Consider the following 113033-nt stretch of genomic DNA (forward strand, 5'->3'; position numbering starts at 1 on the left):
AGGCGGCCTTGATCTCGGATGGGCTGGCGTCGATGGGCAAGCCCAGTTCGGCGAAGGCTTGGTCGTTCCCCACGTTGGTTCCTCTGCTCTGGCCGCATGGTAGCCGATGTTGTTGCGCCGCAGCATTTTCCGAGACGGCCGGTTTTTCCTCGTTTTTCGGTGCTTCGCGCGCCGGCGGCACCGGCCTAATCGGAGCCTTCTTGTCACAACGGGTTACAGGGAGTTCCGATGCGATCCACCGCCACGCCGCTGTCTGCCACGCCGCCTGCGATCTCGCGCGGCCGGCTGATCCGCGAGCTGTCCATCTTCGCCGCGCCGCGCAACAAGAGCGGCGCACTGCTGCTGCTGCGCGACGGCGCGTTGTACTGGGGCCTGTGGGCCGCCGTGCTGTTCGCGCCCGCCATCGGCTGGAAGATCCTGGCCAGCGTGCTGCTGGGCATCCGGCTGACCTCCATGTACACGCTGGCGCACGACGCATCGCACCGCACGCTGTTCGCCAGCCGCCGCTGGAACTGGATCGCGGCGCTGGCCCTGGGCGTGCCCTCGGTGCAGAACTACCGCATGTGGACGCACGACCACAACCATGTGCACCACCCGCGCACCAACGGCGACCACTTCGATTTCTACCGCCCGTTCTCCAAGGCCGAGTACGACGCCCTGGGCCCGCTGCAGCGGCTGGCCGAGCGCCTGTGCCGCGCGCCCAACGTGTTCGGCCTGTTCGTCTACTGGCTGGTGCGCTGGATTCCCACGCGCGTGTGGCCCAACCCGCGCACGCCGGTGGCGCAGCGTCGCGTGTCCATGGCCTACGCCGTGCCGTTGGCGCTGTTCCATGGCGGCATGCTGGCCTTCCTGGCGCTGGTGGCGCCGCGCATCGCGCCCGTCGAGGCCGGCACCGCCGTGCTGCTGGGCTGGTTCGGGCCGCTGATGCTGCACTTCTGGATCAGCAGTGCATCGCTGTACCTGATGCACACGCACCCCAACATCCCCTGGTTCAAGGGCGACATCGTGCGCACCGGCGACTACGCGCCCGAGCTGTGCTCCACCGTGCTGACCACGCCCGACTGGTTCAGCAAGATGGTCAACAACGTCTACTGCCATGCCGCGCACCACGCGCACCACGGCATCCCCAGCTACATGCTGCTGCCGGCGCAAAAGCGCATGAACGACCTGCTGGGCAACCGGCTGGTGGTCGAGCCGCTGTCGCTGTTCGGGATGCTGCGCACGCTGCGCACCTGCAAGCTCTACGACTTCGAGCGCCACCAGTGGTTGGACTTCGACGGCCTGCCGACGGCCGCGCCGATCGACCTGTCGGCGCGCAATGCGGTGGCCGAGCAGGTGGCCGCTGCGCCGCGCCTGCCCCGGCAGGCCGCGACCGCCTGAGCGCGGCCGCCGTCGCAGCCGCGTGGAAACTCAGCCCGCCACGCGCGTGGCGGTCCAGGCGGCACCGTCCACGGTACCGCGCATCGTCGTGCCGGCCACCTGCCCGGTGTAGGTGCGCCCGCCGGCCGTGAAGCGGATGTTCGCGCCGTCCAGCCGCGCATCGGCCAGCGGCGAATTCGCGCCCAGGCGGCCCGTCAGCTTCTGGAAGGCCTGCGTGAGCACGAGCCGCTCGCCGCCCAGCTGCCAGCTGCCGCCGACCTTGGCCGGCACCACCCACTTGAGCGCGTTGCAGTAGCCCGAGCAGCCCTCGACCACGTTGAACGAGTCGTCGGGCTCCCAGTCCTCCATCGTGAACGAGTTGGACATCACACGTGTGCCGGCCGGCATGTCCAGCAGCGTGGGGCGCAGCCGCATGTTGAGGTTGGGCAGCAGGAACAGCGTGACCACCGTGGCCTCGGAGAAGTTCGACGCGAAGATGTCGGCCTGCTCGAAGGTGGCGCGCGCCGCCACGCCCTCGGCCTCGGCGGCGCGCTTGGACAGCGCCACCATGTCGGGGTTGTATTCGATGCCGCGCGCCCGCGCGCCGCGCTTGGCCGCCGTGATCACGAGCCGGCCGTCGCCCGAGCCCAGGTCGACCAGCCGGTCCTGCGGCGTGAGGCCGGCCATGTCCAGCATGCGGTCCACCAGGGCCTGCGAGGTCGGCACCCACACCACGTCCTTGCCGCCCTGGCCGACCTGCGGCTGGTAGGCGGTGCCGCCCGGTTGCGCCCAGGCATGCTGGGCGAGGCTGGCCGCGCCGAGCGCGGCACCGAGGAAGGATCTGCGTGCAATGGTCATTCGAAGCTCTCCTGGGCAAGGGTCGGATGGAGGGAATGGCGGGGCCCGCGGCCGGCCGGCGGCGGGCGGGACCGGCGATGGAGTCCGGCCGCGCCCCGAATGTTCCGCGTTCAGGCGTCGCTGGCAAGGCCCGGCGCGCGCAGGCACAGCACCAGGCCCTGGATGGGCTGGCGCTGGTCTTCGCGCAGCGTGAGCATCTGCTCGTGCACGGGTTGCAGGCCATGCCGGGCCGCCAGCGCGCGCAGGTGGGCGGCGCCATGCGCATAGCGCAGGCTGGGCCGCAGCAGCAGGTCCTCGCCATCGGACAGCTCCACCGAGAACGCGAACACGCCGCCGGGCTGCAGCACGCGCCGCACGCCCGCGAACACCGCGTCGAGCGCGCCGACGTAGATGAACACGTCGGCCGCGGCGACCAGGCCGTAGCGCTCGGGCGTCTCGTGCAGGTAGGCGGCCAGGTCGGCCTGCACCAGCTGGTCGTAGGCGCCGCGTGCGCGCGCCTGTTCCAGCATCGTGGGCGACAGGTCCAGGCCGTGCAGGCTGCGGGCCAGCGGGCGCAGCAGCGGGCCGCACAGGCCGGTGCCGCACCCCAGGTCGAGCGCGGCGGCCACCGGCGTGCCGGCCAGGGCCGCCGCGGCCGCCTGCGCCACGGCCTCGTGGGCCCGGTAGCGCAGCACCGTCAGCAGGTGCGGCTCGAAGTCGTCGGCGTAGCTGTCGAACAGCCCGCGCACATAGGCCTGTGGCGCGGTGGCCGGCGCCTCGCCCGCGCCCAGGCCGGCGAGGAAATAGCGGCACAGCGCGGCATCGGCGCCGGCGGCCAGGGCCTGCTCGAAGGCGGCGCGCGCCGCGGCGGGGCGCTGCAGGTCGCGCAGCAGCTGGCCCAGCAGCAGGCCGGCCTCGGCCAGGCCGGGGTCGAGGGCCACCGCGCGTTCGTAGGCGGGCAGGGCCTCGGCGTGGCGTTCCAGCGCCTGCAGCGTCTGCCCGCGCAACTGGTGCGCGGCGGCGGTGCCGGGGTGCTCGGCCAGCAGGGCGTCGAGCAGCGCCAGTGCCTCGGCGTGGCGGCCGAGCTGGTTCAGCGCCAGTGCACGCTGGAAGCGGCCGGCCGGGTGCCCGGGCTCCAGCGCGGCCAGCGCATCGAGCGCTTGCAGCGCATCGGCCGGACGCCCCAGGCGCAGCCGCACCACGCCCAGGTTGAGCAACGTCGACGGCCGGCCGGGCACGAGCGCGGCAGCGGCCTGGAGCCGGCTTTCGGCCTCCGCATGGCGGCCGGCCTCGGTCAGGGCCACGGCGTCGAGGAACAGGGTCTTGGCCTGCGCGAAGGCGTCAGCGGTCGGTTCGGTCATGCGGCCGCAGCATAGCGGCTGGGCGCGGGCCGGCGGTGCGCGTGCACGCAGCTCAGCACGCTGGCGGCGACGCAGGCCATGGCCAGCCACTCCGCCACGGTGGGCGTGCGCCATTCCCACAGGAAACCGTAGAGCAGCGCGAACAGGGTCTCGAACAGGATCATCTGGCCGACCAGGGTCAGCGGCAGCAGCCGGCTCATGCGGTTCCACAGCGCGTTGCCGACGATGGACGCCGCCAGCGCCACGCCCACCGCCACGCCGGACAGGCGCAGCCAGTCGGCGCCGGCGTGGTCGCGCGGATCCAGCCACAGCGCGAACGGCAGCAGCGCGAGGGCCTGCGCGCCGGTGGCCACGCCGGTGGCCAGGTTCCAGTCCTGCACCGAGACGTGCGGTCGCTGCGCCAGCGCGCGCGCATTGCCGACGGCGTAGGCCGTCCAGCAGGCCAGTGCGCCGAGCGCGCACAGCATTCCCAGCGGCGAGGCGGCGGCGTGGCCCAGCGATTGCCAGCCGATGCAGGCGATGCCGGCCAGCCCGCACAGCAGCGAGGGCAGCAGCCGGCGCAGCGGCAGCGCGCCCTGCGCGCGGCTGCCGATCACGGTCACGGCCACCGGCAGGAAGCCGATCACGAGCGAGGTCATGGCGATGCCGCCGCGCTGCACGGCGTTGGCCAGCAGCAGGTAGTACAGCGTGTTGCCCAGCAGCGCCAGGCGCGCGAGCAGGGCCCAGTCGCCCCGGCCGAGTTGTGCGGCCAGCCGGCGCCAGCGCGGCAGCAGCAGCGCGCAGGCGATGAGGCCATAGGCCAGGAAACGGCCCGCCGTGAGCTGCAGCGGCGTGAAGCCATGCGCGAGTTCGGGCGCGAGGAACACCAGGCCCCAGAGCGCGCCGGCGGCCATGCCGCACAGGATGCCCGCCCAGTGGCCGTAGGCTGCGCAAGAGGGGGAAGAGGGGGACGAAGAAACCATACCCGCACTGTCGCGCGGCGGGCCGGCACCGTCTCGGCCAGGACTGCCGCGTTTTAGGCCCGGCCTCGCGCTGCGCGCCGGACCGCGGCCGGCGTGCTGCCGGTGGCGCGCCGCATGGCGCGCGTCAGTGCGTTCTGGTCGGCATAGCCGGCCGCCAGCGCCAGTTCGGCGATGGGGCGGTTGGTGGTGACCAGCCATGCGCGCACGCGTTCCAGCCGCAGCTGCTGCAGCCAGGCGGCCGGCGTGCGGCCGAGCTCGCTGCGGAACAGCGCATGCAGGCGGCTCGTGCTCAGGTGCGCCTCCTGCGCCATGCGCTGCGCCGTCCATGGCGCACCGGGCTCGGCCTGCACCCGGGCCAGCAGGGCGCCGAGCCGCGACACCGCGCGCGGCGCCTGCTGGGCCAGCTGGTCCAGCAGCAAGGGCACCCAGTGCTGCAGCTGGCCGGTGGTGGCGGGCCCGCCCTGCAGCACCAGGCCCATGTAGTCGACGAGCCGCCAGGCGGCCGGCGCGATCGCCTGGTAGGGCTGCGCGGCCAGCCGGTCCAGCAGCGGCATGGGCACCTGCTGCGCATCGAGGTCGAGGATCAGCGCCTGGTTGTGTTCATGGGACACCTGGGTGTGGCGCATGCCGGTCTCCACGAAGGCGGCCTGGCCCTGGCCGAGCAGGCGCTCGCGCCCGCCGATGTCCAGCAGCAGCCGGCCGGCCAGCGGCAGCACCAGCTGCGCATGCGCATGGCGGTGCTCTTCGGCAGCCAGGCCGTAGCTGCGCAGGTTCAGCGTGAATGGAGGGAGGGCAACCATGGCCTGCAGCGTACCGCAGCGGCCGGCCCCGCCGTCACTTGCCGCGCACCAGCGCCATGATCTTGGCGGTGTCCAGCGTGCGCGCCTGCTCGCGCATCTGCGGCAGGTACTGCTGGTGCAGGCCCTGGGCCTGCTGCGTGAGGCTGGCGTAGCTGTCCTTGAGCAACTGTGTGGACAGCACGCGGCCGCCCGCGTAGTAGCGCTTGGCCACATGGCCGAGTGCGTAGGTGGTGGCAAAGCTCATGCCGGAACTGACGGCCTGGCGGCCGACGCCGCCCAGCAGCCCGCCGCCGAGCTTGCCGAGCAGGCCGCCCAGCAGCTTGCGGCCGGCCTGTTCCAGGTATTGCGAGGTCAGCCCCACGCCCACGGTGGCCAGGAAGTCCTTGATGTGGCCGCTGTCCAGCGCGTAGCCGTGCGCCTTGCCGATGTTGAACACCAGGCGCATCTGCAGCGGGATGATGGCCATGGTCGACAGGCTCTCGGGCAGCAGCTCGAGCGCGCCGTTCAGGATGGCGGCGTTCAGGATGGTCTTGTCGAGCGCAGCCTCGTCCACCGCGGAGCGGGCCGGTGCCGGCGGGGCATCGGCGGTGGCCAAGGGTGCTGCCGCCACGACGTCGGCCTGCTGAAGGAAGCCATCGGCCGCGGCCGGGGCCAGGGCCAGTGCGGCCTTGGCCTGCTCGAGGAAGCGCAACTCGGCCGGCGAGTGCACGCCGTCGGCATCGCACACGCAGACCGCCATCTCGTAGGCCAGCTGGCGCGCATCGGCGCCCGGCAGGGCGGCAGCGATGCCGTCCAGTTGCACGCGCTTCATGAGCACGTCCTGCACCAGCGTGGGCAGGTGCACGCCATCTGCCTGGGCCAGGCTGTCGGCAATGCGGCGGATCTCGGCGCGCTCGCGCTCGTGCTTGTCGCCATCGACAAAGGCGGCCATCAGCGTCAGCGACAGGATGGCGCGGGTTTCTTCAACGGTCATGGAATGGTCTCGGCAGCTTCAACCTGGATGCGAAGGCCCCGGTGGCCGGGGCGGGCCGCAGCTTAAGCCTGGGTGTCGGCCAATGCGTGCAAGGCCTTGGCCACCGGATGGTGATCGATGGGGCGCACCAGCCGGTCGACTTCGCGGCCGTCCTGCAGGAACACCAGCGTGGGCCAGAGCTTCACGCCGAACGAGCGGCCCAGCGGCCGGCCACGGCCATCGGCGATCTTGAGGTGGCGCACGTCGGGCCGGTCCTGCAGCGCACGCGCGATGGCGGGCTCGGCCGCGCGGCAGAAGCCGCAGAAGTTGTCGCCGAACTCCAGCAGCACGGGGCCGCGCATGGCGTCGACGTCGGCCCGGCCTGGTTCGTCGGAGCTGTAGGGTGTGGACATGGCAGCTGGGCCGTGGAAGGGGCTCTGCTTCAGCGTTCAGCGGCCCCGCACGGGCGAGGTGGGTGCCTGCGTGCGGGCGCCGACCTGGCGTGCGCGCTCCTGCGCCAGTTCTTCGGCCTCGGCTTCGGCCTCGAGCGCGGCATCGGCGTCGGCCTTGACCTGGGCCCGTGCACGCGCGGCGCGGGTCGCGTCGTCCGTCTCGCCGGCGGACTCGCGCACCGGGTCGGTGATGGCCTTGCCCAGCGATTCGAGCATGCTGTCGGACTGCGCGGGGCGGGCCGGCGTGGGTTCTGCGGGGCGGCGGGGCGTGTCGGATTCGGCCATGTTGATCTCCTGTTTCGGTGTGCCGCCATGTTCGCGCCATGCCGGCCGGCCCGCTGCCGGCCGGCGTCCCGCCAGCGCGCGGCGGTGGGGCGCTGGCCACTGTAGTCGCAGGCCTACAGCGCCCGGGGTCCATGCGCCGCGGTTCAGCCCAGGCGCACCGGCACGAAGATCTTGTCCTCGCCGCGCTGGATCAGCAGCGCCACCGACTTGTCGGCCCGGGCCACCGCGGCGCGCGCCTGCTCGGTGCTGCCGACGGGTGTGCCGTTGATGGCCAGCAGCACGTCGCCGGCCTCGACCCCCGCGCGGGCCGCGGCACCGCCCACCTGTTCGACCACCAGACCGCCCTCGGCCACGCCCGCCGCCTGGCGTTCCTGCGGCTGCAGCGCACGCAGCGCCAGGCCCAGCCGTCCCTGCGCCGCGGCATCCGGCGTGGCCGCGGCCACGGCCTGGTCCTTGGCGCCGCCCAGCTTGGCGCGGATCTCCTGCGCACTGCCCTTGCGCCACACATCGAGCTTGACCGTCTCGCCGGGCGCGGACAGGCCGATCGCCGCCGGCAGGTCGCCCGAGGCCACGATGGCCTTGCCGTCGATGGCGCGGATCACGTCGCCCGCCTGCAGGCCGGCCTTCTCAGCCGGGCCGCCCTTCTCCACGCTGGCCACCAGCGCGCCCTCGGGCTTGTCGAGCTTGAAGGAATCGGCCAGGGTCTGGTTGACCTCCTGGATGGACACGCCCAGGCGCGCATGCTCGACCTTGCCGTGCTGCACGATCTGCTGCTGGATGCGGCCCACCAGGTCGATCGGGATCGCGAACGACACGCCCTGGTAGCCGCCCGTGCGGCTGTAGATCTGCGAGTTGATGCCTACCACCTCGCCGCGCGTGTTGAACAGCGGGCCGCCCGAGTTGCCGGGGTTCACGGGCACGTCGGTCTGGATGAACGAGACCGCGCTGTCGCTGGGCAGCGAGCGGCCCTTGGCGCTGACCACGCCGGCCGTCACCGTGTTCTCGAAGCCGAACGGCGAGCCGATGGCCAGCACCCATTCGCCGGGCTGCAGGTCGGCGGGCGAGCCGATCTTGACCACCGGCAGGTTCTTGGCATCGATCTTGAGCACCGCCACGTCGGTGCGCGGATCGGCGCCCAGCACCTTGGCCTGGTACTCGCGCCGGTCGGTCAGCTTGACCGTGACCTCCTTGGCGCCCTTCACCACGTGCGCATTGGTCAGGATGGTGCCGTCGGCGCTGACGATGAAGCCCGAGCCCTGGCCGCGCACCAGGGGCGCCTCTTCGCGGGGGCCGCGGCCCTGGCGCTGGCCCTGGCCCTGACCGGGCTGCTGGAAGCGGCGGAAGAACTCGAAGAACGGGTCGTTGCCGAACGGATCGTCGCGCTGGGCGGCGCGCTCCTGGTCCGCCTCGTCGGCGGTGCCGGTCACGCTGATGTTGACCACCGCCGGCCCGTATTGCCGCGTGATCTGCGAGAAGTCCGGCAAAGCAACAGCTACAGGTGTTGCAGTTGTAACTATTGGTGTTGGCGCGGCATGGGCGATCTCGGTGCGCACGAGGCCCACGCCAGCGCCGCCGATGGCCCCGGCTGCCAGCAGCGCCAGCACGAGGCGGGAATTTTTCACGGAAAACTGGCTGAATCTCGGGTTCATGGCGTCCATCCTTGGGGTGTGTTGCGGATGTCCGAAATGATGAAGAGCCAGCCTTAGACCAGTCTTAAACCGGTCACGCACCGTTTCCAATGCTTACTGGCACAACTGACAGCTGACGCATGCCGATTGCCCTGGTGCAATCGCGCACTTTGTTGCAAACACAGTACGCCTGTGCACCGATGCAGGGCATGACATGAACGATCAAGAATTACTCGAGTTCGTGGAGGATGGGGACGGGCCCGCGCCGGCACCGCCTGGAGACGCCACCCCGTGGCGCATCCTGGTGGTCGACGACGACGCCGACGTGCACGAGAGCACGGCCTTCGGCCTGCGCGGCATGGAGATCGAGGGCCGGCCGCTGGAGCTGCTGCACGCCTATTCGGGCGTGGAGGCGGTGGCAATGCTGCGTCACGAGCGCGACATCGCCGTCATCCTGCTCGACGTGGTGATGGAGAGCGAGGAAGCCGGCCTGGCGACGGTGGACCGCATCCGCGGCGAACTGGGCCTGGCCCATGTGCGCATCGTGCTGCGCACCGGCCAGCCCGGCCACGCGCCGGAGATCGACACCATCCGGCGCTACGACATCAACGACTACAAGACCAAGAGCGAACTCACGCGCGTCAAGCTGTACACGGCGCTGACGGCCGCGATCCGTTCGTACGACCAGTTGCTGCGGCTGGACGCCAGCCGCCGCGGGCTGGAGAAGATCATCGAGGCCAGCAACCAGTTCCTGGCCGAGCAGGGCCTGCGCACCTTCGCCGAGGGCGTGATCACGCAGATCGCCAGCCTGATCGGCGTGCTGCCCGAGGGGCTGGTCTGCGCGTCGCGCCCCACGCCGGACGGCGGCCTGGCCACGCGGTGCACCGTCATCGCCGCAGCCGGCGCCTTCGCCGCGCTGATGGACCGCGACATCGCCGACATCGGCGACAACGTGGTCGCAGACAGCCTGGGCCGCGCGCTGGCCGAGCGGCGCAACCTGCTGGAGCCGCACCACCTGACGCTGTTCTTCGCCGGTCGCGACGGCAACGACTTCGCCGCCTTCGTGCGGGCCGGCAAGCCGCTGCGCGACGTGGACGTGCGGCTGCTCAACGTGTTCTGCGCCAACATCGCGCTGTCGGCCTCCAACATCGACCTGCTGGTGCGGCTGCGCGAGTACGCGTTCAAGGACCGGCTGCTGGACCTGCCCAACCGCATGGCGCTGCTGCAGCACATCGACCACGAGGCCGACGCGGGCCGCGGCGCGGGGCAGGTGCTGGCGCTGCTGGACATCGACCGCTTCGCCGAGACCAACGACATGTTCGGCTACGCCTACGGCGACCTGCTGCTGGCGGCGATCGCGCGGCGCCTGGTGCAGGGCCTGCCGCAGCGTTGCCTGCTGGCGCGCGTGGCCGGCGACACCTTCGGCATCTGGGGCGCGCACGCGGCGCTGGAGCCGGCTCGGCTCGCCGCCTTGCTGGAGCCGCCTTACGAGATCGAAGGCGTCGCCCGGCCCGTGTCCTTCTCCATGGGCCTGGCGCCCAGCGAGTCCGGCGCCGGCTGCAGCGGCCAGGAGCTGTTCAAGAACGCGCTGATCGCGCTCAAGCAGTCCAAGAGCGCGGGCCAGGGCCATGCCCATACCTACACGGCCGAGGTCGGCATCGCCGCGCGCGAGCGCACCCGCCTGCTGCACGGGCTGCAGCAGGCCTTCGACCGCGAGAACCTGTTCGTCGTCTACCAGCCGCAGCTGTCGCTGGCCAGCGGCCGCGCGGTCGGCGCCGAGGCACTCGTGCGCTGGCGCACCGAGGACGGCCGCTTCGTCCCGCCGGCCGCGTTCATTCCGGTGGCCGAGCAGTCCGGCCTGATCGTGCCCATCGGCCACTGGGTGCTGCGCACGGCGCTGCGCGCGCTGGTGCACCTGCGCCAGGAGCAGGGCGATCTGCGCATGGCGGTCAATGTGTCGCCGCTGCAGTTCGCGCAGCCGCAGTTCCTGGCCGAGGTCGATGCCGCGCTGCGCGATGCCGCGCTGCCCCCCGACAGCCTGGAGCTGGAGATCACCGAATCGGTCGCCGTGATGGGCATGGAACGCGTGTCGGCCCTGCTGCAGCAGATCAAGGCGCGCGGCATCGCGGTCGCCATCGACGACTTCGGCACCGGCTTTTCCTCGCTGTCCTACCTGGACCGCCTGCCGGCCGACCGGCTCAAGATCGACCGCGCCTTCGTGACCGCGCTGGATGCGGCCGACGGCACGGCCCGCATCGCCGAGATGATCGTGCCGCTGGGCCACCGGCTCGGCATGCAGGTGCTGGCCGAGGGCGTGGAGACCGAATCGCAGGCGCAGGCGCTGCGCCACCTCGGCTGCGACGAGGTGCAGGGCTACTTGTACGGCAAGCCCATGCCGCTGGACGACTTCGCGGCCTGGCTGGTCCAGCGGCAAGGCGGTGCATGAGGCACCGGAGCCTGCGCGCAGGCCGGGGCAGGGGCAGACGGGCCGCGTCGGCCGCTGGCAGCCGCCCCGCGCCGACGCGATGAAATCCGGGCGGGTCTGGAAGCTGCGCGCGCACCTGTTCGCGCTGCTGCTCACGACCATGGGGTTGACCTTCACGGTGGTCAACATCGCCATGCTGTTCTGGCGCGTGCCGCAGATCGAACGCGAGAGCCTGCAGGTCTTGCGCAACGAGGCGCAGGACGTGGCCGACCGGCTGGAACTGCTGCTGGGCGCGCGCCAGTCGCGGCTGGAACTCATGGCCAGCCACCTGCGCGGCCGCACGCCGGCGCAGGCCGGCGCCATGCTGGCCTCCAGCCTGCGTGGCGACAGGCTGTTTCGCGCCGTCTACCTGGTGTCGCCGCGTGGGCGGGTCGAAGCGCTGGCGCTGGCGCCGCAGGCTGGCGGGCAGGGCCGGGATTTCCTGGGCAGCGACCTGTCGGCCCATGCCCTGTTCCAGGCCGTCGACGCCGCACGGCCCACGGCATGGAGCGGTCGGCTGGTGTCGGCGCTGTCTGGCGCGCCCGTGGTGGGCGTGGCGCACCGCGACAGCAGCGGCCGCGTGCTGGTCGGCGAGGTGCCCACGGCGGCGCTGCTGGACGAGCTGCGCTCGGTCGCCAGCGCACACGCGCCGATGCTCTGGCTGGTGGACCGCAGCGGCGAGGTGGTGGCCGACACCGGTGGCAGCACCACGGGCCGGCTCGCGCTGCACGACTGGCCGCTGCTGCAGGCCGCGTTGCAGGGCCGGCACGTGCCTGAGCACTTCACATTCGAACGGCAGCGCATGCAGGCGGCCCTGGCACCGGCACCGACGCTGGGCTGGTACGTCATCGGCGGCATGGCGCGCGGCTGGGGCCATCCAGAGGTCCGGCGCCTGGCGCTGTACGTCTGCGTCGGCGTCGTGGGTTGCCTGTTGATCGGCCTGCTGCTCGCGCCGTTCTGGGCCAGCAGGCTGGTGCGGCCGCTGCAGCGCATCGTCGCGCGGGCCGCGCTGAACACGGCCGGCCGCGGGGGCGGCAGCCCCTGGCCACGTGGGCCGGTGGCCGAGTTCAACCGCCTGGCCGGCGACCTGGAGGCCATGGGCCAGGCCGTGCAGGAACGCGAGCACAAGCTGCAGGCCCTGTTCAACCTGGCGCCGGTGCCGATGGCGGTGACGGACATGGACGAGGCCCACTGCTTCCTGGACGTCAACAGCGCCTGGTGCGAGGAGACCGGCTACACCCGCGCCGAGGCGATCGGCCTCAACTCGCTGGAGTTGGGCATGTGGAGTTCGGTGCAGCACCACGAAGACCTGCTGCAGACGCTGGAGGACGGCAGCTTCGCCGGCGAGGTCGAGATCATCTGCAAGAACGGCGAGGCCAGGCTCTACCAGTCCTTCGGCCGCCTGCTGGATTTCAAGGACCAGCGCCTGGTGGTGTGGGGCAGCATCGACATCGGGCCACTGCGCGCGGTCGAGCGGGAGCTGCGCGCGCTCAACCACGACCTGGAGGTGCGCGTGGCCCAGCGTGCCGATGCGCTGGCCATGGCCAACGAGGAGCTGTCCGGCACGCTGGCGCAGCTGCGCTCGGCCCAGGCCGGGCTGGTGCAGACCGAGAAGATGGCCGCGCTGGGCGCCCTGGTGGCCGGCGTGGCGCACGAGCTCAACACCCCGCTGGGCAATGGCGTCATGGCCGTCAGCGCGATGGCCGACGAGACGCGGCGCCTGCGCGCCACGCTGCAGGCCGGCCTGCGCCGCGCCGATCTGCAGCACTGGGTCGACGGCCTGGCGCAGGGCTGCGACATCGCCGGCCGCAACCTGCGCCGCGCGGCCGACCTGGTGCACAGCTTCAAGCGGGTGGCGGTGGACCAGACCAGTTCGCAGCGGCGCCGATTCGAGCTGGCGGAGGTGGTGCACGAGCTGGTGGTGAGCCTGCGGCCCAGCTTCGCACGCACGGCCTACCGCATCGTGGTGGAGGTGCCGGAGCACGGCTTGCGGCTGGACAGCTATCCCGGTGCGCTGGGCCAGGCCCTGGCCAACCTGATCCAGAACGCCGTGCGCCACGGCTTCGACGGCCGCGACCACGGCACGGTGCGCATCACGGCCGGGCGCGAGGGCGGTGGTGACGCAGGGGACGGGAGCGAGGGGGGCGATGCGACCGATCGCCGCATCTGGCTGCGCGTGCAGGACGACGGCGTCGGCATCCCGGACACCGTTATCGGCCGCATCTTCGACCCCTTCATGACCACCAAGATGGGCCAGGGCGGCACGGGGCTGGGGCTGCACATCAGCTACAACGCCGTGGTCCAGCTGCTGGGTGGCACGCTGGCCGTGGACAGCACGCCGGGCCACGGCGCCGCGTTCGAGATGCGGCTGCCGCCCGTGGCGCCGCGCACCGCGACCGAACCCGAGGCCGCGCTGTGACGGCGCCGATGCCGCAGCGCGAGCAGGCGCCGCGCACTTGGCGCCTGCGCACCCACCTGTCGGCGCTGCTCGTCGTCACCATGCTGCTGACCATCGCTTTGGTGGGCAGCGCCATCGTGGTCGCGCGGCTGCCCGGGGCCGAGCGCGACACCCAGGCCGACCTGCAGACCGAGGTGGAGCAGCTGGCCGGCCGGCTGGAGCTGCTGCTCGGCACCGCGCAGGACCGGCTCGAACTGCTGGCCGCGCTGCTCGACGGGGCCGGGCCCGGCGCCGCCAACGCGCTGCTGGACGAGGGGCTGCGCGCCGGTCTGCGCTTCGATGCGGTCTACCAACTCTCGCGCAGCGGTGTGGTGCAGGCCGCCGGGCTGCTGGACGAATGGCAGCCGCGCCGCCGCGGCCTGGTCGGCCGAGACCTTTCGTCCAGCAGCCTGTTCCAGGAGGCGTCGCAACGCGCCGGTGCGGTCTGGAGCGGCCGCTATGCGTCCGTGCTGACGGGCCTGGGCGCCGTCGGCCTGGCGGTGCGCGGCGAGGACGGCCGGGTGCTGATCGCGGAGGTCTCCTCCGAGACCCTGCTGGGCGCCGTGCGGGTGGCGGCAGGGCGCAGGGGCGCGTCGGTCTGGATCGTGGACCGCCACGGCGACGTGATCGCCGACACCGATGGCGGGCGCGAGCAGGGCCGGCTGAACATCCGCGACTGGCCGCTCATGCAGGCGCAGCCGGTCGGCGGCACGGGGGTGGTGGCGTTCGGGCACCGCGGCCAGACGCGGCATGCGGCCATCGCGCATTCCGACGCGCTCGACTGGTACCTGGTAGGCCACGCGCCGCAGGGCTGGGCCAACCCGCGCGTGCAGCGCCTCGTCATCTACCCGGCCGCCAGCTTTGCCACCTGCCTGCTGGTCGGCCTGGTGGTGGCGCCGTTCTGGGCGCACCGGCTGACACGGCCCCTGCAGAGCATCCTGGACCGGGCGGCCCGCGCCACCCGCGGCGAAGCCGGCGACCGGGCCTGGCCGCGCGGTCCGGTCGCCGAGTTCAACCAGCTCTCCCGCGACCTGGAGGCCATGGCCAACGCGCTGATGGAACGCGAGCAGAAGTTCCTCGCGATCTTCAACGCGGCCCCGGTGCCGATGAGCGTGACCGATGCGCGCCGCGGCTACGCCCTGCTCGACGTGAACGAGGCCTGGTGCCGCGCGTTCCGCTACCAGCGCGCGCAGGTGCTGGGGCGCACCGGCGTGGACATCGGCATGGTGTCGATGGCGCAGGGCAAGGCCCTGCAGTCCCGCCTGCGGGCGCTGCGCATGCAGGACGAGGCGGTGCTGCTGTGCGGCGACGGCACGCCGATCCAGGTGCAGGTGTTCGCGCAGCGCGTGGAGCTGGCGACGCAGGATCTGGTGCTCTGGGCGGCGGTGGACATCGGGCCGCTGCGCCGGGTCGAGCAGCAGCTGCGCGAGCTCAACCAGCAGCTCGGTGCGCGCGTGGCGCAGCGCACCGAGGCGCTGGCCGCCTCCAACGCCGAGCTGGCCAGCACCGTGGCGCAGCTGGGTGCGGCCCAGGAGGAACTGGTGCGCACCGAGAAGATGGCCGCGCTGGGCAGCCTGGTGGCCGGCGTGGCGCACGAGCTGCACACGCCGCTGGGCAATGGCGTGATGGCGGTCAGCGCCATGGCCGACGCGGTGGGGCGCTTCCAGGCCGGCATGCGAGCGGGCATCCGGCGCAGCGACCTGCAGCAGGTGCTCGACAGCGTGGAGCAGGGCTGCGACATCGCCGGGCGCAACCTGCGCCGCGCCGCCGATCTCGTGCACAGCTTCAAGCAGGTGGCGGTGGACCGCACCAGCGCGCAGCGCCGCAGCTTCGAGCTCGCCGAGGTGGTGCACGAGATGGTGGTGAGCCTCAAGCCCAGCTTTGCGCGCCAGCCCTGGCGGATCGAGGTGGACGTGCAGGCCGAAGGCCTGCGGCTGGACAGCTACCCCGGTGCGCTGGGCCAGGTGCTGGGCAACCTGATCCAGAACGCGGTGCTGCATGGCTTCGACGGACGCGACCACGGCACCGTGCGCATCACGGCAGGCCGCGGCGACGACGGGGCGATCCGGCTGCGCGTGGCCGACGACGGGCGCGGCATCGCGCCCGCGCACCTGGCGCGCGTGTTCGAGCCCTTCATGACGACCCGCATGGGCCGCGGCGGCACCGGGCTGGGCCTGCACATCAGCCGCAACGCCGTGGCCGAGTTGCTGGGCGGCACGCTCACGGTGCAGAGCACCGAGGGCCAGGGTGCCGTGTTCGAGGTGTGCCTGCCCGCGGTGGCGCCCGTGGTGGCCGCCGCTGCGGGGGCCGGCGGGGAAGGTGCGGGCGAGGCGCAGGCTCAGGCGCATGGGATGGGGGCGGCCGGGCCAGGCAGGGCGATGGCGCCCGCCCGGCACCGTGGCGCCGGGAGCGCCGGCGCATGATGCATGCCCGGCGGCCCGCGGGGCGCCTCTTCACTACCTGGCGCTACGGTGGGCCGCAGGCCCGCAGGGGGACTGCGGCAGGCCTTCGACGGCGGGCAGCTGTTCCTGCTCGACCAGCCGCAGCTGGCGTTGGCCAGCGGCCAGGCCATCGGCGCCTGGCTGCTGCGCACCGCACTGCAGGCGCTGGCCGGCATGCAGTCGCTCGTGCCGGGCGCGCGCACCGGACGGCAGCCCAATGACGGTCCGGGCCTGGCGGCTGCGCACCCACCTGTCGGCGCTGCTGCTGGCCACCATGGCGCTGGCCTTGGCCATCGTGGTGGTGTCGGGCCTGTTGTGGCGGCTGCCGCAGTTCGAGCGCGATAGCCAACGCCAGCTGCGCCAGCAGACGCGCGACGTGGCGGCGCGCATCGAGCTGCTGCTGGGCGCACGCCAGGCGCGGCTCGCGCTGCTGGCCGGCGTGCTCGGTGGCGAGGCCTCGGGCGACGAGGCGGTGCTGCAGGCCCAGGTCGGGCCGGGCCAGGATTTCCAGGCGCTGTACCTGCTGTCGGCCCAGGGCGTGGTGCGGGCCGTGGGCGAGGCGGGCGGCACGGCGATGGTCGCTCCGGGGCGCAGCCTGGCGGCCAATGCGCTCTTCGCCGCGGTGCGCGGCGGGCGCAACACCGCGTGGAGCGGCGATCCCACGGCCCTGCCTTCCGGCGCGGCCAGCGTGGGCCTGGCCTACCGCCGGTCCGACGGCATGGTGCTGATCGGCGAGCTGCCGCTGGCCTTGCTGCACGAGGTGCTGCAGGCCGTGGCCGGGCATGGCACGGCGGAGGTCTGGGTGGTGGACCACGCCGGCACCATCCTCGCCGACACCGAGCAGGGCCGCGACTGGGCACAGCTGCCGCCCGGTGCCATGCCGGTGCTGCAGGCCATGCGCGCCGGCCAGGCGGTGCCGGGCGGGTTCGCCATCGGCACGCAGCAGCTGTGGGCGGCGGCGGCCGAGTCCGAGCGGCTGGGCTGGTTCTTCATCGGCCGCGCGCCGGCCGGCTGGGACCACCCGGCCGTGCGCGAGCTGCTGCCCTATGGCGTCGCCGTGTTCGGCGCCTGCCTGGCGCTGGGCCTGCTGATCGCCGCCGCCTGGGCACGCCGCATGGGACGGTCGCTGCACGAGATCCTGGCGCGCGCGGCACAGACGACGGCGGGCCAGGCCGGGGGCGGCGCCTGGCCGCGCGGCAGCGTCGCCGAGTTCAATGCCATCTCCAGCGACCTGGAAGGCCTGGCCGCGGCGCTGCAGGAGCGCCAGCAGAAGTTCCGCGCCATCTTCAACGCGCTGCCGGTGCCGATGGCCGTGACCGACGCGGACGACGACGGCCGCGCGCTCAATGTGAACGAGGCCTGGTGCCGCGTGCTGGGCCACCGGCGCGAGGACGTGCTGGGCCGCACCGAGACCGAGATCGGCCTGTTCCCGCCCGGGCAGCGCGCCTGGATGCTGGAGCAGCTGCGCGGCGACAGCACGACGCTGGAGTTCCAGATGCTGCGCAAGGACGGCCAGGCGCTGCCCATGCGCTCGTCCTGCCGGCGCGTGCGCCTGCCGCACGCGCACTGGCTGGTCTGGGCCAGCGTGGACATGGGCGCGCTGCGCTCGGTCGAGCGCGAGCTGCGCGAACTCAACCAGCAGCTGGAGCAGCGCGTGGACCGGCGCACCCAGGCGCTGGCCGATGCCAACACGCAGCTGGCACGCCAGGTGCAACAGCTGCGCCTGGTGCAGGACGGCCTCGTGCATTCGGAGAAGATGGCCGCCCTCGGCGCGCTGGTCGCGGGCGTGGCGCATGAACTCAACACCCCGCTGGGCAACGGCGTGATGGCGGCCAGCGCGCTGGGCGACGCGGTGCGGCATTTCCGCGGCCTGGCGCAGGCCGGCCTGCGGCGCGCCGACCTGCAGCAGCTGACCGAGGCCGTGGCCCAGGGCGTGGACATCGCGCAGCGCAACCTGCGCCGCGCGGCCGACCTGGTGCAGAGCTTCAAGCAGGTGGCGGTGGACCAGACCAGCTCGCAGCGCCGGCGCTTCGAACTGGGCGAGGTGGTGCACGAGATGGTGGTGAGCCTGCGCCCGAGCTTCCACCGCACGCCCTACCGCATCGAGGTCGACGTGCCCGAGACCGGCCTGCTGCTGGACAGCTATCCCGGCGCGCTGGGCCAGACCATCGGCAACCTGATCCAGAACGCCGTGCTGCACGGCTTCGACGGGCGCGCGCACGGCACGGTGCGGATCGCCGCCGGCCGGGGCACCGACGACGCCACGGTCTGGCTGCACGTGCAGGACGACGGCAAGGGCATCGCGCCCGAGCACATCGACCGCATCTTCGAGCCCTTCATGACCACCCGCATGGGCCGCGGCGGCACCGGCCTGGGCCTGCACATCAGCTACAACGCGGTGGTCAACGTGCTGGGCGGCACGCTCACGGTGCAGAGCGCGCCCGGGCAGGGCAGCTGCTTCGTGCTGCGCATCCCCAGCGAGGCGCCGCTGTCGGTGCCGCAGCCGCTGGAGCCCCTCGCATGAAACCCCGTGCCTGGCGGCTGGCCGACCACCTGACCGCGCTGCTGCTGGTCGCCATGCTGGCCAGCTTCGCGCTGGCCGCCGCGGCGCTGCTGCTCTACCGCATCCCCGAGATCGAACGCCAGGCCGGTGCGGTGCTGCAGCGCGAGGTGGACGGCATGTCCGAACGCCTGGCGCTGCTGCTGCAGACGCTGCAGGGCCGGCTCGAGCAGTCTGCGCAGCTGCTCGACCAGTTGCCCGCCAGCCGGGCCGAGGCCTTGCTGGACGCCACCATCGACACGGCCCAGGTGGCGGTGGCGCTGTACCGCCTCGGGCCGGACGGGCGGCTGCAGGTGCTGGGCCTGCCGTACGACCAGCGCGGCCGGCGCCATGCGTCGATCGGCAGCGACCTGTCGCGCAGCCCGCTGTGGGCGGCCCTGGCCTCCGGGACCGGCGTGGCCTGGGACAGCGGGCATCTCTCGCCCATCACCGGCCTGCCCACCGTGGCCGCGGCCTGGCGCGACACGCACGGCCACGTGCTCGTGGCCGAGATGCCGGCCGGCGCGCTGGTGCGCACGGTGGCGCTGGCGGCGGCCACGGACGCCGCGCCCATGTGGGTGGTCGACCGCAGCGGCGAGGTCGTCGTCGACGCCAGCGGCCAGGGCGACGAGGGCCGGCCGGACCTGCGCGAGCGGCTGGCGGCGGCCGCGCCGCACCTGCCTGGCCAGCTGCATTGGCAGGGCCGCGACTGGCGCGCCGCCGTGGCCGAGGCGCCCGCGCTGGGCTGGCGCATCGTCGGCCGCGCGCCTTCGGGGCTGGACAACCTGCAGGTACGCCGGCTGTTGCTCTTCAACTGCGTTGCGCTGGCGGCCAGCCTGTTGGCCGGCGCGCTGATCGCGGCGCTGTGGTCGCAGCGCATGGCGCAGCCGCTGCAGGCCACCGTCGAGCGTGCGCGCCAGGCCATGGCCGGCGAACTGCCGCTGCCGGCGGCGCGGCGCAGCAACGTCGTCGAGTTCAACCAGCTGGCGCAGGAGCTGCAGACCATGGCCGTGGCGCTGCACGAGCGCGAGCTGCGCTGGCAGAGCATCTTCAACGCCGCGCCCCTGGCCATGGGCGTGGCCGACGCCCGCACGGCCATGCGGCTGCTGGCCGTGAACGATGCGTGGTGCCGCGATTTCGGCTTCACGCGCGAGGAGGCGGTGGGACGCAGCGTGCTGGAGCTGGACATGCTCCTGAAGCCGCCGAGCGAAGAGGAGCTCGCCGGGCTGGTCGCGGCCGGGCCGGCCCGCACCGAACTGCCGCTGCGCAGGCGCGATGGCCGCATCGTGCAGACGCTGATGTTCGGCCCGCACCCCGTGCCCGGCAGCGACCGCGAGGTGATCTGGGCCTCGATGGACCTCAGCGCCTTGCGCGAGGCCGAAGATGCGCTGCGCGAACTGAACCAGCAGCTCGAGGCCCGGGTGGCGCAGCGCAGCCATGCGCTGGCCACGTCGAACGAGGCGCTGGCGCGCAGCGCCGAGCAACTGCGCCTGGCCCAGGCCGAGCTCGTGCAGGCCGAGAAGATGGCGGCGCTGGGTGCGCTGGTGGCCGGCATCGCGCACGAACTGCAGACGCCGCTGGGCAACGGCCTGCTGGCCATCGGCAGCCTGGCAGCGGTGCTCGAGCGCTTCCAGGAGGCCAGCCGGGCGGGCCTGCGCCGGGCCGACCTGGCGGCTTTCCTCGCCGGCCTGGAGGAGGGTGCGGAGATCGCCGAGCGCAGCCTGCGCCGCGCGGCCGATTTGGTGCAGAACTTCAAGCAGGTGGCGGTGGACCAGACCAGCGCGCAGCGCCGGCGCTTCGAGCTGCACGACGTGGTGCGCGACATGGCCGCCAGCCTGCGCCCGGGCCTGGCCGGCACGCCCTACACCATCGAGGTGGACGTGCCGGCCACCGGCCTGCTGCTGGACAGCTACCCCGGCGCGCTGGGCCAGACGCTGGGCCAGCTGGTGCACAACGCGGTGCTGCACGGCTTTGACGGGCGCGACCACGGCTGCGTGCGCATCACGGGTGGCCGCGGCGAGGACGGCCAGGCCTGGCTGCGCGTGGCCGATGACGGCAAGGGCATCGCGGCCGGGCGCATCGCGCAGCTGTTCGACCCCTTCGCGGCCGGCCAGGGCGCGCAGGGCGGGCCGCATGGTGCAGGGCTGGGCCTGTACATCGCCGCCAATGCGGTGGCCAGGCTGCTCGGCGGCGGGCTGACGGTGCACAGCACCGAGGGGCAGGGCAGCTGTTTCGAACTGCGCCTGCCGGACCACGCGCCGGGCCCGCGCAGCGCGCGCGACGGCGCGAGGGAACCCTGGTGATCGTCATGGCCCCCGCACCGCCGCGCGGGCGGCGTGCCGGCGCCGGCTGGCACGTGCGTCGGCCGGCGCCCGACTGCGCCGGGGCGGGTCAGCCGCCCGTGACCTGGCGGGCCCGCAGGTCGGCGATCTCCGCCTCGCCGTAGCCCAGCTCGCGCAGCAGCGCATCGCCGTGCTCGCCGGTGGCCGGCGGCTGCAGCCGGATGCCGGGCCGCTGCCCGTCCAGCGTGAAGGGCAGCAGCGGCACCTTGGACATCCGGCCGTCGTTCATGCGCACCGCGCCGAAACCGCCGCTCTCGTTCAGGTGCGGGTCGTCGAACAGGTCCTGCGGCCGGGCGATGGGCGCGAACGGCAGTTCGTTGGCCTCGAACACGGCCGCCAGCTCGGCGGCGCTGTGCCCGGCCAGGTGCGTGCGCAGCCTGGGCAGCAGCCAGCCGCGCGCCAGCACGCGGTCGTTGTTGGTCTTGAGCCGCGGATCGGCCAGCAGTTCATGCAGGCCGAAGGCCTGGCAGAACACGGCCCACTGCCTGTCGCTGACGGCGGCCAGGAAGATCTGCTCGCCATCCCTGACCGTGAACACGTCGTACACGGCCCAGGCCGAGATGCGGCTGGGCATGGGGTCCGCGGCGCGGCCCGTGGCGGCGAACTGCATCATGTGCTGCATCACCAGGAACACGTTGTTCTCGAACAGCGCGGCCTGCACCTCGCAGCCCTGGCCGGTCTGCTCGCGCTGGCGCAGCGCGGCCATGGCACCGATGGCGCCGAACATGCCGCCCATGATGTCGTTGACGCTGGTGCCCGCGCGCAGCGGGTCGCCGGCGCGGCCCGTCATGTAGGCCAGGCCGCCCATCATCTGCACCACCTCGTCCAGTGCCGTGCGCTGCTCGTAGGGGCCGGGCAGGAAGCCCTTATGGCTCACGTAGACCACGCGCGGGTTGAGTTTCTTGACGCTGGCGTGGTCCAGTCCCAGCCTGGCCATGGTGCCGGGCTTGAAGTTCTCGCTCACGATGTCGGCCGTGGCCACCAGCCGCAGCGCGGCCTCGCGGCCTTCGGGCTGCTTCAGGTCGAGCGCGATGCTCTTCTTGTTGCGGTTGAAGGCCGGGAAGAAGCCGGCGCCCGCGCCGAGCAGCCGGCGCGTGTTGTCGCCTTCCAGCGGCTCGACCTTGATGACCTCGGCGCCCAGGTCGCCCAGCAGCATGCCGCAGGTCGGGCCCATGACCATGTGGGTGAATTCGACGATGCGGATGCCGGCATAGGGCAGCGGTGCGGGGCAGGGGGTGTTCATGGCGCGGGGTCGGGGGCGAAGCGCACGGCGGCGGCCAGGCCGCCCAGCCGCGCGGATGGGGCGAGCTGCAGTGTCGCACCGTGGCGCTCGGCGATGGCGTGCGCGATGGTCAGGCCCAGCCCGCTGCCGCCGGCCGGGGCGCCGGGGCTGCGGTAGAAGCGTTCGAACACGCGGGCGCGTTCCTCGGGGGCGATGCCCGGGCCGTCGTCGTGCACGGCCAGCTGCCATGGCGCCACCACCAGGTCGATGCGGCCGTCCGCGGCGCCGTACTTGATGGCGTTGTCCAGCAGGTTGCGCAGCAGGATGGCCAGCGCGTCGGCGTCGCCGCGCACCGGCGCCAGGGCGGCTTCGTCGCCCTCGATCTCCAGGCCCAGGTCGATGCCGCGTGCCTGGGCCTGCGGCAGCGCCTCGGCCAGGGCCTGGCGGGCGAGCGGCGCCAGCGCCAGCGGCGGCAGCGGGCCGCTGTCCTGCACCGCGGCTTCCTGGCGCGCGAGCAGCAGCAGTTGCTGCATGAGCCGGATCGCGCGGTCGATGCCCTGCTGCAGCCGGGCCAGCGCCACGCCGCGTGCGGGGGCGTCGGCGGCCCGTTCCACGGCCTGGGCCTGCAGCTTGAGCGCGGCCAGCGGCGAGCGCAGTTCGTGCGCGGCGTTGGCCACGAAGGCGCGCTGCGCGGCGAACGCCTGGTCGAGCCGGCGGAACAGCGCGTTGATCTCGTCCACCAGCGGGCGCACCTCGTCCGGCAGGCCGGTGCCCTGCAGCGCAGACAGGTCGTCGGCCGCGCGCACGGCCACCTCGGCCTGGGTGCGGGCGAGCGGCGCCAGCGAGCGGCTGATGCCCCACCACACCAGCAGCATCAGCACGGGTGCCATCAGCGCCATCGGCAGCGTGGCGCGCAGGGCCAGCGCGCGGGCCCGGGCCTGGCGCGCGTCCAGGTCCTGGGCGATCTGGATGGTTTGGAAGCGCGTCTGCACCGTGTAGACGCGGTAGTGCACGCCGTCCAGCCGCGCGTCGGAGAAGCCCAGCACGGCGCGCGGCGGCAGCGGCGTGGGCACGGAGCGGAACAGCTGCACGCCGTCGGCGCCCCAGATCTGCACGAGGTACTCGTCGCTGCCGTCCGCGTCGCGCGTGGGCGGTGCCAGCGGCAGGCCGCCGCGCAGCGCATGCGCCATCTGCTGCAGGTGGTAGTCGAACATCTCGTCGGCCTGGCGCAGCGCGCTGCGCCAGGCGGTGCCGGCGAGCACCGCCGCCGCCAGCACGATGACGGTCATGACGTAGCCGAGCAGCCGGCTCCTGAGGGAGTGACGGGAAGCGTTCATGCCTTGGGCATCAGGTAGCCCAGCCCCCGCACGTTCTGGATCAGGCCGGGCCCGAGCTTCTTGCGCAGGCCGTGGATGTAGACCTCGATGGCGTTGGAGCTGATGTCGTCCTTCCAGCCGTAGAGCTTCTCTTCCAGCTGCGCGCGCGAGAACACCACGCCGGGCCGGGCCATCAGCGTCTCGAGCACGGCCCATTCGCGCGCCGACAGCACCACGGGCTCGCCGCCCTTGCTGGCCTCGCGCGTGGCCGGGTTGAGCGCCACGTCCTGGTAGCGCACCACGGGGTCGGCACGGCCGTGGGCGCGGCGGATCAGCGCGTGGATGCGGGCCAGCAGCTCGTCCAGGTCGTAGGGCTTGAGCACGTAGTCGTCGGCACCGGCATTCAGGCCGGCCACGCGCTCGGCCACGGCGTCGCGCGCGGTCAGGATCAGCACCGGCACCGTCTCCTGGCGCGCCCGCAGCGCGCGCAGCACCTCCAGGCCGTCGCGTCGGGGCAGGCCCAGGTCGAGCAGCACGAGGTCGTAGCGCTCGGCCTGCAGCGCGGTGTCGGCCATCTCGCCGTCGCGCACCCAGTCCACGGCGAAGTGCTCGGCCCGCAGCAGGTCGAGCACGGTCTCGCCGATCATGGTGTCGTCCTCGACCAGAAGCAATCGCATGCGGTGTCCTCGTTGGCGGCGATTATCCCGACGGGGCCGGCGCGAAACTGAAGCGGAACTGAAAGCCGGCCGCCCGTGGCTTAATACCGGGTTTTTCAAGGAGATGCGACATGGGCGCGCAGTGGAAATCGAAGGGCAAGGAGCTCGTGGCCAATGCCAAGGGCAAGCTGTTCAGCAAGCTGGCCAAGGACATCATGCTGGCCGCACGCAACGGCGCCGACCCGGCCAGCAACGCCAAGCTGCGGCTGGTGGTGGAGCAGGCGCGCAAGGCGTCCATGCCCAAGGACACGCTGGACCGCGCCATCAAGAAGGGCGCGGGGCTGACCGGCGAGACGGTGCACTTCGACCACGTCATCTACGAGGGCTTCGCGCCGCACCGCGTGCCGGTGATGGTCGAGTGCCTGACCGACAACGTGAACCGCACCGCCCCGGAGATGCGCGTGCTGTTCCGCAAGGGCCAGCTCGGCACCTCGGGCTCGGTCTCCTGGGATTTCGACCACGTCGGCATGGTGGAGGCCGAACCCGCTGCCGCCGGTGCCGACCCCGAACTGGCCGCCATCGAGGCCGGCGCGCAGGACTTCGAGCCGGGCCACGAGGAGGGCAGCACGCTGTTCCTGACCGACCCGGGCGACCTCGACCTGGTCAGCCGCGCGCTGCCGGCCCAGGGCTTCACGGTGCTGTCGGCCAAGCTCGGCTACAAGGCCAAGAACCCGGTCGACCCGGCCAGCCTGTCGGCCGCGGACCTGGAGGAGGTCGAGGCCTTCCTGGCCGCCATCGACGCCAACGACGACGTGCAGAACCTGTTCGTGGGACTGGGCGGTTGACGCCAGGCCCGGAGCGAAGGTCCTACCGCGCCAGCCGCATCAGCTTGCCGCTGTCGGTGAGCAGCAGCAGCGCGCCGTCGGGCGCCTGCCGCACATCGCGGAAGCGCTCGCCCAGCGTGCCGAACATGGCCTCGCGCGCGCTCACGGTGTTGCCGTCCAGCGTGAGGCGCCACAGGGCCTGGCCGGCCAGCGATCCCGAGAACAGCTGGCCGCGCCATTCGGGGAACATGCTGCCCGTGTAGAACGCCAGGCCGGCCGGCGCGATGGACGTGGGCACCCAGTAGGTCAGCGGCTCCACGTAGTCGGGCGCGTGCGTGCCGCCGCCGATGCGGCAGCCCGTGCCGACCGGCGATCCATAGGGGCAGCCGTAGCTGCGCAGGGGCCAGCCGTAGTTGGCGCCGGCACGGGCGATGTTGAGCTCGTCGCCGCCCTGCGGACCATGCTCGCTGACCCACAATTCGCCCGTGCCGGGGTGCAGCGCGGCACCCTGCGGGTTGCGGTGGCCCATGCTCCACAGGCCGGGCAGCGCACCGCTGCCGAAGGAGGGGTTGTCCGCCGGTGCCGTGCCGTCGCGCTGGATGCGCACTACCTTGCCCAGCGTCTGGGCCGCGTCCTGCGCGGGGCTTTCCAGCGCGCGTTCGCCCAGCGTCACGAACAGCGTCTTGTCGCGGCCGAACGCCATGCGCGCGCCAAAGTGGTTGCCGCCCGTGGTCTTGGGCACCTGGCGCAGGATGACGGTGGCGTCCACCAGCGCATCGCCCGCCAGCCGCGCGCGCAGCACGGCCGTGCCGGCGGTGCCGGCCTGGGCGCCCACGCCGGGCTCGGCATAGCTCAGGTAGACCCAGGGTGCGCCCGCGCTGTAGTCGGGGTCGAGCGCCACGTCGAGCAGGCCGCCCTGTCCGGCCGCCGCGACGGCCGGCACGCCGGCGATCTGCGCCAGCGTCGTGCGGCCGTCGGCCGACAGGCGCAGCAGGCTGCCGGCCTTCTGTGTCACGAGCATCTGGCCGTCCGGCAGCACCGCCAGGCTCCAGGGACTGGCGAGGCTGCTGTGCAGCGTGGTGAGCTGCGGCTCGGCGGGCGTTGGGGGCGGCGTGGCCGCGTCGTCGCTGCCACCGCCGCCGCAGGCCACGGCCCCGAGCACGAGGAGCAGGGCGGCTGCGGCAAGGCGCGGACCGGTCGTCGTCGTCATGGCGTTCTCCAGCATGAGAGTGCGCGCATGCTAGGCAAGGATCGCGGCGCCGGCTGTAGGCCCCGGCCGCGTCCGTCCGGGGTCAGCCCAGGGTCAGTCCAGCGGTTGCGTCAGGTACACGGCCTCGCGTCCGACGATGGGCTCGCGCGTGGGCATGAACACCGTGCAGTCGTCGCAGGGCGCCACGATGGCGTGCGGCCCGTCGGTGGCGATCAGTTCGCCACGGGCGAAGCTCTCCAGCCCGATCAGCGGCCGCGTGAAACGGAAATCCGCGGTGCGCACCAGGTGCGTCTCCAGCAGCTCGAAGCGCAGTTGCGGCTGCGCGGGGCGTTCGGCGGGCGCATCGACGAGGCCGAAATGCGCGAGGAAATCCAGCGTCACGGCCGTCGCCAGGCTGGCGGAGGCCTGCTGGAAGTGCTGGCCGCACTCGACCACCAGCGCCACGCCCGGGCCCGGCCCCTCGTTGCCGTGCGTGCCGTACTGGATCAGCGGCGTGCCCGAGCCCAGCCCCCGCGGCATGACCAGGTGCAGGGCCGGCCGGCCGATGGCCAGCGCCACGGCGGCATTGCGCGAGAACGCCGGATAGACCCAGAACGGCGGCACCGCCTGGCTGGTGGAATGGATGTCGAGGATGTGGTCGGCCGCATCGACCACGCTGCGCAGGGCCCGCGCACGCTGCAGCTCCGGGCTGTCCTCGGCGCCGTCAAGCCAGTCGGCGGACCAGATGCGGTTCATGTTGTGCACGAGTTGGCGGCTGTCGAACGGACGCTCGATGTCGAAGCTCTCGTAGGCCGCCACGTTGGCGAAGCTGACCGTCAGCGTGCCGATGCTCGGCCGCACGCCGGTGTCCAGCAGGTGCGTGGCGGCCACCATGCCGCAGATCTCGTTGCCGTGCGTGAGCGCGTTGATCAGCACGTGCGGGCCGGGTTTGCCGGAGCTGAAGCGGTGCACGTAGTCGACACCGGTGTTGCCCTGGCGGTAGGCGGAGAGGTCGCGCGGCAGGACTTCGAGAGGGGGCGTGGTCATCGGGTCATCTTACGATCGGCCACCGCGGCAAGCACCGCGGAAAATTGAATTCAAAATAGAATCCCATTCGATGCGCGCGCCAGGACATGCGCGCACGACACCCAGGAGACCTTGCCCATGCCCACCCCCTCCCCGCGCCGCCAGACGCTGGCCGACCTGCTGCGCCGCACGCGCCTGCGCTACCCCGCCAAGACCGCCATCCGCTGCGGCGCGGTGTGCTGGACCTACTCGGAACTGGACGACACCTGCACCCGCCTGGCCCGCGGCCTGGCCGCGCAGGGCGTGGCCGCGGGCGACCGCGTGGCCGTGCTGGCGCGCAACTCGCACGCCTTCGCCGCGCTGCGCTTCGCGGTGGCGCGGCTGGGCGCCGTGCTGGTGCCGATCAATTTCATGCTGAACGCCGAGGAGGTGCGCTACATCCTCGACCACTCGGGCGCCAGCCTGCTGGCCATGGACAGCCTGTCGGGGGCCGTGGCCCGCGAGGCCGCCACCGGCACGGCCGTGCGCCAGCAGCTCTGGCTGCCGGGCGAGGATGCGTCAGAGCCGATGCCGGGCCTGCCGACGTTCGAGTCGCTGCTGGTCGACGGCCCGGCGCTGCCCGAACCGGCGCTCGACTCCGACGCGCTGGCCCAGATCATCTACACCAGCGGCACCGAGTCGCGGCCCAAGGGCGCCATGCTCACGCATGCCGCCGTGATCGCCGAATACGTCACCTGCCTGGTCGATGCCGAGATCGCGCACGGCGACGTGGTGCTCCATGCGCTGCCGCTGTACCACTGCGCCCAGCTCGACGTGTTCCTGGGCCCCTGCATCTACGTGGGCGCCACCAACGTCATCACGTCCAAACCGACGGCCGACAACCTGCTGGCGCTGATGGGCCGCGAGGGCATCACCTCGTTCTTCGCGCCGCCGACGGTGTGGATCGCGCTGCTGCGCGCGCCGCAGTTCGACACCACCGACCTCACGCGGCTGGCCAAGGGCTACTACGGCGCCTCCATCATGCCGGTGGAGGTGCTGAAAGAGATCCTGCGGCGCCTGCCCGCCGCGCGGCTGTGGAACCTGTACGGCCAGACCGAGATCGCGCCCGTGGCCACCGTGCTGCTGCCCGAAGACCAGCTGCGCAAGGCTGGCTCGGCCGGCCGCGCCGCGCTGAACGTGGAGACGCGCATCGTCGACGACGCGATGCAGGACGTGGCGCCCGGCCAGGTTGGCGAGATCGTGCACCGCTCGCCGCAGCTGCTCAGCGGCTACTACCGCGACCCCGAGCGCACCGCCGCGGCCTTCGAGGGCGGGTGGTTCCACAGCGGCGACCTCGGCGTGCTCGACGACGAGGGCTACCTCACCGTGGTCGACCGCAAGAAGGACATGATCAAGACCGGCGGCGAGAACGTGGCCAGCCGCGAGGTGGAGGAGGTGCTGTACGGCATCGAAGGCGTGTCCGAGGTGGCTGTGATCGGCCTGCCGGACCCCAAGTGGATCGAGGCCGTCACCGCCGTCATCGTCCTCAAGCCGGGCAGCCCGCTGGACGAGGCCGGCGTGATCGCCGCGGCCAGCACGCGCCTGGCGCACTTCAAGCTGCCCAAGCGCGTGCACTTCGTCGAGGCGCTGCCCAAGAACCCCAGCGGCAAGCTGCTCAAGCGCGAGCTGCGCCGGCTCTACGACAACTAGGAAGCGCGCTGGTTCCGCGCGCTGGCCGGCAGGTCCGGCCCGGCACCGGGCAGCTCGACCGGCACGCCGGACTCCGCGCTGTAGCGGTGCTTTTCCATCTCGCCGATGCAGCGTGCGCGGTCGTGTGCAGCCAGCGCGTCCAGCAGCCGGGCATGCTCGTCCAGCGTGCGCGCGCGGTCGTCGGCGCGTTCGTACTTGTTCCACATCAGCGGCTCGGCCATGGCCCACAGGCGCCGCACCTCTTCCAGGATCAGGTTGTTCGGCGACAGGCTGAACATGCGGAAGTGGAACTGCCGGTTCAGCTCGATCAGGCCGCGGATGTCGACCGCCGCCGCGCTCTTGCGCATGCCCTCGTTCAGCTGGCGCAGCATGGCCAGCGTCTCGTCGTCGGGCCAGCGGATCGTGCTCATGAGCTCGGTCTCCAGCAGGTGCAGCATGCGGCGGATCTGCGCATGCTCGGCCGGCGCGCGCTTGGTCACGAAGTAGCCCTGGTTGCGCCGGTGCACCAGCAGCCCCTGGTCGGCCAGCACGTTCATGGCCTCGCGCAGCGGCACGCGGCTCACCTCCAGCTGCTCGGCCATCTCCTCCTGGCGGATCTGCTCGCCCGGACTCAGCTCGCCGTTGACGATCATGGCTTTGAGCTGCTGCAGCGTGTGCGCCATGGCGCCGCGGGCCTTCTCGGGCGTGGTTTTCGGAGTGGTCGCGGTGTCGGTCATGGCTTGCCTGCAAAGCGTCCGGCGCGGAAGGCGCCCGGCGGAAGTGCCAGATGCTAGCGCCCCCGTCCCCTAGGGGGAACCCCGATCCCATTCAAAATTGAATTCAATATGATCTAACGCAATTGAATGCGATGCTGCGCGGCCAGCGCCCGCCTTCAAGTCCATCCCACGACAGACCTCGCAGAGGCAGAAGGAGACAAGGATGCGCAGAACATGGAACCGCGTGGCGGGCTTGCTGCTGGCAGGCGCGCTGGCCTGCACGGCGCAGGCGCAGGAGACCGTCAAGGTCGGCGTGCTGATGAGCTATTCCGGCGTCAGCGCGCTGGCCGGCCAGTCCACCGACAACATCATCAAGCTGTACCAGGCCAGGTACGGCGCCGAGGCCGGCGGCCGCAAGCTGGAGTTCGTGCGGCGCGACAGCACCGGCCCCAACCCCGAGGTGGCGCGCCGGCTGGCGCAGGAACTCATCGTGCGCGAGAAGGTGCAGATCCTGATCGGCCCCGACTTCACGCCCAACGTGCTGGCCGTGGCGCCGCTCGTGACCGAGGCCAAGGTGCCGGCCATCATCACCGGCGCCTCCACGCAGGGCATCATCGGCGAGAAGTCGCCGTACTACCTGCGCACGTTCTATTCGGTCCCGCAGGTGGTGCGGCCGATGGCGCAGTGGGCCGCACGCAACGGCATCAAGAAGGTGGCCGTCATGGTGGCCGACTACGGCCCGGGCCAGGATGCCGAGGCCACCTTCGCCAAGAGCTTCACCGAGGCTGGCGGCAGCATCGCCACCACCATCAAGGTGCCGGTGCGCAACCCCGAGTTCTCGGGCTACATGCAGCGCCTGAAAGACGCGAACGCCGATGCGGCCTTCGTCTTCATGCCCATCGGCGAGCTGTCGCTGCAGTTCCTCAAGGCCTATGCCGACGCCGGCCTCAAGGACGGCAGGATGAAGCTGCTGGCCACCTCCGACGTGACCGACGAGACCACGCTGGACGCCGCCGGCGACGCCGCGCTGGGCGCCATCACGGCCGGCAACTACTCGCCGCTGCACGATTCGGCGCTGAACCGCGAGTTCGCCGCCGCCTACGACAAGGCCGTGGGCAAGACGCCGCGCCTGTCGCTCTACCACCCGGTGATGTGGGATGCGATGCACATCCTGTACAGCGCGCTGGAGGCGCAGCGCGGCGCGAAGTTCGATGCCGACAAGTTCATGGCCCACGCGCGCGGCATGGCCTTCGAGAGCCCGCGTGGCCCCATCGCGATCGACAGGCAGACCGGCGACATCGTGCAGGACACCTACATCCGCCGTGTCGAGCGCGTGAACGGCGTGCTGCAGAACGTCGAGTTCGACGTGGTCAAGAACGTGCCGGCCAGGTAGGCCGCGTTCCAGGTCCACGCCCGCCACCGACCCACCACGCCGCGCCCGCACGCGGCACGCCACGATGATTCTTCTCACCACCCTGTTCAACGGGCTGGCCTACGGCATCTTGCTGTTCGTCATGGCCGTCGGGCTGTCCATCACCATGGGCATGATGCGCTTCGTCAACCTGGCGCATGTGAGCCTGTGCATGCTGGGCGGCTACGTGTCGGCCAGCGCCATGGAGCTGTGGGGCCTGCCGTTCCTGGCTACCCTGCCGCTGGCCTTCGTGGCCACCGCGCTGTTCTCGGTCGCGCTCGAACGGCTGGTGCTGCGGCACTTCTACGGCAGCGACGACCTCACCCAGGTGCTGCTGACCATCGGCCTGGTGTTCATGTCGGTGTCTGCCGCGGCCTTCGTCTGGGGGCCGTCGTTCAAGCCGGTCGAGGTGCCCGCATGGCTCACCGGCCGGGCCGCGGTGGCGGGCCTGGAACTGGAGCGCTACCGCCTGTTCCTGCTCGCGGTGGGCGCGCTGCTCACAGTGGCCATCTTCTTCGGCCTGGAGCGCACGCGCTTCGGCGCCATGGTGCGCGCCTGCGTGGACAACCGCCGCGCCGCCTCGGCCTGCGGGCTGGACACGCACAAGGTCTTCGCGCTGACCTTCGCCATCGGCGGCGGCCTGGCCGGACTGGGCGGTGCGCTGTCGGCCAGCCTGCTGGGGCTCGATCCGAACTTCCCGTTCCGCTACCTCGTCTACATGCTGATCGTGGTCTCGGTCGGCGGCATGGGCACCATCCTCGGCTCGCTCGCCGCGGCGCTGTTCATCGGCGTGGCCGACGTGGCCAGCAAGTACTACCTGCCGGCCGCGGGCGGCTCCGTGATCTACCTCGTGACGGTGGCCGTCATGCTCTGGCGGCCCGAAGGCCTGCTGGGCCGCAAGGGTCGCCATGCATGAGTCGCCACACGCCTTCTTCCGCACCCGCGCGCGCTGGAGCCCTTGGGAAACCGCGTTCTGGCTCTGCTGGGCCATCGCCTTCTTCGTGCCGGGCGCCAACCTCGCGCTGCTGACCCAGGTGCTGATCTGGGGCCTGTTCGCGCTGTCGCTGGACCTGCTGCTGGGCTACCGCGGCATTCCCTCGCTGGGGCACGCGGCCTTCTTCGGCATCGGCGCCTACACCGCAGGTTACCTCGGCAAGTTCGGCTGGACCGAGCCGATCTCCGGCCTGGTGCTGGCCGCGCTGATGGCCGGCCTCACCGGCCTGGCCACGGGGCGCATCGTGCGCGGGCTGCATGGCGTGGGCCTGCTCATGGTCACGCTGGGGCTGAACCTGCTGCTCTACGACTTCGTGCACCGCTCCACCGCGCTGACCGGCGGCGACGACGGGCTGCAGGGCATCGACATCGCGCCGGTGCTGGGCCTGTTCCGCTTCGACATGTTCGGCCGCACCGGCTACGTCTACGTGCTGGCCGTGGTGTTCGTGCTGTTCCTGCTGGTGCGCGCGCTGCTGCACTCGGCCTGGGGCCTGGCGCTGCTGGGCGCGCGCGACAACGCGCGGCGCATGACCATGCTGGGCGCGCCCGTCGCGGCCGACCTGACCTGGGCCTTCGGCATCTCGGCCGCATTGGCCGGCGTGGCCGGTGCGCTGCTGACGCAGACCACGCAGTTCGTCTCGCCCGAGGTCATGTCGTTCCAGCGCTCGGCCGACCTGCTGGTGGTGCTGGTGATCGGCGGCGCAGCCATGCTGTACGGCGGCTTCGCGGGCGCGCTGGTGTTCCTGGTGCTGCGCGACCTGCTGGCGGCGCTGAACCCGATCTACTGGTACTTCTGGATCGGCCTGATGCTGGTGCTGATCGTGGCCTTCTTCCGCAAGGGCATCCTGCCGACGCTGCGCAGCGCGCTGCAGCGCAGGGCGAAGGCGCGTGCGCCGCAGCCCGTGCCTGCGACCGAGGTGGTGCAATGAACGACACCGTGCTGGCCACACGCGGCCTGGGCATGTCCTTCGGCGGCCTGCGCGTGTTCTCGGGCATCGACTTCGCGCTCGCGCGCGGCGAGCGCCATGCCGTGATCGGCCCCAACGGCGCCGGCAAGAGCACCTTCGTCGCCATCGTCACCGGACTGCTGCGGCCGACTGCGGGTGCCGTGCTGCTGGACGGCCGCGACGTGACGCGCAGCAGCGCCGGCGAACGCGTGGCCGCGGGCATCGTGCGCACCTTCCAGATCAACACGCTGTTCCCTTCGCTCACGCCGCTGGAGTCGGTGGTGCTGGCGCTGTGCCAGCGCGACCGCAAGGCACGGCCCTCGCTGCGCGCGTTGCGCCACCGCACGGAACAGATCGACGAGGCCGCTGCGCTGCTCGAACGCTTCGGCCTGGCCGACGACGCGCAGCTGCCGACGCAGGAACTGGCCTATGGCCAACAGCGCCTGCTCGAAGTCGTGCTGGCCTACGCGCTGCGCCCACGCGTGCTGCTGCTGGACGAGCCCGCCGCGGGCCTGTCGACCACGCAGGGCCATGCGCTGTTCGAACGTCTGGCCACGCTGACCGAAGGCACGACGCTGTTGTTCATAGAGCACGACATGAACATCGTCTTTCGCTACGCCGAGCGCGTGACCGTGCTGGCCGGCGGCAGCCTGCTGGCGCAAGGCACGCCCGACGAGATCCGCGCCCACGCAGGCGTGCGAAAGGCCTACCTTGGAAGCTAGCACCGCCTTGCTCGAACTGCGCAACCTGCAAGCCGGCTACGGCCCCTCGCGCGTGCTGCACGGCCTGAGCCTCACGCTGCACGCCGGCGAGACGCTGGTCGTCATCGGCCGCAACGGCGTGGGCAAGACCACGCTGGTGGAAACCATCATCGGCCTGACCGACCACCACGGCGGCGACATCCTGCTCGACGGCGTGCCCATGCACGCGCTGGCGCCGCACCTGCGCAACCGCGCCGGTATCGCCTGGGTGCCGCAGCAGCGCGAGGTGTTCCCCTCGCTCACGGTGGAGGAGAACCTCCAGGTGGTCGCGCGGCCCGGCGACTGGACGCTGGCGCGCGTGTACGAACTGTTTCCGCGGCTGGCCGAGCGCCGCCGCAACCATGGCGACGAGCTCTCCGGCGGCGAACAGCAGATGCTGGCCCTGGGCCGCGCGCTGATGACCAATCCGCGCGTGCTGCTGCTCGACGAGCCGGTCGAGGGCCTGGCGCCCATCGTCGTCGAAGAGATGCTGCAGGCCATCGACCGCATGCGGGCCACCGGCCGCATGGGCATCGTGCTGGTCGAGCAGAAGTACGACCTCGCGCTGGCGCGTTCGGAGCGCTGCATCGTCATCGACCACGGCGCCGTGGTGCACGCCGGCCCCAGCGCCGCGCTGCTGGCCGACCAGGCGCTGATCGACCGCCACCTCGGCCTATCGCATTGACCTTCCAGGAGAGACCCGCCATGTCCAGTTCCACCACCCGCCGCCCGCGCTCGATCGAAGTCGAAGGCGTGACGCACGGCGCCGCGCCCATCCCGATGGCCGCACGCGTCGGCAACATCCTCATGACGTCGGGCGTGCTCGGCAAGGACCCGGCCACCGACACGCTGCCGGCCGACGGCCCGTCGCAGGCCCGCTTCCTGTTCCAGAACCTGCGCACGCTGCTGGCCAACGGCGGCGCGACCCTGGACGACGTGGTGCGCATCACCGTGTTCGTGAAAGACAACGGCCAGCGCGAGGCCATCAATGCCGAGTGGCTCAAATGCTTTCCCGACCCGCACGACCGGCCGGCGCGGCATACGCAGGTGGTGGATCTGCCTGGGGCCATGTTGGTCCAGCTGGAAGCCATGGCTGTGGTGCAGGAGCGTTGAGATGACGCCTTTCCACGGTATGTGTCCTGACCGCGCCGACGGTGTGCACCACTCCGCGAATGTCCCCCGCCCCGGGCCGCAGGCGGCCCGAGGCTCCTCCTTTATTTCGCTGCGTGGAGCACACCATCGTCGTGGTCCTTTGGCGCTGCGCTTGACCGGCCCGCACAACGCGTGGCTTCCAGGGTCGAGGGTACCGGGTGGCCCCTGCAGCGAAATCAAGGAGGAGCCAGGGCCGCCTGCGGCCCTGGCGGGGGACATTCGCGGAAGGGGCCACCCGGTGGCCTCGGCCCGCGCGCCACGCCCGCACCCGAGTGTGTTGTCTTCGACCCATGCGCAACACACCGCAGGAGGGCACTGAAATGCCCGAAGACTTCGTCAAGCGCCTGAACAGGCTGGACTGCTGCGCCGTCTCCGACGCCATGGACAAGCTGGGCCTGGCCGGTGGCGTCAGCGGGCTCGAGCAGCGCGCCGGCACACGCCGCATCGCCGGCCGCGTCGTCACCTACAAGCTCGTGCCCAAGGACCAGGCACCCGTGGTGTCCGGCCCGCCACGCCACCTGGGCACCACCGCCATCGAGACCGCGCAGCCCGGCGACATCGTCGTCGTGGAGCAGCGCACCGGCCTGGACGCCGGCTCCTGGGGCGGCATCCTCTCGCTGGCCGCCAAGCTGCGCGGCGTGGCCGGCGTGATCGCCGACGGCCCCGTGCGCGACATCGACGAGGCCCGCGGCTACGACTTTCCCGTCTACTGCCGCAGCCTCACGGCGCGCACGGCCCGCGGGCGCGTGGCCGAAGCCTTCACCAACGCGCCCGTCACCGTGGGCGAGATCACCGTCCACCCAGGCGACTACGCCATCGCCGACGCCAGCGGCGTGGTCTTCGTGCGCGCCGACGACATCGCCCGCGTGCTCGACGCCGCCGAGGCCATCGCCGGACGCGAGGCGGCCATGGCCCGCGCGCTGCTGGCCGGCCTGCCCGTCAGCCAGGTGATGGGCGCCGACTACGAACACATGCTGCGCTGAACGCGCGGCCCATTCCCGAGGACCACCATGACAGACCCGAACGTCGCGCGCGCCGCGCTACTGGACACCGCCACCCTCAGCGATGCGCTGGACAAGCACGGCCTGAACGGCCAGTGCCACCGCATCGCGCCGCGCAGCACCGATTCGCGCATGACCGGCCGCGCCTGGACCCTGCTGTACGGCCCGGCCGGCACGCCGGCCGGCACGGTCGGCGACTACATCGACGACGTGGCGCCCGGCAGCGTCATCGTGCTGGACAACGGCGGGCGCGACAACGCCACCGTCTGGGGCGACATCCTGACCGAGGTGGCCCATGCCAAGGGCATCGCCGGCACCGTGATCGACGGCATCAACCGCGACGTGGCGCTGAGCCTGCAGCTGGGCTACCCCATCTACAGCCGCGGCCACTGGATGCGCACCGGCAAAGACCGCGTGCAGGTCGAGGCCACGGGCGTGCCCGTGAACATCGGCGACGTGCGCGTGTGCCCGGGCGACCTGGTGCGCGGCGACGCCGACGGCGTGGTCGTCATCCCGAAGTCGCACGAAGAGCAGGTGCTGGCCACGGCCGAGGCCATCCAGCAGGCCGAGGACGCGATCCGCCGCTCCGTGCGCGAGGGCATGGCCCTGCGCGAGGCCAGGGTGCAGCACGGCTACCACCAGCTGCAGACGCGGGAGGCGAAGTGAGCATCGAGCTGCCCCGGCCGGCCGGCCCGACCATCCGGGACGCCATCGAGCGGGTGGACGCAGCCACCGTGGCCGCTGCGCACGCATTGCCGGCCGCCACGCTGCACGAGGCCGGTGGCCGCATCGGCGTGCTGCCGTCCGCCATCAAGCCGGTGGCCCCGGCGTTCCGCATCTGCGGCCCCGCCGTCACCGTGCAATCGCCGGGAGGCGACAACCTCTGGCTGCACCGCGCGCTGTATGTCGCTGCGCCTGGCGACGTGCTGGTCGTGCACGTGAGCGGCGCGCACGACTTCGGCTACTGGGGCGAGATCATGTCGGCCGCGGCCAACGCGCGCCAGCTCGGCGGGCTGGTCATCGACGGCTGCGTGCGCGATGGCGCGGTGCTGGCCGATTTCGGCTTTCCCGTGTTCGCGCGCGGGCTGTGCATCCGCGGCACCGGCAAGGACTTCGGCGCGCGCGGCTGGATCAACCACCCCTTGCTGTTCGACGACCTCGTGGTGCAGCCGGGCGACCTCGTCGTGGGGGACACCGACGGCGTGGTCGCGCTGCCGCGTGCACGGGCCGCCGAGATCGTGCAGCTGGCCCAGGCCCGCGAGGCCAAGGAGGCCGGCATCGTGCAACGCATCCAGGCCGGCGAGCGCACGCTCGAGGTCTACAACTTCTGATGGCCGCCACCTCCCACTGGCTGTCCGTGCGCGTGCACGCGGTGCGCGCCGAGGCGCTGGACGTGCAGTCCTTCGACCTGCGCGCGCCGGACGGCGGCGCGTTGCCGGCCTTCACCGCGGGCAGCCATGTCGATGTCGAGGTTTCCACCGCCACAGGGCCGCTGCTGCGCCAGTACTCGCTGTGCAACGACCCGGCGGAGCGCCACCGCTATGTGATCGGCGTGGGCCGCGACGCGGCCAGCCGCGGCGGATCGGTGGCCCTGCACGACCAGCTGCGCGCCGGCGCCATCCTGCGCATCGGCGCGCCGCGCAACAACTTCGCGCTGGACGAAGCTGCGCCGCACAGCGTGCTGGTGGCCGGCGGCATCGGCATCACGCCCATGTTGGCGATGGCGCGCCGCCTGGCGCTGCTGGGCCGGCCGTGGACGCTCTACCACTGCGTGCGCTCACCCTGCCGCGCGGCCTTCGCCGAAGAGCTGCAGGCGCTCGCGCCGCCCGGCGGGCCGGGCCGCGTGGTGACGGTGGTCGATGGCCTGCCGGGCGCGGTCCGGCTCGACCTCGCCGCGCTGGTGCGCGAGGCGTCGCATGGTGCGCACTTCTACTGCTGCGGTCCCGTGCCCATGCTCGAAGCTTTCGGCCGTGCCACGGCCGGGGTGGGCGATGCCCGTGTGCACGTCGAGTGGTTCAGCGCGCCGGCGCCGGCCGCTACGGCCGATGCACCGGCCGGCAGCTTCAGCGTGCAGTTGAAACGCAAGAACCGCCGCTTCGACATCCCGGCCGACCAGTCGATCCTCCAGGTGCTGCTGGACGGCGGCATCGACGTGGACCACTCGTGCCGCGAAGGCCTGTGCGGCACCTGCGAGACGCGCGTGCTGGCCGGCATGCCCGACCACCGCGATCCCATCCTCGCCGGCCGCAAGGACCCGCCGCAGGACCGCATGCTGGTCTGCGTATCCCGTTGCGCTGGCCCCGAGCTGGTGCTCGACCTCTGACACCTTTTTTTCCAGGAGACCTACCCATGATCATCGACTCCCACGCCCACGTCGTCGTCCCGCCCGAGAGCTACAAGTACATGGCCGAGCTGGTCGCCAGCCGCGCCAACCCGGCGGCCGCGCCCAAGCTGACCGACGAGGCCGTGCGCACCGCGGGCCAGAGCATCGTCGACATCATGGACAAGGTGGGCACGGACATCCAGTTCCTGTCGCCGCGGCCCTACATGCAGATGCACTCGGTCAAGCCGGCCAAGGTCACCGCGCTGTGGACCCGGCACATGAACGATCTGGTCTACCGCACGGTGCAGATGTTCCCCACGCGCTTTCGGGCCGTGGCGGGCCTGCCGCAGTACCGCGACGAGAGCCCCGAGAACTGCCTGGCGGAGCTGGAGTTCCGCGTGAAGGAGCAGGGCTTCATCGGCTGCCTGCTGAACCCGGACCCGACCGAGGGCGACGCCTCGCCGCCGCCCGGCCTGGGCGATGCGTTCTGGCATCCGCTGTACGAGAAGCTCTGCGCGCTGGACATCCCTGCGCTGATCCACTCGGCCGGCAGCTGCCAGCCGCGCGAGAGCTACACGCTGAAATTCATCAACGAGGAGAGCATCGCCATCGTCTCGCTGATGAACTCCGATGTGTTCGAGAGATTTCCGGACCTCAAGCTCATCGTGCCGCACGGCGGCGGTGCCATTCCGTACCACATGGGGCGTTTCCGCGCGTGGAGCGTGCGGCGCGGCGGCGAGTTCTTCGACGACCAGTTGAAGCGCCTGCACTTCGACACCACCACCTACGACCAGGACGCGCTGGAGCTGCTGTTCAAGGTGGTCGGGCCGGACCGCGTGCTCTTCGCCACCGAGAACCCGGGCACTGGCAGCGCCATTGACCCCAAGACCGGCCGCGCCTACGACGACCTCAAGCCTGTGATCGAGGCCATCCCGTTCCTGACCGAGGCGGACCGGCGCAACGTCTTCGAGTGCAACTGCACCAAGCTGTACAGCCGCTTCCGGCGGGACGCCTGAGATGGCGCAGATCGTCCTGGGCATCGGCGCCTCGCACACGCCGCTGCTGACCCTCACGGCCGAGCAGTGGCAGCACCGCGCGGCCGTGGACTACGCCAACACCCAGCTCAACATGAGCGACGGCCGGCTGCTGCGCTACGACGAGGTGCTGGCCGAGCTCGGCCCGCGCTGCGCCGACCAGGTGACGCCGGAAATCCTGGCGGCCAAGGAACGTGCCTGCCAGGCCGCGCTCGACCGCCTGGGCGATGCGCTGGCCAGTGCCGCGCCCGATGTGGTGGTGATCGTGGGCGACGACCAGCGCGAGCTGTTCGGCCCGGCCAACCAGCCGGCGATTGCCATCTTCCACGGCGAGGAGATCGTCACCAGCGACAAGTTTGGCGACGAGGAGGGCGCCGACTGGGTCAAGGCCATGGGCCGCGGCTACCTGATGGACGACGCGCACGTGGTGCCCGGCGCGGGCGCGTTCGCGCTGGAGCTGGTCCGCGGGCTGATCGACGCCGAGTTCGACATCGCCGCCTGCGCGCGCGTGGACGACCCGAAGACGGCCGGCTTCGGCCACGCCTACGGCTTCATCGTCAAGCGCCTGTTCCAGGGCCGCGCGATCCCGGTGGTGCCGGTGCTGCTGAACACCTACTACGGCCCCAACGTGCCCAGCCCGGCGCGCTGCTGGAAGCTGGGTGCGGCGCTGCGCCAGGTGATCGAGGCCAGCCCGGGCCACCAGCGCGTGGCGGTGGTGGCGTCCGGGGGCCTGAGCCACTTCGTCGTCGACGAGGTGCTGGACCGTGGCGTGCTCGACGCGATGGCGCGTGGCGACGCCGGGTTCCTCGGCGCCATCCCGCGCGGTGCGTTGAACTCGGGCTCGTCCGAGATCCTGAATTGGATCGTCGCGGCGGGCGCGGCCGGCGGCCTGCCGCTGCGCTGGCACGACTACCAGCCCCTGTACCGCACGCCGGCCGGCACCGGCGTGGGCGCGGCCTTCGCCGTCTGGGGCGCTTGAACCGAACGAAAGGAGACCACGATGTTGAGCGAAGAAAAGAACCGCCTGCTGACCCAGGTCGGCCCCGGCAAGCCCATGGGCGAACTGCTGCGGCGCTACTGGATGCCGATCGCCGGTGTCTCGGAGTTCGCGCAGCGCAGCACCAAGCCCATGCGCCTGCTGGGCGAAGACCTGGTGCTCTACAAGGACCTCTCGGGCGCCTTCGGCCTGGTGGACCGGCGCTGCGCGCACCGCCGCGCCGACCTGGCCTACGGCATGGTCGAGCAGCATGGCCTGCGCTGCAACTACCACGGCTGGTGCTTCAACCAGACCGGCCAGTGCGTGAGCCAGCCGTTCGAGGACACCTGCTTTCCCGAGCGCAACACCAAGGAGCGCGTGCGCATCAAGGCCTACCCGGTCGAGCAGAAGGGCGGCATGCTGTGGACCTACATGGGCCCGCAGCCCGCGCCGCTGCTGCCCGACTGGGAGGCCTTCTCCTGGCCCGACGGCTTCGCCCAGGTGGTGATCTCCGAGGTGCCGTGCAACTGGTTCCAGTGCCAGGAGAACTCCATCGACCCGGTGCACTTCGAGTGGATGCACGAGAACTGGGGCAAGCGGCTGCGCACGGGCGACACCACGCTCGGCCCCACGCACCTGAAGCTGGAGTTCGACGAGTTCGAGCACGGCTTCGTCTACCGCCGCATCAAGGAAGACACCGACGAGCGCGACGACGCCTGGACCATCGGCCGCGTCTGCCTGTGGCCCAACGGCTTCTTCCTGGGCGAGCACTTCGAATGGCGCGTGCCCATCGACGACGAGAACACGCTCAGCGTGACCTGGAAGTACACCCGCGTGCCGAAGGGCCGCGAGCCCTACGTGCAGGACAGCATCCCCACCTGGTATGGCCCGCTGCGCGATGCCGACGGGAAGTGGATCGACACCCACGTGATGAACCAGGACTTCCTGGCCTGGGTGGGGCAGGGCACCATCGCCGACCGCACGCAGGAGCGGCTGGGCGCCAGCGACCGCGGCATCGTGGCCATCCGCCGCCGCTTCTTCGAGGAGATGGAGGCCGTGGCCGCGGGCGGCGAGGCCAAGGGCACCATCCGCGACCCCGCGCGCAACGTGCGCGTGCCGCTGCCGATGATGGACCGCGCGCAGACGTTGGAGGGCTACACGGTCGAGCAGATCCTGGCCAGCCCGCGCATGAAGCTGTTCTACACCACCTACATCTTCCAGGCCGGCCAGCCCGAGGCCGTGCAGCGCGCGTTCTCGCAGGCCATGGGCATCGAGGTCGGCGCGTTCGATGGCGTGATCGGCTCGCGCGGCTCAACGGCCCAGGCCGCGGCCTGACCACGAGACAACGAGGAGACAAGCATGCAGACCCCACGACATTTCTCGCGCCGGCAGTTGCTGGCCGCCGGCGCCGGCCTGGCCGCGTGGCACGGCACCGGCGCGCACGCGCAGGGTGGCGAGTTCCCCAACCGGCCCGTGCGCATCGTGCTGCCGTTCCCGCCCGGCACGGTCAACGACGCCGTGCTGCGCCTCGTCGGCGACGGCCTGGCGCAGCGCTGGAAGCAGCCCGTCGTCATCGACAACCGGCCCGGCGCCAGTTCCATCATCGGCACCGACCACGTGGCCAAGTCCGCGCCGGACGGCTACACGCTGCTGGCCAACATCACGCTGGTGGTGCAGAACCCGGCGCTGCGCAAGAAGCTGCCCTATGCCTTCAACGACCTGCGGGCGGTGACGCAGTTCAACCGCCAGCAGCTGCCGGTGTTCGTGCGCGCCGACCTGCCGGTGCAGAGCGTCACGCAACTGCTGGCGCTGGCGCGCGCCCAGCCCGGCAAGATCAACTTCGCCACCTGGGGCCTGGGCTCCACCGCGCACCTGCTGCAGGAGAAGATGCGCGTGGACAACGGCGCGCCGATGACGCACGTGCCCTACAAGGGCGGCGCGGACATCATCAAGGCGCTGCTGTCGGGCGAGGCCGACGTGGCCGTGGCCGACCTGCTGAGCCCGGACGCGCATTTCAAGTCGGGCAAGCTGCGCGTGATCGGCGTCACCGGCCCGGCACGGCCGCCCAACATGCCGAACGTGCAGACGCTGCAGGAGGCCGGCGTGACTGGTTTCGACGGCTACAACTGGCTCGGCCTGTTCGCCCCGGCGCGCACGCCGGACGCCATCGCGCGCAAGCTGTCGGACGACATCAACAGCGTGCAGGCCGATCCCGCGCTGGCGCGGCGCTTCATGGAAGAGATGTACGTGAACCCGTCCGCCACCACGCCCGAGCAGTTCGCGCAGATCGTCGACCGCGACCTGCAGACCTGGACCGGCGTGATCCAGCGCGTGGGGGTGGCGCTGGACTGACGGGCGGGCTGGCGGTTGGGCCCTGGCCCGGCGCCTGGCCGGGGTCTGGCCGAGGCCGACGTTGCTGCGCCGCACACATTTTGAGATGTGCGTGGTTTGCGCGTATGTTTTCTGTGATTCGCGTCAATTATGATGCGGATTGCTCGGCAGCAAGTGCTTCCCTTCGTGTTGGAAAAGGGGGCCTCGGGCGCAGGCAGCATGACCAGACCCAGCCCTTCCGCGCCCGACCACCGGCCCGCGCCGCAGGCCGCACCGACCAGCGTGCACCGCGCCACGTGGCTGCGCCCTGCCGTGGCCGCGGGACTGACCAGCCTGGCGCTGGCGGTGGTGCCCCTGCTGTACTGGCAGAACCGCCAGCACGACGCCGAGCACGTGCTGCAGATGCTGGTCGCCCAGCAGGCCGATGGCGCCGTCGCCGACGTGCAGACCCAGCTGCGCGCGTTCGAACTCGTGATGCGCGGCGTCAAGGGCTTCTTCGAAGGCTCGGACGCGGTCGATGCCGCCGAATTCAGCGCCTTCGTCGGCTCGCTGGCGCTGCAGCGCACGGCGCCGGGGCTGCAGGGCGTCGGCTTCGTCGCCCATTTGCACGATGCGGCAGTGCCGCAGCATGCCGCCGCGGCCGCCTTCGATGCCTCCGGCCTGGTGCTGCGGCCGGCAGGCCAGCGCGCGGCCTATGCGCCCATCCTGTTCCTGGAGCCCCGCACGCGCGACAACCAGGCGGCGCTGGGCCTGGACGTGCTGACCGTGCCGGCCGCGCGTGCCGCGATCGACCGGTCCATCGCCACCGGGGCGCTGGCCCTGACGGGCAAGCTGCAACTGGCGCAGGATGCCGGCAGCGCGCCGGAGCCCGGCTTCGTGATGTACCTGCCGGTGTACCTGCCGCAGACGCGTGCGCCGGGGCAGGACGCGTACGGCGTGCCGCCCGCGGGCTGGGCCGACGGCCCGTTCCGGCTGCGGGAGCTGCTGGCGCCGGTCGCGGCCGACCTGCTGCCCGGCCTGCACCTGCAGGTGTTCGACGGCGACGGCCCGTCCGCGCGCAACCACCTGTTCGGCCTGCTCGATGGCCAGTCCGCCGCCTTCGTCAGCACCGCGCAGACGCCCTACGCCGTGCGCCGCGTGGCCGCCTTCGGCGGGCGCACCTGGACCTACGAGCTGCTGCCCACCGAGGCCTTCATCGAACGGCACCGCAGCAGCGACCACCACGGGCTGGCGGCCGCCGGCCTGCTGCTGAGCCTGTCCGCGGGCGCCATCGTGTTCCTGCTGCTGAACGCGCGCGACCGCGCGCAGCGGCTCGCGTTGGAGATGAGCGGGGAGGCGCGCGCACTGTCGGCCGAGATCGCCGGCACGCTCAACGCCATCCCCGACCTGCTGGTCGAGATGGACGGCGAGGGCCGCTACCTGGCGCTGCGGGCGCGCCGCCTGGACGGGCTGGTCGCGCCGCCCGAGCGGATGATCGGGCGCACCGTGGACGAGGTGCTGCCGCCCGCCGCGGCCCTGACGGTGTTGGAGGCGCTGGCGCAGGCGCGCGTGCGTGGCCGCAGCGCCGGCCTGCGCATCGAGGTCGCCATCGCCGGCCAGCCGCGCTGGTTCGAGCTGTCGGTGGCCTTGAGGGACCAGCATGCCGACGCCGCGCAGGCGCGCTTCATCGTGGTGTCGCGCGACATCACCTCGCGCATGCGCGCACTGCAGGCCCTGCAGGAGAGCGAGCGCGTGCTGCTGGAGGCGCAGCGTGTCGCGGCGCTGGGCCATTTCTGGGTCGAACGGCAGGCCCGGGCCTGCCGCCTGTCGCCGGCCTGCGCGCGCCTGCTGGGCCTGCCGCCGGCCGAGCGGCTGGCGTTCGACTGCTTCCTGGCCTGCGTGGATGTGCGCCAGCGCCAGCGCGTGGAGGCGCTGTGCCTGGGCGAGGCCACGCCGGTGACGCTGGAGTACGAGTTCCGCGTGGCCCAGGGCGACGACGCCGCGCCGCGCTGGATGCTGCTGAGCACGCCCGGCGCGTCGGAGGGCGATGCCGAGCGCTTCTTCACGCTGCAGGACATCAGTTCGCTGCGCGCCTCGCAGGACCAGCTGCACCGGCTCGCCTACTACGACCATCTGACCGGGCTGCCCAACCGCAGCCTGTTCGTGAAGGAGGCCACGCAGGTGCTGCAGGCCGCCCACGCGCAGGGCAAGGTCGGTGCGGCCATCCTGCTGGACCTGGACCGCTTCAAGGCCATCAACGACAACTGGGGCCACCGCAGCGGCGATGCCGTGCTGCGCGAGGTGGCGCAGCGCCTGCGCGCCTGCGTGCCCCCGGAACACCTGGTGGCGCGCCTGCATGCCGACGAGTTCATCGTGCTGCTGGACGCGCTGGGCCACGGCGAGGACGAGGCCACCCAGCGCGCGCAGGACCGCTGCCGCAACGTGCTGCGCATGCTGGCCGCGCCGGCCCAGGTCGGCGGGCGCGAGCTGTACTGCTCGGCCAGCATGGGCATCGCGGTGTTCGGCCACGAGGCACTGACGCTGGAGGAACTGCTGGCGCGCGCCGATTCGGCCATGGAACTGGCCAAGCACGACGGGCGCAGCACCTTCCGGCTGTTCGACGAAGGCCTGCGCGGACGGCTGGCCGAGCACGCGCAGCTGGAGGCGGCGCTGCGCCAGGCCGTGCCCCGCAACGAGCTGACGCTGCTGTACCAGCCGCAGATCGACGCCGGCGGCGCGCTGGTGGGGGCCGAGGCGCTGTGCCGCTGGACGCATCCCGAGCGCGGGCCGGTGTCGCCGGCGGTGTTCATCGCGCTGGCCGAGGACAGCGGCAGCATCTACGCGGTGGGCGAATGGGTGCTGCGCACGGCCTGCCGCGAGTTGGCCAGCTGGCGGGCCGGCACGCCGCTGGGCGAGGCGGTGATGGCGGTCAACGTCAGTGCGCGGCAGTTCCACCACCCGGACTTCGTCAGCCAGGTGCTGGACGCGCTGCACAGCGCCGACGCCGACCCGGCACGGCTCAAGCTGGAACTCACGGAAAGCGTGGTCGCGCGCGACCTGGACGCCATCGTGACCAAGATGGGCGCGCTCAAGGCGCTCGGGGTGCGCTTCTCGCTCGACGATTTCGGCACCGGCTATTCGTCGCTGAACTACCTCAAGCGGTTGCCGCTGGACCAGCTCAAGATCGACCAATCCTTCGTGCGCGACCTGCTGGCCGACCCGAACGACGCGGCCATCGTGCGCACGGTGATCGCGCTGGGCGCGAGCCTGGGCCTGTCGGTCGTGGCCGAGGGCGTGGAGACCGCCGAGCAGCGCGCCATGCTGCTGGCGGCCGGCTGCCACATCTACCAGGGCTACCTGTTCGCGCCGCCGCTGCCGGCCGAGGCGCTGCTGGCGCTGGCCGGGCGGGGCTGAGAAGCTGCGCATTCACAGCGTCCGATCCTTCAGCGGCCCTCGAAGCGCGGCGGCCGGCGTTCGGCCATCGCGCGCACGCCCTCGCGGAAGTCGGCCGTGGCGTAGTGCGCCTGCTGCATCTCGCGCTCGTGGCGGTTCACGCGCTCCACCTCGTCGGCCAGGCCGCGGCGCAGCGTGGCGCGCGTGCTGGTCACGGCCAGCGGCGCAGACACCGCGATCTCGGCCGCCAGCGCCAGCGCGCTGGCGCGCACCTCGGCCTCGTCGACCAGCTGGTCCGCCAGGCCCATGCGCACGGCGTCCTCGCCGCCGATGCGCCGCCCGGTGAACAGCAGCAGGGCCGCCTGCTGCGGGCCGACCAGGCGCGGCAGCGTGGCGCTGAGGCCGAAGCCGGGGTGGAAGCCGAGGCGGTTGAAGTTGGCGGAGAAGCGCGCCTGGGCACAGGTCACGCGGAAGTCGGCGGCCACGGCCAGGCCCAGGCCCGCGCCGATGGCCGCGCCGTGCACCGCGGCCACCAGGGGCTTGGCGGTGCGGAACAGCCGCATGGCCTGCACGTAGAACGCGGCCGGGTCCTGCGCGCCGCCGCTGAAGTCGGCGCCGGCGCAGAACACGCGGCCCTCGGCCGCCAGCACGGTGCAGCGCACGGCGGGGTCGGCGTCCAGCCGCTCCAGCGCGTCGGCCAGTTCGCGCAGCATCTCCAGGCTGGCGTGGTTGTGCGGCGGGCGGCGGATCTCCAGCAGCGCCACGTGGTCGTGGCCGGAGTCGAGCAGGGCGATGTCGGTCATGGGATGGCTCGTGGCGGGGTGGCCTGTGGTGGTCATTGGATGTCGATCTTGGCGATCTCGACGTACTGCTTCCACTTCGCGCGCTCCTCGCGCTCGAAGGCGGCCAGCTCGGCCAGGCCCACCCTGGCCGGCGAGAAGGCGAAGCCCTCCAGCCGCGACTTGATCGGGTCGGTCGTCACGGCCTCGTTGATCCAGCCGTTGAGCTGCTGCTGCGTGGCCAGCGGCGTGGCGGCCGGCACGGCGATGCCCAGGAAGCCGCCGCGGATCGTGAAGTTGGGGATGCTCTCGGCGATCAGCGGCAGGTCGGGGTAGCGCTGCAGCCGCTTGTCGCTGTGCACGGCCAGCGCGCGCAGCTGGCCCGAGGCCACGAAGGAGTCGCCCTGCACGGTGTCGGTGAACACCACCTGGATCTGGCCCGCCATGAGTTCGGACATGGCCTGCCCGACCTGCTTGTAGGGAATGGCCGTGAGCGCGATGCCGGCCTCGTGCGCGAACAGCGCGGCCGTGACCTTGGAGGTGGCGTTGAAGTGGCCGTAGTTGATCTGTCCGGGCGCGGCCTTGGCCGCGCGCACGAAGTCCTGCAGCGTCTTGTAGGGCGCGTCCGGCCGCACCAGCAGGTAGGTCGAGCCGGGGCCGAACGAGCCGACCAGCCGGAAGTCCTTGCCCGGGTCGTAGGGCAGCTTGTGGAACAGCGCCGGGTTGGCCAGGTGCGTGGAGGTGGTGGCCAGCAGCAGCACCGAGCCGTCGGCCGGCGCGATGCGCGCGGCCTCCACGCCGATGATGCCGTTGCCGCCGGGCTTGTTGTCCACGACCACGGCGCGCCCGGTCTTCCTGGTCAGGAACTCCGACAACATGCGCGCCGAGATGTCGCCCGAGCCGCCGGGGCCGAACGGCACGATGATCTGGATGGGTTTGTCCTGCGCGTGCGCGGGCAGCGCCGCGGCCAGCGGCAGCGCGGCCAGGCCCATGAGCCACTGTCTTCTGTCCATGCGTGTCTCCTTGTTCGTTGGTGGAATCAGCCCCGCAGGTCCTGCGTGTGCTCGCCCAGCTCCGGCGCACGCCCGCGCATCGGCGGGCGTTCGCCGTCGAAGGACAGCGGCAGGCCGACCACGCGCAGGTCGACCCCGGGAATGTTCTGGAAGATGCCGATGGCCTCGGTCTGCGGCTGCGCCATCACCTGCGCGAAGTCCTGGATCGGGCCGCAGGGGATGCCGGCGTCCTCCAGCGCCGTGATCCAGTCGGCCGTCGGGCGCTGGCGGAACAGCGCCTCCAGCTGCGGCACCAGCTCGGCCTTGTGCTGTACGCGCAGCGCGTTGCTGGCGTAGCGCGGGTCGGCTGCCCATTCGGCGTGGCCGACCAGGCGCGCCAGCTTGGCGAACAGCCGGTCGTTGGCGGCGGCGACCACCACCTCGCCGTCGGCCGTCGGCAGCGCCTGGAACACCACCACGTTGGGGTTGCCGCTGCGGTGCCGCGCGGGCTGCTGGCCGGTGGCCTGGAAGCCCGCCATGGCCACCTGCAGCCAGCCCAGCGCGGTCTCGAACAGCGAGGTGTCGACCACGCAGCCCTTGCCGCTGCTGGTGCGCTGGAACAGGGCAGCGATGCAGCCCAGCGCGGCCCAGATGCCGCTGCCCAGGTCCAGCACCTGCATGCCCACGCGCGCCGGCGGCCCGTCGGCGGCGCCGTTGACGCTGAACAGGCCCGCATAGGCCTGCACCATGGGCTCGTAGCCGGGCGCCAGCTGCTTGGGGCCCTTGTGGCCGAAGGCCGTCAGCGAGCAGTACACCAGGCGCGGGTTGGCCGCGCACAGCACATCGGGGCCCAGCTGCAGCTCGGCCAGCGAGCCCGGCCGCATGTTCTGCACGAACACGTCGGCCTGCGCGATGTGCTCGCGCAGCCACTGCAGGTCGGCCGCGTCCTTCAGGTCCAGCGTGATGCTCTTCTTGCCATGGTTCATGGCCTGGAAGGTGGTGGCCGTGCCGCGCCAGAACGGCGGGCCCCAGCCGCGCGCGTCGTCGCCGGTGCCGGGGCGCTCGACCTTGACGACGTCGGCGCCCAGTGCCGACAGGATCTCGCCCGCGTAGGGGCCGGCGATGTTCTGCGCGATCTCGACCACGCGGATGCCCTTGAGCGGTTGTGCGGCGAAGTTTTCCATGCTCATCGTCCCGTGAAGCGGGGCGCGCGCTTCTCGATGAAGTGCTGCACGCCCTCGCGGAAGTCCTCGGTGCCGCGGCAGGCTGCGATCTCGCGGTCGCCCGCGTCGGTGGCCTCTGGCAGCGTCTGCGTGCGGGCCTCGCGCAGCTGGCGCTTCATGGTGCGCACCGAGCGCGGCGAGGTGGCGTTGGCCAGCTCGCGCGCCTGCTGGAGCACGGCGTCGATGAAGCCCTCGGCCGGCAGCATGCGCGCCAGGCCCATGCGCTCGGCCTCGTCGGCCAGCAGCGTGCGGCCGCTCAGCAGCAGGTCGGCCGCGTGCATCGGGCCGACCAGCCGCGGCAGCAGCCAGGCGATGCCGTGTTCGGCCGCCAGGCCGCGCCGCGCATACGGGGCCGTGAGCTTGGCGCCGGCGGCCACGAAGCGCAGGTCGCAGTACAGCGCCAGGCACAGGCCGACGCCGGCCGCCGCGCCGTTGATGGCGGCCACCAGCGGCTTGTCGATGCGGTCCATGAACAGGTAGCGCCGGCCCTCGGCCAGCGGGCCGCCGCTGCGGTCCCCGGACGCGCTCAGCACCTCCATGTCCATGCCGGCGCAGAAGGCGCGGCCGGCGCCGGTCAGCACGATGCAGCGCACGCCGTCGTCCTGCTCGGCCAGCGCCAGAGCCTGGCGCAGTTCGGTCTCCAGCGTGGCGGTCCAGGCGTTCATGCGCTCGGGCCGCTCGAAGCGCAGCACGGCGACGCGGTCTGCGACGCTGTAGTGCAGCTGTGTGAATTCCATCGGTTGTCTCCGTTGTCGTCGAGCCGACTGGCAGTATTGCGAGGCCACCCTCGAGCGGCAAGCGCACAATTTCGGAATTCGAAATTGCAGCGGACCTTGCCATGGCCTCCGAACACTCCACGCGCACGCGCACACGCGCCTCCGGCAGCTTCGTGCGCAGCACGCCCGGCAGCCAGTCGCTGGAGCGCGGCCTGCTGCTGCTGCGCGCGTTCCGCCTCGGCGGCCGCACGCTGGGCAACGCCGAGCTGGCCGAGCGCAGCGGCCTGCCGCGCCCGACCGTGAGCCGGCTCACGCGCTCTCTGGTGGACGCCGGCTTCCTGGCCTACGACCACCAGCAGCAGGGCTACCGCCTGGGGCCGGTGTGCCTCACGCTGGCGCTGGTGTACCGCGCGTCGGAACGCGCGCTGGAGGTGGCCTTGCCGCTGATGCGCTCGCTGGCCGAGGGGCGGCGCGTCAACGTCGGCCTGGCCATGGCCGACCAGCTGGAGATGGTCTACCTCGACTCGGTGCGGCTGAGCCGGCTCGGCATGTTCCGGCGCATCGTGCCGGGCTCGCGCATTCCCATCGCCAGCACGGCGCTGGGCTGCGCCTTCCTGTCCGGCATGGCCGTGGCCGAGCGCAAGGCGCTGCTGGCGCGGCTGCGCCAGGCCCATGGCGGCGGCTGGCCCGCCTTGCAGCGCGGCGTGGATGCGGCGCTGGCCAGCGTGCGCGCGCAGGGTTTCTGCCGCGCGCAGTGGCAGGCCGGCATGGTCTCGGTGGCGGCGCCGCTGCGCACGCCGGGCGGCGAACTGTACGCACTGAACGTGAGTTTCCCGGTGCCCGCGGCGTCCACGCAGGAGGGCGACGAGAACCATGTGGGCCTGCTGCTGCGGCTGGCCGCCGACATCCAGGCCGCCTGGGCCGCGGCCGACCTGTAGATCGAGCGCCGCGCGGCCACGCGGCCAGGCCGGGTCAGTCCGGCGTGAAGCGCGCCTCGAAGCGTGCGGCGTCGGCCTGCAGCTCGAAGGTGACGAGCTGGCCGTTCTTGCCATCGGCCAGCCGGTGCGCGGCGAACAGGCTCCAGCGGCCCTGCGGGTCGTAGCTGGGCGGGTCCACCAACGCGTACATGTGGGGCACGAAGACCTCGTGCGCGAAGAGCTGGCGGTCGCGGTTGCGCGGCGAGGGGTAGAGCTTGTAGATGGGGGTGGTGATGGCTTGTTCGGGCATGTCGGTCGTCCGTGGGAGTGCGGTTCAGGCCAGTGCGTCGCCGAAGCGGCTCTCGAATGCCGCGCAGAACGCCGCCGAGCCGGCCAGCGACAGGCTGAACACCCGGCGCGGCGTTCCGCTGCCGTCGGCCTCCTCGCTGCACTGCACTTCGGCATGCCATTCGCCGCCGTCTTCCAGCGGCGCGGGCACGCCGAAGTGCCCGCCGGCCCAGTCCAGCACGGCGGCGATCTCGGCCTCGACCGCGCCGGCCTGCGCGGGCAGCACGGCGGCCATGGCCTCGAAGGCGCCGGTGCCGTCGCCGCCTTCGCTCTGGTCGAACAGCAGGAACTGCAGCGTCATGGCTTGCCCGCGTCGGCAGCGGCGGCGGCGGCGCGCAGCTTGTCCTTCTTGCTCGGCCGGCGGCCCTTGATGCCGCCCTGCGGGTCGGACACGGCGGCCGGTGCCGCTTCCCGGGCCTCGAAGCCCGGCACCTGTTCGCGCGCCACGGCCAGGCCCTGGCGCTTTTCGATGAGCTGGAAATGCGCCTCGGACGCCGGGGGCACGAAGCTCAGCGCCACGCCGCTCGCACCGGCGCGCCCGGTGCGGCCGATGCGGTGCACGTGCTCGGTGGGCGAGCGTGCGAGGTCGAAGTTGACGACGGCGGGCAGCTGCACGATGTCGATGCCGCGCGCGGCCAGGTCGGTCGCCACCATCACCTGCACACGGGCGGCCTTGAAGTCGGCCAGCACCTGGCTGCGCTTGCCCTGGCTCAACTGGCCGTGCAGCGGCTCGGCCGACAGGCCGGCCTTGCGCAGCTTGGCGGCCACCGTCTCGCAGGCCAGCTTGGTGGCCACGAACACCAGCACCTGCGGCCAGGCCTCCTGCGCGATGAGGTGGCGCAGCAGCTGCGTGCGCCGCCCGGTGTCGACCACGATGGCGCGCTGGGCGATGTCGGGCAGGGCCGCCAGCTGCGCCGGTGCCTGCACCTGGGCGGGGTCGCGCAGCAGGCCGTCGGCCAGTGCCTGCACGGCGGGCGGGAAGGTGGCCGAGAACAGCAGCGTCTGGCGTTCGGCGGGCAGCCGGCGCAGCAACTGCTGCAGTTCGTCGGCGAAGCCCAGGTCGAGCAGGCGGTCGGCTTCGTCCAGCACCAGCGCCTGCAGCCCGTCCAGGCGCAGCGCATGGCGCGCGGCCAGGTCGAGCGCACGGCCCGGCGTGGCGACCACGATGTCGGCGCCGCCACGCAGCGCCAGCATCTGCGGGTTGATGGAGACGCCGCCGATGGCGCGCACCAGGCGCGGCGGTTCGGGCAGCGCGGCGGCCAGCGCCTGCACCTGCTCGGCCACCTGGGTGGCCAGTTCGCGCGTGGGCACCAGCACCAGCGTGTGCAGGTGGCGCGGCTGCTGGCGCGGCGCCCCGGTCCAGCGCTGCAGCAGCGGCAGCACGAAGGCGGCGGTCTTGCCCGATCCGGTGGGGGCGCTGGCCCGCAGGTCGCGGCCCTGCAGCAGCAGCGGGATGGCGGCGGCCTGCACGGGCGTGGGCTGGTCGTAGCCCTGCGCGGCGGCGGCGTGCGCCAGCGCGGGCACCAGGCCCAGGGCGGAGAAGGGCAGGGCCGGATCGGGTTCGTTCATGCGGAGAAGGGCGGCGTGCGCGGGGTGCGGCGCGGCAGTGTACGTGGGCAGCCCCGCGGGGGCTGCGGTCTTGCCGGTATGGCGCGGCCGGCGGGTATGCTGCGCGCGCTGGTTCAAGACGCGACAGGATTCCACCATGACCACTCCCATTCCCGCCACCCTGATTCCCGGCGACGGCATCGGCCCCGAGATCGTCGAGGCCACCGTGGCCGCGCTCGACGCGCTGGGCGCACCCTTCGCCTGGGACCGCCAGATCGCCGGCCTGGGCGGCGTGCAGGCCGCCGGCGACCCGCTGCCCCAGGCCACGCTGGACAGCATCCGCCGCACGCGGCTGGCGCTGAAGGGCCCGCTGGAGACGCCCTCGGGCGGCGGCTACCGATCGTCCAACGTGCGCCTGCGCGAGGAGTTCAAGCTCTACGCCAACCTGCGGCCCGCGCGCACGGTGATCCCGGGCGGGCGCTTCGACAAGATCGATCTGCTGGTCGTGCGCGAGAACCTCGAAGGCCTGTACATCGGCCACGAGCACTATGTGCAGATCGACGACGATCCGCACGCCGTGGCCATGGCCACGGGCATCAACACGCGGGCCGGCAGCCGCCGCATCCTCGAATATGCGTTCGACACGGCGATCGCCACCGGCCGCAAGAAGGTCACGCTGGTGCACAAGGCCAACATCATGAAGGCGCTGACGGGCATCTTCCTGGAGACCGGCGAGCAGCTCTATGCCGAGCGCTACCAGGGCAAGTTCGCGCTGGAGACCGTGATCGTCGACGCCTGCGCGATGAAGCTGGTGCTGAACCCCTGGCAGTTCGACATGCTGGTGACGACCAACCTGTTCGGCGACATCCTCTCGGACCTCGTGGCCGGCCTGGTCGGCGGGCTGGGCATGGCGCCGGGTGCCAACATCGGAAAGGACGCGGCGATCTTCGAGGCGGTGCACGGCTCGGCGCCCGACATCGCGGGCAAGGGCATCGCGAACCCCGTGGCCATCATGCTGGCCGCCGCGCTGATGCTGGAGCACGTGCAGCTGCCAGACCTCGCGCGCCGCTTGCGCGAGGCCATCGACGCCACCCTGAACATCGACCAGGTGCGCACCGGCGACCTGGGCGGCCAGGCCGGCACGGCCCGGTTCACGCAGGCGCTGGTGGCGCGCATCCGCGGCGGCTAGGCTGCGGCCGCCAGGTCGCGTTGCCGCGCGGGGCCGTACAGCACGCGCCCGCCCAGCGCCGGGTCGAGCACCACGCAGTTGCGGCCCCGCGCCTTGGCCTCGTAGAGCAACTGGTCGGCCCGGCGGCACAGCGACGCGGCGGACTCGTCCGGCGCCAGCAGCGCGCAGCCGGCGCTGACGCTCAGCCGGTCGGTGGTGGCCGAGGCGGCATGCGCGATGCCGAGCGCGCGCACCTCCTGCAGCATGCGCGCGCCCAGCGCCACGGCGTCCTGCGCGGTGGCGCCGTGCAGCAGCAGGCACATCTCCTCGCCGCCGGTACGGAACGCCTGGCCATGCGGCGGCGGGGCGATGCGGTCCAGCGCGCGTGCGAGGCGCTGCAACGCCAGGTCGCCGGCCTGGTGGCCGCAGGTGTCGTTGTAGAGCTTGAAGTGGTCCACATCCAGCATGACCAGCAGCGCGGGCGCCTCGCGCTGGCGCGCCGCGTCCAGCGCGGCCGTGAAGACGCGCCGGTTGAACAGGCCGGTGAGCGCGTCGCGCGAGGCCTGCCACCGCAGTTCGTGCAGCAACAGGAACTGCCCGCGCTGGGCGTACTCCCGCATGTAGGCGCTGGTGGCGCCGGCCACGCCGGCCACCAGCATCAGGATGGCCAGCCGCGTGAGCGTCGCGGCCGCATCGGCCTGCGGCAGCACGGCGCCCAGCACCGCCACGGCGCCGGTGCAGGCCAGCGCCACGGCCGCGGCCTCGAAGAAGCCGAGTCCCAGCGGCAGGAAAACGGCGATCATGACCAGCGCCAGCACCCAGTTGTCGTGCGACTGGCGCAATTCGAGGTAGATGGCGATGGCCGCGGCCCCACCCAGGGTCAGCAGGAACAGCATGCCGGCCACCAGCACGCGCTGGCGGGGGTGGTGGCCGCGCCACAGCGCCACCATGCCGACGACGAAGACCAGCAACACCAGCGCGCGGATCGCGGCCAGCCGCCACAGCGGCGCAGGCCAGTGCGGAAAGCGCGCCACCAGGTCGAGCCGCGCGAAGTCCATGCCGATGAACACCAGCCAGACGGCCATGCCGGCCGCTCCGGCCACCAGGGTCAGGTGGCTGAGTCCCTGCAGCGATGCGGCGCGGTACTCCGCCTCCAGCGCTGGCGCGAACCGCAGCCAGCGGAAGCCGGCCCGCAGCTGCTGGCCGTAGGGCGTATCGGTGGTCTCGGTCGGCAGCGGAGGAGCGAACATCGAACGTGGAGCCTTGCGTCGGTGCAGGCAGCGTGTGCCGGCGGGCAACAATGCCGCCCGGTGCGGCGCCTGTTGCCGCATCTTTGCCGGAGAACCTGCCCATGACCGCATGCATGTTTGTAATCACCTGTATCCCGGAGGGTGCATGAGCACCGCCGGGCCGCTCCGGGGGGTGCCCGTCCTTTCCCTCGCCGAGGCGCGCGTGCTGGGCGTGCTGATCGAGAAGCAGCGCACCGTGCCCGACACCTATCCGCTGACGCTGAACAGCCTGGTGGCCGGCTGCAACCAGAAGACCAGCCGACATCCGGTGATGGAGCTGAGCGAGGCCCAGGTGCAGGACGCGCTGGACAGCCTGCGCAGCATGGCCTTCACCAACGAGACCAGCGGTGGGCGCGCCATGCGCTATGCCCACAACGCCGATGGCGTGCTGCGCATCCCGTCGCAGTCGCAGGCGCTGCTCGCAGTGCTGTTGCTGCGCGGGCCGCAGACGGCGGGCGAGCTGCGCATCGCCAGCGAGCGCATGCACAACTTCGCCGACATCTCCTCGGTCGAGGCCTTCCTGGACGAACTGGCCGAGCGGCCCGCCGGTGCGCTGGTGGCGCGGCTGGCGCGGTTGCCCGGTGCGCGCGAGAGCCGCTGGATGCACCTGCTGTCGGGCGATGCGCCCGAGGCCGCCGCTGCGCTGGACGCGCCGCTTTCGGCGGCCGATCCGGTCGGCGAAGTGCCCGCGCTGCGTGCCCAGGTGCAGCGGCTCGAAGGCGAGGTGGCCGCGCTCAAGGCCACGGTGGCGCGGCTGTGCACGGAGTTGGGCATCGCCCCGCAGGCCTGACGCGCGGCGCAGATGTAACTCCTCTTGAACGCGCCGCTGCACACCGGAAACCGCAGCAGAATCACCGTCCCGCACCGTATGCAAGACAAGAGGAGACTTTCGATGCGTTGGACCTTTTCCCTTTCGCTTTCCGTCTGCGCCGCCGGCTGCGCGGCGGTGTGGACCAGCGCCGCGCTGGCGGCCTCGCAGGCGCCGGTGGCGGCCGAGAACGGCATGGTCGTCTCGGCCCAGCACCTGGCCACGCGCGTCGGCGTGGATGTGCTCAAGGACGGCGGCAACGCCGTCGACGCGGCGGTGGCCGTGGGCTATGCGCTGGCCGTCGTCTACCCGGCGGCCGGCAACCTGGGCGGCGGCGGCTTCATGACCATCCGCCTGGCCGATGGCCGCAGCACCTTCCTGGATTTCCGCGAGAAGGCGCCGCTGGCCGCGACGGCCAACATGTACCTGGACAAGGACGGCAACGTCATCAAGGGCGCGAGCACGCTGGGCCACCTGGCCGTGGGCGTGCCGGGCTCGGTGTCGGGGCTGGAGTACGCGCGCGAGAAGTACGGCACGCAGCAGCGCGCCACGCTGATCGCGCCGTCGATCAAGCTCGCGCGCGACGGCTTCGTGCTGGAGCAGGGCGACATCGACCTGCTGGCCACGGCCACGGCGGACTTCCGCCGGGATGCGCCGACGGCCGACATCTTCCTGAACCGCGGCGAACCGTTCCAGAGCGGCCAGAAGCTCGTGCAGCGCGACCTCGCGGGCACGCTGCAGGCGATCAGCGAGCGCGGCGTGGACGGCTTCTACAAGGGCCCGGTGGGCGCTGCCATCGTGGCCTCCAGCCAAGCGGGCAAAGGCATCATCACGCAGGCCGATCTGGACCAGTACAAGACGCGCGAGCTCAAGCCGGTGGAGTGCAACTACCGCGGCTACGGCATCGTCTCGGCACCGCCGCCGAGCTCGGGCGGCGTGGTGATCTGCGAGGTGCTGAACATCCTGGAAGGCTACCCGCTCAAGGACCTGGGCTGGGGCGCGGCGCAGGGCGTGCACTACCAGATCGAGGCCATGCGCCACGCCTACGTGGACCGCAACAGCTACCTGGGCGATCCGGACTTCGTCAAGAACCCGATGGAGCGGCTGCTGTCCAAGGACTACGCGGCGCGCATCCGCGCGGCCATCGCGCCCAACCAGGCCGCCAGCAGCCGCGCGCTCAAGCCCGGCGTGGCGCCGCACGAGGGCAGCAACACCACGCACTACTCCATCACCGACAAGTGGGGCAATGCGGTGTCGGTCACCTACACGCTGAACGACTGGTTCGGTGCCAAGGTCACGGCCGCAGGCACGGGCGTGCTGCTCAACAACGAGATGGACGACTTCACGGTCAAGGTCGGCGTGCCCAACCTGTACGGCCTGGTGCAGGGCGAGGCCAATGCCATCGCGCCCGGCAAGCGGCCGCTGTCGTCCATGAGTCCGACCATCGTGACCGGCAAGGACGGCCAGCCGCTCATGGTGGTCGGCACGCCGGGCGGCAGCCGCATCATCACGGCCGTGCTGCACACGATCCTCAACGTGCTGGACTACGGCATGACGGTGCAGGAGGCGGTGGACGCGCCGCGCTTCCACCAGCAGTGGCTGCCCGAGGCCACCAACGTGGAGGCGCGCATGCTCTCGCCCGACACGCGCCGCATCCTGGAGGGCTGGGGCCACCAGTTCGCCGCGCCGCAGCCGGCCAACCACCTGGCCGTGATCCTGGTCGGCGCGCCGGCGCTGGAAGCCAAGCCCGTGCCCGGCAAGCGCTACTTCGGCGCCAACGATCCGCGGCGCAATACCGGTCTGGCGGCGGGGTACTGAGTCAGGTCCAGCCCAGGAACGCGCGGACCTGGGCGGCCTGGGCCAGCGTGTCGGCGCGGCCCAGCGCCATCAGTTCGCCCGTGAAGCCGGCATCGAACAACAGGTAGCTTGCGAAAGCGGAGGACTGTGTGGCCGCATGGGCGGCCGGGCCGCCGGCCGCGAACAGCCGGCGCACCACGCCCGGCAGCGCCTGCGCATGGCGCGCGGCGATGGCGTCCAGCCGCTGCGAGGGCGCGATCAGCAGCAGCTCCACCGGCCGCAGCGCCGTGGCGGTGCGCGCCGCGGCAGGCACCAGGGCCAGCGTCTGGTTGATGCGGTGCAGGCGTTCCACGTCCACGCCCAGCGCGTCCAGGAAGATGCTGGACAGCGCATGGCCGGCGATCTGCGCCGCGCTGGGTTCGCCGGTGTGCAGGGTAGGGCTGCTGCCGCGCGGCTCCTGCAGGCGGCCCGCGCCGACGGCCAGGATGCGCGCGGCGCCCAGGTGGATCGCGGGCGACAGCGGCGCGGCCTGGCGCATCGAGCCGTCGCCGAAGTACTCGGCCGCATCCGCCGGCCCGATGGACATGGCCGGGAACACGAAGGGAATGGCCGAGGATGCCAGCAGGTGCGCATGCGTGATGGACCCCGGCACGGCGCGGCGCTGCGACCGCAGCCAGGGCTCCATGGGCGCGGCCGACTGGTAGAAGGTGCAGTGGTCGCCCGCGCTGTAGCTCGATGCGGTGACGGCCAGCGCCCGCAGGTGGCCGGCACGCAGCAGTGCGGGTAGCCGGTCCAGCGGCACCAGGCGCTGCAGCAGCGCGGCCAGCGGCTGGTTGTCGAGCAGGCTGTGGGGCTGCGCGATGCGCCAGCGCGCGAGCAGCCGGGCCATGCCCCAGAACATGCGCACGCGGCCGGGCTGGTCCAGCAGATCGAGCGCATCGGCACGGTAGACCTGCCCGGGCCGCAGGTGCGCCCAGACCTCGGCGATGGCGGCCACCGCAGCGTCGAAGTCGTCGGTGCCGCAGGCCAGCGCCGCGGCGTTGATGGCGCCGGCCGACGTGCCCACGATGATGGGGAAGGGGTTGCCCGTGCTGGCGGCCGCGGTGTCCTGGCGCAGCTGCGCCAGCGCCTGCAGCACGCCGACCTGGTAGGCGGCCCGGGCGCCGCCGCCCGTCAACACCAGTGCCGTGGCGGCGGAAGGGGAAGGGTGTGCCATGGGTGACAAGTCTAGGGGCGCACCCGGATGCTCCGGGCAGGTCTTCTGGCCTACTCTCGGCCGCTCCGTCCACTTCCGGCCCGTGCCCATGTCCCTGACCGTCGACCGCCCCCACCACAAGTTCTGGCCCTCGCGCGTGCCGCGTGCACTGACCGTGCCGGCCACCTCGTTGTGGCACAACCTGGCGACCAGCGCGGCGCGCTACCCCGACAAGCCGGCCCTGGTGTTCTTCGACCGCGTGACCACCTACGCGGCGCTGGCGGCGCAGGCCGAGGCGCTGGCCGGCGCGCTGGCCGCGCAGGGCGTGCAGCGTGGCGACCGCGTGGCGCTGTTCATGCAGAACTGCCCTCAGCTGGTGGTGGCGCACTTCGCGATCCTGCGGGCCAATGCGGTGGTCGTGCCGGTCAACCCCATGAACAAGGCGCAGGAGCTCGGGCACTACCTGGTCGATGCCGACGCCAAGGTGGCGATCACCACCGGCGACCTGGCCGGCGAACTGGCCAAGGCCAGCGATGCCTTGCCGGCAGCACAGCGGCTGGCGCACCTGGTCGTCACGCAGTTCAGCGATGCCTTCGATGCCGCGGCGGCCGACGGCCCGGCCATGGCGCCGGCCTGGCGCAACTGGTTGCTGGCGCGCCACCCGCTGCCGGCGCTGGCCGACGGCGCCGTGCACGCCTGGGATGCGCTGCTGGCGCAAGGCCTGGCCGCGCCGGCGCACACGGTGGGCGCGAACGACATGGCGCTGCTGCCCTACACCAGCGGCACCACGGGGCTGCCCAAGGGCTGCATCCACCACCACAGCAACCTCATGCACAACGTGGTGTCCAGCACGTTGTGGTCGTGCTCCAACTCCGAATCGGTGGTGCTGGCGGTGGTGCCCATGTTCCATATCACCGGCATCGTGAGCATGATGCACACGGCGATCGCTTCCGGGGCCACGCTGGTGCTGATGCCGCGCTGGGACCGCGACGTGGCCGGCCACCTGATCTCGCGCTGGAAGGTCACGGCCTGGACCAACATCCCCACCATGGTGGTCGACCTGCTGGCCAGTCCCAACCTGCCGAACCACGACCTCACCAGCCTGCAGCAGATCGGCGGCGGCGGCGCGGCCATGCCGCAGGCCATCGCCCAGCGCCTGGTGGAGCAGTATGGCCTGCGCTACCAGGAGGGCTACGGCCTGACCGAGACGGCCGCGCCCACGCACACCAACCCGTTCGAGCGGCCCAAGCAGCAGTGCCTGGGCATCCCCATCTCGACCACCGACGCGCGCGTGGTCGATCCCGACAGCCTGCAGGAGATGCCCGTGGGCGAGTCCGGCGAGATCATCGTGCACGGCCCGCAGGTCTTCCACGGCTACTGGAAGCAGCCCGAGGCGACGGCGGCTGCCTTCGTCGAATTCGAAGGGCGGCGCTTCTTTCGCACCGGCGACATGGGCCGCATGGACGAGGACGGCTATTTCTTCATGACCGACCGCCTCAAGCGCATGATCAATGCCAGCGGCTTCAAGGTCTGGCCGGCCGAGGTGGAGCTGCTGATGTACCGCCACCCGGCCGTGCAGGAGGCCTGCATCATCGCCACGCAGGACGCCTACCGCGGCGAGTCGGTCAAGGCCGTGGTGGTGCTGCGGCCCACGCACAAGGACACGGCCGCAGAAGACATCATCGCCTGGTGCCGCGACAACATGGCGGCCTACAAGGTGCCGCGCCAGGTGCAGTTTGCCGACGCCTTGCCCAAGAGCGGCAGCGGCAAGGTGATGTGGCGGCTGCTGCAGGAGGCGGAGTCGTCCGCGGGCTGAGAGCGGGCGCTCCAGCGCGTCAGCGCGCCGGTGCCCGCCGGGAGAACGCGCGCAGCAGCGCCGCCTTGAGCGGGCCCTTCAGCCGCTCGGTGCGCGCGCCCAGCAGCCACACCACGGCGAGCGGCCCCAGCACGACGGGCAGCATGCGGTGCTCCCACCAGCCGAGCCAGTGCACCAGCGCCCCGAAGAACTGCAGCAGCGGGTTGTGGAACAGGTACAGCGCGAACGTGAAGCCGGCCACGTAGCGGATCGCGCGCTCCAGCCGCTGCGGCACCGATGCACTCTGCTGCAGCAGGCGCCGCGCGCCCACGAAATGCAGCGCGACGAGCGCACCCACGAGGTAGTTCGCAAGGAAATTGGACGACCAGCCCAGGCGCTGCGTGGTCGCATCGCCCAGCCATTGCACGGTGAACAGGGCCAGCCCCTCGGGCAAGGCCGAGTAGCGGTAGGCCAGGTAGCCGGCCAGCGTGCCCGCGCACAGCACGCCCGCAGCCAGGGGCGCCATGCGCTGCGCGAGCGGGCTGCGGTAGGCCCACACGCCCGCCAGCCAGACCGGCAGCAGCAGCAGGATCCGGGGGCCCATGACCAGCACGACCAGACCGCACGCCAGCCAGCGCATGCGTCCGCGCGCGAAGAGCCAGGCGCCGAACAGCACGTAGTACCAGAACTCGTAGCCCACGGACCAGTAGGGCGTGTTGGAAAACGGGTGCAGCGACCAGAACCACAGTTCGTTCAGGAACAGCAGGCTGGCCACCGCGCGGGCGACCGGATGGCTGTGTTCGTACCACGGGAAGTCGTACAGCGTGGGGGCGAGCTGGATGCCGATGCCGTCGACCAGCATCGTCAGCAGCAGGGCCGGCACGCAGACCGACCACAGCCGTGCCAGCCGCGCCGCTGCGTAGCCGCGGGCGCTGGCGGCCTCGCGCGTGGCCACGTGCGCGATCACGAAGCCGGACAGCACGAAGAACAGCATCACCGCATCGTTGCCGAAGACCGCGAAGCGCCAGAAGAACGGCAGCCCGCCCGAGAAGCGCTCGAAGCTTGCGTGCAGCATGAAGACCGCAAGCGCTGCGAGAAAGCGCAGCAGATCCAGGTAGACCGACAGACCGCGGCTCACGTGTTTTTTCCTTGTTCGTGGACTTGCACCGGCGGGCGGCATTGTGACCGAGCCGCATGGCCCGCCGCCCGGGCGGGCACGAAGCGCGCTTGACCTACATCAAGTGGGGGCGCGCGGAGATAGCATCGCGGCGAACCACTGGCCCATCGGGTCCCCCATGCCGCTTCGCATCTTCCTCGTGGAAGACAACCCCCTCATCCGCCAGACCATGCAGGAAATGCTGGAAGAGGTGCTGGGCGCGCAGGTCGTGGACTGGGCCGATGGCGAGAGCGCGGCCATCGAGGCCATGCGCCGCACCGAGTGGGATGTGGCCCTGGTCGACCTGTTCCTGGTCCAGGGCTCGGGCCTGGGCGTGGCCAGGGCCTTCGAGCAGCGCCGCGCGGGGCAGCGCATCTATGTGCTGAGCAACTACGCGACGCCCAGCATCCGCGAGCGCTGCAACGCCATGGCCATCGACGGCATCTACGACAAGTCCACCGAACTCGACCGGCTGCTCGAGGTGCTCGAAGAGCTGCCGCGCCCGTGACGGGCCGGTCTCAGGCTGCGGCGGCGCGGCGCGCCTTCAGGCTGGCCACGTAGCTTTCGCGCGTGCCGGACACGTGCACGCGCATGAGTGCGTCGAAGGCCGCGAAGTCGCCATCGCTGAAGTAGGCCAGCAGCTGCTGGTGCTGCTCGTAGCCGGCCGGGCGCAGCACGTCGGCCGGGGCCGACAGGTGCGTGCGCAGCGCGGCGATCTTGGCGCCGGCGGTGGCGTAGGCCGCCTGCAGGTAGCTGTTGCCGCAGTGCAGGACGAAGGCCTCGTGCAGCCGCGTGTCGGCGCGGCTGTAGCGCACGCCGTCCTTGCTCTTGCGGGCCGCGGCCATCTCGGCGACGGCGGCCTTGATCTCGGCGATGGTGTCCTCGCGCGCATGGCGGAATGCGAGCTCGGCCGCGCGTGGCTCGATCAGGCTGCGGAACTCGCACAGGGCTTCCACGTCGGCCTCGGTCGCCTCGAACACGTAGCTGCCGCGCTGCGGCTTGACCGCCACCAGGCCCAGCAGCTGCAGCTGGTTCAGGGCCTCGCGCACGGGCGTGCGGCTCACGCCGAACGAGGTGGCGAGCTGCTCCTCCGGAATCATCTCGCCCAGCGCGAACTGGCCGTCGACGATGGCTTCGCGCAGCCGCTGCGCGACCTGGGTCGCCAGCGAACGGGGGGCTTCGATCTTGAAACTGGGTGCGCTCACGGCGCGGTCTCCTGGTGGGTGCACCTTCACGGCAAGGGGCGCCTGAGTCTCGCAGAACTGGGCAATTTCCCGCGCAGGGCAGCGCATTCTGCCATCCGTGTTTGTACTAGTGCTTCAGTACCTTACATACAAGGATACTCGCCGGCCATGAACACGACCACACCGGCGGGCGCAGACGCGGCCCGCGCCATCGAAGTGCTTTCCACGCTGCGTGAGCAGCTGGGCGCGGCCGCGGTGCTGATCGGCGCCGACGTGCCCGAACGCAACCGCAACGACTGGAGCACGCAGCCGCCCACCCACCCGCTGGCGGTCATCCGCCCGGTGGACGCGGCCGGCGTCTCGGCCGCGCTGCGCGCCTGCCGCGCGGCCCGCCTGCCCGTCGTTCCCCAGGGCGGCCTGACCGGCCTGTGCGGTGGCGCACGGCCCGAGGACGGCTGGGTCGCGCTGTCGCTGGAGCGCCTGGTGGGCGTGGAAGAGATCGACCCCGACAGTTCCACCATGACCGTGCGTGCCGGCACGCCGCTGGAGGCCGTGCAGCGCGCCGCCAGCGACGCCGGCCTGTACTTCGCGCTGGACCTGGGCTCGCGCGGCTCCTGCGCCATCGGCGGCAACCTGTCGACCAACGCCGGCGGCAACCGCGTGATCCGCTACGGCATGGCACGCGAACTGGTGCTGGGGCTGGAATGGGTGCTGCCCGACGGCACCATCGTCACCAGCCTGAACAAGATGATGAAGAACAACGCGGGTTACGACCTCAAGCAGTTGTTCATCGGCAGCGAAGGCACGCTCGGGATCATCACGCGCATCGTGCTCAAGCTGCACCCGCAGCCGGGCTGCACCATGTCGGCCCTGTGCGCGCTGCCCGACTATCCGTCGGTCGTGCGCCTGCTGAACGCCTCGCGGCGCGGCCTGGGTCCGCTGCTGTCGGCCTTCGAGGTCATGTGGCCCGACTACTGGGAGGTCGTCACCAAGCGCGTGGGCGTGCGCCCGCCCGTCACCGGAGACCACGGCTTCTACGTGCTGGTCGAAGCCCAGGGCACGGACGAGGCCGTGGACGGCCCGCGCTTCGCGGCCTGGCTGGAGCAGTTCGCCGACAGTGGCGGCCTGGCCGACGCGGCGCTGGCCCAGTCGGTGGCCGACACGCAGTCGTTCTGGGCGCTGCGCGATGCCTGCTCGGAGTTCTTCCAGGCCCTGGGCCCTCACGTCTCGTACGACGTGGCGCTCGCCGTGCGCGACATGGACGCCTTCGCCGCCCAATGCAAGGCCGCGCTGCTGGCGCAGATCCCGGGTTGCGAGAGCGTCTACTACGGCCACATCGGCGACGGCAACGTGCACCTGGTGGCCTGGGTCCCCGGCCTGTCCATCGAGGAGCAGCCCAAGAAGCGCATGGACGAGGTGATCTACAGCACCGTGCGCGACTTCAAGGGCAGCATCTCGGCCGAGCACGGCATCGGCACGGCCAAGAAGCCTTACCTGTCGTACGCGCGCAGCCCGGAAGAGATCGCCCTGATGCGCACGCTGAAGGCAGCGCTGGACCCGCAAGGCCTGCTGAACCCCGGCAAGGTGATCTGATGGACCGGCTCTTCAAATGCATCGAGGCCGTGCTGGCAGCATTGCTGCTGGGCATGGTGCTCATGGTCTTCGGCAACGTGCTGCTGCGCTACGCGTTCAACTCGGGCATCCAGGTGTCGGAGGAGTTGTCGCGCTTCTTCTTCATCTGGCTGACCTTCATCGGCGCCATCATCGCGATGCGCGAGGGCGCGCACCTGGGCATGGACAACTTCGTCAGCAAGCTCTCGCGCCGGGGTAAGCTGGTCTGCCTGGCGCTGTGCCAGGGCCTGACGCTGATGTGCTGCGCGATGCTGTTCCGGGGCACCTGGGTGCAACACGAGATCAACGCCACCACGTCTGCGCCGGTCACCGGCCTGTCGATGATCTGGGTGTTCGGCGTGGCCTATCTGACAGCGGGTGCCATCGGCATCATGGCGCTGCGCACGCTGTGGCGCATCGCCACCGGCCGCATCACCGACGACGAACTCGTCTCCATCAGCGAGAGCGAAGAGAACCTGCACCCGACCACCCCCGTGGAGGCCCGGTCATGACCATCGCCGTCTTCGCCTTCTCCCTGCTCGGCGCCATGATGCTGGGCCTGCCGATCGCGTTCGCGCTCTTGGTCTGCGGCGCCGCGCTGATGGTCGCCCAGGGCCAGATCGACACCACCATCCTGTCGCAAAAGCTCATCGAGGGGGCCGACAGCTTTCCGCTGCTGGCGATCCCGTTCTTCATGCTGGCCGGCGAGCTCATGAACGCGGGCGGCATTTCCAAGCGCATCGTGAATTTCGCGCTGGCCTGGGTCGGCCACATGCGCGGTGGCCTGGGCATCGTGGCGATCTTCGCCTCGGTCATGATGGCCGCGATCTCGGGCAGTGCCGCGGCCGACGCGGCCGCCATCGGCGCGCTGCTGATCCCGATGATGCGCAGGGCCGGCTACAACGTGCCGCGCGCCGCCGGCCTGATCGCCGCCGGCGGCGTGATCGCACCCGTGCTGCCGCCGTCCATCGGCCTGATCGTATTCGGCGTGATCGCCAACGTCTCGATCGGCAAGCTGTTCCTGGCCGGCATCGTGCCGGGCCTCATGATGGGCCTGTCGCTGCTGGTGGCCTGGCAGTGGGTGGCACGCCGCGACAACGTGTCCGTGCTGCCGCGCCAGAGCATGGCCGAGCGCGGCCGTGCCGCGGTCGAAGGCGTGTGGGCACTGCTGATGCCGCTGGGCATCATCGGCGGCCTGAAGTTCGGCGTGTTCACGCCGACCGAGGCCGGCGTGGTGGCCTGCGTCTACGCCTTCGTGCTGGGCGCCTTCGTCTACCGCGAACTGCCGCTGCGCCAGCTCTACCCGCTGCTCGTGTCCGCGGCCAAGAGCACGGCCGTGGTGGTGTTCCTGATCGCCGCGGCGCTGGTCTCGGCCTGGCTCATCACCACGTCGGAAGTGCCGCAACAGGTCTCGGCCATGCTGCAGCCCTTCATGTTCAACAAGATCGTGCTGATGTTCGTGATCATGTTCATCGTGGTCATCGTCGGCACGGCGCTGGACTTCGCGCCCACGCTGATGATCCTGACCCCGGTGCTGATGCCCGTGGTCAAGGAGGCCGGCATCGACCCGGTGTACTTCGGCGTGCTGTTCATCATGAACAACGCCATCGGCCTGATCACGCCGCCCGTGGGCATCGTGCTCAACGTGATGTGCGGCGTGGCCAAGATCTCGATGAAGGACCTCATGAGTGGGCTGTGGCCCTTCCTGTGGGCCGAACTCATCGTGCTGTTCCTGCTCGTGCTGTTCCCCGACCTCGTGCTCGTCCCACTGCGCTGGCTGAGCTGATTCCCTTTCTCTTCCCTTCCGGAGACATGACCATGAAGAAACTTTCCCGCGTCGCCCTGACCGCCATGGCCGCCGCCACCCTGGCCTTGGCCGCCGGCACCGCTAGCGCCCAGTTCCAGAACCGCAACTTCCGCGTCTCCAACGGCGTGAGCAAGGACCACCCCATGGCCAACGGCCTGGCGGCCATGGGCGCCTGTACGCTGGAGAAGTCCGGCGGCAAGATGAAGATCCAGGCCTTCTGGGATGGGTCGCTGGGCAGCGACCTGACCAGCACGCAGAGCGTGCGCACCGGCTCCATCGACATGGTGCTGACGTCCACCGCACCGGTGGTGTCCATCGTGCCGGCGCTGGGCGTGTTCGACCTGCCGTTCCTGTTCAACACAGCGGCCGAGGCCGACCAGCTGCTGGACGGCAAGGTGGGCGACTGGTTCTCGGCCAAGCTGCCGGCCGTGGGCCTGGTCAACCTGGCCTGGTGGGAGAACGGCTTTCGCCACACCACCAACTCCAAGCGCCCGATCACGAAGTTCGAGGACTTCGACGGCGTGAAGATGCGCGTGATGCAGAACAACGTCTACCTGGACACCTTCAAGACCCTGGGCAGCAACGCCGTGCCCATGGCCTTCACCGAGGTCTACTCTGCGCTGGAGACGCGCACGGTCGACGGCCAGGAGAACCCGTTCACCAACATCGAGAACATGAAGTTCTACGAGGTGCAGAAGTACCTCACGCTGTCCAAGCACGCCTACAGCCCCACGCTGGTGCTGTTCTCCAAGAAGGTGTGGGACGGCCTGTCGGAGCAGGAGCACGCCGCGCTCAAGGAATGCGCCGTGGTCGGCCGCGCCGAGCAGCGCAAGGCCAACCGCGCCATGGAGGCCAAGAGCGTGGACAACCTGCGCAGCAAGGGCATGGCAGTGAACGAGATCAGCCCGGCCGAGACCGCGCGCATCCGCGAGAAGACCAAGGTCATCTACGAGCGCCACGCCAAGGCCATCGGCGAGGAGCCGATCGCGCTGGTGACCGATGAACTCAAGCGGATCCGCGGGCAATGAGCGCCGCGCCGGGCCGCCCCAAGCAAGCTCGCTCCCCCTTGGGGGGCAGCGAACCACGCGCAGCGGGGAGCGTGGGGGCCACATGCGCCGCGCCGGGCCGCCCCAAGCAAGCTCGCTGCCCCTCGGGGGGACAGGCCGCAGGCCGAAGGGGGTGCAAATGAGCGGTTTGCTCGAAGGACAGGTCGCCTGGGTCACCGGCGGCGGCAGCGGCATCGGCCTGGCCGGTGCTGTGGACCTGGCCAAGGCCGGTGCGCGCGTCGTGGTCTCGGGCCGCGACGCGGCCAAGCTCGACGCCGCCATCGCCGAGGCTGAAGGGCGCGGCGCGCCCGTTGGCAGCATCACGGCCAAGCCGCTGAACGTGGCCGACGCGAAGGCCGTCAACGCCGTGGCGGACGCGATCCAGGCCGAGTTCGGACGGGTCGACATCCTCGTCAACAGCGCGGGGCTCAACTATCCCAAGCGCTACTGGTGCGACACCGACGCCGAGACCTTCGCCGACGTGGTGGGCATCAACCTGAACGGCGCCACCTACTGCACGCTGGCCGTCGTCAAGGGCATGCGCGCGCGCGGGCAGGGCACGGTCATCAACGTGGCCTCGTTCGCGGGCTTCCACTACGAGTACATGACCGGGCCGGCCTACACCTCGAGCAAGGCCGCGATGATGGCGCTGACGCATTCCTTCAACATCGAGGAGTGCGTGAACGGCTTGCGCGCCACGTCGCTGTGCCCGGGCGAGGTGGCCACGCCCATCCTCAAGAAGCGGCCGGTGCAGCCGACCGAGGCCGACAAGGCCCGCATGCTGCAGGAGGCCGACCTGGGCCGCACCATCCGCTTCATCGCCGAGGCGCCCGCGCATGTGTGCGTGAACGAACTGGTGATCTCGCCGGTGTGGAACCGCACCTACGTGCAGGACCAGCCGCTGGTCCGCAAGAAGCCCGCCGCATGACAGCAGCCTTGGTGGTGGCCGTCACCGGCTCGGGCCAGGGCATCGGCCTGGCCGTGGCGCGCAAGTTCGCCGGGCGCGGCGCGCGCGTCGTGATTTCCGACATCGATGCCGCGCGCTGCCAGCGTGCTGCCGAAGAGATCGGCGCCCTGGGCGTGCCGGCCGACGTGACCGATGCGGCGCAATGCCGCCATCTCGTCGAGCAGGCCGTGGCCGCGCACGGTCGGCTCGACGTGATGGTCTGCAATGCCGGCATCATGCAGCTCAAGCCCCTGCTGGAGCTGGAAGGCGCGGACTGGGACCGCATGCTGGGCGTCAACGTCAAGGGTTGCTTCCTGAGCCTGCAGGCCGCGGCGCGCCAGATGCTGCAGCAAGCGCCGCTGGCCGAGGGGCGGCCGCGCGGCAAGATCGTCACGATGGCGTCCATCGCCGGGCGACCGGGCGCCGGGCCTATCGCCTCCGTGATCCCGCACTACCGCGCGAGCAAGGCCGCGGTGCTGAGCCTCACGCAGTCGGCCGCCATCGCGTTCGCGCCGCAGGTCACCGTCAACGCGATCTGCCCGGGCCTGGTCGAGAGCGAGATGTGGCGTGGCATGGACCGCGACTGGGGCGCGCTGCAAGGCCTGGGCGAAGGCCAGATCTGGCAGCAGCGCATCGCCGGCATTCCGATGGGGCGCCCGCAGCGGCCCGAGGACGTGGCGGATGTGGCCACCTTCCTCGCAGCGCCAGAATCGGATTACATGACGGGCCAGGCCATCAATGTCGATGGCGGCCTGATGATGAATTGAACCGATGACCCACCCTGCAATCTCCCTGAAAAGCCTGCTCGCCAGCGGCACCATCGTCCAGGCGCCCGGCGCCTACGACGGCCTGAGCGCCCGCCTGGTCGAGCGCGCGGGCTTTCCCGCGATCTACATGACCGGCTTCGGCGCCACGGCCACGCGGTTGGGCCAGCCCGACATCGGCCTGCTCACGCAGACCGAGATGACCACGCATGCGCGCGACATGGTGCGCGCCGTCGGCATCCCCGTGATCGCCGATGCCGACACCGGCTACGGCGGCCCGTCCAACATCGAGCGCACGGTGCGCGAATACGTGCAGGCCGGCGTCGCGGCGATCCACCTGGAGGACCAGGTGGCGCCCAAGCGCTGCGGCCAGATGGCCGGCATCCGCCTGATCGACGCGGCCGAGAACGCGCGCCGGCTGCGTTGCGCCGTGCAGGCGCGCGGCCAGGATGGTCTGCTCGTCATCGGCCGCACCGACGCGCTGCCGGCCGCCGGCATCGACGAAGCGGTGTCGCGCGCCCAGCGCTACCGGGACGCGGGCGTGGACCTCGTGTTCGTGGACGGCATCAAGACCGTGGCCGAGGTCGAGGCCGTGGCGCGCCGCGTGGCCGGCCCCAAGGTCGTCTCCATCGTCGACGGCACGCCGGCCGTGGCCTTGACGGCGCCCGAGCTGCAGGCGATGGGCTTTTCCATCGTGTTCTACGCCGTCACGGCCCTGTTCAGCGCTGCGCGTGCCGTGCAGGAGTCGCTGGCCGCCCTGCACGCGGGCGGCACGCCGGGCGCGCTGGCGCAGCCCGGCCTGTCCTACGCCGCCTTCGCCGACACCGTCGGCCTGCCGCACCACCAGCAGCTGGACGAACAGTTCGGCGGCTCGGCCTGATTCCACCGACCCGAAAGTCAACCCATGAGCACCCCTGTTTCCCATGCCGGCATCTGGCCCGCACTGCTGACGCCCCTGAACGCCGACCTCGGCATCGACATCCCGAAGTTCGCCCAGCACGCCAAGGCGCTGATCGACGGCGGCTGTGCCGGCGTCACGCCCTTCGGCACCACGGGCGAGGGCCCCTCGTTCACGGTGGCCGAGCGCCGCGCTGCACTCGAAGGCCTGATCGCCGGTGGCGTGCCGGCCGAGCAGATCCTGGTCTCGACCAGCTGCGCGGCCCTGCCGGACACGCTGGAGCTGACGCGCCACGCGCTGTCGGTCGGCGCCACGCGCTGCCTGATCCTGCCGCCGTTCTTCCTGAAGGGCGTGCCCGACCAGGGCATCATCGATTCCTACCGCTACGTGATCGACGGCGTGGCCAACGCGCGCCTGCGCGTGGTGCTGTACCACATCCCCCAGGTCTCGGGCGTGCGCCTGTCGCACCAGGTCATCTCCACGTTGCGCCTGCTGTACCCCGAGACCATCGTCGGCCTGAAGGACAGCGGTTGCACGTGCGCCGACTCCATCGCCTATGCCGAGGCCTTCATGCCCGGCATGCAGGTCTGGGTCGGCAACGAGCCCGACCTGCCCACCATGGGTGCGCGCGGCAGCCTGGGCGCGGTCAGCGGCATCGCCAACGTGATGCCGCATCTGGTCGGCCGCCTGGCGCTGGCGCAGGGCGACGACGCCGCGCAGCGCGACTTGCAGCGCGTGCGCGCCTTCCTGGACATCCTGGGCGGCTACGGCATGACGGCGGCGTTCAAGGCCATCATGGCCATCCTCGACGGCGACGCCGGCTGGCGCCGCGTGCGGCCGCCGCTGGTGGCGCTGGACGATGCGGAACTCGCGCGCATCGACGCGCAGATGGCCGCCTTCGCGCTCGACCGCAGCAAGGACTGATCCCCATGGTGGATGTCGTCTGCATCGCCAGCTGGAATGCCGACCTGGTGTCGCGCGTGGCGCGGCCCATGGCGCGCGGCGAGACCGTGCTGGCGCGCTCCTTCGACATCAGCCCGGGCGGCAAGGGCTCGAACGCGGCCGTGGCCTGCGCGCGGCAGGGCGCGCGCACCGCAGTCGTCGCGCGCATTGGCCGTGACGATTTCGGCCGCATGGGGCTGGACCTGTGGGCGCGCGAAGGCATCGTGACAACGCACGTGGAGCAGGTGGAGGGCGAACGCAGCGGCGTGGCGCAGATCCTCGTGTTCGACGACGGCGACAACAGCATCGCGGTGGCGCCGGGCGCGGGCGTCGGCCTGGGCGCGGCCCAGGTGCAGGCCGCGCAGGCCACGATCGCGGGTGCCCGCATCGTGATCGCCTCCAACGAGGTGCCGCAGGCCGCCACGCTGGCCGCCTTCCGCATCGCGCGCGCGGCCGGCGTGGCCACGCTGCTGAACCCCGCACCGGCGGCCGCGCTGCCGGACGAACTGCTGGGCCTGACCGACCTGCTGACGCCCAACGAGACCGAGCTGCGCAGCCTGGCCGACCTGCCGCCCGACGCGCCGCTGGAGCAGGGCGCGCAGCGCCTGCTGGCCTGCGGCGTTGGGGCAGTGCTGGCCACGCTGGGCGCAGACGGCTGCCGGCTCTGGCGCCCGGGTGCCGCAGCGCTGTCCATCCCGGGCTGGCGCATGGACGCCGTGGCCGACACCATCGGCGCCGGCGACACCTTCAACGGCGCACTGGCCGCGGCGCTCGCGCGTGGCCTGCCACTGGAGCAGGCCATGCAGCGCGCCAATGCGGCGGCGGCGCTGTCGGTGACGGGGCAGGGCGCCATCGGCGGGATGCCGACGGCAGCGCAGGTGGACGCGTTGCTGGCCCGACAGGGCTGACTCAGGCGGGGCCGGCCGCGAACGGATTGACGATGCGCACTGGCCCCATCTTCTCGCCAGTGTTCAGATCCTCGCTGAACAGCACATTGCAGCCGGCCGTCTGCGCGCTGGCCACGATCAGCGCGTCGTAGAAGCCCAGGCTGCGCGTCTGGTGCAGGTCCAGTCCGGCGCGCACGATCACGGGCGTGACCTGCACGATCTCGAACTGCTCGTACAGGTCCAGCCGCGCGCGCAGCTGCTGCGCCGGCATGCGCAATTTCTTCAAGGCCACGTTGCAGTACTCCTGCAGGACCTGCGTGGACAGCACACCGCTGGCCTGCTCATACAGCTGCCTCAAGAGGTCCAGCGCCGCGCGCTGCTTGGCGGGCAGGTCGCTGGCCTCGGCATAGACGAGGACATTGGTGTCGATGAAGGCGCGCTCGGCCATGGCTCAGCGCGCGTTGGCTTCGTCGCGGTCGAAGCGCCAGCCGTCCAGCCGGGTGGAGGCATTCAGGCAACTCTGCTCGAATTGCGCCCATTGCTGCTCGCGCTGGGCGCTGCCGGCCAACTGCTCCAGGTAGTCGCGCACGGCCTGGTTCAGGCTCTTGCCCATCTTCTGCGCAGCCTCGCGCGCGCGCTGCGCTACCTGCTCATCAACGGAAAGCGTGATGTTCATGGAGACCTCCAATTCACACATATTATGTGCGCAAGTTTGATGTGTTTCAAGACTGGCACGCTCCCTGCAAAGACCCCCGTATTCGCCGGCAGCCCTGCCCGCGCGGGCACCGTCCCGGTGACCGCGCACCAGTCCGGCCCGGGAGCGTGCCCCAGATTGGGGATACTCACGGGTTACTCTGTATATACAGGTCTGCTCAAGCGAATGAGACTGCGCGGCGCGTGCCCTTCCCCGGGGTGCGCGCCGGCGACACCAGCGTTCCGAAGCGTTCAACCCCAACCCAGGAGGGCCGCATGGCCAAGACAGTTTTCTCCAAGATTGCCACTGTGCTGGCTGCCGGCGCGCTGGCCGCCATGGCCCAGGGCGCTGCGGCCCAGACCAAGGTCGTGATCGGCATGTCCGGCTGGACCGGCTTCGCGCCGCTGACGCTGGCCGACAAGGCCGGCATCTTCAAGAAGAACGGCCTGGATGTGGAGATCAAGATGATCCCGCAGAAGGACCGCCACCTGGCCCTGGCCTCCAAGTCCATCCAGTGCGCCGCCACCACGGTGGAGACGCACGTGGCCTGGAACACGAATGGCGTTCCCATCGTGCAGATCTTCCAGCTCGACAAGTCGTACGGCGCCGACGGCATCGCCGTGCGCAACGACATCAAGACCTTCGCCGACCTCAAGGGCAAGACCGTGGCCGTGGACGCGCCCGGCACCGCGCCGTACTTCACGCTGGCCTGGCTGCTCAGCAAGAACGGCATGAACATCAAGGACGTCAAGACCGTCACGCTGGCGCCGCAGCCGGCGGCGCAGTCCTTCGTCACGGGCCAGAACGACGCCGCCGTGACCTACGAGCCCTACCTCTCCACCGTGCGCGACAACCCCGCCGCCGGCAAGATCCTGGCGACCACGCTGGAGTTCCCGCACATCCAGGACACGCTGGGCTGCGCGCCCGACTGGCTCAAGGCCAACGGCACGGCCGCCAAGGCGCTGGCCGATTCGTACTTCCAGGCGCTGGACATGATCAAGAGCGACACCGCCAAGGCCAACGAGATCATGGGCGCGGCCGTCAAGCAGACCGGCGAGGCCTTCGCCAAGTCGTCGGGCTTCCTGCGCTGGCAGGACAAGGCGGCCAACCAAAAGTTCTTCGCGGGCGAGCTGGAGACCTTCATGAAGGAAGCCGCGGTGATCCTGCAAGAGGCCGGCGTCATCCGCAAGCAGCCCGACAACTGGTCGGCCATGTACGACGCCAGCTACATCAAGTAAGCCATGGCCGGCGACACCACCCGCGTTCTTCCCTCGGCGGCGCCAGCGGCCACGGCCGCCCCGGCGCGCCGGCGCCGCGGCATGGTGCCGCTGGAGCCCGTCAGCCCGCAGGCCCGCTGGCTGCTGGGCCTGGCCTTCTTCGTGCTGTTCGTGGCCGTCTGGGCGTTCTTCACGCTCGGCGGCTTCGTCTCGCCCACCTTCCTGGCCAGCCCCATCACGATGGTGCAGGAGGCCTGGCTGCTGTTCACCGAGTACGGCTTCATCCACGACATCGGCATGACCGTCTGGCGCGTGCTGGGCGGCTTCATCCTGGCGGCCGTGGTCGCCGTGCCGCTGGGCATCGCGATGGGCGCGTACAAGCCGGTCGAGGCGTTCCTGGAGCCCTTCGTCTCGTTCTGCCGCTACCTGCCGGCCTCGGCCTTCATCCCGCTCTTGATCCTGTGGGCCGGCATCGGCGAGACGCAGAAGCTGCTGGTGATCTTCATCGGCTCGGTGTTCCAGATCATCCTGATGGTGGCCGTGACCGTGGGCGGCGCGCGCAAGGACCTCGTGGAGGCCGCCTACACGCTGGGCGCCGACAGCCGCGGCATCGTGCGCCGCGTGCTGATCCCGGGCGCCGCGCCCGGCATCGCCGAGACGTTGCGCCTGGTGCTGGGCTGGGCCTGGACCTATGTGATCGTGGCCGAGCTGATCGGCTCGTCCTCTGGCATCGGCCACATGATCACCGACAGCCAGGCGCTGCTGAACACCGGCCAGATCATCTTCGGCATCATCGTGATCGGCCTGATCGGGCTGGTCTCCGACTTCATCTTCAAGGCGGTCAACAGGAAGCTGTTCGCCTGGGCCTCCCTATGAGCAACCAGCTGTCTGTCCGCGGCGTCTCGCGCACCTTCACGAGCCCCGGTGGCAAGTCCACCCAGGCCCTGCAGCCGGTGGATTTCGAAGTGCGCAAGAACGACTTCGTGACCATCCTCGGCCCTTCGGGCTGCGGCAAGTCCACGCTGCTGCGCATCGTCGCGGGGCTGGACTATCCGACCAGTGGCCAGGTGCTGCTGGACGGCCAGACCATCGAAGGGCCCGGCGCCGACCGCGGCATGGTCTTCCAGAGCTACACGCTGTTCCCCTGGCTCAACATCGAGCAGAACATCCGCTTCGGCCTGCGCGAGCGCAACCTGCCCGAGGCGCAGCAGAAGGAGCGTGCCGACTACTTCATCGCCAAGGTCGGCCTGCGCGGCTTCGAGCAGCACTTTCCCAAGCAGCTGTCGGGCGGCATGCAGCAGCGCACGGCGATTGCGCGCGCGCTGGCCAACGACCCCAAGATCCTGCTCATGGACGAGCCCTTCGGCGCGCTCGACAACCAGACCCGCGTGCTCATGCAGGAGCTGCTGCTGGGCATCTGGGAGGCAGAGCAGAAGACGGTGCTGTTCGTCACCCACGACATCGACGAGGCCATCTTCATGGCCAGCCGCGTCGCCGTGTTCAGCGCGCGGCCGGGCCGCATCAAGAGCGAGATCGCGGTCGACCTGCCGCACCCGCGGCACTACACCGTCAAGACCACGCCTGCGTTCATGGACCTCAAGGCCCGGCTGACCGAAGAGATCCGCGCCGAGTCCATGGCCGCCGCCGAGCATTGACATGAAGTCCGGCTCCGCGACCGCCCGCCACGCCTCTGCACGCTCCGGGGTTGCACGCTCCGAGGCCGCACCCGCGCTGGCGCTGTACGAGCAGGTCAAGGAGCACATCACGCGCCGCATCCAGAGCGGCGAGTGGCCGGCCGGGCACCGCCTGCCGTCCGAGCACGAGCTCGTGGCGCAGTTCGGCATCTCGCGCATGACGGCCAACCGCGCGCTGCGCGAACTGATGGACCAGGGCCGCGTGGTGCGGGTGGCCGGCGTGGGCAGCTTCGTGGCCGAGGCCAAGCCGCAGTCCACGCTGCTGCAGATCGCCAACATCGCGAGCGAGATCCGCGGCCGCGGCCACGACTACGGCTTCCAGCTGATCGCCGCCGAGCGCGTGGCCGCCTCGCCCGACGTGGCCGTGTGGATGGACGTGCGCATGGGTGAATCGCTCGTGCACTGCGTCTGCCTGCACCTCGAAGACGGCGTGCCCGTGCAACTGGAAGACCGCTACGTGAACCCGCGCCTGGTGCCGGCCTTCCTGGAACAGGATTTCTCCAGCGTGCCGCCCAGCGAATACCTGGTGCGCAACGTGCCGTTCGACCAGATCGAGCACCTGGTCGACGCCGTGCTGCCCACGGCCGAGCAGGCCGAGCGCCTGGCCATGGACCGGGCCGAGCCTTGTTTGCTGCTCACGCGCCGCACCTGGTCGCGCGGGCAGACCATCACGCTGGTGCGCTGCCTGCATCCCGCGTCCCGTTACCGCCTGGGCAGCCGTTTGCGCAACGACGGCAACCAGGGGCTGGCATGAGCGCACGCAGCGGGGATCGACGCCAGCGCGCATGTCGCCGGGCACCGACCGGCGCAACCGTTGCACGGCCGGAGCGCAACGGAGGTGCCTGGCATGAGTTTTTTGCGCCCTTACTTGTATAGACAGGAAATGCGATGAGCACTGAAACCACCACCTTGACGCTTTCGCCTGGCGCTGTGAGCCTGGCCCAACTGCGCCGCATCCACGCGGGGGGCGTGCGGCTGGCGCTGGACGAGGGCGCGCGCGCCGGCCTGCTGGCCGCGCAGGCCACCGTGCAATCCATCCTCGACGCCGGCGCCGTCGTCTACGGCATCAACACAGGCTTCGGCAAGCTTGCACAGACGGTCATCCCGCCAGGTCGCCTGGCCGAGTTGCAGCGCAACCTCGTGCTCTCGCATGCGGTCGGCACGGGCGCGCCGCTGGCGGCCGGCGTGGTGCGGCTGGTGCTGGCGGCCAAGGCCGTGAGCTTGGCGCGCGGCCATTCGGGCATCCGGCCCGAGATCGTCGATGCGCTGCTGGCCTTGTTCAACGCCGGCGTGCTGCCGCGCATCCCGGCCAAGGGTTCGGTCGGCGCCTCGGGCGATCTCGCGCCGCTGGCACACCTGGCCTGCGTGCTGATCGGAGAGGGCGAGGCCGAGCTCGCGGACGGCCGTGTGGTGCCCGGTGCCGAGGCCATGCGCGCTATCGGCCTGGAGCCCTTCGTGCTCGGCCCCAAGGAAGGCCTCGCGCTGCTCAACGGCACCCAGGTCTCGACCGCGCTGGCGCTGGCCGGCCTGTTCGGTGCCGAGAGCGTGTTCGCCGCAGGCCTCATGGCCGGCGCGCTGTCGCTCGAGGCCATCCAGGGCTCGATCAAGCCCTTCGACGCGCGCATCCATGCCGCGCGTGGCCAGCCCGGCCAGATCGCGGTGGCCGGCGCCGTGCGCACGCTGCTGGAAGGCAGCGAGATCATCCCCGGCCATGCCAACTGCGGCCGCGTGCAAGACCCGTACTCGATCCGCTGCATCCCGCAGGTCATGGGCGCCTGCCTGGACAACCTGGCCCACGCATCGCGCGTGCTCGTGATCGAGGCCAATGCGGCGTCCGACAACCCGCTGGTCTTCACCGACACGGGCGAGGTCATCTCGGGCGGCAACTTCCACGCCGAGCCCGTGGCCTTCGCGGCGGACATCATCGCGCTCGCGGTGGCCGAGGTCGGCGCGATCTCCGAGCGCCGCATGGCGCTGCTGCTGGATTCGGGCCTCTCGGGCCTGCCGCCCTTCCTCGTGCGCGATGGTGGGGTGAACTCCGGCTTCATGATCGCCCAGGTCACGGCCGCCGCGCTCGCGTCCGAGAACAAGTCGCTGGCCCACCCGGCCAGCGTGGACAGCCTGCCCACCTCGGCCAACCAGGAGGACCATGTGTCCATGGCCACCTTCGCCGCGCGCCGCCTGGGCGACATGGTGGACAACACGGCCGTGGTCGTCGGCATCGAGGCCATGGCCGCCTGCCAGGGCATCGAGCTCAAGCACCAACTGAAAAGCAGCCCCTTGATGGAAGCCGAGTTCGACGCGATCCGCGCCCACGTGGGCTTCATCGAACACGACCGCTACCTTGCGCCCGACGTGGAATCCATGCGGCAATGGGCGCTGGGTGCCCAGGGCCGCGCCTGGCCCGCCGCCGTCACCGCCATCCTGCCCAGCCACGCCTGAACACCCCTAGGAGAACGCCATGAACGCACCCGAGCCCTTCATCGCCCAGATCGGCACCCGCCACGACCCCAGCCGCAAGATCGCCGCGCCCACGGGCAGCACGCTCACGTGCAAGAGCTGGCTGACCGAGGCGCCGTTCCGCATGATCCAGAACAACCTGCACCCCGACGTGGCTGAGCGGCCCGAGGACCTCGTGGTCTACGGCGGCATCGGCCGCGCGGCGCGCAACTGGGAGTGCTTCGACCAGATCCTGGCCTCGCTCAAGGACCTGGACGAGGATGAGACGCTGCTGGTGCAATCGGGCAAGCCCGTGGGCGTGTTCAAGACCCATGCGGATGCGCCGCGCGTGCTGCTGGCCAACTCCAACCTCGTGCCCAAATGGGGCAACTGGGAGCACTTCAACGAGCTGGACCGCAAGGGCCTGTTCATGTACGGCCAGATGACGGCGGGCAGCTGGATCTACATCGGCGCCCAGGGCATCGTGCAGGGCACCTTCGAGACCTTCGTCGAAGCCGGCCGCCAGCACTACAACAACAGCCTCACGGGCAAGTGGATCCTGACCGCCGGCCTGGGCGGCATGGGCGGCGCGCAGCCGCTGGCCGGCGTGCTGGCCGGCGCCTGCGTGCTGGCCATCGAATGCCAGCAGAGCAGCATCGACTTCCGCCTGCGCACGCGTTACCTCGACAAGCAGGCCAGGGACATCGACGACGCGCTGGCGCTGATCCAGCAGCACACGGCGGCGGGCGAGGCCATCTCCATCGGCCTCCTGGGCAACGCGGCCGAGATCGTGCCCGAGCTGGCGCGCCGCGCGAAGGCCGGTGGCCCCAAGCCCGACCTCGTGACCGACCAGACCTCGGCCCACGACCTGATCCACGGCTACCTGCCGGTCGGCTGGACCGTGCCGCAGTGGAAGGCCGCCATGGCCGACCCGGCGCAGCACGCCACGCTCAAGGCCGCGGCCGCCAAGGGCTGCGCCGTGCACGTGCAGGCCATGCTGGACTTCCAGGCCATGGGCGTGCCCACGGTGGACTATGGCAACAACATCCGCCAGGTGGCCAAGGACGAAGGCGTGCAGAACGCGTTCGACTTCCCGGGCTTCGTGCCGGCCTACATCCGTCCGCTGTTCTGCGAAGGCAAGGGCCCGTTCCGCTGGGTCGCGCTCTCGGGTGATCCGGAAGACATCTACAAGACCGACGCCAAGATCAAGGAGCTGTTTCCAGAGAACAAGCACACGCACCGCTGGCTGGACATGGCGCGCGAACGCATCGCCTTCCAGGGCCTGCCGGCGCGCATCTGCTGGCTGGGCCTGGGCGAACGGCACCTGGCGGGCCTGGCTTTCAACGAGATGGTGCGCACGGGCGAGCTCAAGGCCCCCATCGTGATCGGCCGCGACCACCTGGACACCGGCTCGGTCGCCAGCCCGAACCGCGAGACCGAGGGCATGCGCGACGGCACCGATGCCGTGAGCGACTGGCCGCTGCTCAACGCGCTGCTCAACACCGCCGGCGGCGCCACCTGGGTCAGCCTGCACCACGGCGGCGGCGTGGGCATGGGCTACTCGCAGCATGCCGGCATGGTCATCGTGTGCGACGGCACCGAGGCCGCCGACAAGCGCCTGGCGCGCGTGCTCGTCAACGACTGCGGCTCGGGCGTGATGCGCCATGCCGATGCGGGCTACGACCTGGCCATCGCCACGGCCAAGAAGTTCGGCCTCAAGCTGCCGATGGTCAAGTAGGCCATGGCCGGCGCGCCCGTGGAGCATGCGCCGTTCCCGCGCCTGGTGGGCTGAGGGGCGGGCCCCGATCCTGCTAGTTCCTGCGCTTCCTTCACTTTCCCCAACGGAGAACCCCATGACCCTTCGCCGCCATCTGCTCGCCCTGGCCCTGCTGTCGACGACCGCCCTCGGCGTGCACGCCCAGGCCGTGCTCAAGGTCGCCACCGACGCCACCTTCCCGCCCATGGAGTTCTTCGAGAACAACCAGCGCACGGGCTTCGACACCGAACTCGTGGAGGCCATCGGCAGGCAGATGGGCCGCAAGGTCGAGTGGGTCGACATCGACTTCAAGGGCCTGATCCCGGCCCTGGTCTCCAAGCGCGTGGACATGGCCGTCTCGGCGATCTACATCACCGACGAGCGCAAGAAGGTCGTCGACTTCACCGAGCCCTACTACGCGGGCGGCCTGGTCGCCATGGTCAAGGCCGACAACGCGACGATCAAGTCGCCGGCCGACCTGGCCGGCAAGAGGGTCAGCGTGCAGGTGGGCACCAAGTCGGTGAGCTACCTCAAGGAGGCACACCCCAAGGCGCAGCTGGTCGAGGTCGAGAAGAACCAGGAGATGTTCAACCTCGTCGACGTGGGCCGCAGCGATGCCGCAGTCACGGGCAAGCCGGCCGCCTACCAGTACGTGCGCACGCGCCCGGGCCTCAAGGTGCTGCCCGAGCAGCTCACGACCGAGGAATACGGCATGGCGCTGCGCAAGGACACGCCCGAGCTGACCAAGGCCGTCAACGAGGCGATCGCCAAGCTCAAGGCCGATGGCAGCTACGCGGCCATCGTGAAGAAGTGGTTCCCGGTCACGCCATGATGTCTGCGCGCTCAGGCCGAGCGCAGCGATGGCCCGGAACCCGGGCCAAGCGAAGCGATGGGCCGACTGGGACTTCCCCCTGCGCGCCTCGGCGTGGACACAAGGGCCCCGGGCGCGGGGTCACCCACGGGCGATCGCTGCGCTCTGCCTCGGTTTCTGCCGGCATGGATTTTTGACATGGATCTGGACTTCTCCCCCGTCTGGGCCGGCTGGGACGCGCTCGCACGCGGCACGCTGGTCACCGTCGAGATCACGGTCTGCGCGCTGCTGCTGGGCTGCGCGCTGGGCCTCCTGGTCGGCATCGGCCGCCTGCAACCGCAGCGGCGCTGGCTGTACGGCGCCTGCACGGCCTACGTGACCGTCGTGCGCGGCACACCCTTGCTGGTGCAACTGTTCATCCTGTTCTTCGGCCTGCCGCACTTCGGCCTGCTGCTGCCGGCCTTCCTGTGCGGCGTGCTGGGCCTGGGCGTGTATTCGGGCGCCTACGTGTCGGAGATCGTGCGCGGCGCCATCCAGTCCATCGCCCAGGGCCAGACCCTGGCCGCGCAGTCGCTGGGCATGACGGCGCCCACGGCCATGCGCCACATCATCCTGCCGCAGGCCGTGGTGCGCATGATCCCGCCGCTGGGCAACGAGTTCATCGCGCTGATCAAAAATTCCGCCCTGGTCTCGCTGCTGACCATCCACGACGTGATGCACGAGGGGCAGAAGATCATCAGCGTCTCGTACCGCTCGCTGGAGGTGTACCTGGCGATCGCCGCCGTGTACTTCGCGCTCACGGGCACGGTGATGCTGGTGCTGCGGCATTTCGAACGGCGCATGAGCCAGGGAGGGCTGGTGCGATGACACGGCCGGTGCAACGCTTCGACGTGGACGCGCTCGCCGCCACACCCTGGAAGAACGGCGGCGGCAGCACGCGCGAGATCGCGAGCTGGCCGCCCGGGGCGGGCTTCGACGGGTTCGACTGGCGCGTCTCGGTCGCCAGCATCGCGGCCAGCGGCCCGTTCTCGCGCTTCGCCGGCGTGGACCGCATCATCACGCTGCTGGGTGGCGATGGCGTGCGGCTGCAGGGCGAGGGCATCGACCACCACCTGGCCACGCCGCTCGCGCCGTTCGCGTTCAGCGGCGATGCGCGCATCGACTGCACGCTGCTGGGCGGTGCGTCCAGCGATTTCAATGTGATGACCCGGCGCGGCCGGCTGCGCGCCGAACTGCGCGTGCTGCGTGGCGCGGCCGGACTGGCGGCGGCGCCGCATGGCCTGCTGCTGGCCTGGCGCGGCGGCTGGCGCGCGGGCGGGCAGCCACTCGCGCAGGGCCAGGGTCTGTGGTGGGCCGACGCCGCCACACCCTGGGCCGTGGCCACCGACGACCCCGACGCCGCGCTGCTGGCCGTGCAATGGCACACCGCCACCTAGGAGACGAGCCCATGCCTTCCTTCGACACCCTGCCTGCGGCCGATGGCCTGTGGACCGGACTTACCGGCCTGGACGGCCAACCCTGCGCCATCGCCGTGGCGGACGGCCGGATCGCCTGGACCGGCGCCCCCGATGCGGTGCCACCGGCCCACGCAGGCGCGCCGCGCCACGCGGGGCAGGGCGCGCTCGTCACGCCCGGCCTGGTGGATTGCCACACCCACCTGGTCTACGGCGGCCAGCGGGCCAACGAGTTCGCGATGCGCCTGGCCGGCGCGACGTACGAAGAGGTGGCCCGGGCCGGCGGCGGCATCGTCTCCAGCGTGCGCGCCACGCGCGAGGCCAGCGAGGACGAATTGTTCGCCAGCGCCTCGGCGCGGCTGCGCAGCCTGCTGGCCGAGGGCGTGTGCGCCATCGAGATCAAGTCGGGCTACGGCCTCGCGCTCGAACACGAGCGCAAGCAGCTGCGCGTGGCGCGCCGGCTGGCTGCCGCGCACGGCGTGACCGTGCGCACCACCTTCCTGGGCGCGCACGCGCTGCCGCCGGAATACGCCGGGCGCAGTGGCGCCTACATCGACCTGGTCTGCCGCGAGATGCTGCCGGCCCTGCACGCCGAAGGCCTGGTCGACGCGGTCGACGTGTTCTGCGAGCGCATCGCGTTCTCGCTGGCCGAGACCGAGCAGGTGTTCCAGGCCGCGCAGGCGCTCGGCATCCCGGTCAAGCTGCATGCCGAGCAGCTGTCGGACATGGGCGGCGCGGCGCTGGCGGCGCGCTACGGCGCGCTGTCGTGCGACCACATCGAGCACCTGTCGCAGGCCGGCATCGACGCCATGGCGGCGGCCGGCAGCGTGGCCGTGCTGCTGCCCGGCGCCTACTACACGCTGCGCGACACGACCCTGCCGCCCATCGCGGCGCTGCGCGCGGCCGGCGTGCCGATGGCCGTCTCGACCGACCACAACCCCGGCACCTCACCGGCGCTCTCGCTGCTGCTGATGGCCAACATGGCCTGCACGCTGTTCCGGCTCACGGTGCCCGAGGCGATAGCCGGCATCACCGTGCACGCTGCGCGCGCGCTGGGCCTGCAAGAGTCGCACGGCACCCTCGCCGCCGGCCGGCCCGCGAACTTCGTGCTGTGGAACCTGCAGCACGCGGCCGAGCTGGCCTACTGGTTCGGCCAGCGACCGGTGCGCTGCGTGGTCCGCCAGGGCCGCATCGCGGAGGGGGCCGTATGAGCGCCGACTGCGCACCGCGGGTCTTGCTGCAGCCCACAAGAGGCGCGGCATGAGCGCGCTGTTCGCCACCGACGCACTGTTGCCCGCGGGCTGGGCCCGCAACGTGCTGCTGCGCTGGGATGCGTCTGGCACGCTCGTGCAAGTGCAGCCGGACGCTGCGCGCCCCGAGGGCGTCGGCCTGGCCGAAGGGCCCGTGCTGCCCGGCCTGCCCAACCTGCATTCGCACGCCTTCCAGCGCGGCATGGCCGGCCTGACCGAGCACCGCGGCCAGGGCGAGGACAGCTTCTGGAGCTGGCGCACGCTGATGTACCGCTTCGCCGGGCGGCTCGACCCGGCGCTGCTCGAGGCCATCGCCTTCGGCCTGTACGTGGAGATGCTGGAGGCCGGCTACACCAGCGTCTGCGAGTTCCACTACGTGCACCACGACCGCGGTGGCCGCCCCTATGCGGACGACGCCGAGCTCGCGCTGGCGCTGCTGCGCGCCGCGCAGCGCGCCGGCATCGGCCTCACGCTGCTGCCCGTGCTCTACCAGGCCAGCGGCTTCGGCGGCAAGCCACCGGGTGAGGGGCAGCGCCGCTTCATCCGCTCCACCGACGACATGCTGCGCCTGCTGGAGCGGCTGCGCCCGCTGTGCGCCGCGCAAGGCGCACGGCTGGGCCTGGCGCCGCACTCGCTGCGCGCCGTGCCGCCCGATGCGCTGCGCGCGGCCGTGGCCGGCCTGCACGCGCTGGACGCCACGGCGCCCGTGCACATCCACATCGCCGAGCAGACCCAGGAGGTGGACGACTGCATCGCCTGGAGCGGCCAGCGCCCCGTGGCCTGGCTGCTCGACCACGCGCCCGTGGACGCGCGCTGGTGCCTGGTGCACGCCACGCACATGGATGCCGACGAATACCGCCGCGCCGCCGCCAGCGGCGCCGTGGCCGGCCTGTGCCCGAGCACCGAGGCCAACCTGGGCGACGGCCTGTTCGACTGGCCGGCCTGGCAGGCCGCGGGCGGCGCCTGGGGCCTGGGCTCGGACAGCCATGCCTGCGTCAACGCGGCCGAGGAACTCATGCTGCTGGAATACGGCCAGCGCCTGGCCACGCGGCGGCGCAACGTGATGGCGACACCGGCGCAGCCGCAGGTGGCGACCGCCATGCTGCTCGCGGCCGTGGCCGGTGGCGCACAGGCGGCCGGCCGCCCCGCGGCCGGCCTGGCCATGGGCCAGCAGGCCGACCTCGTCACGCTGGACGCACGGCATCCCGCGCTGGCCGGCCTGCCGGCGCACCAGATGCTGTCGGCCCACGTGTTCGCGAGCCACCGCACGAGCGCGGTCGGCACCGTCCATGTCGCTGGCCAGGCGCGCGTGGCCGCGGCGCGGCATGCCGAGCACCACCGCGCGATCCAGGGCCTGGTCGCAGCCCGTACCCAGTTACTCCAGGACAGCCCATGAGCTTTTCCACCACCGAACCCCCCTTCCGCTTCCGCCAGGGCACCCGGCCGCTGCTGGTCTCCATGCCCCACGTCGGCACCCACGTGCCGCCAGCGCTGGCCGCCCGCTTCACGGACGAGGCGCGCCACGTGCCCGACACCGACTGGCACCTGGAGCAGCTCTACGGCTTCGCCGACGCGCTGGGCGCCTCGGTGCTCGTGGCCACGCACTCGCGCTACGTGATCGACCTGAACCGGCCGCCAGACGGCGCGAGCCTCTACCCAGGGCAGAACGTCACCGGCCTGTGCCCCGTCGACACCTTCGACGAGACGCCGCTGTACCGCGATCCTGCCGACCAGCCCGGCGATGCCGAGACCGCCGCGCGGCGCGACGCCATCTGGCACCCGTACCACGCCAAGCTGGCCGAGGAACTCGCGCGCATCAAGGCACAGCACGGCATCGCCATGCTCTGGGATGCGCACTCCATCCGATCCGTGCTGCCGCGCTTCTTCGAAGGCAAGCTGCCCGACCTGAACCTGGGCACCGGCAAGGGCACGAGCTGCGATCCGGCGCTGGCCCAGGCGCTGCTGGCCATCGCCAAGGAGGCGACGGGCTACACCAGCGTGCTGAACGGCCGCTTCACGGGCGGCTACATCACGCGCCACCACGGCCGCCCGCACGAAGGCCAGCACGCCGTGCAGCTCGAGATGACGCAGAGCAGCTACATGCAGGAGGCCTTGCCCTTCGACTACCTGCCTGCCGCGGCGGCCGGCGTGCAGCCGCACCTGCAACGCATGCTGCAGGCGGTGCTGGACTTCGCCGAGACGCGCCGGTGAGCGGCCTCCTCGAAGCCCTGCGCGCGGTGCTGGGCGACGACGCCGTGGCCACCGGCGAGGCCATCCCCGCCCGCCAGCTGGCCGACTGGAGCGGCGTGCCGCCCGTGCGCCCGCTGGCCTGGCTGCGCCCGCGCAACACCGAACAGGTCAGCGCCGCGCTCCGGCTGTGCACGCAGCACCGCGTGCCCGTCGTGCCCCAGGGCGGCATGACTGGCCTGGCAGGCGCGGCCCAGCCGTTGGCGGCGGGCGTGGCCCTGTCGCTGGACCGCATGCAGGCCATCGAGCAGGTGGACGCCGCCACGCGCACGCTGACCGTGCAGGCCGGTGCCACCGTGCAGTCCATCCAGGAGGCGGCCAGTGCCCAGGGCCTGCTGTTCGGCGTGGACTTCGGCGCGCGCGGCTCGGCCCAGGTCGGCGGTGCGCTGGCGACCAACGCGGGCGGCAACGGCGTGCTGCGCTTCGGCATGATGCGCGAGCAGACGCTGGGCCTGGAGGTGGTGCTGGCCGACGGCAGCGTGCTGCCCATGCTGCGCCCCATGCAGAAGAACAACACGGGCTACGACCTGAAGCAGTTCTTCATCGGCGCCGAGGGCACGCTGGGCGTGATCACGCGCGCGCTGCTGCGGCTGCACCCGGCGCCGGCCGCGAGAGTGAGCATGCTGGCCGCCGTGCCCGACTACGACGCCGCGCTCGCGCTGCTGTCGCGCCTGCAGCGGCGTGCCGGCGCGGGCCTGGCCGCCTTCGAGCTCATGTGGCGCGACTTCGTGCAGGCCTCGCTGGCCTGGCAGAAGCTGCGCGAGCCCTTCGACGCGCCGCACCCGCTGCTGGCCCTGGTCGATCTGGACGGCCCCGATGCGGCCCAGCTGCAGGCCGCGCTGGAGGATGTGCTGGCACCCGCCTTGCAGGATGGCCTGGTGCTGGACGCGGCCATCGCGCAGTCCGAGGCCCAGGCGCGCGCGTTCTGGAAGATCCGCGAGGCCACGGCCGAGCTGCCCACGAACATGCACCCGCCCGTCAACTTCGACGTGAGCCTGCCCATGGCCGAGATCGGCCGCTTCGCCAGCGCCTGCCGCGCCGCGCTGGACGCGCGCTGGCCCGGCCATGCCAGCGTGTTCTTCGGCCACATCGGCGACAGCAACCTGCATGTCTCCACCGACGCCTCGACCATCGCGGGCGATGTGGAAGGCCTGGAGCACCTGGTCTACGGCCTGGTCGGCGACTTCGCGGGCAGCGTCTCGGCCGAGCACGGCATCGGCCTGCACAAGAAGCCCTGGCTGGGCCGCAGCCGCACGCCGGCCGAGCTGGCTGCCATGCGCGCCGTGAAGGCGGCACTCGACCCCTTGCACCTGATGAACCCCGGAAAGATCTTCGACCGATGACCGCCCCCGACCTGCTGGCCCTGGCCCGGCCCGAAGTGCCGCCGCTGCCCATCTACAACGCCGGCCTGTCGTCCGAGGCCGTGCGTGCGCGCCACGGCGTGGACCGCATCGCCCGCCTGGGCAGCAACGAGAACCCGTACGGCCCCAGTCCGCGCGTGGCCCAGGCGCTGGCAGGCCTCGCGCAGCAGGTGCTGTGGTATCCGGACGCCGACAGCAGCGCCCTGCGCGCAGCCATTGCCGCGCGCAGCGGCACCACGGCCGCGCACGTCGTGGTGGGCAACGGCTCCGAATCCATCCTGCAGATGCTGTGCCTGGCGCTGCTCTCGCCCGGCGAGCGCGTGCTGGCGCAGCGCCCGGCCTTTGGCCTGCACGAGATCTACCCGCGGATGGTGGGCGCCGGGGTCGAGCTGCTGGACCTGTCGCCCGCGCTGGGCTTCGACGTGGACGCCTGGTGCGCGGCGCTCGCGCGCGGCCCCAAGATGGCCATGCTGGCCAACCCCTCGAACCCGGTGGGCTGCATGTTCGGCACCGCGGCCTTTGCGCGGCTGCTGGACGCCACGCCGGCCGGCACGCTGCTGGTCGTCGACGAGGCCTACGTGGAGTACGCGCGCCTCACGCCCGGGTTCCCCGACGCCCTGCCCATGCTGCGCGACCGGGGCAGTGCCTGGATCGTGCTGCGCACCTTCTCCAAGGCCTATGGCCTGGCCGGGTTGCGCGTGGGCTACGGCATCGCGTCCGATGCCGCGCTGGTGCAGCTGCTCGACCGCGTGCGCACGCCCTTCGGCGTGAACCTGGCCGCGCAACTGGCCGCGCGCGCTGCCCTTGTCGACGAGGCCCACATGCGCCAGGCCGTGGCGCGTACCGTGGTGCAGCGCGATGCCATGGCCCGCGCACTGCAGGCCATGGGCCTGCGCGTGGCGCCGTCGGCCACCAATTTCCTGTTCGTCGACCTGGGCCGGCCCAACGGCCCGGTGAACGAGGCGCTGCTGGCGCTCGGCGTGATCGTCAAGCCCTGGAAGGAGCCCGGCTTCACGCAGTTCCTGCGCATCACGGTGGGCACCGACGAGGACAACGCGCTGTGCCTGCAGGCGCTGCGCGACGCGCTGGCGTGTTGAAAGGCGTCGCCCGTGGTGTGCTTTGCGGCACCCGGGCCAGGCGCGCGGTAGCCTTGCGGTGCCGGGCGTCGCCTTGCTGCAACAGGCGCATGGAGCCGCAAGGGGCCGGTGCTATGTTCGGCGCGCCATGCCGATCCGCCCACCCAGCCCGCCGCGTCCGCTCCGTGTCTTGTCCGTTGCCATCTTGGGCGCCATCGGCGCCACGGCACAGGCCGCCGAGGACTTCCAGGTCCGCTACAACCTTGCCGGCAGCCTGGGCGGCGAGATCTTCGCGCCGGCCGACCTGCAGGGACTGACCGGCGGCATCGCGCTGACGCGCGTGGACATCCGCAAGGTGACCGGCAACGACGGCGAGCCGCTCACGCAGACGCTTGCGGGCGGCACGCTGCCCCTGCCTGCACCGACGCCCGCGGCGCTGTACCCGACCTACGGCGCGGCAACCGGGCGCATCGACGCCCGGGGCTCGCTGCTGCAATGGAACCTCGGCCTGGCGTGGCTGAGCCAGGCACGCTATGGCGGCGGCCGGCTGGCGCTGGCCGTCAACCTGCCGTATGCCACCAAGAAGCAGGGCTTCGCCGCGGACGCGCAGACGCCCGCGCTGAACTGGAATCCCGCTGTGCCCACGGCGACGCAGTCCGCCGTGCAGGCCCGGTTCGACACGCAGTTCCAGAGCACGGTTGCAGCGCTGGCCGCGGCGGAGGGCGGCAGGGTGTCCGGCCTGGGCGACCTGGAGCTGCACGCGGGCTGGCGCCATGCCGATGCGCAGCTGCGCGTGCTGGCCGGTGCCTCGCTGGTGCTGCCCACGGGCAAGTACGACGCGGCCTCCGGTCCGGACATCGGCTTCGGCAATTTCTACACCTTGCGGCCGGTGGCCCAGCTGGTCTACCTGCCGCGGCCCGACATCGCGCTGGCGGGCCGTGTGACGGTGGGCCTGAACACGCGCAACCGCGACAACGACCTGCGCAGCGGCAACTGGGCGAGCCTGGAAGTCGCCGCCGGCACCATGACGCGGCTGGGGCCGGTCGGCGTGCACGTGCTGCAGGCCCAGCAGTTCCAGGACGACAGCGGCAACCGCTGGGGCACCAGCCGCTACCGCTCGACCAACGCGGGACTGTTCTTCACCACGCGCATCCCCGTGGTCGACCTGGTGCTGACGCTGCAGCACATGGCGACGCTGCAATCGCGCAACGCCAAGCACGGCACCTATTCGCAGGTGCGGCTTACCAAGACTTTCTGAGACGCGGGCCGCCCGACGGCCTGGTGCAGCACGGCCGGCATGCGCCGCGCCGCAGCGTGGCCGCCTTCCGGGTTTGGCCCTGGGCCCGGGCCGCTTCGGCTGCATGGGCAGGCCGGTCCCGCGCCGCTTTCCTAGGGTTTGTCCGGGTGCCGCCATGGCCGCTTGGGCTTGATTGCGTCCGTTTTTTGGATACAAAATTCGAACCCAATAAACGGACGCAATGCACGTCCGACCAGCCCAGCCACCCATCAAAGGAAGACCATGAGCACTGCAACCGTCAGTCAGGTACCGGGGGAGACCAACGCAACCGGGGCGGGCCCGGCACACACCGGCCATGCCGCAAGCAACGCCGCCATCAAGCCGGATTACCACCCGCGCCTGACCAACGAAGACCTGGCGCCGCTCAAGCGGCAGACCTGGGGCCAATACAACATCTTTGCGTTCTGGATGGCCGACGTGCACAGCGTGGGCGGCTACATCACGGCCGGCAGCCTGTTCGCGCTGGGCCTGTCGAGCTGGCAGGTGCTGGTGGCCTTGCTGATCGGCATCGTCATCGTGCAGTTCTTCTGCAACCTCGTGGCCAAGCCCAGCCAGGTCACGAGCACGCCGTACCCGGTGATCTGCCGCGCCTCGTTCGGCGTGCTGGGCGCCAACATCCCGGCCATCATCCGCGGCCTGATCGCGGTGGCCTGGTACGGCATCCAGACCTACCTGGCGTCCAGCGCCTTCATGATCCTGGCACTGCATCTGTTTCCCAACCTGGCGCCGTACGCCGACCTCGCGCAGCACGGCTTCGCCGGCCTGTCCACGCTGGGCTGGGTCGCGTTCATGGTCATGTGGGTGCTGCAGGCCTTCGTGTTCTGGCACGGCATGGAAGCCATCCGCAAGTTCATCGACTGGGCCGGCCCGGGCGTCTACGTGGTCATGGCCATCCTGTGCGGCTGGCTGGTCTGGAAGGCGGGTTGGCGCAACATCGACCTGAACCTGGGCGGCGTGAAGTTCGAGGGTTGGGACGCCGTGCCCGTGATGCTGTCGGCCATCGCGCTGGTGGTGAGCTACTTCAGCGGGCCGATGCTGAACTTCGGCGACTTCTCGCGCTACGGCAAGAGCTTCGATGCGGTGAAGAAGGGCAACTTCTGGGGCCTGCCGATCAACTTCATCTTCTTCTCGCTGCTGACGGTGGTCACCACCGCGGCCACGCTGCCGGTGTTCGGCGAACTCATCACCGACCCCGTGCACACGGTCGGCAAGATCGACAGCACCACGGCCGTGGTGCTGGGCGCGCTGACCTTCATGATCGCCACCGTGGGCATCAACATCGTGGCCAACTTCGTCTCGCCCGCGTTCGACTTCTCCAACGTGGCGCCGCAGCACATCAGCTGGCGCACGGGCGGCATGATCGCGGCCGTGGGCTCGATCTTCCTGACGCCCTGGAACCTGTACAACAACCCGCAGGTGATCCACTACACGCTGGACGTGCTGGGCTCGTTCATCGGCCCGCTGTTCGGCATCCTGATCGCCGATTTCTACATCGTGCGCAAGCAGCGCGTGGACGTGGACGCGCTCTATTCGATGAGCGAGCAAGGCGCCTACTGGTACCGCAACGGCTACAACATGAAGGCCGTCTGGACCATGGTGCCGGCCGCCTTGATCCCCATCCTGTGCGTGATCGTGCCGGCATTGCGCGGTGGCGCCAACTACGCCTGGTTCATCGGCATGGGCCTGGGCTTCGTCATCTACACCCTGCTGAACCGCAAGAGCTGAGCACCATGCGCATCCTCGTCATCAATCCCAACACCACGGCCAGCATGACGGCCAAGATCGGCGAGGCTGCACGCGCCGTGGCGCGGCAGGGCTGCGAGGTCACGGCCGTCAGCCCGGCCATGGGACCGGCTTCGATCGAGAGCCACTACGACGAGGCGCTGGCCGTGCCGGGGCTGCTGCAGTGCATTGCGCAGGGCGAGCGCGAGGGCGTGGACGGCTACGTGATCGCCTGCTTCGGCGATCCGGGCCTGAAGGCCGCACGCGAGCTGGCGCGCGGCCCTGTGGTCGGCATCGCCGAGGCCGCCATGCACCTGGCCAGCCTGGTCGGCACGCGTTTCTCGGTGGTGACCACGCTGGCGCGCACCATCGGCCAGGCCCGCCACCTGGCCGAGGCCTATGGCATGGACCGCTTCTGCGCCAATGTGCGCGCCTGCGAACTGCCCGTGCTGGAACTGGAAGTGCCCGGCTCCAACGCGCGCGAGCGCATCGTGGCCGAATGCCGGCGCGCGCTGGACGAGGACGGCGCCGACGCCATCGTGCTGGGCTGCGCCGGCATGGCCGACCTGTGCGCGCACATCCAGCAGCTGCTGGGCGTGCCCGTCGTCGACGGCGTGGCGGCCGGCGTGCAGCTGGTCGAATCGCTCCTGGCACTGGGCCTTGGCACCAGCAAGCGCGGCGAACTCGCGCGGCCGCTGCCCAAGCCCATGGCGGGGCTGCTGGAAGGCTTCACGCTTGCGCGCTGAGAGCCTGCTGTCGGTGCGGCTGCGGCGTCCGCTGGGCCACAATCCGGCCATGTCCCGCGCTCCGAAAACCGACGACGACACCCCGGCCGAACCCGCCTGCGCGCCGGCTGTAAAGGGGCAGTCCATCGAGGCCATCGCCCAGGGCATCGCCATCGCCATCCTGGAAAAGCGCCTGCCTCCGGGCACCTGGCTGCGCGAGGAAGCGCTGGGCCGGGTCTACGGCGTGAGCCGCACCAAGGTGCGCGCGGCGCTGCTGATGCTGTCCAAGGACCGGCTGATCGAGATGATCCCCGACAAGGGCGCCTTCGTCAGCAAGCCCACGGTGCAGGAGGCCCGCGAGGTGTTCGCGGTGCGCCGCATCCTGGAGGCCGAGGTGGTGCGCCTGTTCATCGCCAAGGCCGGCCCGGCCGACTATGCGGCGCTGGAGCAGCACATCGCCATGGAACACCAGGCCGCCCGCCGCAGCACCGGCATGCGCGAGGAACTGCTGGGCGATTTCCACGTGGCGCTGGCCAAGGCCACGGGCAACGCGACGCTGACCGAACTCGTGCACGAGCTGGTCGCGCGCAGTGCGCTGATCGCCATGCTGTACCAGTCGTCCAACGACCCGCATTGCTCGACCGACGAGCACGCCGACTTCCTGCGCCTGTGCCGCCAGGGCGATGCGCCGGCGGCTGTGGCCAGCATGACCGGGCACCTGGAGCGCATCGAGGCCAGCCTGCAGCTGGACACCGGCCCGCCCGGCCGGCCCATGGACCTGGTCAAGGCGCTGCTGGCCTGACCGGACGCGTCCGAAGCCGATGGGCGCGGGTCCTTGGGTGCCGCAAAGCTCAGCGCGGCTGCTGCACCACCGACACCCCGTGCCGGCCCAGCCCCAGCGCGGTCTCGGCACCCGGGGCAAGCACACGCTCCAGGTCGGACGACACCACGAACACGGCGCCCAGCGGCGTCTCGAAGCCGTATTCGTAGAAGCCCCCCAGGTAGGCGGCCTTCCTGAGCGTGGCCGGCAGGCCGCCGGGCGTGCCGATCTGCCAGGCCTCGGGCCGTACGGCGACCTTGACGAGGCCGGCCGCGACCGGATGCCGCGGCGTGAGCCGCAGCGGCCCCAGGGCCACCTGGCCGTCGGCCAGGGCTTCGCCCGGGAACACCATGGCCTCGCCCATGAATCCCGCCACGAACTCGCTCTGCGGCCGGCTGTACAGGTCCTCGGGCGTGCCGCGCTGCGCGATCACGCCGTGGTCCATCACGATGATCTGGTCCGACACGGCCAGCGCCTCGCTCTGGTCATGCGTGACGTAGGCCACCGTGAGCTTCAGGCGCTGCTGGATCGCGCGGATCTCCTCGCGCATCTCGCGGCGCAGCCGCGCGTCCAGGTTCGAGAGGGGCTCGTCGAACAGCAGCACGGCCGGCTCCAGCACCAGCGCGCGCGCCAGCGCCACGCGCTGCTGCTGGCCGCCCGAGAGCTCGCTCGGCAGCCGCTCGTCGAAGCCCACCAGGCCCACGCCCTTGAGCGCATCGCCCGCGCGGGCCGTGGCCTCGGCCTTGGCCGCGCCGCCCATGCGCAGGCCGTAGGCCACGTTCTCCACCACGTTCATGTGCGGGAAGAGGGCATAGCTCTGGAACATCATCGAGACGTTGCGCTCGCCCGGGCCGAGCGTGGTCACGTCGCGCCCGCCCATGACGATCCGGCCGCCGGTCGGCGACTCCAGCCCCGCGATCATGCGCAGCGTGGTGGTCTTGCCGCAGCCCGAGGGGCCGAGGATGGTGGTCAGCGTGCCCTGCGGCACCTCGAAGCTGATGCCCTTGACGGCCAGGGGCGCGCTGGCGTCCGTGCCGTAGCGCTTGGTGACGTTGTGAAATTCGATGCCGTTCATGCTGAGAAACTCCGCCCCGAAGGGCTGCGGTGCCGCGCGTCTGCGGGCGGTCGGGCGGCGTTCATACGGACTCCATCTTGTGGTGGCCCTGGTGCGCAGGTGTCTTGCGCCGGCCCAGCTTGCGTTCGCCCACGAGGAACTGGATCAGCGCGATGGCCAGCGACATCAGCACGATCAGCACCGTGCAGTAGGCCAGCGCCACGCCGTAGTCGCCGTTGCCCACGCGCCCGATGATGTAGGTGGTGGCCAGCTCGTTCTCGGCCGTGACCAGGAAGATCACGGCGCTGACGGTGGTCATGGCGCGCACGAAGCTGTAGACCAGCGCCGCCACCAGGGCCGGCTTGAGCAGCGGCAGCACCACGCGGAACAGGGTCTGCGCGGTCGATGCGCGCAGCATCAGCGAGGCCTCGTCGAGCGAGCGGTCCAGCTGCTTGAAGGCCGCCGTGCCGGCGCGCACGCCCACGGGCAGGTTGCGGAACATGAAGCACAGCACGATGACGAGCCCGGTGCCCGTGAGCTCCAGCGGCGGCACATTGAAGGCCAGGATGTAGCTCACGCCCAGCACCGTGCCCGGGATCGCGAAGGCCAGCAGCGCCGCGAACTCGAAGGCGCCCTGGCCCTTGAACTCGTTGCGCGCCAGCAGCCAGGCGATCAACAGGCCCAGCGATGCGGTGATGGGCGCCGAGATGCCCGCCAGCTTCACGGTGGTGATCAGCGAGTTCCAGGCCGTGCCGGCCCACACCAGGCCGAACTGCCCCCACTCGAGCCCGAAGGCGGTGTGGAAGTGCTTGAGCGTGGGCGTGTAGTCGCGCCCCCAGGTCTGCACGAAGCCACCCGCGAACGCGAACAGGTAGACCACCACCGTGAAGCCGATCCAGGGCAGGGCCACGCCATGGCAGGCGCGCCGCACGCCGTCCGGCAGCGCCATGGCGATGCCGGCGTCGCCCTTGCCGCTCACGGTGGTGTAGTTCTGCTTGCCCAGCACGCCGCGCTGCAGCGCGAACACCGCCAGCGCGAAGACCGTCAGCACCCAGGCCAGCGAGGCCGCGCGGCCCGCGTCGTACTGCGCGCCGACGATGGCGAAGAAGATGTCGGTGGACAGCACGCTGTACTGCCCGCCCACCACCACCGGGTTGCCGAAGTCGGCAATGCTTTCGATGAAGCCGACCAGGAAGGCATTGGCCAGCCCCGGCTTGAGCAGCGGCAGCGTGACGGTGAAGAAGGTGCGGCGCCGGTCGGCACGCAGCATCTGCGCGGCTTCTTCCAGGCTGGGCGAGATGCCCTGCACCACGCCGCGCATGATCATGAAGGCGATGGGCGTGAACGCGAACAGCTGCGCCGTCAGGATGCCCGGCAGCCCGTAGAACCAGCGCGTGGGCTGCAGGCCGAACCAGCTCTCCAGCAGCTGGTTGACGACACCGGCGCGGCCGAACAGCAGGATCAGCCCCAGGCCGACGACGAAGGGCGGCGTGATGATGGGCAGCAGCGCAACCACGCGCAGCGGCCCCTGCAGGCGGCGGTTCCCGCGTTCGGCCATCAGCGCGATCATCGTGCCCAGGACGGTGGTGCCGGTGGCCGTCAGCAGTGCCAGCAGCAGCGTGTTCCAGGCGACACCGCAGCCGGTGCCGCCCGACAGGCACCCCAGGCCCCAGATGCGTTCCGTGAACACGCGCTCGAAGAACGCCATCAGCGACCAGCCGCCGTCTTCCAGCAGGAAGGCGCCGGCCAGCGCCTTGCCGACCGGGTAGGCGATGAAGAGCGCCAGCAGCACGCCGCAGCCGATGACCGCGCCCGAGACGAACAGGTCGCCGCGGAAGAAGCCCAGCCGCGCCAGGCCGAAGGCCGCCAGCAGGATCAGCGCGGCCAGCGCGACGAAGCCGCCGGCGCCGATGCCGAACTGGTTGGTCGCGAGTTCGCCGAAGGCGGTGTTCAGCGCCGGGATGCTCCAGCCGCGCGCGCCGATGGTGAAGCCGGCGATGGCCAGCCCCAGCGCGCCGACCAGGCCGCCGGCCAGCAGCCAGCGCCCCTGGCCGCGGCCCGGTGCCTGCAGCGCACCGACCGCGCAGAGCACCAGGCCCGCCAGGCCGGACAGCAGCCAGGGCCGGTTCTGCGCCAAGGCCTGCAGCAGGCCGTTGGCCGCATCGCCTTCGGAGAAGACGCCCGGCAGGGCCTGGTACCAGCTGGTGTCCTGGATGGCGTACCAGGGCAGCGCGACGTAGGCGAGAAGACCCGCCGCGACACAGATCCAGGCCGCGGCGTTGGGGTTGCGCTTCTTCATCACACCGCCGACAGGCCGCCCTCAGGCGGTGTGCGGCCCCCGCGGGGGGCCGCGAGCACACGAAGTGCCGAGCGTGGGGGCTTCATTCAGCGCGGGAGCGAGTTGACCTCTTTTTCCCAGCGCGCGATGAGCCGCCGCCGCTCCGTGCTCGCCCCGTACTTCTTGTAGTCGTAGTCGATCATCTTGATCTTCTTGAAGTCCGGCACGTTGGGGTCGACCACGGTGGCCTTGTTCGACGGCAGCTGGTATTGCTTGGCGGCGGCGCCGAAGGCCTGGGGGCCGGGCGTCAGCGCCCATTCGTAGAACTTCTTGGCCTGATCGAGGTTGCGCGCGCCCTTGATGATGCTCATGGAGCCGATCTCGGCGCCCGTGCCCTCGCTGGGCGTGGCGGTCTCGACGGGGAAGCCCTGCATGCGTTCCTGCGGCGCGTCGTGCACGAAGCTGATGGACACCGCCGTCTCGCCGCGCGCCACGGCCTTGATCGGGCCGGTGCCCGAGCGCGTGTACTGGCCCACGTTCCTGTGCAGGCCCTTGAGGTACTCGAAGGCCTTGTCCTCGCCCATGAGCTGCACCAGCGTGGCGATCATGGTGTAGGCCGTGCCGCTCGACGCGGGGTTGGCCACCTGGATGTCGCCCTTGTACTCGGGCTTGAGCAGGTCGGCCCAGCTCCTGGGCGCGGCCAGCTTCTTCTTGGCCAGCAGCTCGGTGTTGTAGCCAAAGCCCAGCGGGCCCGAGTAGATGCCCACGGTCTTGAAGCCCGACTGCTGGGCCTGCTGCTGCGCCCAGGGGTAGAGCTGCGGCAGCGAGGGCGACTTGTACTCCAGCGTGAGCCCCTGCTCGGCGGCCTGCAGGTGCGGGTCGCCCGTGCCGCCGAACCAGACGTCGGTCTTGGGGTTGTCCTTCTCGGCGATGAGTTGGGCCAGCGCCTCGCCCGAGCCCTTGAGCGCCAGGTTGATCTTCACGCCCGTGGTCTTGGCATAGACCGTGGCAATCATGTTGCACCAGTCGGCCTGGACCGAGCAGATGACGTTGACCTGCTGGCCCGATGCGCCCGCGCAAGCCGCCAGCAGTGCGCCGGCGACGAAGATGTTGTGGATGGTTTTCATGGCGCTGCGCCTTGTGCGTGACAAGAAAGACGGCCCTCGGAATCGGAACCGAGGGCCGCTGCAGAGCCTAGCAATATGTCAGTGGCGTGACATCGGTGGCAACCCGGGCGCGTCAGCGCACCGAATGGTCTTGCTCGTCGGCCGGCTTCAACGGCTGCATGCCGCTGTTGCGCAGCCAGGCCCGGTACTCGCGGCGGCGCCTGCGGCGTTCCTCGCGCCTGGCACGGCGCTTGGCCCGCGCCCGCCGCACGAGCAGCGCCACCGTGATGGCCACCAGCGCGACGACGATCAGCTGAAACGACCAGTCGACGACGAACAGCTGATCGATCTCATCTTGCATGGTGGGTGGCGGTCGGTCGTGCGTTGGACAAGCCCCGGTTTTACCACCGCCGCATGGCGATTCGCGGCCTTGGCCTACAAGCGCTCCGGCAGCTTTCCGCTGGCCGCCGCGCACGGCCTCCAGCACAGTGGCACGAATGCAGTACACGCAACGCGCCGCCATGCCTTCCAACGACGCCGGGCTGGCGGACCAGGACCTGCACTTCTTCCGCGAAGGCACGCACACCGCGCTGGCCGGCAGGCTCGGCGCGGTGCTGCAGCCAGGCGGGCAGGGCGCCCGCTTTGCGGTGTGGGCGCCGAATGCCAGCGCCGTGAGCGTGATCGGCGAGTGGAACGGCTGGCAGGCCGACGCCGAGCCGCTGACGCGGCGCGAGGACGGCAGCGGCATCTGGGAGGGCGTGGCCCCCGCCGCACAACACGGCCAGACCTACAAATACCGCGTCGTCACCGCCGCGGGCCAGGCGTTGGACAAGGCCGATCCCTATGCCATGGCGTCCGAGCTGCCGCCGGCCACGGGCTCGCGCCTGTGGTCGCTGGACTTCGAATGGACCGACCAGGACTGGTTGGCCGCGCGCGCCCAGCGCCAGGCTGGCGACGCGCCCATGTCCGTCTACGAGGTGCACCCCGGCTCCTGGCGCCGCGACAACGGCCAGTTCCTGGGCTGGCGCGCGCTGGCCCATGCGCTGGGCGAACACGTGCAGGCCATGGGCTTCACCCATGTGGAGCTGATGCCGGTGACCGAGCATCCGTTCTACGGCTCCTGGGGCTACCAGACCACGGGCTACTTCGCGCCCACGGCACGCTACGGCACGCCGCAAGACCTCAAGTACTTCATCGACCACCTGCACGGCCTGGGCATCGGCGTGGTGCTGGACTGGGTGCCCTCGCATTTCCCGACCGACGCGCACGGCCTGCAGGCCTTCGACGGCACCCACCTGTACGAGCATGCCGACCCGCGCCAGGGCTTCCACCCGGAGTGGAACTCCAGCATCTTCAACTACGGCCGCAACGAGGTGCGCAGCTTCCTGCTGTCGTCGGCGCTGTTCTGGCTGCGCGAGTACCACTTCGATGCGCTGCGCGTGGACGCCGTGGCCTCCATGCTGTACCTGGACTACGCGCGCAAGCAGGGCGAGTGGATTCCCAACCGCCACGGCGGCCGCGAGAACCTGGAGGCCGTGGACTTCCTGCGCACGCTGAACGCGGCGGTGGCGCGCGAGTTGCCCGGCGCGCTCGTGGTGGCCGAGGAATCGACCGCCTGGCCCGGTGTCTCGCACCCGACCGAGGACGGGGGCCTGGGCTTCTCCATGAAATGGAACATGGGCTGGATGCACGACACGCTGGACTATTTCGGCCTGGATCCGGTCTACCGCAAGCACCACCAGGGCCAGCTGAGCTTCTCGCTGGTCTATGCGTTCAACGAACGCTTCGTGCTGCCGCTCTCGCACGACGAGGTGGTCTACGGCAAGGGCTCGCTGCTGGGCCGCATGCCGGGCGACGCGTGGCAGAAGTTCGCCAACCTGCGCGCGCTGTTCGGCTTCATGTGGGGCCATCCGGGCAAGAAGCTGCTGTTCATGGGCGGCGAGTTCGGCCAGGGCCGCGAGTGGGCGCACGAGGGCGAGCTGGACTGGGCGCAGTCCCGCGAGCCCTGGCATGCCGGCGTGGCCAAGCTCGTCGGCGACCTGAACCGCCTGTACCGCGCCGAACCCGCACTGCACCGCCTTGACTTCGCACCCGAGGGCTTTGCCTGGGTGGCGCAGGACGACAGCGAGGCCAGCGTGTTCGCCTTCCTGCGCAAGGGCTCCGACGGCGAGCCGCCGGTGCTGGTCGTCAGCAACCTCACGCCCGTGCCGCGCCACGGTTACCGGCTCGGCGTGCCGGTCTCCGGCCTTTGGCGCGAACTGCTCAACAGCGATGCGCGCGACTACGGCGGCTCGGGCCTCGGCAACCAGGGAGGCGTGCTGGCCGAAGACGTCGGCGCCCATGGCCATGCCCATTCGCTGGCGCTGACACTGCCGCCCCTGTCCACCCTCATGTTCCGCCCGGAACTGGATGCCCATGCCGACTGAAACCCAAGCCGACAAGAAGCCCAGGCGCGCACGCGCCAAGACCCCGACCGCCGCGGCGGTGGTGCCCGCGGCGCCGGCCGTGCCCTTGCCGGCCATGCCGCAGCAGGGCCAGGCCCGGGCCGTCATCGACGCGGTGCTGCCGCAGGTCGACGCCGGCCGCTTCGCGGTCAAGCGCGTGGTCGGCGAGGCGCTGGCCGTCACGGCCCATGTGTTCACCGACGGCCACGACAAGGTGCGTGCCCGCCTGTGCTGGCGCAAGGAGGGCGCGGATGCCGCGCAGGGCTGGCAGGAAACCGAGATGCAGCCCGAGGGCAACGATGTCTGGTCCGCCAGTTGCGCGCCCGACGCCCAGGGCCGCTGGCGCTACACGGTCTGCGCCTGGGTCGACCATTTCCAGTCGTGGCGGGCCGAACTGCTGCGCCGCGTGGACCTGGCCGACATCCTGATCGCCGCCCGCGTGGGCGCCGAACTCGTGCGCCAGGCGTCCGAGCGCGCGCAGGGCGAGGACCGCACCCGGCTGGCCAGCCTGGCCGACAACCTGCGCAACCGCGCCGAGCAGGCCGGCCGCGCCACGATTGCCGAGATCGATTCGGTCTCGCTGGAGGTGGCCTCCATCAAGGCCGCCGCGCTCAGCGACGACCTCGCCCTGCTGGCCGACCGCTGGCCCGACCGCAGCCACGCTGTCTGGTGGAGCGCCGAAGGCCTGCCGCTGGTGGTGGACCGCGAGCGCGCGGCCTTCAGCAGCTGGTACGAGATGTTCCCGCGCTCGGCCGCGCTGGAGGAGGGCCGCCACGGCACCTTCAAGGACGTGCAGGCGCGCCTGCCCTATGTGGCCGAGATGGGATTCGACGTGCTGTACCTGCCGCCGATCCACCCCATCGGCCGCGCGCGGCGCAAGGGCCGCAACAACACCCTGGTCGCGCAGGACGGCGATGTCGGCAGCCCCTGGGCCATCGGTGCGGACGAGGGCGGCCACAAGGACGTGCTGCCGGCGCTGGGCACGCCGCAGGACTTCCGCGACCTCGTGCGCGCCGCCAACGCACTGGGCATCGAGCTGGCGCTGGACATCGCCTTCCAGTGCGCGCCCGACCACCCCTATGTGAAGGCCCATCCCGACTGGTTCCGCAAGCGGCCCGACGGCAGCGTGCAGTACGCCGAGAACCCGCCCAAGAAGTACCAGGACATCTATCCGTTCGACTTCGAGACCGAAGACTGGCGCGCGATGTGGCTGGAGCTCAAGAGCGTGTTCGACCACTGGATCGGCGAGGGCGTGCGCATCTTCCGCGTCGACAACCCGCACACCAAGGCCTTCGCGTTCTGGGAGTGGGTGATCACGGCCATCAAGGCCGAGCACCCCGACGTGCTGTTCCTGGCCGAGGCCTTCACGCGGCCCAAGGTCATGCACCGGCTGGCCAAGCTGGGCTTCTCGCAGAGCTACACCTACTTCACCTGGCGCAACAACCGCCATGAACTGATGGAGTATTTCGAGGAACTCGCGCACGGCCCGGGCGCCGACTACTACCGGCCCAACGCCTGGCCCAACACGCCCGACATCCTGAACGAGCACCTGCACGACGGGCCGCGCTCCATCTTCATGAGCCGGCTGGTGCTGGCGGCCACGCTGTCGGCCAGCTACGGCATCTACGGCCCGCCCTACGAGTTGCTGCAGGGCGAGCCGCGCGAGCCCGGCAGCGAGGAATACCGCGATTCCGAGAAGTACCAGGTGCGCCATTGGGGCGAACTCACGCTGGAGCGCGAAGACAGCATCGCCGGCTTCATCGCCACCGTGAACCGCATCCGCAAGGAGCACGTGGCCTTGCAGTCCAACAGCTCGCTGCGCTTCTTCGACACCAGCAACCCCTACCTCATCGCGTACGCCAAGCGGGACGCGCAGGGCCGCAACGCCGTGCTCACGGTCGTCAACATCGATGCCACCTTCACGCAGAGCGGCTGGGTGCATCTGGACGCGGCCTGGCTCGGCGCCGAGGGCGGCGGCTTCGTGGCCGAAGACCTGTTGACGGGCCAGTCCTTCGACTGGCAGGACGGTGGCAACTTCGTGATGCTGGTGCCGTCGCAAATGCCGGCGCATGTGATCAAGATCAGAGGGAACGCATGAAGAACCCAGAACAGGCGGCCGCTGCCGACGGCATCCCGCACCTGCCCGAGGCCGGGCAGGGCCCGGTGACACCGGTCACCGACGAGGCCCTGTGGTACCAGGACGCGGTGATCTACCAGCTCAACGTCAAGGCCTTCGTCGATTCCAACGCCGATGGCGTGGGCGACTTCAAGGGCGTGACCAGCAAGCTCGACTACGTGAAGGACCTGGGCGTCAACACCATCTGGCTGATGCCGTTCTATCCGTCGCCGCTGCGCGACGACGGCTACGACATCGCCAGCTACATGGACGTGCACCCGCAGTACGGCACGCTGGACGACTTCAAGGAGATGCTGGCCGAGGCGCACAAGCGCGACCTCAAGGTCATCACCGAGCTGGTCATCAACCACACCTCGGACCAGCACCCCTGGTTCCAGCGTGCGCGCAAGGCGCCGCCGGGCTCGCCCGAGCGCGACTTCTACGTCTGGAGCGACAGCGACCAGAAGTACCAGGGCACGCGCATCATCTTCACCGACACCGAGGTCAGCAACTGGACCTACGACCCGGTGGCCAAGGCCTACTTCTGGCACCGCTTCTTCAGCCACCAGCCCGACCTGAACTTCGACAACCCGGCGGTGCTGGAGGCGGTGTTCGAGGTCATGCGCTTCTGGCTCGACCTGGGCGTGGACGGCTTCCGGCTCGACGCGATCCCCTACCTGATCGAGCGCGAAGGCACCAACAATGAGAACCTGCCCGAGACCCACGCCATCTTGAAGCAGCTGCGCGCCGCCATCGACGCGAAGTACAAGAACCGTTTCGTGCTGGCCGAGGCCAACCAGTGGCCCGAGGACGTGCGCGAGTACTTCGGCGATGGCGACGAGTGCCACATGGCCTACCACTTCCCGCTGATGCCGCGCATGTACATGGCCATCGCGCAGGAGGACCGCTTCCCGCTCATCGAGATCATGCAGCAGACGCCGGACATACCGCAGGGCTGCCAGTGGGCGATCTTCCTGCGCAACCACGACGAGCTGACGCTGGAGATGGTCACGAGCAAGGAGCGCGACTACATGTACAGCACGTACGCGGCCGACCCGCGTGCGCGCATCAACGTGGGCATCCGCCGGCGCCTGGCACCGCTGATGGACAACGACAGCGACCGCATCAAGCTCATGAACAGCATGCTGCTGTCGATGCGCGGCTCGCCCATCGTCTACTACGGCGACGAGATCGGCATGGGCGACAACGTGTTCGTGGGCGACCGCAACGGCGTGCGCACGCCCATGCAGTGGAGCCCCGACCGCAACGCCGGCTTCTCGCGCGCCGATCCGCAGCGCCTGTACCTGCCGCCCATCATGGACGCCATCTACGGCTACGAGGCGCTCAACGTGGAGCAGCAGCAGCGCGAGCCGGCCTCGCTGCTCAACTGGATGCGCCGCATGCTGGCCGTGCGCGGCAGCAGCAAGGCCTTCGGCCGTGGCGACCTGGTGTTCTTGAAGCCTGGCAACCGCAAGATCCTGGCCTACCTGCGCGCCTATGGCGACGAGGTTATCCTGTGCGTGGTGAACCTGTCGCGCTCGGCGCAGCCGGCCGAGCTCGACCTGTCGATGTTCAAGGGCCGCGTGCCGGTGGAGATGCTGGGGCGCACGGCCTTCCCGCCCATCGGCGAGCTGCCGTATCTGATGACCATCGCCGCGCACGGCTTCTACTGGCTGCGCCTGGCCACCGACGTGGCCGTGCCCAGCTGGCACCAGGAGCTGCTGCCGGCCGAAGACCGGCCCGTGCTGGTGCTCTTCGACGGCTGGGCCAGCCTGTTCCGCGACCAGGTCGTGCCCTGGCGCATCGGCATGGCGGTCAAGACGCGCCAGCAGTTCGAGAACGAGATCCTGCCGCGGCACATCGAGACCCAGCGCTGGTACGCCAGCAAGGGCACGCCGGTGCAGCGCGCGCGCATGGTGCAGCACGCGCTGTGGGAGCAGGGCGACGACGGCTGGCTGCTGCCGCTGGTGGAGCTGGACGGGCCGGCCGATTCGGTCTACTTTGCGCCGCTCGCGCTGGCCTGGGAGGAGCGCGAGGAAGAGCGCTACCGCGCGTTCGGCCCCGCGGCCGTGGCGCGCGTGCGCCAGCAGGCCGAGGTTGGCTACATGGCGGACGCGTTTGCCGACGAGCGCTTCTGCCGCGCGGTGATCGCCGCCATCGGTGCCGGCCGGGCCCTGGCCACCAACACCGGCAGCATCCGCTTCGTGCCCACCAAGGCCTTCGCCGAGCTGGCCGGCGCCGACATCGAGCAGCTGCCCGTGGCGCGGCCGCAGGCGCAGAGCAGCAACACCATCGTGATGGTGGACGAACGCCTGTTCCTCAAGGGCTACCGGCGCATCCGCAAGGGCGTGAACCCGGAGTTCGAGGTCGGCCGCTTCCTGACCGAGGTCGCCAGGTTCTCCCAGTGCGCGCCGGTGGCCGGTGCCGTGGAATTCGTGGCGGCCGACGGCAGCATCAGCACGCTGGCGCTGCTGCAGGCCCACATCGAGAACCAGGGCGATGGCTGGGCCTACCTGCTGGGCTACCTGGAGCGCCATCTCGAGGAGCTGCGCACGCCCGTGGCCGTGGCGCTGCCCGACGACGTGCACGGTGCCCACATCGCGCTGATGCAGACGCTGGGCCGCCGCACGGCCGAGCTGCACCTGGCGCTGGGCACCAAGAGCGGCGATGCCGCCTTCGACCCCGAGCCGCTGGCTACCGCCGATGTGGTGGGCTGGCGCGAGCAGACGCAGGCCGACCTGCAGCAGAGCCTGGCCCTGCTGCAGTCCTCGCTGGCGCGACTGCCCGCCGGCGTGCAGGACGATGCACGCGCCGTGCTGGCGTCGAGCACCGCGCTGGCGCAACGCATCGCCTCGGGCGGCGTGCTGGAGAACGAGGGCCGCAAGATCCGCATCCACGGCGATTACCACCTGGGGCAGGTGCTGCTCACGCGCAACGACTTCGTGATCGTCGACTTCGAGGGCGAGCCCGGCCGCGCGTTCGCCGAGCGGCGCGCCAAGCAGTCGCCGCTGCGCGACGTGGCGGGCATGCTGCGCTCCTTCGACTACGCACGCGCCGTGGCGCTGCGCCAGGCGGCCCACACGCCAGAGGAGGCGGCCCCCATGGCCGCACCCGCGCGCGAATGGGAAGCCGCCTCGCGCACGGCCTTCCTGCAGAGCTACCGCGACACGCTGTCCGGCACGCCGCTGGCGGTGTCGGACCAGGCGCTGAGCCTGCTGGCCTTGTTCGAGCTGCAGAAGGCCTTGTATGAGCTGCGCTACGAACTCGAGAACCGGCCTGACTGGGTCTCCATCCCGCTCGCGGGCATCCTGGCATTGGCCCAGGTGCCGGCGGGCTGAAGCAACAGGGCAACACCATGGACCAAATCAACGTGATGCTGGAGCCCGTGCGGGCTTTTCTGATCCAGACCGGCGCCTTCCTGCCGCGGCTGGCGATTGCGCTGCTCGTGCTGGCCGCGGGCTTCCTCGTGGCCAAGGCCGTGCGCTTTGCGGTGGAGAAGGGGCTGCGCGCCATCAACTTCCACATCGTGACCAAGCGCGCCGGGCTGGACGGCTTCCTGCAGCAGGGCGGCACGCACATCGACACCATCGGCGTGCTGGGCGTGCTGTCGTACTGGGTGGTGATCCTGGCCGCGCTGATCGTGGCCTTCAACGGCCTGGGGCTCACGCACGTCACCGAGCTGCTGAGCCGCGTGATGCTGTTCGTGCCGCAGCTCATCGTGGCGCTGCTGGTGCTGGCCTTCGGCTCGTACTTCGCGCGCTTCCTGTCCAACGCGGTGGCCACCTACTGCAAGGGTGTGGGCATGCGCGACGGCCAGGCGCTGGGCCGCATCGCCTACTACGCGATCCTGGCCTTCGTGGTGATGATCGCGCTGGACCAGATGGGTGTGGGCGGCAGCATCGTGCGCGATGCGTTCCTGCTGATCCTGGGCGGGGTGGTGCTGGCGCTGGCGCTGGCCTTCGGCCTGGGCGGCAAGGACTGGGCGGCCGCCCAGCTGGAGCGCTGGTGGCCGACCAAGGACGACCCCCGCGATCCACCCAGCCGGCTGCGTTGAACATGCAGTTCGGTGCGCAGGTCCTGGCCGTGGGCGGGACGCGGTTCAGGCTGTGGGCGCCCGCCGCGCGCCAGGCCGAGGTGGTGCTGGAGCCCGGTGGCGCGCATGCCATGCAGGTGCTGGCCGACGGCTGGCACGAAGCCGTGGTGCCGGGTGCGGGGGCGGGCAGCCGCTACCGCTACCGGCTCGACGGCGGCACGCCGGTGCCCGACCCGGCCTCGCGCTACAACCCCGACGACGTGCACGGCGCGAGCGAGGTCGTCGACCCCGCCGCCTACGCCTGGCAGGACGCCGGCTGGCGCGGCCGGCCGTGGCACGAGGCCGTGGTCTACGAACTGCACGTGGGCTGTTTCACGCCGGAGGGCTCGTTCGCGGCCGCGGCCGAGCGGCTGGCCGAGCTGGCGGCGCTGGGCGTCACGGCCATCCAGCTGATGCCGCTGGCCGACACGCCGGGCGCGCGCAACTGGGGCTACGACGGCGTGCTGATGTTCGCGCCCGAGGCCGGCTACGGCCGGCCCGACGACCTGCGCGCGCTGGTGGACCGCGCCCACGCGCTCGGCCTCATGGTGTTCGTGGACGTGGTCTACAACCATTTCGGCCCGGACGGCAACTACCTGCACGGCTACTGCCCGCAGTTCTTCAACGCCGCCCACCAGACACCCTGGGGCGCGGCCATCAACTACGACGGCGAGCACAAGGCGGCCGTGCGCGCCTTCTTCGTCGCCAACGCGCTGTACTGGGTGGAAGAGTTCCACTGCGACGGCCTGCGGCTGGACGCCGTGCACCAGATCCGCGACGACTCGGCCCTGGCCATCGTCGAGGAGATCGCCCAGGCACTCGCCCAGGGCCCGGGCCGCCAACGCCATGTGCACCTGGTGCTGGAGAACGAGCGCAACCAGGCGCAGCGGCTGGCACCGGCCGGCCTGGCCACGGCGCAGTGGAACGACGACCTGCACAACGCCGCCCATGTGCTGCTGACCGGTGAGACCGACGGCTACTACGCCGACTACGCGCAGGCGCCGCACGAGCTGTTCGCCCGGGCACTGGCCGAGGGCTATGCCTACCAGGGCCAGGTCTCGCCGCACCTGGGCGAGCCGCGCGGCGAGCCCAGCGGCCAGCTGCCGCCCACGGCCTTCGTCTCCTTCCTGCAGAACCACGACCAGGTCGGCAACCGCGCCATGGGCGAGCGGCTGGACCGGCTGGTCGGTGCGCAGCGCCTGGAGGCGCTCTACGCCTGCCTGCTGCTGGCCCCGCACATCCCCATGCTGTTCATGGGCGAGGAGTTCGCGGCGTCCACGCCCTTCCTGTTCTTCTGCGATTTCGAGGGCGAGTTGGCCGACGCCGTGCGCAACGGACGCCGGGCCGAGTTCAAGCGCTTTGCCGTGTTCGCCGACGAGGCGGCGCGCGCGCGCATCCCCGATCCCAATGCCGAGGCCACCTTCGCGCAGTCGAAGCTGCGCTGGGCCGAGCGCGAGACCACGCCGCACCGCGAACGCCTGGCGCTGGTGGGGCGGCTGCTGGCGCTGCGCCACCAGCACCTGGTGCCGCGCCTGGCCGGTGCCGCGCAGGGCGGCCGCTCGCTCGGCGCCGGGCGCTTCGTGCGCGTGGCCTGGCCGCTGGCCAATGGCGCGCGCTGGGAGCTGCAGGCCAACCTGCAGGACGCGGCGGTGCCCGCCCCGCTCGCCGTGTCCGAAGGCGGCCAGCCCATCTATGTCTCGCATGCCGGCACCGGCATGCCGCCCTGGTCCGTCCGCGTGAGCCTGCACACCCCATGACCGCCTCCATCCCCCGCGCCACCTACCGGCTGCAGCTGCACAAGGATTTCGACTTCGCAGCCGCCCAGGCCATCCTGCCCTACCTGCAGGCACTGGGCGTGAGCCACGTCTACTGCTCGCCGATCACGCGCGCGCGGCCCGGCAGCATGCACGGCTACGACGTGGCCGACCCGCGCGAGATCAGCCCCGAGCTCGGCGGGCGCGCCGGCTTCGAGCGCTTCGCGCTGGCGGCGCGCGCGCTGGACCTGCAGCTGCTGCTGGACATCGTGCCCAACCACATGGGCGTGATCGGCAGCGACAACCCCTGGTGGTCCGATGTGCTGGAGCACGGCCAGGCCTCGGTGTATGCCGGCTTCTTCGACATCGACTGGAACCCGATGGACCCGGCCATGGCCGGCAAGGTGCTGCTGCCCCTGTTGGGCGCGCCCTATGGCGAGGTGCTGGAGCAGGGCGAGCTGCAACTGGCGTTCGACGAGTCGGCGGGCCGGTTCGTGCTGCGCTACTTCGACCACCGCGTGGCCACCGATGCGGGCACCTGGGGCACGGTGCTGCGCCTGGCCGCCGACCACGCCGCCGATGCCGACACCGCCGAGGCGCTGACCGCGCTGGCCGAGCGCGCCGAGGCCATGGCCCCGCGCGAGGACACCGGCAACGCCGGCGCGCGCAGCCGCGCCGCCGCCGCGGCACGGCTGCGCCAGCTGCTGCAGGACTGCCTGGCGCAGCGCCGCGAGGCTTCGCGCGCCATCGATGCGGCGCTGGAGCATCTGGGCGCCGCGGCCGGCCGCGATGCGCTGCATGCCTTCCTGGAGGCACAGGCCTGGCGCCTTGGCTTCTGGCGCGTGGCGGCCGACGAGATCAACTACCGGCGCTTCTTCGACATCAACGAACTGGCCGCGCTGCGCGTGGAGGACGAAGAGGTGTTCGAGGCCACGCACGCGCTGGCGCTGGACCTCACCGCAGCGGGCATCGTCGATGGCCTGCGCATCGACCATCCGGATGGGCTGCGCGACCCGGCGCAGTACTTTGCGCGGCTGCAGGACGGTCATGCGCGCCGCCTTGGCCAGCTGCGCCCGGGCGAGCCGGCCCCCGCCAACGACCTGCCGTTGTACGTGGTGGCCGAGAAGATCACCGCCGCCCACGCCGACATGCCCGATGGCTGGCGCCTGCACGGCACCACGGGCTACCGCTTCGGCGCGCTGCTCAACAGCCTGTTCAGCGACCGCGGCCAGGCTGCGCGCATGGAGCGCGTCTGGCGCGGCTTCACGGGCCAGTCCGCCAGCTGCGAGGACATGGTGTTCGACGCCAAGCTGGCGGTGGCCTACGGCGCGCTGGGCGCCGAGCTCAACCTGCTGGCCACGCGGCTCAAGCAGATCGCCGGCGCCAACCGGCGCACGCGCGACTTCGGTTTCACCACGCTGCGCACGGCCATCGCCGAGGCGGCCGCGGGCATGCCGGTCTACCGCACCTACGTGGTCGATGCGGCCGGCGAGGAAGACCGGCGCTTCATCGACTGGGCCATCGCCCATGCGCGCCGGCGCACGGCCATCGCGGATGCCAGCGTGTTCGACTTCCTGCGCGCCTGCCTGCTCGGCGAGTGCGCGCCGGGCAGCGGCGAGGACGCGCTGTTGCCGGTGCGGCGCTTCGCCTGGCGCTTCCAGCAGTTCTGCGCGCCGCTGGCGGCCAAGGGCGTGGAGGACTGCGTGTTCTACCGCTACCTGCAGCTGGTCTCGCTGAACGAGGTGGGCGGCGACCCGACGGCCCAGGGCCTCACGCTGCAGGCCTTCCATGGCGCCAGCGCCGACCGCGCGGCCCGCTGGCCGCACACCATGCTGGCCACCTCCACGCACGACAACAAGCGCTCGGAGGACGTGCGCAACCGCATCGCCGTGCTGTCCGAACGGCCGGCGCTGTGGCGGCTGGGGCTGATGCGCTGGCACCAGCTCACACGTTCGCTGCGCCGCGAGCTGGCCAGCGGCACCGCGCCCTCGCGCGACGACGAGCTGCTGCTCTACCAGGTGCTGCTGGGCCTGTTGCCCGACGAGGAGATGGACGCCGACGGCCTGGCCGCGCTGCGCACGCGCGTGGGCCAGTACATGGCCAAGGCCGCGCGCGAGGCCAAGCTGCGCACAAGCTGGATGCGGCCCGATGCCGACTACGAGCAGGCCCTGCAGGCCTTCGTCGACGGGCTGCTGGGCCGCCTGGCGCCCAACCCTGCGCTGGCCGACCTGCGGGCGCTGGCCCGGCAGCTGGCCTGGTTCGGCGCGCTCAACAGCCTGTCGATGGTGGTGCTCAAGTTCACGTCGCCCGGGGTGCCCGACATCTACCAGGGCAACGAGATGCAGGACCTGAGCCTGGTCGACCCTGACAACCGCCGGCCCGTGGACTACGCGCAGCGCCAGGGCACGCTGGCGGCGCACGAGGCCCTGCTGCTGGCGGCCGAGCCCGACCGGCTGGCCGGCCTGGCGCGCATGTCGGCCACGCCGGCCGACGGCCGGCTCAAGCTCTGGGCGACCTGGCGGCTGCTGGCACTGCGCCGCGAAGACCCGGCGCTGCTGTGCGGGGGTGCCTACATCCCGCTGCGCGCCACCGGCCGCGCGCGCGAGCACCTGGTGGCCTACGCGCGCCGCACGCCCGAAGGCCTGCTCGTGGTGCTGGCGGCGCGCCTGTTCGCGCGACTGCTCAAGAACGCCGACGCCGCACCCGTGGGCGAGGCCTGCTGGGGCGACGCCAGCGTCGACCTGACGCCGGCCTTCAAGGACTGGAGCGGCAGCGCCGGCGACGTGACGGCCCTGGAGCTCATGGGCCACGTGATGCGCCGGCTGCCGCGCGGGCCGCTGCGGCTGGCCGATGCGCTGCAGGCGCTGCCGGTGGCGGTGTACTGGGTGGATGCGCGCAAGCCGGCGCTGAAGGACGTGCAGGACGCGCCGGGCACTAAGGCATGAGCGGCTGCAGCCCGGTCGGGCGCCGCAGCGCGTCTTCCTCGGTCGCGGTCTCGTAGCGCGCGCGGCCCTGCTGCTTGGCGCGGTAGAGCGCGGCGTCGGCCGCCATCACGAGTTGCTCGGGCGCGATCCCGGGCTGCGGCACCAGGCTGGCCACGCCGATGCTGACGCTGATCCACGGCGACAGCGGCGAGTCCGGGTGCGGCAGGCGGGCCTGGGCGATGGCGTCCAGGCAGCGCTGCGCGACGCGGGCGCCGGCCTGTGCATCGGCATCGACCAGCAGCACCGCGAACTCCTCGCCGCCGTAGCGCATGAGCTTTTCCACGGGCGTGCGCAGGCAGGCCGAAAGCACCTGGGCCACGGCGCGCAGCGCGGCATCGCCTTCTGGATGGCCCAGGTGGTCGTTGTAGCGCTTGAAGTGGTCCACATCGAGCATCAGCAGCGCCAGCGGCTGGTGGTTGCGCAGGTCGCGGGCCCATTCCAGCGCCAGCGTCTGGTCGAACTGGCGGCGGTTGGCCACGCCCGTGAGGCCGTCGGTCAGCGACAGCGCGGCGAGTTGCGCGTTCATGCGCTCCAGCTCGATCTGCGAGCGCTTGCGTTCAGAGATGTCCAGGTGCGTGCCGACCACGCGCAGCGGCTTGCCGCGCGCATTGCGCTGCATCACCATGGCATGGGTCAGCACCCAGAGCCAGTGGCCGTCGCGGTGGCGGTAGCGGTGCTCCAGCCGGTAGCTGGGGGTCTCGCTGCGCAGGTGGGCGGCGATGGCGCGGTCGGCCTCGACCTGGTCGTCAGGATGCAGCAGGGCGCGCCAGAACTCCGCACGCAGCGGCTCGTCGGTGGGCGGGTAGCCCAGCATCTCCATCTCGCGCGCATTGACGGTGAGGGTGTCGTCGGCCAGGTTCCATTCCCACAGGCCCAGGTCGGCACCGCGCAGGCCGAATTCCAGCCGGCGCGCGCTCTCGCGTTCGGCCCTGGCGGCGTTGAGTTCGGTGCGCTCCTGCAGGCGGCGCCGGCCCTGGTGCCAACGCAGCCAGATGCCGCTGATGGTCATGGCCAGCACGAGCAGCAGCAGCTCGTTGCGCACCTCGGCCAACCAGGGGGCCAGCACGGCATCGCTGTGCCGGCCCATGCGCACCACGAGCGGCTGGTCCAGGTGCAGCGCGGGCGGCGCCACGCTGCGCATGGCCATCATGCGCGGCTCGCCGTTGCCCACCGCGCGGCCATGCAGCAGGCTGTGGGCGCGCCCGCTGGCCATGTGGGCGCGGAACATGGAGCCGGGCTGGTCCAGGTCGGTGCCCGGGGGCGCCTCCTCGAAGGGCGAACTCACGATGACGATGCCGGCGCCGTGCACGAGGCTGGCGCGGGCATCCGGCGCGTAGAGCACCGAACGCAGCACGACCTCGAAGTAGCCCACGTCGAGCGAGGCGCTGACCACGCCGGCGAAGCTGCCGTCGGGCTCGTACAGCGCGCGCGACAGCACCGTGGTGAAGTTGCCCAGCACCGAGCGGAAGGGCGGCGAGACATACAGCGTCTTGCCGCTGCCGCCGTCGCGCGCGGTGGCGAAATAGGCGCTGCGGCTCACGTCGCGCCCGGTCAGCTCCGCCTGGCTGGCGGCGACCACCCGGCCGTGCCGGTCGGTCAGCTGCATGCCGCCCACGCCGGGCATGGCGTCGACCATCAGCTTGAACTGCGATGGCACCGGGTGGGACTGGCCCAGGTTCTCGGGCAGCAGCAGGCGCGCGCCCGCCAGCGCATCGTTGATCGCCTGCAGCTGGCGCGTGATGTGCAGTTCCACGGCCTGCGCCTGGCCCTGCAGCCGTTCCAGGTCTTGCTGGACCGTGCGCTCGCGCGAGGTCCAGGCGGTATGCACCGCAAGCCCCAGGGCCAGCAGGCAGAGCAATGTCCACAGCGCCCATTCGCGCTGGCTGCGCCGGCGCGGCGGCGTCGCCGGCCCGCGCCGCCCGTGGGCAGCCTCCAGGGGCGCGTTGCTGGTATCCGCGGAATGCATTGGCAGCCGATTGTGGAAGGCCGGCCCGCCGCGTCAAGTGCCGGTCTGCGGCACCGTCCGCACCTTGGCGGACAAACCGGCCCTACAGCCGCAGCCAGTCCGGCCCAGTCTGCTGCGCATCGGTCGCCGAGAGTTCGTCCAGGAACGCGCGGCACCACCAGTGCACGTCGAACTGCCGGATGTTGGCCATCAGGTATTGGTGGCGGCGCCGGCGTTCGGCCAGCGGCAGTTGCAGCGCGAACTGGATCGCGTCGGCCGTGGCGGTGCTGTCGTAGGGGTTGACCAGCACTGCGCCCTCGCGCATCTGCTCCACCGCGCCCGCGAAGCGCGAGAGCACCAGCACGCCGGGGTCCTCGGGGTCTTGCGCCGCGACGAATTCCTTGGCCACGAGGTTCATGCCGTCGCGCAGCGGGGTGACCAGGGCCACGCGCGCCGCGCGGTACAGCCCGGGCAGGCGCTTGCGCGCCATGGTGCGGTGCATGTAGCGCACGGGAATCCAGTCGAGCTCGCCGAAATCACCGTTCATGGAGCCGGCCAGGCTTTCGAGTTCGCGCAGGATGTCGCCGTAGGCGTCCACGTCCTCGCGGCTGGGCGCGGCGATCTGGATCAGCGTGGCGCGGCGGATGTTGTCCGGGTGGCGGCGCAGCAGCTCGCGGAACGCGCGCAGCCGCTGCGGCAGGCCCTTGGAGTAGTCGAGCCGGTCCACGCCCACCAGCAGCTGGCGACGCGAGTACTCCTCGCGCATGCGGCGGTACATCTCGGTGGCGTCGTGCGCATGCGTGAGCGCGTCGAACTCCTCCACGTCGATGCCGATCGGGAAGGCCTCGGTGCGCAGCGTGCGGCCGAAGGCGCGCCAGCGGCGGCCGTCGCCGTCACGGTCTTCGGCACGCGATTCGGTGGCGGCGTAGCGGTTGAAGTGCTCCAGGTCTGCCTCGCTCTGGAAGCCCACCAGGTCGTAGGCGAACAGGGCCTGGGCCAGCCAGTCGTGCGCGGGGATGGCCGTGAAGATCTGCGGCGGCGGCAGCGGGATGTGCAGGAAGAAGCCGATCTTGTTGCGGCAGCCCAGCGCGCGCAGCTCGCTGGCCAGCGGGATCAGGTGGTAGTCGTGCACCCAGACGATGTCG

96 protein-coding genes (2 of these 96 only partly in view) are annotated in these 113033 nt (G+C 71.3%); 62 read left to right on the forward strand and 34 right to left on the reverse strand.

The genetic code is table 11. From position 1 onward, the window contains the following. A protein-coding gene (locus ASF44_RS25910) for a DnaJ C-terminal domain-containing protein (protein ID WP_056902161.1) crosses the window boundary here: on the reverse strand, window positions 1-73 show its start. Its footprint begins 980 nt before the window's first position; 73 of the gene's 1053 nt are visible here — the first part of the coding sequence; its start codon is at window positions 71-73; the stop codon falls past the left edge of the window. 155 nt (window positions 74-228) lie between these two features. On the opposite strand from ASF44_RS25910, the gene ASF44_RS25915 reads away from it, so the two are divergent. Further along, window positions 229-1380 (forward strand): fatty acid desaturase, encoded by a 1152-nt coding sequence (locus ASF44_RS25915; RefSeq protein WP_056902162.1) that lies wholly within the window; start codon window positions 229-231, stop codon window positions 1378-1380. Between the two features lie 30 nt (window positions 1381-1410). On the opposite strand, the gene ASF44_RS25920 is transcribed toward ASF44_RS25915, so the two are convergent. From ASF44_RS25920 to ASF44_RS25955, 8 genes are all read right to left on the reverse strand, one after another. Further along, window positions 1411-2217 carry a cyclopropane-fatty-acyl-phospholipid synthase family protein gene (locus tag ASF44_RS25920; protein ID WP_056902163.1) on the reverse strand — a complete coding sequence of 269 codons (807 nt, stop codon included), beginning with the start codon at window positions 2215-2217 and terminating at the stop codon, window positions 1411-1413. Window positions 2218-2327: 110 nt separating this feature from the next. Then, window positions 2328-3557, reverse strand: a complete 1230-nt coding sequence (locus ASF44_RS25925; RefSeq protein ID WP_056902164.1) for a tetratricopeptide repeat protein — start codon at window positions 3555-3557, stop codon at window positions 2328-2330. Beyond that, complete coding sequence (locus ASF44_RS25930; protein ID WP_056902165.1) at window positions 3554-4519, reverse strand: DMT family transporter; 966 nt, start codon at window positions 4517-4519, stop codon at window positions 3554-3556. Before ASF44_RS25930 ends, ASF44_RS25925 begins: the two co-directional genes overlap by 4 nt. Before the next feature lie 53 nt (window positions 4520-4572). Then, complete coding sequence (locus tag ASF44_RS25935) at window positions 4573-5319, reverse strand: AraC family transcriptional regulator (RefSeq protein WP_056902166.1); 747 nt, start codon at window positions 5317-5319, stop codon at window positions 4573-4575. Between the two features lie 34 nt (window positions 5320-5353). Further along, window positions 5354-6292 carry a YcjF family protein gene (locus tag ASF44_RS25940; RefSeq protein WP_056902167.1) on the reverse strand — a complete coding sequence of 313 codons (939 nt, stop codon included), beginning with the start codon at window positions 6290-6292 and terminating at the stop codon, window positions 5354-5356. Between the two features lie 62 nt (window positions 6293-6354). Continuing rightward, complete coding sequence (locus tag ASF44_RS25945; protein WP_056902168.1) at window positions 6355-6684, reverse strand: thioredoxin family protein; 330 nt, start codon at window positions 6682-6684, stop codon at window positions 6355-6357. 36 nt (window positions 6685-6720) lie between these two features. Then, on the reverse strand, window positions 6721-7008 hold the full coding sequence (locus ASF44_RS25950; RefSeq protein ID WP_056902169.1) for a hypothetical protein: 288 nt from the start codon (window positions 7006-7008) through the stop codon (window positions 6721-6723). A gap of 143 nt (window positions 7009-7151) precedes the next feature. Then, entirely contained in the window at window positions 7152-8657 is a 1506-nt protein-coding gene (locus ASF44_RS25955; RefSeq protein WP_056902328.1) for a Do family serine endopeptidase, read from the reverse strand. Window positions 8658-8850: 193 nt separating this feature from the next. Here ASF44_RS25955 and ASF44_RS25960 point away from each other — a divergent pair, with 193 nt between their 5' ends. The 5 genes from ASF44_RS25960 to ASF44_RS25980 all read left to right on the forward strand — a co-directional run bounded on the left by ASF44_RS25960 (window position 8851) and on the right by ASF44_RS25980 (window position 20820). Continuing rightward, the gene (locus ASF44_RS25960) at window positions 8851-11082 is read left to right on the forward strand and encodes an EAL domain-containing protein (RefSeq protein WP_056902170.1); all 2232 of its coding nucleotides are present in this window, start codon (window positions 8851-8853) and stop codon (window positions 11080-11082) included. A gap of 79 nt (window positions 11083-11161) precedes the next feature. Then, window positions 11162-13519 (forward strand): ATP-binding protein, encoded by a 2358-nt coding sequence (locus ASF44_RS25965; protein WP_056902171.1) that lies wholly within the window; start codon window positions 11162-11164, stop codon window positions 13517-13519. Continuing rightward, window positions 13516-15960 (forward strand): ATP-binding protein, encoded by a 2445-nt coding sequence (locus ASF44_RS25970; protein WP_156374708.1) that lies wholly within the window; start codon window positions 13516-13518, stop codon window positions 15958-15960. The genes ASF44_RS25965 and ASF44_RS25970 overlap by 4 nt, the downstream gene beginning before the upstream one ends. A 235-nt stretch (window positions 15961-16195) precedes the next feature. Continuing rightward, window positions 16196-18502 (forward strand): ATP-binding protein, encoded by a 2307-nt coding sequence (locus ASF44_RS33180; protein WP_056902173.1) that lies wholly within the window; start codon window positions 16196-16198, stop codon window positions 18500-18502. Then, complete coding sequence (locus tag ASF44_RS25980) at window positions 18499-20820, forward strand: ATP-binding protein (protein ID WP_056902174.1); 2322 nt, start codon at window positions 18499-18501, stop codon at window positions 20818-20820. Before ASF44_RS33180 ends, ASF44_RS25980 begins: the two co-directional genes overlap by 4 nt. A gap of 88 nt (window positions 20821-20908) precedes the next feature. Here ASF44_RS25980 and ASF44_RS25985 read toward each other — a convergent pair whose 3' ends face one another. From ASF44_RS25985 to ASF44_RS25995, 3 genes are read right to left on the reverse strand one after another with little or no spacing between them, the layout of a single operon-like run. Further along, window positions 20909-22102: a CaiB/BaiF CoA-transferase family protein gene (locus tag ASF44_RS25985; RefSeq protein WP_056902175.1), complete on the reverse strand. Its 1194-nt coding sequence runs from the start codon at window positions 22100-22102 to the stop codon at window positions 20909-20911. Beyond that, window positions 22099-23418 carry an ATP-binding protein gene (locus ASF44_RS25990; protein WP_056902176.1) on the reverse strand — a complete coding sequence of 440 codons (1320 nt, stop codon included), beginning with the start codon at window positions 23416-23418 and terminating at the stop codon, window positions 22099-22101. The genes ASF44_RS25985 and ASF44_RS25990 overlap by 4 nt, the downstream gene beginning before the upstream one ends. Beyond that, window positions 23415-24074: a response regulator transcription factor gene (locus ASF44_RS25995; protein ID WP_056902177.1), complete on the reverse strand. Its 660-nt coding sequence runs from the start codon at window positions 24072-24074 to the stop codon at window positions 23415-23417. The genes ASF44_RS25990 and ASF44_RS25995 overlap by 4 nt, the downstream gene beginning before the upstream one ends. Before the next feature lie 110 nt (window positions 24075-24184). Between ASF44_RS25995 and ASF44_RS26000 the strand changes: the two genes are divergently transcribed. Beyond that, a complete protein-coding gene (locus ASF44_RS26000) occupies window positions 24185-24898 on the forward strand; it encodes a YebC/PmpR family DNA-binding transcriptional regulator (protein ID WP_056902178.1) in 714 nt (237 codons plus the stop codon). Between the two features lie 22 nt (window positions 24899-24920). On the opposite strand, the gene ASF44_RS26005 is transcribed toward ASF44_RS26000, so the two are convergent. Both ASF44_RS26005 and ASF44_RS26010 read right to left on the reverse strand, forming a co-directional pair. Next, on the reverse strand, window positions 24921-26087 hold the full coding sequence (locus ASF44_RS26005; protein ID WP_056902329.1) for a PQQ-dependent sugar dehydrogenase: 1167 nt from the start codon (window positions 26085-26087) through the stop codon (window positions 24921-24923). Window positions 26088-26180: 93 nt separating this feature from the next. Continuing rightward, the gene (locus tag ASF44_RS26010) at window positions 26181-27113 is read right to left on the reverse strand and encodes a succinylglutamate desuccinylase/aspartoacylase family protein (protein WP_056902179.1); all 933 of its coding nucleotides are present in this window, start codon (window positions 27111-27113) and stop codon (window positions 26181-26183) included. A gap of 117 nt (window positions 27114-27230) precedes the next feature. Here ASF44_RS26010 and ASF44_RS26015 point away from each other — a divergent pair, with 117 nt between their 5' ends. Beyond that, window positions 27231-28781, forward strand: coding sequence for an acyl-CoA synthetase (locus tag ASF44_RS26015; RefSeq protein ID WP_056902180.1), 1551 nt, complete (start codon window positions 27231-27233; stop codon window positions 28779-28781). On the opposite strand, the gene ASF44_RS26020 is transcribed toward ASF44_RS26015, so the two are convergent. After that, a complete protein-coding gene (locus ASF44_RS26020; RefSeq protein WP_056902181.1) occupies window positions 28778-29497 on the reverse strand; it encodes a GntR family transcriptional regulator in 720 nt (239 codons plus the stop codon). The genes ASF44_RS26015 and ASF44_RS26020 overlap by 4 nt on opposite strands. Window positions 29498-29699: 202 nt before the next feature. Between ASF44_RS26020 and ASF44_RS26025 the strand changes: the two genes are divergently transcribed. The 15 genes from ASF44_RS26025 (at window position 29700) to ASF44_RS26095 (ending at window position 45777) form a co-directional block, all read left to right on the forward strand. After that, window positions 29700-30869 carry an ABC transporter substrate-binding protein gene (locus tag ASF44_RS26025; RefSeq protein WP_082525049.1) on the forward strand — a complete coding sequence of 390 codons (1170 nt, stop codon included), beginning with the start codon at window positions 29700-29702 and terminating at the stop codon, window positions 30867-30869. 64 nt (window positions 30870-30933) lie between these two features. After that, window positions 30934-31803 (forward strand): branched-chain amino acid ABC transporter permease, encoded by an 870-nt coding sequence (locus ASF44_RS26030; RefSeq protein WP_056902183.1) that lies wholly within the window; start codon window positions 30934-30936, stop codon window positions 31801-31803. Next, window positions 31796-32809: a branched-chain amino acid ABC transporter permease gene (locus ASF44_RS26035; RefSeq protein ID WP_056902184.1), complete on the forward strand. Its 1014-nt coding sequence runs from the start codon at window positions 31796-31798 to the stop codon at window positions 32807-32809. Before ASF44_RS26030 ends, ASF44_RS26035 begins: the two co-directional genes overlap by 8 nt. Continuing rightward, window positions 32806-33549 (forward strand): ABC transporter ATP-binding protein, encoded by a 744-nt coding sequence (locus ASF44_RS26040; protein WP_056902185.1) that lies wholly within the window; start codon window positions 32806-32808, stop codon window positions 33547-33549. The genes ASF44_RS26035 and ASF44_RS26040 overlap by 4 nt, the downstream gene beginning before the upstream one ends. Next, window positions 33539-34252: an ABC transporter ATP-binding protein gene (locus ASF44_RS26045; protein WP_056902186.1), complete on the forward strand. Its 714-nt coding sequence runs from the start codon at window positions 33539-33541 to the stop codon at window positions 34250-34252. The genes ASF44_RS26040 and ASF44_RS26045 overlap by 11 nt, the downstream gene beginning before the upstream one ends. A 20-nt stretch (window positions 34253-34272) precedes the next feature. Then, on the forward strand, window positions 34273-34680 hold the full coding sequence (locus tag ASF44_RS26050) for a RidA family protein (RefSeq protein ID WP_056902187.1): 408 nt from the start codon (window positions 34273-34275) through the stop codon (window positions 34678-34680). A 359-nt stretch (window positions 34681-35039) separates the two neighbouring features. Further along, a complete protein-coding gene (locus ASF44_RS26055) occupies window positions 35040-35702 on the forward strand; it encodes an RraA family protein (RefSeq protein WP_056902188.1) in 663 nt (220 codons plus the stop codon). Window positions 35703-35729: 27 nt separating this feature from the next. After that, window positions 35730-36386 (forward strand): RraA family protein, encoded by a 657-nt coding sequence (locus ASF44_RS26060; protein WP_056902189.1) that lies wholly within the window; start codon window positions 35730-35732, stop codon window positions 36384-36386. Further along, window positions 36383-37051 carry a 4-carboxy-4-hydroxy-2-oxoadipate aldolase/oxaloacetate decarboxylase gene (locus tag ASF44_RS26065; RefSeq protein ID WP_369820959.1) on the forward strand — a complete coding sequence of 223 codons (669 nt, stop codon included), beginning with the start codon at window positions 36383-36385 and terminating at the stop codon, window positions 37049-37051. The genes ASF44_RS26060 and ASF44_RS26065 overlap by 4 nt, the downstream gene beginning before the upstream one ends. Continuing rightward, window positions 37051-38043, forward strand: a complete 993-nt coding sequence (locus ASF44_RS26070) for a PDR/VanB family oxidoreductase (RefSeq protein WP_082525050.1) — start codon at window positions 37051-37053, stop codon at window positions 38041-38043. Before ASF44_RS26065 ends, ASF44_RS26070 begins: the two co-directional genes overlap by 1 nt. Before the next feature lie 26 nt (window positions 38044-38069). Beyond that, complete coding sequence (locus tag ASF44_RS26075) at window positions 38070-39059, forward strand: amidohydrolase family protein (RefSeq protein WP_056902190.1); 990 nt, start codon at window positions 38070-38072, stop codon at window positions 39057-39059. Window position 39060: 1 nt separating this feature from the next. After that, entirely contained in the window at window positions 39061-40056 is a 996-nt protein-coding gene (locus ASF44_RS26080; protein WP_056902191.1) for a hypothetical protein, read from the forward strand. A gap of 21 nt (window positions 40057-40077) precedes the next feature. Next, complete coding sequence (locus tag ASF44_RS26085) at window positions 40078-41388, forward strand: aromatic ring-hydroxylating dioxygenase subunit alpha (RefSeq protein ID WP_056902192.1); 1311 nt, start codon at window positions 40078-40080, stop codon at window positions 41386-41388. Between the two features lie 24 nt (window positions 41389-41412). Next, entirely contained in the window at window positions 41413-42405 is a 993-nt protein-coding gene (locus tag ASF44_RS26090) for a tripartite tricarboxylate transporter substrate binding protein (protein ID WP_082525051.1), read from the forward strand. Between the two features lie 198 nt (window positions 42406-42603). Further along, window positions 42604-45777 carry an EAL domain-containing protein gene (locus tag ASF44_RS26095; protein WP_056902194.1) on the forward strand — a complete coding sequence of 1058 codons (3174 nt, stop codon included), beginning with the start codon at window positions 42604-42606 and terminating at the stop codon, window positions 45775-45777. A gap of 29 nt (window positions 45778-45806) precedes the next feature. Here the strand turns inward: ASF44_RS26095 and ASF44_RS26100 are convergent, their stop codons facing one another. From ASF44_RS26100 to ASF44_RS26115, 4 genes are read right to left on the reverse strand one after another with little or no spacing between them, the layout of a single operon-like run. After that, window positions 45807-46559 carry an enoyl-CoA hydratase/isomerase family protein gene (locus ASF44_RS26100; protein ID WP_056902195.1) on the reverse strand — a complete coding sequence of 251 codons (753 nt, stop codon included), beginning with the start codon at window positions 46557-46559 and terminating at the stop codon, window positions 45807-45809. 32 nt (window positions 46560-46591) lie between these two features. Beyond that, window positions 46592-47548 carry a tripartite tricarboxylate transporter substrate binding protein gene (locus ASF44_RS26105; protein ID WP_082525054.1) on the reverse strand — a complete coding sequence of 319 codons (957 nt, stop codon included), beginning with the start codon at window positions 47546-47548 and terminating at the stop codon, window positions 46592-46594. Between the two features lie 26 nt (window positions 47549-47574). Further along, window positions 47575-48711 (reverse strand): CaiB/BaiF CoA-transferase family protein, encoded by a 1137-nt coding sequence (locus tag ASF44_RS26110; protein ID WP_056902197.1) that lies wholly within the window; start codon window positions 48709-48711, stop codon window positions 47575-47577. Between the two features lie 2 nt (window positions 48712-48713). After that, window positions 48714-49487 (reverse strand): enoyl-CoA hydratase-related protein, encoded by a 774-nt coding sequence (locus ASF44_RS26115; RefSeq protein WP_056902198.1) that lies wholly within the window; start codon window positions 49485-49487, stop codon window positions 48714-48716. A gap of 101 nt (window positions 49488-49588) precedes the next feature. Here ASF44_RS26115 and ASF44_RS26120 point away from each other — a divergent pair, with 101 nt between their 5' ends. Beyond that, the gene (locus ASF44_RS26120; RefSeq protein WP_056902199.1) at window positions 49589-50404 is read left to right on the forward strand and encodes an IclR family transcriptional regulator; all 816 of its coding nucleotides are present in this window, start codon (window positions 49589-49591) and stop codon (window positions 50402-50404) included. 34 nt (window positions 50405-50438) lie between these two features. Here the strand turns inward: ASF44_RS26120 and ASF44_RS26125 are convergent, their stop codons facing one another. From ASF44_RS26125 to ASF44_RS26135, 3 genes are read right to left on the reverse strand one after another with little or no spacing between them, the layout of a single operon-like run. Beyond that, window positions 50439-50693, reverse strand: a complete 255-nt coding sequence (locus ASF44_RS26125; RefSeq protein ID WP_056902200.1) for a hypothetical protein — start codon at window positions 50691-50693, stop codon at window positions 50439-50441. Window positions 50694-50717: 24 nt separating this feature from the next. Continuing rightward, the gene (locus ASF44_RS26130) at window positions 50718-51032 is read right to left on the reverse strand and encodes a hypothetical protein (RefSeq protein WP_056902201.1); all 315 of its coding nucleotides are present in this window, start codon (window positions 51030-51032) and stop codon (window positions 50718-50720) included. Further along, window positions 51029-52279, reverse strand: a complete 1251-nt coding sequence (locus ASF44_RS26135; protein WP_056902332.1) for a DEAD/DEAH box helicase — start codon at window positions 52277-52279, stop codon at window positions 51029-51031. The genes ASF44_RS26130 and ASF44_RS26135 overlap by 4 nt, the downstream gene beginning before the upstream one ends. 157 nt (window positions 52280-52436) lie before the next feature. On the opposite strand from ASF44_RS26135, the gene ASF44_RS26140 reads away from it, so the two are divergent. Further along, window positions 52437-53468, forward strand: coding sequence for an isocitrate/isopropylmalate dehydrogenase family protein (locus ASF44_RS26140; RefSeq protein WP_056902202.1), 1032 nt, complete (start codon window positions 52437-52439; stop codon window positions 53466-53468). Here the strand turns inward: ASF44_RS26140 and ASF44_RS26145 are convergent. Further along, window positions 53465-54697 carry a diguanylate cyclase gene (locus ASF44_RS26145; protein ID WP_056902203.1) on the reverse strand — a complete coding sequence of 411 codons (1233 nt, stop codon included), beginning with the start codon at window positions 54695-54697 and terminating at the stop codon, window positions 53465-53467. The genes ASF44_RS26140 and ASF44_RS26145 overlap by 4 nt on opposite strands. A gap of 145 nt (window positions 54698-54842) precedes the next feature. Between ASF44_RS26145 and ASF44_RS26150 the strand changes: the two genes are divergently transcribed. Next, entirely contained in the window at window positions 54843-55526 is a 684-nt protein-coding gene (locus ASF44_RS26150) for a YceH family protein (RefSeq protein ID WP_056902204.1), read from the forward strand. A gap of 102 nt (window positions 55527-55628) precedes the next feature. Then, window positions 55629-57362 carry a gamma-glutamyltransferase gene (ggt, locus tag ASF44_RS26155; RefSeq protein ID WP_369820960.1) on the forward strand — a complete coding sequence of 578 codons (1734 nt, stop codon included), beginning with the start codon at window positions 55629-55631 and terminating at the stop codon, window positions 57360-57362. A gap of 1 nt (window position 57363) precedes the next feature. Here ggt and ASF44_RS26160 read toward each other — a convergent pair whose 3' ends face one another. After that, window positions 57364-58557, reverse strand: a complete 1194-nt coding sequence (locus ASF44_RS26160) for a patatin-like phospholipase family protein (protein ID WP_056902206.1) — start codon at window positions 58555-58557, stop codon at window positions 57364-57366. Window positions 58558-58645: 88 nt separating this feature from the next. Between ASF44_RS26160 and ASF44_RS26165 the strand changes: the two genes are divergently transcribed. Further along, window positions 58646-60352, forward strand: a complete 1707-nt coding sequence (locus ASF44_RS26165) for a long-chain fatty acid--CoA ligase (RefSeq protein ID WP_056902207.1) — start codon at window positions 58646-58648, stop codon at window positions 60350-60352. A gap of 19 nt (window positions 60353-60371) precedes the next feature. On the opposite strand, the gene ASF44_RS26170 is transcribed toward ASF44_RS26165, so the two are convergent. Next, window positions 60372-61469 carry an acyltransferase gene (locus tag ASF44_RS26170; protein ID WP_056902208.1) on the reverse strand — a complete coding sequence of 366 codons (1098 nt, stop codon included), beginning with the start codon at window positions 61467-61469 and terminating at the stop codon, window positions 60372-60374. A gap of 157 nt (window positions 61470-61626) precedes the next feature. Here ASF44_RS26170 and ASF44_RS26175 point away from each other — a divergent pair, with 157 nt between their 5' ends. After that, window positions 61627-61995, forward strand: coding sequence for a response regulator (locus ASF44_RS26175; protein ID WP_056902209.1), 369 nt, complete (start codon window positions 61627-61629; stop codon window positions 61993-61995). Window positions 61996-62005: 10 nt separating this feature from the next. Here the strand turns inward: ASF44_RS26175 and ASF44_RS26180 are convergent, their stop codons facing one another. After that, entirely contained in the window at window positions 62006-62692 is a 687-nt protein-coding gene (locus ASF44_RS26180) for a GntR family transcriptional regulator (protein ID WP_056902210.1), read from the reverse strand. A gap of 147 nt (window positions 62693-62839) precedes the next feature. On the opposite strand from ASF44_RS26180, the gene ASF44_RS26185 reads away from it, so the two are divergent. From ASF44_RS26185 to ASF44_RS26225, 9 genes are all read left to right on the forward strand, one after another. Beyond that, the gene (locus ASF44_RS26185; RefSeq protein ID WP_056902211.1) at window positions 62840-64264 is read left to right on the forward strand and encodes an FAD-binding oxidoreductase; all 1425 of its coding nucleotides are present in this window, start codon (window positions 62840-62842) and stop codon (window positions 64262-64264) included. Next, complete coding sequence (locus ASF44_RS26190; protein ID WP_056902212.1) at window positions 64264-64794, forward strand: TRAP transporter small permease; 531 nt, start codon at window positions 64264-64266, stop codon at window positions 64792-64794. The genes ASF44_RS26185 and ASF44_RS26190 overlap by 1 nt, the downstream gene beginning before the upstream one ends. Next, the gene (locus ASF44_RS26195; RefSeq protein WP_056902213.1) at window positions 64791-66068 is read left to right on the forward strand and encodes a TRAP transporter large permease; all 1278 of its coding nucleotides are present in this window, start codon (window positions 64791-64793) and stop codon (window positions 66066-66068) included. Before ASF44_RS26190 ends, ASF44_RS26195 begins: the two co-directional genes overlap by 4 nt. Window positions 66069-66100: 32 nt before the next feature. Further along, the gene (locus tag ASF44_RS26200) at window positions 66101-67117 is read left to right on the forward strand and encodes a TRAP transporter substrate-binding protein (RefSeq protein WP_056902333.1); all 1017 of its coding nucleotides are present in this window, start codon (window positions 66101-66103) and stop codon (window positions 67115-67117) included. Window positions 67118-67274: 157 nt separating this feature from the next. Continuing rightward, on the forward strand, window positions 67275-68063 hold the full coding sequence (locus tag ASF44_RS26205; RefSeq protein ID WP_056902214.1) for an SDR family oxidoreductase: 789 nt from the start codon (window positions 67275-67277) through the stop codon (window positions 68061-68063). Beyond that, window positions 68060-68848: an SDR family NAD(P)-dependent oxidoreductase gene (locus ASF44_RS26210; protein WP_082525058.1), complete on the forward strand. Its 789-nt coding sequence runs from the start codon at window positions 68060-68062 to the stop codon at window positions 68846-68848. The genes ASF44_RS26205 and ASF44_RS26210 overlap by 4 nt, the downstream gene beginning before the upstream one ends. A gap of 4 nt (window positions 68849-68852) precedes the next feature. Then, complete coding sequence (locus ASF44_RS26215; protein ID WP_056902216.1) at window positions 68853-69725, forward strand: oxaloacetate decarboxylase; 873 nt, start codon at window positions 68853-68855, stop codon at window positions 69723-69725. 24 nt (window positions 69726-69749) lie between these two features. Beyond that, window positions 69750-70667 carry a dihydrodipicolinate synthase family protein gene (locus ASF44_RS26220; protein ID WP_056902217.1) on the forward strand — a complete coding sequence of 306 codons (918 nt, stop codon included), beginning with the start codon at window positions 69750-69752 and terminating at the stop codon, window positions 70665-70667. 5 nt (window positions 70668-70672) lie between these two features. Further along, window positions 70673-71593: a ribokinase gene (locus ASF44_RS26225; RefSeq protein WP_056902218.1), complete on the forward strand. Its 921-nt coding sequence runs from the start codon at window positions 70673-70675 to the stop codon at window positions 71591-71593. A gap of 1 nt (window position 71594) precedes the next feature. On the opposite strand, the gene ASF44_RS26230 is transcribed toward ASF44_RS26225, so the two are convergent. Both ASF44_RS26230 and ASF44_RS26235 read right to left on the reverse strand, forming a co-directional pair. Beyond that, window positions 71595-72020, reverse strand: a complete 426-nt coding sequence (locus ASF44_RS26230) for a PIN domain-containing protein (protein ID WP_056902219.1) — start codon at window positions 72018-72020, stop codon at window positions 71595-71597. Between the two features lie 3 nt (window positions 72021-72023). After that, complete coding sequence (locus ASF44_RS26235) at window positions 72024-72248, reverse strand: DUF6364 family protein (RefSeq protein WP_056902334.1); 225 nt, start codon at window positions 72246-72248, stop codon at window positions 72024-72026. 353 nt (window positions 72249-72601) lie between these two features. Between ASF44_RS26235 and ASF44_RS26240 the strand changes: the two genes are divergently transcribed. The 18 genes from ASF44_RS26240 to ASF44_RS26325 all read left to right on the forward strand — a co-directional run bounded on the left by ASF44_RS26240 (window position 72602) and on the right by ASF44_RS26325 (window position 92117). Then, on the forward strand, window positions 72602-73504 hold the full coding sequence (locus ASF44_RS26240; protein ID WP_369820964.1) for an ABC transporter substrate-binding protein: 903 nt from the start codon (window positions 72602-72604) through the stop codon (window positions 73502-73504). Window positions 73505-73507: 3 nt separating this feature from the next. After that, window positions 73508-74359 carry an ABC transporter permease gene (locus tag ASF44_RS26245; RefSeq protein ID WP_056902221.1) on the forward strand — a complete coding sequence of 284 codons (852 nt, stop codon included), beginning with the start codon at window positions 73508-73510 and terminating at the stop codon, window positions 74357-74359. Then, complete coding sequence (locus ASF44_RS26250) at window positions 74356-75138, forward strand: ABC transporter ATP-binding protein (RefSeq protein ID WP_056902222.1); 783 nt, start codon at window positions 74356-74358, stop codon at window positions 75136-75138. The genes ASF44_RS26245 and ASF44_RS26250 overlap by 4 nt, the downstream gene beginning before the upstream one ends. Before the next feature lies 1 nt (window position 75139). After that, window positions 75140-75931, forward strand: coding sequence for a histidine utilization repressor (gene hutC, locus ASF44_RS26255; RefSeq protein WP_082525059.1), 792 nt, complete (start codon window positions 75140-75142; stop codon window positions 75929-75931). A 134-nt stretch (window positions 75932-76065) separates the two neighbouring features. Further along, window positions 76066-77619, forward strand: coding sequence for a histidine ammonia-lyase (hutH, locus tag ASF44_RS26260; protein ID WP_056902223.1), 1554 nt, complete (start codon window positions 76066-76068; stop codon window positions 77617-77619). A gap of 19 nt (window positions 77620-77638) precedes the next feature. After that, the gene (gene hutU / locus ASF44_RS26265; protein ID WP_056902224.1) at window positions 77639-79354 is read left to right on the forward strand and encodes a urocanate hydratase; all 1716 of its coding nucleotides are present in this window, start codon (window positions 77639-77641) and stop codon (window positions 79352-79354) included. A gap of 115 nt (window positions 79355-79469) precedes the next feature. After that, on the forward strand, window positions 79470-80204 hold the full coding sequence (locus ASF44_RS26270; protein ID WP_056902225.1) for a transporter substrate-binding domain-containing protein: 735 nt from the start codon (window positions 79470-79472) through the stop codon (window positions 80202-80204). Window positions 80205-80381: 177 nt separating this feature from the next. Continuing rightward, window positions 80382-81050, forward strand: coding sequence for an amino acid ABC transporter permease (locus tag ASF44_RS26275; RefSeq protein WP_056902226.1), 669 nt, complete (start codon window positions 80382-80384; stop codon window positions 81048-81050). Window positions 81051-81058: 8 nt separating this feature from the next. Next, window positions 81059-81619, forward strand: a complete 561-nt coding sequence (locus ASF44_RS26280; protein ID WP_369820961.1) for a HutD family protein — start codon at window positions 81059-81061, stop codon at window positions 81617-81619. A gap of 11 nt (window positions 81620-81630) precedes the next feature. Continuing rightward, window positions 81631-82848, forward strand: coding sequence for an imidazolonepropionase (gene hutI / locus ASF44_RS26285; RefSeq protein WP_056902228.1), 1218 nt, complete (start codon window positions 81631-81633; stop codon window positions 82846-82848). A gap of 49 nt (window positions 82849-82897) precedes the next feature. Beyond that, entirely contained in the window at window positions 82898-84283 is a 1386-nt protein-coding gene (locus ASF44_RS26290) for a formimidoylglutamate deiminase (protein ID WP_056902229.1), read from the forward strand. Beyond that, window positions 84280-85098, forward strand: a complete 819-nt coding sequence (hutG, locus tag ASF44_RS26295; RefSeq protein ID WP_056902230.1) for an N-formylglutamate deformylase — start codon at window positions 84280-84282, stop codon at window positions 85096-85098. The genes ASF44_RS26290 and hutG overlap by 4 nt, the downstream gene beginning before the upstream one ends. A gap of 17 nt (window positions 85099-85115) precedes the next feature. After that, entirely contained in the window at window positions 85116-86477 is a 1362-nt protein-coding gene (locus tag ASF44_RS26300; RefSeq protein ID WP_369820965.1) for an FAD-binding oxidoreductase, read from the forward strand. Beyond that, window positions 86474-87592: a histidinol-phosphate transaminase gene (locus tag ASF44_RS26305; RefSeq protein WP_056902232.1), complete on the forward strand. Its 1119-nt coding sequence runs from the start codon at window positions 86474-86476 to the stop codon at window positions 87590-87592. Before ASF44_RS26300 ends, ASF44_RS26305 begins: the two co-directional genes overlap by 4 nt. Window positions 87593-87761: 169 nt before the next feature. Next, window positions 87762-88829 (forward strand): transporter, encoded by a 1068-nt coding sequence (locus tag ASF44_RS26310; RefSeq protein ID WP_235579356.1) that lies wholly within the window; start codon window positions 87762-87764, stop codon window positions 88827-88829. A gap of 261 nt (window positions 88830-89090) precedes the next feature. Further along, the gene (locus tag ASF44_RS26315; protein WP_056902234.1) at window positions 89091-90593 is read left to right on the forward strand and encodes an NCS1 family nucleobase:cation symporter-1; all 1503 of its coding nucleotides are present in this window, start codon (window positions 89091-89093) and stop codon (window positions 90591-90593) included. A 5-nt stretch (window positions 90594-90598) separates the two neighbouring features. Further along, window positions 90599-91336 (forward strand): aspartate/glutamate racemase family protein, encoded by a 738-nt coding sequence (locus tag ASF44_RS26320; RefSeq protein WP_056902235.1) that lies wholly within the window; start codon window positions 90599-90601, stop codon window positions 91334-91336. 49 nt (window positions 91337-91385) lie between these two features. Next, entirely contained in the window at window positions 91386-92117 is a 732-nt protein-coding gene (locus tag ASF44_RS26325) for a GntR family transcriptional regulator (RefSeq protein ID WP_056902336.1), read from the forward strand. A 49-nt stretch (window positions 92118-92166) separates the two neighbouring features. Here the strand turns inward: ASF44_RS26325 and ASF44_RS26330 are convergent, their stop codons facing one another. The 4 genes from ASF44_RS26330 to ASF44_RS26345 all read right to left on the reverse strand — a co-directional run bounded on the left by ASF44_RS26330 (window position 92167) and on the right by ASF44_RS26345 (window position 96934). Beyond that, entirely contained in the window at window positions 92167-93210 is a 1044-nt protein-coding gene (locus ASF44_RS26330; protein WP_056902236.1) for an ABC transporter ATP-binding protein, read from the reverse strand. 61 nt (window positions 93211-93271) lie between these two features. Then, window positions 93272-95488 carry an iron ABC transporter permease gene (locus ASF44_RS26335; RefSeq protein ID WP_056902237.1) on the reverse strand — a complete coding sequence of 739 codons (2217 nt, stop codon included), beginning with the start codon at window positions 95486-95488 and terminating at the stop codon, window positions 93272-93274. An 86-nt stretch (window positions 95489-95574) separates the two neighbouring features. After that, window positions 95575-96594 carry an ABC transporter substrate-binding protein gene (locus ASF44_RS26340; protein ID WP_056902238.1) on the reverse strand — a complete coding sequence of 340 codons (1020 nt, stop codon included), beginning with the start codon at window positions 96592-96594 and terminating at the stop codon, window positions 95575-95577. 112 nt (window positions 96595-96706) lie between these two features. Next, window positions 96707-96934: a hypothetical protein gene (locus tag ASF44_RS26345; RefSeq protein ID WP_056902239.1), complete on the reverse strand. Its 228-nt coding sequence runs from the start codon at window positions 96932-96934 to the stop codon at window positions 96707-96709. 160 nt (window positions 96935-97094) lie between these two features. Between ASF44_RS26345 and glgB the strand changes: the two genes are divergently transcribed. Genes glgB through treY form a run of 6 tightly spaced genes read left to right on the forward strand, consistent with a single transcriptional unit; the run spans window position 97095 to window position 109904 of the window. Further along, on the forward strand, window positions 97095-98999 hold the full coding sequence (glgB, locus tag ASF44_RS26350; protein ID WP_056902337.1) for a 1,4-alpha-glucan branching protein GlgB: 1905 nt from the start codon (window positions 97095-97097) through the stop codon (window positions 98997-98999). Beyond that, the gene (locus ASF44_RS26355) at window positions 98983-101115 is read left to right on the forward strand and encodes an alpha-1,4-glucan--maltose-1-phosphate maltosyltransferase (protein ID WP_369820962.1); all 2133 of its coding nucleotides are present in this window, start codon (window positions 98983-98985) and stop codon (window positions 101113-101115) included. The genes glgB and ASF44_RS26355 overlap by 17 nt, the downstream gene beginning before the upstream one ends. Further along, window positions 101112-104471: a maltose alpha-D-glucosyltransferase gene (gene treS, locus ASF44_RS26360; protein WP_056902240.1), complete on the forward strand. Its 3360-nt coding sequence runs from the start codon at window positions 101112-101114 to the stop codon at window positions 104469-104471. Before ASF44_RS26355 ends, treS begins: the two co-directional genes overlap by 4 nt. Before the next feature lie 17 nt (window positions 104472-104488). Next, window positions 104489-105187, forward strand: coding sequence for a hypothetical protein (locus ASF44_RS26365; RefSeq protein ID WP_056902241.1), 699 nt, complete (start codon window positions 104489-104491; stop codon window positions 105185-105187). 2 nt (window positions 105188-105189) lie between these two features. After that, the gene (gene treZ, locus ASF44_RS26370; protein ID WP_056902242.1) at window positions 105190-106962 is read left to right on the forward strand and encodes a malto-oligosyltrehalose trehalohydrolase; all 1773 of its coding nucleotides are present in this window, start codon (window positions 105190-105192) and stop codon (window positions 106960-106962) included. Beyond that, on the forward strand, window positions 106959-109904 hold the full coding sequence (gene treY, locus ASF44_RS26375; RefSeq protein WP_056902243.1) for a malto-oligosyltrehalose synthase: 2946 nt from the start codon (window positions 106959-106961) through the stop codon (window positions 109902-109904). Before treZ ends, treY begins: the two co-directional genes overlap by 4 nt. On the opposite strand, the gene ASF44_RS26380 is transcribed toward treY, so the two are convergent. After that, window positions 109894-111909, reverse strand: a complete 2016-nt coding sequence (locus ASF44_RS26380; protein WP_056902244.1) for a diguanylate cyclase domain-containing protein — start codon at window positions 111907-111909, stop codon at window positions 109894-109896. The genes treY and ASF44_RS26380 overlap by 11 nt on opposite strands. Window positions 111910-111991: 82 nt before the next feature. Then, window positions 111992-113033, reverse strand: the 3' portion of a protein-coding gene (locus ASF44_RS26385) for a trehalose-6-phosphate synthase (RefSeq protein ID WP_056902245.1). 383 nt of this gene lie beyond the right edge of the window; only the last 1042 of its 1425 coding nucleotides appear in the window; its start codon lies beyond the right edge, outside the window — the gene reads right to left on this strand; the stop codon is at window positions 111992-111994.

Source organism: Pseudorhodoferax sp. Leaf274, assembly GCF_001422445.1.
Classification (GTDB): Bacteria; Pseudomonadota; Gammaproteobacteria; order Burkholderiales; family Burkholderiaceae_C; genus Pseudorhodoferax.

What these genes read in the sequence shown, in the direction of transcription:
- ASF44_RS25915 (WP_056902162.1), top strand. Translation starts at nt 229, where the DNA reads ATGCGATCCACCGCCACGCCGCTGTCTGCCACGCCGCCTGCGATCTCG.
- ASF44_RS25920 (WP_056902163.1), bottom strand. Translation starts at nt 2,217, where the DNA reads ATGACCATTGCACGCAGATCCTTCCTCGGTGCCGCGCTCGGCGCGGCC.
- ASF44_RS25925 (WP_056902164.1), bottom strand. Translation starts at nt 3,557, where the DNA reads ATGACCGAACCGACCGCTGACGCCTTCGCGCAGGCCAAGACCCTGTTC.
- ASF44_RS25930 (WP_056902165.1), bottom strand. Translation starts at nt 4,519, where the DNA reads ATGGTTTCTTCGTCCCCCTCTTCCCCCTCTTGCGCAGCCTACGGCCAC.
- ASF44_RS25935 (WP_056902166.1), bottom strand. Translation starts at nt 5,319, where the DNA reads ATGGTTGCCCTCCCTCCATTCACGCTGAACCTGCGCAGCTACGGCCTG.
- ASF44_RS25940 (WP_056902167.1), bottom strand. Translation starts at nt 6,292, where the DNA reads ATGACCGTTGAAGAAACCCGCGCCATCCTGTCGCTGACGCTGATGGCC.
- ASF44_RS25945 (WP_056902168.1), bottom strand. Translation starts at nt 6,684, where the DNA reads ATGTCCACACCCTACAGCTCCGACGAACCAGGCCGGGCCGACGTCGAC.
- ASF44_RS25950 (WP_056902169.1), bottom strand. Translation starts at nt 7,008, where the DNA reads ATGGCCGAATCCGACACGCCCCGCCGCCCCGCAGAACCCACGCCGGCC.
- ASF44_RS25955 (WP_056902328.1), bottom strand. Translation starts at nt 8,657, where the DNA reads ATGAACCCGAGATTCAGCCAGTTTTCCGTGAAAAATTCCCGCCTCGTG.
- ASF44_RS25960 (WP_056902170.1), top strand. Translation starts at nt 8,851, where the DNA reads ATGAACGATCAAGAATTACTCGAGTTCGTGGAGGATGGGGACGGGCCC.
- ASF44_RS25965 (WP_056902171.1), top strand. Translation starts at nt 11,162, where the DNA reads ATGAAATCCGGGCGGGTCTGGAAGCTGCGCGCGCACCTGTTCGCGCTG.
- ASF44_RS33180 (WP_056902173.1), top strand. Translation starts at nt 16,196, where the DNA reads ATGACGGTCCGGGCCTGGCGGCTGCGCACCCACCTGTCGGCGCTGCTG.
- ASF44_RS25980 (WP_056902174.1), top strand. Translation starts at nt 18,499, where the DNA reads ATGAAACCCCGTGCCTGGCGGCTGGCCGACCACCTGACCGCGCTGCTG.
- ASF44_RS25985 (WP_056902175.1), bottom strand. Translation starts at nt 22,102, where the DNA reads ATGAACACCCCCTGCCCCGCACCGCTGCCCTATGCCGGCATCCGCATC.
- ASF44_RS25990 (WP_056902176.1), bottom strand. Translation starts at nt 23,418, where the DNA reads ATGAACGCTTCCCGTCACTCCCTCAGGAGCCGGCTGCTCGGCTACGTC.
- ASF44_RS25995 (WP_056902177.1), bottom strand. Translation starts at nt 24,074, where the DNA reads ATGCGATTGCTTCTGGTCGAGGACGACACCATGATCGGCGAGACCGTG.
- ASF44_RS26000 (WP_056902178.1), top strand. Translation starts at nt 24,185, where the DNA reads ATGGGCGCGCAGTGGAAATCGAAGGGCAAGGAGCTCGTGGCCAATGCC.
- ASF44_RS26005 (WP_056902329.1), bottom strand. Translation starts at nt 26,087, where the DNA reads ATGACGACGACGACCGGTCCGCGCCTTGCCGCAGCCGCCCTGCTCCTC.
- ASF44_RS26010 (WP_056902179.1), bottom strand. Translation starts at nt 27,113, where the DNA reads ATGACCACGCCCCCTCTCGAAGTCCTGCCGCGCGACCTCTCCGCCTAC.
- ASF44_RS26015 (WP_056902180.1), top strand. Translation starts at nt 27,231, where the DNA reads ATGCCCACCCCCTCCCCGCGCCGCCAGACGCTGGCCGACCTGCTGCGC.
- ASF44_RS26020 (WP_056902181.1), bottom strand. Translation starts at nt 29,497, where the DNA reads ATGACCGACACCGCGACCACTCCGAAAACCACGCCCGAGAAGGCCCGC.
- ASF44_RS26025 (WP_082525049.1), top strand. Translation starts at nt 29,700, where the DNA reads ATGCGCAGAACATGGAACCGCGTGGCGGGCTTGCTGCTGGCAGGCGCG.
- ASF44_RS26030 (WP_056902183.1), top strand. Translation starts at nt 30,934, where the DNA reads ATGATTCTTCTCACCACCCTGTTCAACGGGCTGGCCTACGGCATCTTG.
- ASF44_RS26035 (WP_056902184.1), top strand. Translation starts at nt 31,796, where the DNA reads ATGCATGAGTCGCCACACGCCTTCTTCCGCACCCGCGCGCGCTGGAGC.
- ASF44_RS26040 (WP_056902185.1), top strand. Translation starts at nt 32,806, where the DNA reads ATGAACGACACCGTGCTGGCCACACGCGGCCTGGGCATGTCCTTCGGC.
- ASF44_RS26050 (WP_056902187.1), top strand. Translation starts at nt 34,273, where the DNA reads ATGTCCAGTTCCACCACCCGCCGCCCGCGCTCGATCGAAGTCGAAGGC.
- ASF44_RS26055 (WP_056902188.1), top strand. Translation starts at nt 35,040, where the DNA reads ATGCCCGAAGACTTCGTCAAGCGCCTGAACAGGCTGGACTGCTGCGCC.
- ASF44_RS26060 (WP_056902189.1), top strand. Translation starts at nt 35,730, where the DNA reads ATGACAGACCCGAACGTCGCGCGCGCCGCGCTACTGGACACCGCCACC.
- ASF44_RS26070 (WP_082525050.1), top strand. Translation starts at nt 37,051, where the DNA reads ATGGCCGCCACCTCCCACTGGCTGTCCGTGCGCGTGCACGCGGTGCGC.
- ASF44_RS26075 (WP_056902190.1), top strand. Translation starts at nt 38,070, where the DNA reads ATGATCATCGACTCCCACGCCCACGTCGTCGTCCCGCCCGAGAGCTAC.
- ASF44_RS26080 (WP_056902191.1), top strand. Translation starts at nt 39,061, where the DNA reads ATGGCGCAGATCGTCCTGGGCATCGGCGCCTCGCACACGCCGCTGCTG.
- ASF44_RS26085 (WP_056902192.1), top strand. Translation starts at nt 40,078, where the DNA reads ATGTTGAGCGAAGAAAAGAACCGCCTGCTGACCCAGGTCGGCCCCGGC.
- ASF44_RS26090 (WP_082525051.1), top strand. Translation starts at nt 41,413, where the DNA reads ATGCAGACCCCACGACATTTCTCGCGCCGGCAGTTGCTGGCCGCCGGC.
- ASF44_RS26095 (WP_056902194.1), top strand. Translation starts at nt 42,604, where the DNA reads ATGACCAGACCCAGCCCTTCCGCGCCCGACCACCGGCCCGCGCCGCAG.
- ASF44_RS26100 (WP_056902195.1), bottom strand. Translation starts at nt 46,559, where the DNA reads ATGACCGACATCGCCCTGCTCGACTCCGGCCACGACCACGTGGCGCTG.
- ASF44_RS26105 (WP_082525054.1), bottom strand. Translation starts at nt 47,548, where the DNA reads ATGGACAGAAGACAGTGGCTCATGGGCCTGGCCGCGCTGCCGCTGGCC.
- ASF44_RS26110 (WP_056902197.1), bottom strand. Translation starts at nt 48,711, where the DNA reads ATGGAAAACTTCGCCGCACAACCGCTCAAGGGCATCCGCGTGGTCGAG.
- ASF44_RS26115 (WP_056902198.1), bottom strand. Translation starts at nt 49,487, where the DNA reads ATGGAATTCACACAGCTGCACTACAGCGTCGCAGACCGCGTCGCCGTG.
- ASF44_RS26120 (WP_056902199.1), top strand. Translation starts at nt 49,589, where the DNA reads ATGGCCTCCGAACACTCCACGCGCACGCGCACACGCGCCTCCGGCAGC.
- ASF44_RS26125 (WP_056902200.1), bottom strand. Translation starts at nt 50,693, where the DNA reads ATGCCCGAACAAGCCATCACCACCCCCATCTACAAGCTCTACCCCTCG.
- ASF44_RS26130 (WP_056902201.1), bottom strand. Translation starts at nt 51,032, where the DNA reads ATGACGCTGCAGTTCCTGCTGTTCGACCAGAGCGAAGGCGGCGACGGC.
- ASF44_RS26140 (WP_056902202.1), top strand. Translation starts at nt 52,437, where the DNA reads ATGACCACTCCCATTCCCGCCACCCTGATTCCCGGCGACGGCATCGGC.
- ASF44_RS26145 (WP_056902203.1), bottom strand. Translation starts at nt 54,697, where the DNA reads ATGTTCGCTCCTCCGCTGCCGACCGAGACCACCGATACGCCCTACGGC.
- ASF44_RS26150 (WP_056902204.1), top strand. Translation starts at nt 54,843, where the DNA reads ATGAGCACCGCCGGGCCGCTCCGGGGGGTGCCCGTCCTTTCCCTCGCC.
- ggt (WP_369820960.1), top strand. Translation starts at nt 55,629, where the DNA reads ATGCGTTGGACCTTTTCCCTTTCGCTTTCCGTCTGCGCCGCCGGCTGC.
- ASF44_RS26160 (WP_056902206.1), bottom strand. Translation starts at nt 58,557, where the DNA reads ATGGCACACCCTTCCCCTTCCGCCGCCACGGCACTGGTGTTGACGGGC.
- ASF44_RS26165 (WP_056902207.1), top strand. Translation starts at nt 58,646, where the DNA reads ATGTCCCTGACCGTCGACCGCCCCCACCACAAGTTCTGGCCCTCGCGC.
- ASF44_RS26175 (WP_056902209.1), top strand. Translation starts at nt 61,627, where the DNA reads ATGCCGCTTCGCATCTTCCTCGTGGAAGACAACCCCCTCATCCGCCAG.
- ASF44_RS26185 (WP_056902211.1), top strand. Translation starts at nt 62,840, where the DNA reads ATGAACACGACCACACCGGCGGGCGCAGACGCGGCCCGCGCCATCGAA.
- ASF44_RS26190 (WP_056902212.1), top strand. Translation starts at nt 64,264, where the DNA reads ATGGACCGGCTCTTCAAATGCATCGAGGCCGTGCTGGCAGCATTGCTG.
- ASF44_RS26195 (WP_056902213.1), top strand. Translation starts at nt 64,791, where the DNA reads ATGACCATCGCCGTCTTCGCCTTCTCCCTGCTCGGCGCCATGATGCTG.
- ASF44_RS26200 (WP_056902333.1), top strand. Translation starts at nt 66,101, where the DNA reads ATGAAGAAACTTTCCCGCGTCGCCCTGACCGCCATGGCCGCCGCCACC.
- ASF44_RS26205 (WP_056902214.1), top strand. Translation starts at nt 67,275, where the DNA reads ATGAGCGGTTTGCTCGAAGGACAGGTCGCCTGGGTCACCGGCGGCGGC.
- ASF44_RS26210 (WP_082525058.1), top strand. Translation starts at nt 68,060, where the DNA reads ATGACAGCAGCCTTGGTGGTGGCCGTCACCGGCTCGGGCCAGGGCATC.
- ASF44_RS26215 (WP_056902216.1), top strand. Translation starts at nt 68,853, where the DNA reads ATGACCCACCCTGCAATCTCCCTGAAAAGCCTGCTCGCCAGCGGCACC.
- ASF44_RS26220 (WP_056902217.1), top strand. Translation starts at nt 69,750, where the DNA reads ATGAGCACCCCTGTTTCCCATGCCGGCATCTGGCCCGCACTGCTGACG.
- ASF44_RS26225 (WP_056902218.1), top strand. Translation starts at nt 70,673, where the DNA reads ATGGTGGATGTCGTCTGCATCGCCAGCTGGAATGCCGACCTGGTGTCG.
- ASF44_RS26230 (WP_056902219.1), bottom strand. Translation starts at nt 72,020, where the DNA reads ATGGCCGAGCGCGCCTTCATCGACACCAATGTCCTCGTCTATGCCGAG.
- ASF44_RS26235 (WP_056902334.1), bottom strand. Translation starts at nt 72,248, where the DNA reads ATGAACATCACGCTTTCCGTTGATGAGCAGGTAGCGCAGCGCGCGCGC.
- ASF44_RS26240 (WP_369820964.1), top strand. Translation starts at nt 72,602, where the DNA reads ATGGCCCAGGGCGCTGCGGCCCAGACCAAGGTCGTGATCGGCATGTCC.
- ASF44_RS26245 (WP_056902221.1), top strand. Translation starts at nt 73,508, where the DNA reads ATGGCCGGCGACACCACCCGCGTTCTTCCCTCGGCGGCGCCAGCGGCC.
- ASF44_RS26250 (WP_056902222.1), top strand. Translation starts at nt 74,356, where the DNA reads ATGAGCAACCAGCTGTCTGTCCGCGGCGTCTCGCGCACCTTCACGAGC.
- hutC (WP_082525059.1), top strand. Translation starts at nt 75,140, where the DNA reads ATGAAGTCCGGCTCCGCGACCGCCCGCCACGCCTCTGCACGCTCCGGG.
- hutH (WP_056902223.1), top strand. Translation starts at nt 76,066, where the DNA reads ATGAGCACTGAAACCACCACCTTGACGCTTTCGCCTGGCGCTGTGAGC.
- hutU (WP_056902224.1), top strand. Translation starts at nt 77,639, where the DNA reads ATGAACGCACCCGAGCCCTTCATCGCCCAGATCGGCACCCGCCACGAC.
- ASF44_RS26270 (WP_056902225.1), top strand. Translation starts at nt 79,470, where the DNA reads ATGACCCTTCGCCGCCATCTGCTCGCCCTGGCCCTGCTGTCGACGACC.
- ASF44_RS26275 (WP_056902226.1), top strand. Translation starts at nt 80,382, where the DNA reads ATGGATCTGGACTTCTCCCCCGTCTGGGCCGGCTGGGACGCGCTCGCA.
- hutI (WP_056902228.1), top strand. Translation starts at nt 81,631, where the DNA reads ATGCCTTCCTTCGACACCCTGCCTGCGGCCGATGGCCTGTGGACCGGA.
- ASF44_RS26290 (WP_056902229.1), top strand. Translation starts at nt 82,898, where the DNA reads ATGAGCGCGCTGTTCGCCACCGACGCACTGTTGCCCGCGGGCTGGGCC.
- hutG (WP_056902230.1), top strand. Translation starts at nt 84,280, where the DNA reads ATGAGCTTTTCCACCACCGAACCCCCCTTCCGCTTCCGCCAGGGCACC.
- ASF44_RS26305 (WP_056902232.1), top strand. Translation starts at nt 86,474, where the DNA reads ATGACCGCCCCCGACCTGCTGGCCCTGGCCCGGCCCGAAGTGCCGCCG.
- ASF44_RS26315 (WP_056902234.1), top strand. Translation starts at nt 89,091, where the DNA reads ATGAGCACTGCAACCGTCAGTCAGGTACCGGGGGAGACCAACGCAACC.
- ASF44_RS26320 (WP_056902235.1), top strand. Translation starts at nt 90,599, where the DNA reads ATGCGCATCCTCGTCATCAATCCCAACACCACGGCCAGCATGACGGCC.
- ASF44_RS26325 (WP_056902336.1), top strand. Translation starts at nt 91,386, where the DNA reads ATGTCCCGCGCTCCGAAAACCGACGACGACACCCCGGCCGAACCCGCC.
- ASF44_RS26330 (WP_056902236.1), bottom strand. Translation starts at nt 93,210, where the DNA reads ATGAACGGCATCGAATTTCACAACGTCACCAAGCGCTACGGCACGGAC.
- ASF44_RS26335 (WP_056902237.1), bottom strand. Translation starts at nt 95,488, where the DNA reads ATGAAGAAGCGCAACCCCAACGCCGCGGCCTGGATCTGTGTCGCGGCG.
- ASF44_RS26340 (WP_056902238.1), bottom strand. Translation starts at nt 96,594, where the DNA reads ATGAAAACCATCCACAACATCTTCGTCGCCGGCGCACTGCTGGCGGCT.
- ASF44_RS26345 (WP_056902239.1), bottom strand. Translation starts at nt 96,934, where the DNA reads ATGCAAGATGAGATCGATCAGCTGTTCGTCGTCGACTGGTCGTTTCAG.
- glgB (WP_056902337.1), top strand. Translation starts at nt 97,095, where the DNA reads ATGCCTTCCAACGACGCCGGGCTGGCGGACCAGGACCTGCACTTCTTC.
- ASF44_RS26355 (WP_369820962.1), top strand. Translation starts at nt 98,983, where the DNA reads ATGCCCATGCCGACTGAAACCCAAGCCGACAAGAAGCCCAGGCGCGCA.
- treS (WP_056902240.1), top strand. Translation starts at nt 101,112, where the DNA reads ATGAAGAACCCAGAACAGGCGGCCGCTGCCGACGGCATCCCGCACCTG.
- ASF44_RS26365 (WP_056902241.1), top strand. Translation starts at nt 104,489, where the DNA reads ATGGACCAAATCAACGTGATGCTGGAGCCCGTGCGGGCTTTTCTGATC.
- treZ (WP_056902242.1), top strand. Translation starts at nt 105,190, where the DNA reads ATGCAGTTCGGTGCGCAGGTCCTGGCCGTGGGCGGGACGCGGTTCAGG.
- treY (WP_056902243.1), top strand. Translation starts at nt 106,959, where the DNA reads ATGACCGCCTCCATCCCCCGCGCCACCTACCGGCTGCAGCTGCACAAG.
- ASF44_RS26380 (WP_056902244.1), bottom strand. Translation starts at nt 111,909, where the DNA reads ATGCATTCCGCGGATACCAGCAACGCGCCCCTGGAGGCTGCCCACGGG.